Below are 115,107 nucleotides of genomic sequence, written 5' to 3' on the forward strand. Positions count from 1 at the left end.
CTTCAAGCGCCCGGGACAGTCGACGCTCGCCGCCATGCTCGCCCGCCTCACCGTCTGCGACATCGAGCCAGTAGCCCGGATCATAAAGCGACAGGTAAGCATCGAGCGCATGCACGTTGGAGCGGTCAAGGGCCGCTACCACGAGCGCTGTTACGCGCTGCAGCCGGTCCGATTTCTCATGCAGTTCCGCAAAACGGCTGGCCGACCGCGATACGGCGATACCGAAGCCCGCCACGCTGTTCACCATATAGCCAAGCTGTTGCAGCATGGCATTGTGCGGAATCGCGCGAATCTGCGAAACCGATTCGAGTCGGGGCACCTGCCCCTCGGCGGCCTGCCGTTTTGTAGCGCGCGAGCCCGTAGGGAACAGGAGGTTCGGCCCCATCTGGTCCAACAGGCGGACATAGCCCGGATGCTCCACCAGATGATCCTGATATTCCTTCAGCGTCAGGAAGAAATCGAGCGCCCAGCCGCTGTCATCATAGAAGGGATCTCCCTCGGCTTTCACAGGGGACAGGCGCACATCAAGGAAATCGGTGAGCGTGTTGAAGGCGGTGTCTTCATCCACGAACCACAGATAACCGTCCCCCCCCTGGAAGCTGACTTCGTGCTTGTGCGGTACATCAAGATCTTCAAGGAACTCCCGCACGCGCGGCGGCTGAGTATAAAGGAACCGGTCCTTCAGCGACGCCGGGTGCGCGCCCCGGCCGATGGATTCGCCGTGAGTATCGAAGAACAGTAGCTGCACGTCGCCGAGGCCCCGGCGTTTCCACAGGCGCACAAGGCGCAGCTTGAAACGCTCGATGGCAAGGCACGCCGCCGGCTGCCCGATGAATCGGCCCGAATCGGAGAATCCGAGCTGCACGCAGAAGCGCCCTTGCGCGCGGATATAGTCCACGAAGTGCGGGTTATCGAGCACTTCGGCAATCACCCGGTCGCCGCGCTGCAGGCCGATGGCGGTTTCAAACAGCGGCGAGATTTCCACATGATCTTCCACGCCGTAGCGGCGCGCATAATAAAGCGCAGTCAGGAGCGTGAAGGGTGTGTCCGATTCCGCGATCAGCAGGCGGATCGGGGTGCGGCCATCGAAATGTTTCTTGAACTGGGCGGCCAGCATGAACAGGCGTTTGGCTGTCGTTTGCTCGGCCGCTACGGTTCCGTAATGAACATTGGCGGGCTCGATGGATTCAAGAAGCCCGGCGATCGCCGAAAGATAATGGCGCCGCGTACCACTGCGGTCCGGCGCACGGTCGAGCCCGATTTCGCTGCGGATGGCGTTGTGCAGCTGTTCGGCATTCAGGCGGAAATGGATATGCGTGAGGCCAAGGCCCACATGGCGCCATTCAGCCCGGAAGGTTGCGATCTCGAGATGTGCCTTGGCCGGCAGGTCCGCCGCCACCAGCACCTCAAGTGCTGCATTGATCGACGAAAGCGCCGCTTCCTTGATAGCCCGGCGGCCGAGCGCAGCGCGGTTGAGCGCCGGCATGTCGTCCTTCAGGGTTTCAAGCTTTTCGATCCCGTCTGCGAAACAGCCCCGGAAGTCGCCCAGGCCTTTCTTGACCGCCGCGATGGCAGCCGCCACCGGCTTTTCAGCGCCGGCGCCGATTTCCTGTTCGACGCTGCCGAAATAGGTGGTCAGTTCATCAATCCCGGCAACTGCCGAGCGGCAGCGGAATTTCAGGCTCGTCGACCAGCCGATATCGGTGCGGCCATCAAGGTCGAACCCGACCCAGCTGGCAACCGAGACGAAGGATGGCGCCAAGAGGCGGGCGTCACCGGGATAAAGCTCTGCCGCCACACCAAGCGCCAGCCGGTTGACCCGGCGGATCGCCCGGCGGATAGAAAGACTGGCGCGCTCGGACGCAGCCAGTTCCTCGTCAAGGGAAGGACTGCGCTGCGAACGGTAGCGATCAAGCCGCGGGATATCGTCGGCCTCGCCTTTCAGGTAGCGCACAGCCGCGCGGGCGGCCTCGGCCGACAGGTTGAAGGTCGGGTGCGCGGTGATGACAAAGCCACCAAGCTCGCGCTCAAGGAGGCTCTGGAAGGCATCATAGGGCAGCAGTTTGCCGTCAGCATCATGCGCAAGGCCGCGGATCAGATCCTTGACGCGCTTCTCGTTGGCGCTGCGGCCGTTGGCGGTCCACTGGCCTTTCAGGCGGTCCAGCCGGTCTTTCAGAAGCTGGCGGCCAAGGCCGCGCAGTTCGGCATGCACATCGGCGATGCCGGTTTTGCCGTCAATCATGCGGGCAGCAAGCGCGCGGGCGGGCGCCAGAAAGGTGTTGCGATCATCCCTGGCTTCGGGGGCGACCGGCATCAGGACGGCAGACAAGGTTCGGTCGGTCATTGGCTCTCATTCCCAACTGTTGCACGGCGATGACGATTTTCGGGGCCCCGGCGACCTTTATAGTATTTTTATAATGCCGCGGGCCGGTCGCGGCGGAGGTCGGACACTAGCGCGTCTTTTGTTGCGGTGCATCAGTTTTTTTTGAAACTTTATTTCTTATTTTGGGCTTGCAGCCACAAAAGGGCGAGAAAACCGAGGAGTAGCAGCGGCGTGAGGCCCAGATGCGTCGCCCCTGCAACCCCGCGCGCCACCAGCGGCCACACGAAAAGGACGGCAACCATCGTCGCCTCTCTTCGTTGGAAGCCATGCTCGCGGCCATGCAACGCGAACAGCAGAAGCCCGGGCGCAAGGATCATCAGGTCATAATCCAGCACAAAGGGCGTGACGATCAGGGCACCTGTCACAAGTGCTGCAGCGCGCACACCGAGTGGCGCACCCCGCCGCCAGATCTGCCAGACAGCAAAAGCTGCGATGACCGCCGCGATACCATGCGCCACCATCGCCGCCATGTGCGGTACCCCGACAAGGCGCAGGCCGGTATAAAGGCTTTGCATCTTTGACCAGGGCACAAGTCCTTCGGCAAGCACCCGGGTGGCGAGCGTGCCCCCTTCCAGAAAGCCGATCCATGTGGCGGTCCCGAAGGCAAGCCAGCTTGCCCCTTGCAGAGCAATCGTGGTGACACCTGCCGCCATGATCGTCCGCCAATGCCCCCCGGCGAGCAGCGCAAGCGGCCACAGAAGGCCCAGATGCGGCTTGATGGTCAGAAGCCCGATGAAGATGCCCGCGAGCCATGGCCGCTTGTCGAGTGTGACAAGGGCGGCCCCCATCAGTGCGGCCGTCAGGAAGGCATTTTGCCCGTGCCCGAAGGTGACGAAGGTAGCGGGAAAAGCGAGAAGCAGCAGAATCGCCGCCTTGTCGGGTGTCATTTGCCGGACGACATACAGGAGGGCCGCAAGTGTCAATCCCAGCCACAGCAGAAGCGCCAGCGGATAGGGCAGCAGCCCGAACGGTGCCAGCAACATCAGGAAGCCCGGCGGGTAGCTGAAGCTGTAATAGCCCACGTCCTCGCCGGCGATGGCCGTTTCGCGCGCATGATGCGCCTTGGCCTCGTAGGCAAGCTCCGGCGTGCCGTCCACGGCCAGCGTGGCTGCGGCGTGGAAGCTGATGAAATCGGTGCCAAGGGGCTTGCCGTTGCGGTCGATGATCCCGTCCGCAAGCAATATCCACGCGGCAAGCGCCACCACATAGAAGGCGATCAGCATGGCGGGATAGGCCGTCAGCCGCTCCGCCGTCATCCAGCGCGGTATGCCGGCCCGTCCTGTCACAGGGCCACGGCCTTGGCGGCGGCAAGCGCGTCGATACGCGCGCCATCAATCCCGAGGCTTTCGAGCACCGCACGCGTGTCATTCTGCCCGCGTGCCATCATCGGCGGGGTTTCGGGCGCGCCGTCACTATAACGCGGCGCCGGTCTCGGCTGCATCACGCCGCCATTTTCCGCGAACACGCCGCGCGCGGCCATATGCGGATGGGCCGGGGCTTCGGTCATCGAAAGGACGGGCGCCACGCAGGCGTCGGTGCCTTCGAAAACCGCCATCCATTCGTCGCGTGTCCGGGTTTTCAAGGCAGCCCCTACCCGTTCCTTGAGCGCTGGCCAGCCCTTGGCATCCATCTGGGCATCAAGGACCGGATCGGCATCAAGCCCGGTCAGGCGGCGGAACTCGGCATAAAACTGCGGCTCGATGGGCGCAACCGAGAGCCATTTTCCGTCGGCGCATTCGTAGGTGTCATAGAAGTGCGCACCGCCATCAAGGAGATTGTAGCCCGCCGCGTCGCGCCACAGGCCCATGCCCTTGAAGCTGTACATCATGGCCATCAGGAGGGCGGCACCATCCACCATCGCGGCATCCACCACCCGGCCCTTGGCGCCGTTCTTGACGGCGAGAAGTGCGGCCAGCATGCCGGCCACAAGGAACATGGCACCGCCGCCGAAATCCCCAACGAGGTTGAGGGGCGGCACCGGCCGTTCCCCTGCGCGCCCGATGGCATGGAGGGCCCCGGTGAGCGCGATATAATTCATATCGTGCCCTGCAGTGGGCGCCCACGGGCCGGACTGGCCCCAGCCGGTCATGCGGCCGTAAACAAGCTTGTCGTTCACCGCGAGCAGCGCATCGGCCCCAAGGCCCAGCCGTTCCATCACGCCGGGGCGAAAGCCTTCAAGGATCGCGTCAGCGCTGGCCACCAGTTGCTTCACTAGCGCCACACCTTCGGGTGCTTTCAGGTTTACCTGAACGACACGGCGACCGCGCAACAGGACATCGCGTTCCGCCCCCGGCGAACCGCCCGGTCGCTCGACACGGATCACCTCAGCCCCCTGATCAGCCAGCCACATGCCGGCGAAGGGGCCGGGGCCGATCCCTGCCATTTCGATCACGCGAACGCCCTTCAGCGGCTTGTCCATATATCTCTCCCACATTTCCCGCCGGTATTTAGACACATGGACTTGGCGCCGCCAAGCCGGTATGAGCCAGAGCATGAAAGACACGCTGCCCATCGATCCCCTGCTGCCGGAGATTGCCGCCTCGCTCGCGGCAGCGCCGTCGCTTGTGCTCGAGGCCCCACCGGGCGCGGGCAAGACAACGCGGGTGCCGCTGGCGCTGATGGACACGCTCGGCAAAGCAGGCAAGATCATCCTTCTGGAGCCCCGCCGGATCGCCGCCCGCACCGCCGCCGAGCGCATGGCCGCAACCCTTGGCGAGCCCGTGGGCGGGCGCGTGGGCTACCGCGTGCGGCAGGACAGAAAGATCGGCAAGGAGACGATTGTCGAGGTCGTCACCACCGGTTTGTTCCTGCGCCAGATACAGGCCGACCCTTCGCTTGAAGGGGTGGCCACTGTCCTTTTCGACGAGTTCCACGAACGCAGCCTCGATAGCGACCTCGCCCTTGCCTTTGCCATCGAGGCACAGCAGGGCCTGCGCGACGACCTGAAGCTTGTCGTGATGTCAGCAACCCTCGACGGCGAGCGGGTGATGGGCCTGCTACCGGGGGCCAAGCGGCTGACGAGCGAAGGCCGCAGCTTCCCGGTCGCACTGAAATATCTGGACCAGCCCGCAGGCCAATGGATGGAAACGGGCATTGTCTCTGCCCTTCGGCAGGCCTTGAAGGAACAGCCGGGCGACGCCCTCGTTTTCCTGCCCGGCCAAGCCGAAATCCGCCGTACCGAACGGCTGATCGCGGAAGCGGGTTTCGCGGGCGATTGCATCATCCTGCCGCTATACGGCGACCTGAAACTTGAGGACCAGACCCGTGCGGTGCGGCCGGACGCACAGGGCCGCCGCAAGATCGTGCTCGCCACAGCGATTGCCGAAACCAGCCTGACGATTGACGGCGTCACCATCGTGATAGACAGCGGCTACCGGCGGAGCCCGGCGTTTGACCCGGCAAGCGGCATGACGGCCCTGAAAACCGTGCGCGTTTCTGCCGCCGCCGCCGCCCAGCGCGCAGGACGGGCCGGTCGAACCGCCCCCGGCACCTGCTGGCGGCTTTGGAGCGAAGCGGCGAACCGCGCCCTCAGCCCCCACACACCGCCTGAAATCATGGAGGCCGACCTTGCCGGCCTCGCGCTGGAGCTTGCCGTCTGGGGTGACCCGGAAGGCACAGGCCTCGCCCTCCTTGATCCGCCTCCTGCCGCCCCGCTGGCGCAAGCGCGCGACCTGCTGATGCGGCTGGGCGCGGTGGACGCGGATGGCCGCGCCACAGTCCATGGGCGGCAGATGGCCGCGCTTGGCACCCATCCGCGCCTCGCCCATATGATGGCGCGTGCCGGGCATGATGGCCTCGGTGCCCTTGCCGCCGATATCGCGGCGATCCTGTCGGAACGCGATTTCCTGAAAGGCCCGCCGGACGCCCGCGACGCCGACCTGCGGCTGCGGCTGGAGCTTTTGTCCGGCAAGGAACGCATCCCCGCCGGCCTCAGCCTTGATCGCGGTGCGTTCGAGCGGGCAAAACAGTCCGCCCGTGACTGGCGGCGGCAACTGGGGGACGGCGTGAATACCATCGCAGACCCATCGGAGGCTGGCCGCGTGCTGGCGCTCGCTTACCCCGACCGCCTTGCCATGAAGCGCGGCAAACAGGGTGATTTCCGCCTGTCGAACGGCCGGGGCGCCTTGCTGCCCGCCACCGATGCCCTCGCCCGCGAAGATTTCCTCGCCGTCGCGCATCTGGACGGCGACAAGCAGAATGCCCGCATCTTTCTGGCCGCACCCATCAATCTTGCCGATATCGAGGCTGATTTTGCGGATGCCGTCACGAGCGCTGAAGAAGTCCATTGGGATGGCCGCACCGAAACGGTTGTCGCGCGGCGTGTGAAGCGGCTGTGGTCGCTGGAACTTGAGGAAAAGCCGCTGAAGGATGCCTCCCCCGACGCCAAAGTGGCGGCGATGGTCGAAGGCATCCGGGCGATGGGGCTGAATGCCCTGCCCTGGACGAAGGAACTGGCCGCATGGCGCGCCCGTGTGCGCTTCGCCGCGAAGCACGCGCCCGACGACTGGCCCGACCTTTCGGACGAAGCCCTGCTTGCCAGCCTTGAAGACTGGCTCGCGCCTTACCTGACCGGCGTCAGCCGCAAGGCGCACCTTGCCGGTATTGATCTTTCATCAGCACTCAAAGGGCTGATCGACTGGAACGCGGCCCAGGCGCTCGACCGGCTGGTGCCGACGCATCTGACAGTGCCGACCGGCAACCGCCACCCGCTCGATTATGACGCGGGCGACGTGCCCGTCCTTGCTTGCCGCCTTCAGGAAATGTTCGGCGCCACCGAAACGCCCACCATCATGGACGGCCGCGTGCCCGTGCTGTTGCATCTGCTGTCTCCCGCCCATCGGCCGCTCGCGGTGACGCAGGATCTTGTCAGTTTCTGGAACGGCGCCTATGCGCATGTGAAGGCCGATATGAAAGGCCGCTACCCCAAGCATTACTGGCCAGACAATCCGCTGGATGCCGAGCCGACCGCGAGGGCGAAGCCGAGGCGTTAGAGTGGCTTTGCCTGCATTCGAGACCTAGTCTCTGTCAACTCCGCCGCTAGGCTAGCCCCCTGTCGGCTCAACTCATCGAGGAGCTGTCCAATCTCGGCCAAATCATCGTGGATTTCGCTCAGTTCTTTTTCCAGATTGAATTTAGCACGCCAGTTGATCAGCTGCTTTGCTCCATGAGCATCTCGTTGAAACGTGTCAATGCGTCGAAGCTTTGCTTCAAGCTTCTCAAGTTCGGCTTGCATATTGGAAGACCCAAACATGCCATTTATGGCGAAAAGGTCGTTCAGCATTAGCCTGTTGCTTTCAGCTACCGAACGGCACGAAATCACCTTGGCACCGAGCTCGGCTCGGCATTTTCTCACTTCGACCCTCAGATCAAGTCTCTTCACCGACACAGCCCAATATGCGCTTAGAGTTGAGACCAGAAGGGCTAAGACAGCAATCCAATCGCTGAAATCCAACATTTCCCCGCTCCGGAAAATTATCTCTACCTATGATAGATAGGAGAGATCGAAGCGTGTACAAGCGCGCCCGTGTTAGTGTGGCGTAGGGCCGGCTGAAATGCCTGCAGCCCCAGCCACCAATAGGGCGAGTAGCGTTACAAGATCACCGAAATCGAGCATGCGCGGTGCCGCGTCAATCTACAGCCCGCCTTCAAAGAGGGTGACACGCACGCCGTCGGGGTCTTCCACCCACAGGTAGCTGTTGCCCCACGGGCGCGCTACAGGGCCGGTGCAGGGCACCCCAAGGCGGGCGAAATGCGCAGCCCATGCCTGCAGGTCTTCCGTCCTGATCTGCAGTTCGACCTTGCCGGTCGCCCGCTCGGCGTGAAGATGGCGCTTCTCGGCATCCTGCGAGGTCGCGGCAAGCTCGATAAAACCGCCCGGTCCTTCAAGCGCAAAAATACAGCCCTTGTCGGTGGCCTCGTCCCATTCCTCCGCCACCTTCAGGCCAAGGATATCGGCATAAAAGGCGCGCGCCTCATCGAACCGGCCCGTGCGGATAACCGTCTTGACGGAATGGAGCGGCTTCAAAGCCACCTGAGCCACCTGATCAGCCACATGAGGCCAAGCGTGGCGCCGGCGAGCGTGGCACCCCACATGATGGCGAGAAAGAAGGAATCGAAATGGCGGCGGGCGCCTTCGGGATAATAGGTGCCGCATTCGATGCAGTGCCGCCAGCGTTCGCCCGGCTTCTGCTTCGTCTTCAGCCCCGGTATCAGCGTCGGCACCGGGCCGGTATGGATGCCAACGCGGGTGGAGCCGCACTGCGGGCAGGCGATATCGTCTTCGTCCACCGAAGGCGGCAACGCATGCACCCGGCGCGGCAGGACGGCGACTTTCCGCAGCGCCAGCTCGGCCCGCACCTTGTCCACCGCCTTCACCAGAAGGTCGATCCGGACACCATAGCCAAGCGTGCCCATATTCTCGTTCGACAGGAAACAGTCGATCCCTTCGGATGCCAGCACGCTTTTCATCACCTGCGCTTCCATGGGGTCCAGGCCCGTGCGCAGCGGCAAGAGTTCATCGGGGGCAATCGGTTCTTCAGTCTGGGCAGGCATATCTGTCAGTCCATCAGCCCGGTCGGGAAGCCGTCGATCGAGGTTACATTCTTGCGGGCCTGATATTCAGTCACGGTTTCAGCGCCCTTCGTTTCGGCCCATTTGACAAGCGTCGGGCGTACAGTTTTCAGCTCCATCTCCGGCACCGCATAACCGCAGCTTGTTTGCACGCTTTCCACATCCATCAGCACAATCTGGCGCGCACCCGCCATATCCGCCGGGAACTGCGCGGCGAGGGCTGCGAATTCCGTATGATGCGGGCGCACCACCCGGCCCCGGCCATACAGGCGCAGGATCATGGGGTTGCGGGTGAAGCTGTTGAACATGAAGGTCAGCCGCCCGTCATGCTTCAGGTGGGCCGCCGTTTCGTTACCGCTGCCGGTGAGATCGAGATAGCCGCAGAGCTTGGGGCCAAGCACCCGGAAGGTGTCCATCCCCTTGGGGCTGAGGTTGATCCGCCCTGTGGCGCAGGCCGTGGCGGTGAAGAACATGGGCTGGTCGGCGATGAAATCGGCGAGCTTGTCGCTGATCTCGTCAAAGAATTCGGCCATGGGGAAACTCTCCGGTCAGGTGTGATCGTTCAATTTGAACGTATTTGACACCATAAAGTCAAAATTCATCTTTAGATGTGACGATCACAAGATAGAGCGGTCGCCCCGGCGCCGCCTGATTTGGAACGGACCGACGCGATGAAGTCGATCAAACGCTGGATGGCCCTGCCGCTTGGGGCCCTGATCTTCGTGATCGGGGCGATCCTGTTTCCATTGCCCATTCCGCTTGGCATCCCGCTGATGGTGATCGGCCTTGCTGTGCTCGCCCTGCATCCCCTGATGCTGCGCGCGTTCCGGCGCTGGCGCGGTCGTCACCCGGAAGCCAGCCGCCGCATCGGGGCGATTGTTCCGCACCTGCCGGCCTTCCTGCGCCGCATCGCCCACCGCACCACGCCGCCCTCGCGCAAAGGCCCCGGCGCCCCGCCGACTGTGCAAGCCTGAGACTTTCCTGAACGCCATATACCCTTTCCTGTTGCCGAAAAATGGTAGCGCTGCCATTTTCAGCAGCAACGGAGGAAAAGGGATGATCTTCAAGGGACTTCTGGGCGCTGCCCTCATGATGGCCACGAGTGCCGCAAGCGCCGGTGACGCCCGGTTCGACTGGTTCGATTATCAGGGCAACGACACGATCTATCGTTTCGTGAAGCCTACCGAAAGCCAGTATCTGAACCCGATCCTTTCGGGCTTCCACCCCGACCCCGGCATCGTGCGCGGCGGTGACGGCGCCTATTATCTGGTGACATCCACCTTCGGCTGGTTTCCGGGCTTACCCGTCTATCGCAGCACCGATCTTGTCAGCTGGTCGCTGATCGGCCACGCCATCGACCGGCCTGGCATGCTTGATTTTTCAGGCCTTGGCCTGTCACGCGGGGTGTTCGCGCCGACCATTTCCTACCGCGACGGCACCTATTATATCGCCAACACCTGCGTCGATTGCCGCGGCAATTTCATCGTCACGGCGAAGGATCCGGCGGGGCCGTGGTCCGACCCCGTCTGGCTGCCCGATGTGGGCGGCATCGACCCCTCGCTGTTTTTTGATGACGATGGCCGGGTGTGGCTGATGAACAATGATGCCCCCGAAGGCGAGCCCCGCTATGAAGGCCACCGCGCCATCTGGCTGCGCGAGATTGATCCCAAGACCTTCCAGCCGATTTCGGACGCCCATGTCATCATCGATGGCGGCGTTCGGCCCGAAGAAAAGCCGATATGGATCGAAGGCCCGCACATCTATAAACGTGACGGCTGGTATTATCTGAGTGCAGCAGAAGGCGGCACCGCACGCGGGCACTCGCAGGTGATCCTCCGCTCCCGCACCGTCGCGGGGCCTTACACGCCATATGAGGGGAATCCGATCCTCACCCAGCGCGACCTCAGCGAAAACCGGCCCTTCCCGGTTACCTCGGTCGGGCACGCCGATTATGTGCAGGATGATGCCGGTAACTGGTGGGCCACTTTCCTTGGTGTGCGCCCCTATGACACCGAGGACCATTACAATACAGGGCGGGAGACCTACCTTCTGCCCGTACGCTGGACGCCGGATGGCTGGCCGATCATCCTGAAGCGTGATGCCAAGGTGCCTTATCTGGATGAACGCCCGAGCCTGCCGAAAGCCGCGCCGCCAAGCCTGCCGACCAATGGCAACTTCAGCTACCGCGAGGAATTTGATGGCGCCACACTTGATGGCCACTGGATATCGCTGCGCGAAGGCCACGAAAACTGGGCGAAGCTTGAGGCCGGTTCGCTTGTCCTGACGCCCCAAATGCTGCCGCTGGGCAGCGGCCGGAACCCGTCTTTCGTCGCACGGCGCCAGCAACATATGACCGCGAGCGCCTCCACCGCCGTCACTTTCGAGCCGGGCATCAACCAGAGTGCAGGGATCGCGGCATTCCAGAATGACGCCTTTTTCTATGCGCTTGCTGTAACGCTGGATGACACCGGCAACAGGATCGTTGAGCTGCGTCGCCGCACCGGCGAAGCACATGCACCGGACGGTACCGCGCTAGCGAGTGCCCCGCTCAAGGGTGATGCAGACGCGCCCGTCCGCCTGAAGATAGAGGCAGACGGCGGCCGCTACAGCTTCCTGTATGCCGAAGGGCCGGACGCGCCCTGGCAAGTTCTCGTGAAAGATGCTGACGGCACGATCCTTTCGACCGCGGTGGCGGGCGGCTTTGTGGGTGCCGTTTTCGGGCTATACGCGAGCGGGCCATGACGCCCGTCACACGTTCGTCACTTGCGCGTTCCGGATCAGATACTTAATCTCCGTTCGTCCCGGAGGATTGTTCTGATGAAGCTTTTTGTATCGCCTACCTCGCCTTACGTCCGCAAAGTCCTGATCGCCGCCATTGAACTGGGTCTTGCCGACAAGCTGCAACTCGTCACTGTCAACACCCTGCCCACCAAGCAGGACCCGGTGATCATTGCCATCAATCCACTCGGCAAGATTCCGGCGCTGCAAATCGACGATGGCACCGTCCTTTATGACAGCCGGGTAATCCTTGAATATCTGAACACCGTCGGCAAAGGCACGCTGATCCCGACCGGCGGCAATGCCCACTGGCGGGCGCTGCGCCTGCAAGCACTGTCGGACGGGCTTCTGGATGCCGCCGTTGCGGCGCGCTACGAAACAGCGCTGCGGCCGGCCCCGCTGCAATGGCAGCAATGGGTGGACGCCCAAACGGGCAAGATCGTTGCGGCGCTGGATGCCCTGCAGCGCGAAGCCCTTTATGAAAGCGGCATCACAGTCGCCGAAATTTCTGCCTACGCCGCGCTCGATTATCTCGATTTCCGGTTCGATCATCTCGACTGGCGCTCGGGCCGCACCGCGCTTGCCGACTTTTTCGAAGCTTTCAGCAAGCGGAAATCGGTGCAATCCCTGCCGACCCGCGCGGCATGACCCCGATGCGCGCCCGCAAGTTTTTCGCCCTTTGCCTGCTGGTCACCGCGCCCGCCCTGCCCGCGCAGGCGCAAACAGCCGGCGACGAATGGGATGCCATGATGCAGGAGGCCAAGGGGCTTCTGCTGATGCGGCAATATGATCTGGCCAGAGAAACACTTCAGGAAGCCTTGGAGCTGGCGCGGATGGAACGCGGACGCGGACACCCTTCCGTTGCGGTGACGCTTTCAAACCTCGGCGATGTGGAACTGGAACGCGACAGCCCCGATACTGCTTTCCACTTTTACAAACAGGCGCTGGCCATTTTCAAAGCCTCACCCGAAGGCCCGTTCGCCACGTTCGGCGTGACGCTCAACAATATGGGCCTCATTGCCGACCGGCGCGGTGAAAGCGAACTCGCCCGTCACTATTACGCCAAAGCCCTTCCGGTTTTCGAGGCAACACTGCCGGCGGATGACGTCAATATCGGCCGCACGATCAACAATATGGGGCTTTCCTACATCCGGTCCGGCGAATATGCCAAGGCGGAAGAGAGCCTCAAGCGCGCCCTGCCGATCCTTGAAGCCGCCCTCGGCCCGGCGAGCCCCGAAGTCCTGTCGTGCCATCACAATCTCGCCACTCTCCGGAAAGTGCTGTCGGACAATCCCGTTTCACCTTGAAGCGGGATTGCGCGCGTGCTATCGCCTGACTTGAGAACGGTTCTCAATATAAGGCTTATCCATGCTGCAACAGACAGGTGAAACGATGCGACTGGGCACACTGGCGCCCGGCCAAGGGGGCCGGATTGTCGCAATCGAAGAGGCAGACACGCCGAACGCTGCGGAAAATGCCGAACGCCTGCGCGAACTTGGTTTCGCCGAAGAACTGGACGCGACCGTGCTGCACCAGAGCCCCTTCGGTCGCGATCCCATTGTGGTTGCCGTCGGGTCCATGACCGTTGCCCTGCGCCGCGCCGAAGCCAACCTGATTGTGGTGAAATCTCAATGAATGCCCCCGAAACCGTGAAGACGCTGCGGATCGCCCTTGTCGGCAACCCCAACTGCGGCAAGTCCGCCCTTTTCAACACGCTGACCGGGCTTCGGCAGAAGGTCGCCAACTATCCCGGCGCCACGGTCGAGCGTCACAGCGGCCGCATGACCGGCGCTTCGCATATCGAGCTGATCGACCTGCCCGGCACCTATAGCCTGACGCCCAAAAGCCCCGACGAAGCCGTCACCTGCGACGCGCTTTTCGGGCGGTCGACCCTTGAGGCACGGCCTGATGGTATCGTCTGCGTGCTGGATGCCACCAACCTTGGCCAGCACCTGCGTTTCGCGCTTGAACTGAAGGCCACCGGCCTGCCAATGGTCGTGGCACTGAATATGACCGACCTCGCCCGCCGCGAAGGTATCGAGATCGATGTCGAGGGCCTCGCGAAGCGCCTTGGCGTGCCGGTGATCGAAACCGTTGCCGTGCGCAAAACCGGGATCGCCGAGATCAAGGCCGCCATCGGCGTGCTTGGCACAGCAGCCGAGCATGCCCCGACCGACCTGCCGCCCTTGCGCCAACTGCAGCGCGACGCCCGCGCCATGGCGCGCGATGTGACCCTCGCGGAAGGCAGCGGCCACAAGATCACCCGTCAGCTCGATGCCCTGTTCCTGCATCCGGTCGCGGGTCCGATCATCCTTTTCTCGCTGCTGTTTGTAATGTTCCAGGCCGTCTTCTCGTGGGCGGAAGCCCCGATGGACATGATCGACGGCGGTGTTGCGGGCCTGCAAGGATGGCTCGCTGATACCTTGCCGGACGGCTGGGTCCTCAGCCTCCTCAACGACGGCATTCTGGCGGGTGTTGGCAGTGTGGTGATCTTCCTGCCGCAGATCCTGATCCTCTTCACCTTCATTCTGGCGCTGGAATCGTCGGGCTATCTTGTCCGCGCCGCCTATCTGATGGACCGGCTGATGTCATCCGTGGGCCTCAATGGCCGGGCCTTCATTCCGCTTCTGTCGAGCTTTGCCTGCGCCATTCCCGGCATCATGGCTGCCCGCACCATCGCCGACCCCAAGGACCGGCTGACGACCATCCTGATTGCGCCGCTGATGACCTGTTCGGCTCGCCTGCCGGTCTATACGCTTGTCATCGCCGCCTTCATCCCCAACGAGAGCGTTTGGGGCGGTATGGTCGGCCTGCAGGGCCTTGTGATGTTCGGCCTGTATCTTTCGGGTATCGTTTTCGCGCTTCTGGCGGCCTTCGTGTTCAAGCGGTTGCTGTCAGACGGCCAGCGCCAGCCGTTCCTGCTGGAACTGCCGAAATATCAGGTGCCGCACCTGCGCTATATTTTCGTCGGCCTTCTGGAGCGGACCAAGGTCTTCCTGCGCCGCGCCGGTACGATCATCCTGACGGCCATGATCATCCTTTGGGTGCTGGGCTCATACCCGCTGCCGCCTGAAGGTGCCACGGAACCCGATATCGCCTACAGCTATGTTGGCATCATCGGCAAGGCCCTCGCCACCGTCTTCGCCCCGCTAGGCTTCAACTGGGAAATCTCGGTCGCGCTTGTACCCGGTCTTGCTGCCCGCGAAGTGGCTGTGGCGGCCCTTGGCACGGTTTACGCGCTTTCGGGGGACGAAGACATGGTGGCAGACAGCCTTGTCGGCCTTCTGGCCTCCGGCTGGACGCTGCCGACCGCGCTTGCCTTCCTTGCCTGGTACGTCTTTGCACCGCAGTGCCTGTCGACCATCGCTGTCACCAAACGGGAAACCGGCGGCTGGAAATGGCCGCTTGTGATGCTCGGTTACCTGTTTGGCCTCGCCTATCTTGCCGCGTTCCTCACCTACCGGATCGCGCTTGCCTTCAGCGCCTGAGGAAAAAGGGGCGGATTGCCCCTTGCCCTCGGGCTGTTCCGCTCGCTAGTCTCTGCCCCAACCGGCCGGGATGTGAAGCGGCACGGATCCAGTCAAGGGGGACAGACATGAAAAAGACCGTACTTTTGGCCCTGCTCGCCGGCGTCAGCCTTGCCGCGTGCGAAGACAAGGTGACCAAGCCCGAAGGCCCGAGCGAGGATGCCGTCCGCATCGCGCAATCAGCCCTGATCGTTGATACCCATATCGACGTGCCCTACCGCCTGCAGGAAAAGTGGGATGACGTATCGGCTGCCACCGAAGGCGGCGATTTCGATTATCCCCGCGCCAAGGAAGGCGGTCTCGATGCCCCCTTCATGTCGATCTACACGCCTTCAAAGCTTGATGGCACGCCGGACGCCACGGTGCTGGCGAACGACCTGATCTCGATGGTCGAAAAGATCGCCGCCGAGCATCCGGACAAGTTCCGCGTGGCCAAGTCGGTCGCCGACGTGGAAGCCGCGCAGAAAGACGGTGTCATCGCCTTGCCGCTTGGCATGGAGAACGGCTCCCCGATTGCCGAGCTTGATCTTCTCGACCATTTCTACAATCGCGGTATCCGTTACATCACGCTCGCCCATGCCAAGGCCAACACAATCGCCGACAGCAGCTATGATCCCGCCCGCCCGAACGGTGGCCTTTCGGAATATGGTGCTGAAGTCGTGAGGAAGATGAACGAACTTGGCATCATGGTCGATATCAGCCACGTATCTGACGAAGCCTTCTGGGATGTGATGGCGCTGACCGATGTGCCGCCCATCGCCTCGCACTCCTCTGCCCGTCATTTCACGCCGGGGTTCGAGCGCAACATGGCAGACGACATGATCAAGGCGCTCGCCAAAAAGGGCGGCGTGATCATGATCAACGCGGGCTCGTCCTTCCTCACGGAAGCGGCCAACAACTGGGGCAAGGAACGCGACGCCGCCTATGAAGCCCATCTTGCGGCATCGGGCGAGGAAAAGTCGGATACCGGCGAGGATGCCTTCGGCGTCTCCTACCGCATGACCCACCCTTTCCCCTATGCGACGCTCGATGACGTGCTCGACCATATCGACTATGTCGTGAAAATCGCCGGGATCGACGCCGTTGGCATCGGATCGGATTTCGACGGAGTGGGCGACAGCCTGCCCATCGGCTTCAAGGACGTGTCCGACTATCCGGTCCTTGTCGATGGCCTCCTGTCGCGCGGCTATGACGAGGCGGCAATCACCAAGATCCTTGGCGGCAACCTGATGCGCGTCTGGGGTGTGGTCGAGGCTGCGGCCCAGCCCTGAGCGTCCGGTTCTGCTTGACCCGGTCCTGACTTTCCTAAATGCTTCCCTCCAATTCGGACAGATTGGGGGGGAGCCATGAAGCCGACGACCACACCACCCGCCGGGGAAGCGGGCAATGAAAACGCGGCGCGCACCTTCGCCGGTGTTTCAGGCGGCATGCGCACCTATATCCTGCTGCTGCTGACCTTCATCTATGCAGTGAATTTCATCGACCGGCAGATTCTGGTGGTGATGCAGGAAGCCATCAAGGCCGACCTCAGCCTCAGCGACACCGAGCTTGGCCTTCTGACTGGCTTCTCCTTCGCGCTTTTCTATGTCACCGCCGGCATCCCCATCGCCCGGCTGGCCGACCGCGCCAATCGCCGCAACATCATCGCCACAGCGCTTGCGGTATGGAGCGGCATGACGGCCCTTTCAGGCCTCGCCCAGAATTATGTGCAGTTGCTGCTGGCCCGGATCGGGGTCGGCGTTGGCGAAGCCGGCTGCAGCCCGCCCGCGCATTCGATGATCTCGAGCCTCTATGAGCCCAAACGCAGGGCCTCTGCCCTCTCCTTCTATTCGGCGGGGCTCTATTTCGGGGTGCTTCTTGGCTATCTGCTTGGCGGGTTCCTCAGCGAGACCTACGGCTGGCGGGCAACTTTCCTGATCCTTGGCCTGCCGGGCATCGCGATTGCCCTTCTCCTGCGTTTCAGCATCAAGGAACCGCTGCGTGGGGCCGGGGCCCAACAGCAGGCCAGCCTGAAGGAAACGCTGGCGGTGATTGCCCGGCTCAAGTCCTTCCCCTATTTCGCCTTCGGCTGCGCCATGTCGGCCTTCGTGTCCTATGGCACCGGCAACTTCCTGCCCTCGCTGATGGTGCGCTACCATGGCTTTACCCCATCCGAAGTCGGGATGATCCTGTCGCTGTCTGGCGGCCTCACCGGCATGATCGGCACCTATCTCGGGGGTGTGCTCGCCGATAAATACGGGGCACGTGACCCGCGCTGGTATCTTTGGATTCCCGGCCTTTCGGGTGTGCTTGCCATCCCCTTTGCGATGTTTGGCTACCAGACAGATAATGCCGTGCTGATGGTTGCCGGCACCGGTATCGCGGCGATCCTTTCGACCATGTATCTGGGGCCTGCCATCTCGGTATCGCACCGGCTGGTATCGCCGCACATGCGCGCGCTGATGTCGGCAATCCTGTTCTTCATCCTCAACCTGATCGGGCTCGGCCTGGGACCTGTGGTCGTTGGCATCATCAGCGACACCCTCCGGGAAATCACCGGCGAAGAAAGCCTCAGGGCAGCGCTGACCATCGCCGTGTCGCTCGCCTTCGTCAAGGCATGGCTCTTTTTCGAAGGGGGCCGCAAGCTGCCGAAAGATCTGGCCCTGCGCGCGGAAGACTGAAAGGCCGCATGCCTTCTTAAAAGCATCACGCCGCATCCAAAAGAAATGGCCCGGAACGCCGAAGCATTCCGGGCCAGCTTTCAGTCAGCCTGATGGCTTAGAACTTGTAGTTCACACCGAAGCGGACTTCCCACTTCGACGACGTTACCTGCAGGGTCTGCGGGTCACGGTCGATGAAGCCGCTGTAGTTGTAGGTGTTGGTCGCACGGTCGATGGTGGCATCGAGGAAGTTGATGTGGCCAAAGTAGCCAGCATGCTTCTGAACGCCCCAGTCGCTGTCGATGAGGTTGGTCAGGTTCTCGATAACCATGAAGGCCGTGATCTTGTGACCTTCGAACGGCAGCGGGATTTCCTGAGCGAGACGCATGTCTACCTTGCCCCACCAATCCGACTTGAAGCCGTTGCGCGGTGCGATTTCGCCAGCATATTTCATCAGGCCCATTTCTTCGAGGTAGGAGAAGAAGGCGTCCTGAGCAGCTTCCGAAGCCAGTGCACCGGTGAAGTTGACAAGCGGATCGTTCTTGCCGGTCGGTACATAGATCAGGTGGCGGTCGTCAACCGTGTCACCGAACGAGCTATAGGTGAAATCGAAGTAACCACCCATGTCGTTGTAGGTATAGCTGTAAGGACGGCCCGATTGCAGGCTACCGAACAGGCTGAGGGTCGTCTTGTTGTCGTCCCAAAACTCATGTTCCCAGTTGAAGCGGCCAACCAGGCGGTGCTTGATCGCCCAGTTGGTGGTTGCTTCCGTCGGGTTGTTGGCGTCGGAAACTGCAACGCCCGAGAAGTTCGAGAAGGCAACCGAAGCCGTCATCGGGTTGACGTCGGTCGCGTCCGTGTAGGCATAGCCGAGGGTCCAGCTGATGCCCAGGTCTTCGATGTCTTTCGACAGCGATACCGAGAAGACCTTCTGTTCGCCGCCATCAGTGTTGGTCAGGATATAGTCCGAGTTACCGAAGCGAGCGCAGCCCGAAGCGATCGGGTTGTCAACGCAAACCGGGTTCGCCTTGTTGGTGCTGGCATAGAGCGGACGACCATCCGGCGCAGTCCCGATCTGGACGAGCGAGCTGTCAACGATATTGGCAGCGTTGCGCATCTTCGAATACAGGAAGTCAGCCGTCAGGCGGTAGCCTTCGCCAAAGCGACCGGCATCAAAGTCCCAGGTAGCGCCAAGAGCGACCTTGAGCTGCGTCGGGATCTTGAAGTCGGGATCAAGGGCGTTCACACCGGTGTTGGCCGAACCCGAGCTCACGGAGTCATAAAGCGACTGCGGGATATCGGCGAGCGGACGACCGCTGCCCGAAAGCTCGGCCTCAAGGATGTTCAGGTTGCGGGCGCTGACCTGAAGCTGGGTGAAACCGTCGTTCTGGTAGTTGTTCACGATCCAGACGTTCGGGTTACCGCCCGAGAAGATGCCGACGCCGCCATGAACGCGGAGGGCATCGGTCGCATCCCAGGTGAAGCCCAGACGCGGCATGAAGACGCCACGGCCATCGAAGTTCGTAGCGTTCGAGAAGCCGTTACGCGCAACGAAGTTGGGGTTCTCAGCCGGAAGGCCGCTGTTTTCATACCAGTCGTAACGAACACCGGCGGTGATCGTCAGATCGGCAGCCGGGATCGAGAACTCGTCCTGCAGGTAAACGGTGTTGATCGCATATTCAACGGTGCCAGCGGCATCGAGCGGATTGTGCGAAGCAGCGTTACCATAATAGACGCGGTCAGCGAGACCGGCTTCGAAATTGTCGACGCTGGTGAAGCGGTATTCACCAACGGTGTGCTGGACGAACATGTTGAAGAGTTCAAGATCAGCGCGCTCGAAACCGGCGGTGATGTTGTGGTCTTCAAGACGGTAGGTACCGGCGGCCTTGTAGTTCCAGATCTTGTAATACAGATCGTTCGACTGACGGCTGTCGTCGGTGCCGAGGTAAACGGTGACACCTTCCGGGGTCGAAATCTGGACTTCCCCGATCTCGTTGTTGCCGCGCGAAATCTGGCGGTTGTCGAGGTCGGTGTAAGAAGCGCGAATCTCGGTCGAGAAATTGTCCGTCCAGTCAGAGAACAGGTGACCGACGTAGGACTTCAGCTTGGCACCACGCTCGTAATAGTGATCCGAGAATTCGAACTCGTCGGCATCACCATCGGATTCAGAAATGTGGTAGCCGTCGTTGTAGTTGTAAACGAGGGCAAGACGGTGGTTGTCGTTGATGTTCCAGTCGATCTTGGCGAGGATTTTCTCGTCTTCGGTCGGCAGCGAGTTGACGATGTCCCCAACGGTGTAGCCGTAAACGTCCTGCGCGATCTGGGCGATGCGGTCGAACGTGGCCTGATCCGGCTGCCCTTCAAGACCCGGGCGACGGTTGAAAAGGTCAGCGCCTTCCAGCTTCTCGTAGGAAGCGAAGAAGAAGAGCTTGTCCTGGATGATCGGGCCACCAAGGTTCGCGCCGTAGCGCTTCGAGGTGTAGTCGCCGTTCGGATAGTTGGGGTTGCCTTCAAGGCGCGAGGCGCGCAGGCCGTCGTTCGAATAATCGAAGAAGGCGCCGCCATGCAGCTCGTTCGAGCCCGACTTGGTCACGGCGTTGATGTTACAGCCGGTGAACGAGCCGTACTCGACATCGAACGGGGCCATCTCAACGGCAACCTGCTGGATTGCGTCGAACGAGAAGGGCACATACTCGGTCGGATAACCGTTCGAGTTGAGGCCGAAGTTATCGTTGAGGCCAACACCGTCAACCGTCAGGCTGTTGAAGCGCGGGTTGGCGCCAACGCACTGGATCGCGTCGCTGTTCGACTCGTCGATGTAAACGCGCGGGTCCATACGAACCACGTCCTTGATGTCGCGGTTGATCGACGGCGCGGTCTCGAGGTCGGTCAGGTTGAAGGTCGCGCTCGGGCCCATGGCCACGTTCGCCGATTTCAGCGCCGATGCGCTGACGATGATCTCTTCAACGCCGCCGGCAATCTCGTCCAGCTGGAAGTTGGCTTCATAGGTCTTGCCGAGGTTCAGCGTGATACCTTCGATACGCTCGTTGGCGTAGGCATCCGACTTGACTTCGATGATGTAGGGGCCGCCAACGCGCAGGCCACGAGCCGACCAGCCACCGTTGGATGAAGTCGTTACCGTACGGGTGGTACCGGTGCGGGTATCACGGATGGTTACGGTCTGGCCGGCGAGCGGCGAACCGTCGGGTGCGGTGACAACACCGCGTGCATCAGCTGAGGTTTCCTGTGCGGTGGCGGGCGATGCCAGCATCAGGGCCGACACTGCTGCGCCAAGCAGCAGATAATTCATTGAGCGTTTCATTTCCTAAGCTCCATGGTTTTGCGGGAGATTATAATTATTGTTGCATGCCTCTCTCCCAACGCCCTTGCGGGGAGGCGCCGAAAAAAAGCCAAGAGTTCCGAATATCAAACTTTCCGTTACATTTTTGTTACAAACCGGTGATTATTTTTTGTCAACACCGCAAACCGCCGGTCACGGGCCGTCGAATCCGGACGTCGCAATCGCTGTTTCGCTGAAAAAAAGGCGCAAAAGGCCGGTTCTTCAATCGACATCGAAGGCAGCGCCACTGTCACCGCCCGAGATGACAGTTTAAAGAAGCTTGTCGCCTTCTTTTCCAAGTGTGGCGGAAATGCCGCATATGTTGGGGCCTGCCAGAGGTTAAAAATGTTAACCACGATGAGATGGCGCGACTCAACGAATGTTGAATCAGCCTTGAAGGCATGAACGAAGGTGCCGGACGCAGGGTCTGTGTCCGGTTGTTGAACCATTCAAACAGGAAACGGGATAGGCTGCCCTAGTGCAGCGGCAGGATGACCTGACCTTCATCAAGAGCCTTGATCCCCAGATGCGCCGCAACCGTCTGGCCGAGATCCGCGAAACTGTCGCGCACCCCGCCCGATCCCGGCTTGACGCCCGCGCCGAAAGCAATGAAAGGCACATGCTCGCGCGTGTGGTCGCTGCCCGGCCAGGTGGGGTCGCAGCCGTGATCGGCACTCATCACCACAATATCGCCGGGGCGCATGTTGGCGGTCAGTTCCGGCAGGCGCCTGTCGAAATATTCAAGGGCGGCGGCATAGCCCGCCACATTGCGGCGGTGGCCGAAATTCTGGTCGAAATCGACGAAATTGACGAAGGTGAGCGAGCCTTCCGGCGCTTCCGCCACCTGTTTCAAGGTCGCTTCGAAAAGGGCCGGATTGCCGGTTGCCTTGATCTTCTTGCTGATGCCCTGATGGGCGAAAATGTCGGCGATCTTGCCAACCGAGATCACCGCGCGGCCCTCGGCGGTCAGCTTGTCGAGAAGCGTCGGAGCCGGTGGCGGTACGGCGAGGTCGCGGCGGTTGCCGGTGCGCTCGTAATTGCCGCTTGTGCCCACAAATGGCCGCGCGATCACCCGGCCGATATTGTAGGGGTCCACCAGTTCGCGCGCCACATCGCAAACCTCATACAGCCGGTCGAGCCCGAAAGCTTCCTCGTGGGCGGCGATCTGGAAAACGCTATCGGCGGAGGTATAGACGATGGGCATGCCGGTTTTCACATGCTCGTCGCCCAGTTCCTCGATGATGACCGTGCCCGAGGCATGCTTGTTGCCGAGCACGCCAGGCAGGCCGCAGCGCTCAATCAGCGCGTCGGTGAGTTCCTTCGGAAAGCTCGGATAGTCGTGGCCGAAATAGCCCCAGTCGAACCGCACAGGCACGCCTGCCATTTCCCAGTGGCCGGACGGCGTATCCTTGCCGAACGACTGCTCTGCAAGCGCGGCGTAAAGACCGGTGTGGCCGGAACCATCGGTTTCAAGCCCTGTCGGCACCTTGCCGGTGGCGAGGGCGGCGGCAGCGCCAAGGCCCAGCCGTGTCAGGTTTGGCAGATGCAGGGGGCCGGCCTCGGGGCGTTCCTTGCCTGTATTCCCGGCAGCGCACCAGTCGGCAATATGGCCAAGCGTATCGGCGCCAACATCACCGAACTTCGCGGCGTCCGGTGCAGCACCGATGCCGAAACTGTCGAGTACGAGGATGAAGGCGCGCGCCATGGCACTTACTCCGTGATGGTTTCCAGAACGAGCGGCCGGGTCGCCGGCGCATCGCCCACAATGCTGTAGGCATTCTGAACAGCCCTGATCGCGGCGTCAGCCGCATCGGCGTCAGCGGCGTAAACCCGCGCCAGCGGGTCGCCGGCTTCCAGTTTAACACCAGTGCCGATCATATGGGAGAAGCCAACCCGATGATCAATAGCGGCCTTGGGATCGGTCCGCCCGCCGCCAAGCCCGATGACGGCAAGGCCGAGCGCGCGGGTATCGATTGACCCCACATGGCCCGGCTTCGGTGCCGGCACATCGCGCACAATCTTGGCCACCGGCAGGATCAGGTCAGGCGCGTCCAGAATGTCCGACGGGCCGCCATGGGCCGCGACCATCCGGGCAAACCGCTCGGCGGCCTCGCCAGAGGTCAGCGCCTCTTTCGCTTTCTGAAGTCCGGCATCGCGGTCAGCGGCAAGGCCCGTCAGCGCCAGCATCTCTGCAGCCAGGGCCAGCGTGATCTCGATGAGGCGCGGGTCAGCGGCAGCTGGGTCGGTGAGGGCCGCCACGCTTTCGCGCACTTCCACATTGTTGCCCGCCGTGGTGCCAAGGCATTCATTCATATCGGTGAGAAGTGCGGTTGTCGGCATGCCTGCAGCCCGCGCCACGCGCACGATGCTGGAGGCCAGCGTGCGGGCGTCTTCCACAGACGTCATGAAAGCGCCGTTGCCGACCTTCACGTCCATCACCAGCGAATGGAGGCCCGCCGCCAGCTTTTTCGAAAGGATCGAGGCCGTGATCAGCGGCACCGATTCGACCGTCGCCGTCACATCGCGCACCGCATAGATGCGCTTGTCGGCAGGCGCCAGATTGGCCGTCTGCCCGATGATCGAACAGCCGATTTCCTTCACCGTTTTCACGAACAGGTCATTGGCGGGCGTTACGTCATAGCCCGGGATGCCTTCAAGCTTGTCGATGGTGCCGCCCGTGTGGCCAAGGCCGCGACCGGCGATCATCGGCACGATGCCACCCGCAGCTGCCACGATGGGGGCGAGGAGCAAACTGACCTTGTCGCCCACGCCGCCGGTGGAATGCTTGTCCACAATCGGTGCACCAGCATCGAAGCCGTGTTTCTTCCAGTCGATCACATCGCCGGAGGAGCGCATGGCAAGCGTCAGCGACGCCCCCTCTTCGGGCTCCATGCCTCGGAAGAAAACAGCCATGGCGAAAGCCGCGATCTGGGCATCGGTCACGCTGCCGTCGGTGACACCGGCGACGAAGGCTTCGATGGCGGCTTTATCGAGCCGGGCGCCATCGCGCTTGGCACGGATCAATTCCTGCGGCAGAAAACGGCTCATTGCTTGCGCCGGAAAATGTGCGGCAGCAGTTCAACGAGCTTGTATTCTTCGAGAACCGCACCGGTTTTGCCGTCCAGAAGGTATACGGGCATGTCTTCCTCGCCGAATTCAGCCAACACCTGACGGCAGCCGCCGCACGGCTGGCAGGCACGGGAATCGGGGCCGACGATAGCAACCGCCGCGATCTTGCGCTGGCCACCAGCGACCATTGCCGAAACGGCGCCCGTCTCGGCGCAGTTGCCAAGCGGCGAAGCGGCATTTTCAACGTTGCAGCCGGAGAAAACCTGTCCGTCATCGGTGAGGATCGCGGCCCCGACCGGATGGTTGGAATAAGGAGCATAGGCCTTGTTGCGTGCTGCCATCGCAGCATCGATCAACCGCTTGTCCATAGAAACTCGTCCCTTTCGTTTCGTGCAGATATACAGACGACGTGAAAAAGGGCAAGTCTCGCCGTTGATCCGTGACGCTCGACAGAGGGGCTTTCAGCAGGCTAAAAAGGCGACTTCGAGTCCCAGCAAAAGGCCAATCTCTATGACAGCCTCCGTCAAGGTCGTTGACCATCCCCTTGTCCAGCACAAGCTGACCATGATGCGCCGCCGCGAGGCATCAAGTGCCGAATTTCGCAAGCTCCTGCACGAAATCGGCCTCTTTCTCGGCTATGAAGCGCTGAAAGACCTGCCCCTTGGCCATGTGATGATCGATACGCCGGTCACCGCCTTCAATGCCCCCGTGATTTCCGGCAAGCGCCTCACCTTCATTTCGATCCTGCGCGCCGGCGAAGGGCTGCTTGCCCCGCTTCTCGATCTCGTGCCCGGCGCAAGCGTGGGTCATATCGGCCTGAAGCGCGACGAGGTGACCCTGCAGCCCAGTCAGTATCTCTTCAAGGTACCGCCGCATGTGACCACCAATCTGGTGATTGTGCTTGACCCGATGCTGGCAACCGGGCATTCCGCCATCCGCGCGATCGCGGACCTCAAGGAAGCGGGCGCCCGCAACATTCGTTTCATCTGCCTTCTGGCTGCCCCCGAAGGCGTGGCAGCGCTGCAGGAAGCGCACCCCGATGTGGCGATCACCACCGCCGCCATCGACGAGAAACTGAACGATATCGGCTATATTGTGCCGGGCCTCGGCGACGCAGGCGACCGGCTGTTTGGAACAGAGGATCATTGACCCATGACCGTTGAGAAGCGTTTCGTCACCGCGCAGGAACTGCTGGACAAGAGCTTCGAGCTTGGCCTGCGTATCCTGAAAAGCGGCGAGCTGCCGAAATTCATCGTTGGTGTGTGGCGGGGCGGCACCCCGACCGGGATCGCCGTTCAGGAAATCATGGACTATTACGGCGTCCATACCGACCATATCGCCATCCGCACCTCCAGCTATATCGGCATGCAGCAACAGAAAGAGGTGAAGGTTCACGGGCTTGAATATATCATCTCCAACATCAATGCCGAGGACAGCCTCCTGATCGTTGACGATGTGTTCGACAGTGGCCGTTCGATCGAGGCGATTGTCGACCGCCTGAAAGCCAAGTGCCGCCGCAACACGCCCGAGGTGATCAAGATCGCCACCGTCTTCTACAAGCCGGCGCGCAACGTGACCCAGCTGACGCCTGACTATTATGTCGAGGAAACCGACGACTGGCTGGTGTTCCCGCACGAGCTTTCGGACCTTTCCCGCGAAGACATCAAGAAATTCAAGGGCATCGACCTGCCCGACCTGAAGATCGAGGCGAAATGACCATGATGTATGATCAGATCCAGGCGGCTGCCGCCCATATCAAGGAAGCCTACAAAGGCGAGATGCCGAAGATCGCCGTGATCCTTGGCAGCGGTCTCGCCGGCATGGCGGATGCGCTCGAAGACGCCGCTATCTTCCCGTACGGCGACTTGCCGGGCTTCCCGGTCACCACCGTGATCGGCCACACCGGCAAGCTCTATATCGGCAAGCTTGAAGGCGTGCCGCTCATCTGCATGCAGGGCCGCGTGCATGGCTATGAAGGCCATGACCAGCAGATGCTGGGCTTCCCGACCCGCGTGCTCGCCGCCCTTGGTGTTGAAACGCTGTTCATCACGAACGCTTCGGGCAGCCTTGATGTGGATGCCGGCCCCGGCAGCCTGATGATGATCACCGATCACATCAATTTCTCGGGCCAGAACCCGCTTGTCGGCGTCAATGACGACCGCCTCGGGCCGCGCTTCCCCGATATGGGCGACGCCTGGAACAAGAAGCTCCGCAAGAAGCTCGCCAAGGTCGCCGAAAAGCTCGATATCAAGCTCCACAAGGGCGTTTATATCGGCGTGAAGGGCCCGAACTTCGAAACGCCCGCTGAAATCCGCGCCTTCCGCACGTGGGGCGCAGGCTGCGTTGGCATGTCGACGATCCCCGAAGTACTGACCGCCAACCATGCGGGCATGAAGGTGGTGGGCGTTGCCTCGATCACCAACTATGGTGCCGGCATGGTGGACGAAGTGCTCAATCACGTTGATACGCTTGAATTCGCGGCCAAGGCCGCGGTCAATCTCGAGCGCCTCATTCGCGCCTTCGTTAAAGAAATCAGCGCCTGACAGGCACTGTGACAGAAGGGGCGAAATGCCCCTTCTGTTGTGATATAGTCCGCCCCCTGACCCGTTCCCAGTAGTGCAGCTTTTTCATCAAAGTCACTTGTGAACATCGGGAGGCATTCATGCCATTATCGAAACTGATCGTGCTCGCCACCGGCGCAGCGCTTGTCTCTGCTATTTCGCTTCCGTCCTTCGCGCAGGAGGAGATGAAGCCGATGAAGCAGGAAAACGCCGTCTATATGTCCATGGTCCTTGTGAAATACAAAGGCGGGATGCGGCGCAAGGCAATGGAACATATCGATAAATACTTCGTGCCAGCAGGCCAGAAAGCCGGAACGCCGGGCCCCTGGGTCCTGCATTTCGACAGCGGCCCGTGGGACGCCGCCTATTTCTGGGACCACAAAGGCGGCTATGCTGACCTTGAATGGGAAACCAGCTCGGACGACGTGAAATGGATGAAAGCGCTTGCCGACCTCAATGGTGGCAAGGAAGCCGCCATGAAACTGATGGATGACTATTATGGCATGGTCGCAAAATCGACCAAAGAGATCGGCCATCACCACCAAACACCCGACGAAATGAAGAAATAGCAAGCCCGACAAAGGACCCCGATCCGGGGTCCTTTGCTTTTTGGCTACTGTCTCTCTAGGCTCGTATGACCAACAAAAGACAAAACAGCGAGACCGATCATGAGCACCAATTACTACCAGTCTTTCATCACCTGTTCCGCCGACTGCCCCGCCCGGGAAGGCGAAATCCCCGCAAAACCCGGCACCATCGCCGCCCTGCAGTATGACCTGCTGGCAAATGGGCCCTACACGATTACGAGCGACGACCTGTTGTTCGAGGTACACGCGATAAGGAACGGGATTGCGGCGAGTGACAGGGACGCCGAGAAAGCGGCTTTTTTCTCGAAGCCCAAGGCCTGTCTGCGTGCCTCGCCCCTTGTGAAACAATTCGGCTGGGGCCTGCATCATGATGAAGAAGGCCGCATCGCCCTTGTCGGGCTGGGCACCGAAACATACAAGGACCTCACCTCGCGCGCGGATATCAAAACGGTGCCGGGGATGCGCAGCAAACGTACCTGAGCCTCCGACTTTGCTTCGCGGCCATTCCGTGGCATCCTTGCACCCCAGGGGACAAGGTGGGGAGGACCGTATGGCCGAGACAGGCAACGGGCTGAGCAATCTGTCGGTCGCGATCATCGGGGCAGGCCCGGCCGGTTATTACACCGCCGAGGCGCTGACGGACCAGAACGACCATGTCCTTGTCGATATCATCGATGCCCTGCCCACCCCCTTCGGGCTGATCCGCGCGGGCGTCGCCCCCGATCACCAGTCAATCAAGAATGTATCGCGGCGCTATGAGGCCACCGCGGGCCGCGATCATGTGCATTTCATCGGCAATATGCGGCTCGGGCGCGATGTGACGCTTGCCGAACTGATGCAGCTTTACGATGCCGTGGTGCTGGCCACGGGGGCGCCGAAGGATCGCACGCTCGGGATCGACGGTGAAAATCTCCCCGGTGTTGTCGGCTCCGGCGCCTTTGTCGGCTGGTATAACAGCCACCCCGATTTCCGCGACCTCTGCCCCGATTTGCAGGTGGCGGCGGTAGCCGTCATCGGCAATGGCAATGTGGCGGTCGATGTGGCCCGGATACTCGCCAAGACCCCGCACGAGATGGAAGCGACCGATCTTGCCCGCCACGCTGCCGACTGCATCCACAAAAGCCCTATCCGCGATATCTATCTGATCGGTCGCCGGGGGCCGCTTGATGCCAGCTTCACCCCGAAGGAACTGGGTGAACTGAACGCGCTTGAGGAAGCCGTGGCGCTTGTGAACCCCGCCGACCTACCGGACGCGAGCATCGACGCCACCCTTGAAGGAACGGCAAAGAAGAACATGCCGATCCTGCGCGCCATGGCCGCGAACCGGCCGGAGGATGCCAAACGCGTGCGGCTGCATCTGCAATTCTGCTGGCGCCCGATGGCGGTGCTCGGCGACGAACGCGTTTGCGGACTGCGGCTCGAACGCACCAAAGTGGTGGACGGCAAAGCTGTGGGCACGGGGCAGACCGAAGTGCTGCCCGTCGGCCTTGTGGTGCCAGCCATCGGCTACCGGTCGAGCCCTATCGAGGATGTGCCTTATGACGAAGCCAAGGGCCGCTTCCGGAACGATGACGGCAGGATATCGGACCGGCTTTATGCCGTCGGCTGGGCCAAGCGCGGCCCGACCGGCACCATCGGCACCAACAAGCCGGACGGCCTTGACGTCGCCGCCCGCATCCTTACCGAGGTGAAACCCGGCCTGCGCCCGGGCCGCGCCGGGCTTGAAGAGCTGATCCGCGACCGCGGCCTCACGGTCGTCACCTTCCGCGACTGGAAAAAGATCGAAGCCGCCGAAGTCGCCCACGCCACGGGCGGCGCCCCGCGCGAAAAATTCACCGACGTCAGCGAAATGGTGAAGGTGGCCAAGGGGTGATAAACACCAAATGAGACTGACATGATTATAAATAGAGAAGATGCAGAAAATATACTGAGCGATCTCAAGAAACGTCTGCTTGACATTCCTTTTTCATCAATGCTCGAAGTAATAGATTTACTCGATACTGATGATTGGTCTTTAACAATAAAAACACACGCCATAATAGAATCGATAATAACATTAGCAATATTATCTAAAGAAAAAAATCAACACATAAAGGAAACAATAAAATTACTACCCCTTCATGGCGGCACCTCAAGCAAATCGGATCTCGCTGTAAAATTGGGGCTGCTAACTAAAGAACAAAAAAAATTCCTCGTTAACCTTTCCGAAATAAGAAATAAAATGTCTCATGATCGAGAGCACATTAACTCTGATTTGAAGCCTTATTTCGACAAAATGGATACCAACAAGCTGAAGCAGTGGAAGGGCAATGCCTTATGGTTCTGCAGCAAAAATGAGAGAGCTTCTCAGAAATTTTCTGTCATATTTGATGAAATCCCAACAATAGCAATAGCCATCAGCGCTGCTATACTCGTCGCCCACATAGAACTCCGGCGCATAGAAGAAGAAGCCTCAGACGAAATCGAGTTTGCCACTTCAAAAACGATCAACCAAATACTCGAAGGCAGCCTCAGATAGCGGAAGACTAAGATAAAGCCTTCAGCTTCTTGATCGTCCCGCCGAAGCTCAGCACCGGTTCGCCGTTTGCGGTCATGATGCCGCGTGCGAAGATCAGGTTCCGTGTGGCTTTCACCACCTCGCCTTCGGCTTCCATCCAGTCCCCCGGCTTGGCGGGGCCGACGAAATCGCAGTGGAAATTCACCGTCACGCCCGGACCATCCTTGTGGTCGCGCGCGATGGCGAAGAGGGCGGCGTCGGCGAAGGTCATCAGCATGCCGCCGTGCATGGCGCCCTGCCCGTTGACATGGCGCTCGTCCGCCCGGAACGCCACTTTCCAGCCCTTGTCATCGGCGCGCCGCGCAATGAAGAAGGGGCCGACGTGGGCTTCAAAGCGGTCCTCGCCGCTCCACATGCTGTAACCTTCGGGGATCGTCCCGTCTTTCGGTGCCATATATATTCCTCAGAACCTGTTGTCGCCGTCGAGCACCCGGCCGATACCACCAAGCACCGAGCCTTCACCCTTGTCAGCGCCGCCGCCCTTGGGCATCGCCGCCCACATGCGGCCGGCCAGACGGCTGAAGGGCAGGCTTTGCAGCCATACCTTGCCGGGGCCGCGCAGGCGCACGAAGAAGACGCCCTCACCGCCGAAGATCATGGATTTGATGCCGCCTGCGGCCACAAGGTCCATATCCACATCGGATGTCATGGCGGCCAGACAGCCAGTGTCCACATGCAGTTCCTCGCCGGGTTTCAGCTCGCGCTCGATCACCGTGCCGCCCATATGGACAAACACCCAGCCGTCGCCGTCCAGCTTCTGCATGATGAAGCCTTCGCCGCCGAAAAGGGCGGTGAGGACGCGCTTCTGGAAATGGATGCCGATCTGCACGCCGCGTGCGGCCGCAAGGAAGCTGTCCTTCTGGCAGATCAGGCGTCCGCCGTAATCATCCAGCCGGAGCGCCAGAATATTGCCGGGATAAGGGGCCGCGAACGCCACATGCGCCTTGCCCTGCCCTTCGTGCGTGAAAACCGTGGAGAAAAGGCTTTCGCCGGTAATGAGCCGCTTGCCGACAGAAAGAAGCTTGCCCATGAAGCCCGCATCCTGCCCCGAGCCATCGCCAAGCACGGCATGCATGCCGACATGGGCGCTTTTGTACATCATGGCGCCGGCTTCGGCCACGGCCGACTCGCCCGGATCAAGCTCGATTTCCACGAACTGCATCTCGGCGCCCTTGATCACATAGTCGATATCGTCCGAAAGGCTGGCCGAGCGTTTGTGGCGCTGCACCGGCACGTCTGGAACCTGGCTCATGGTTATTCCTCCTGTCGTTTCCTTTTTCCGCCTCATTCAGGATACAAACTTTGGTGTGCTGCACTTGACGGAAGCCCCGCCGATGCGCACGTTGATACCTGAACAAGTGGGCGCTATGAAATCATAGTGCCCCAGCAATTCCAAGACCCGGAGTCCCGTTCGCATGCAAGGCATCTGGAAAGCCCTTAAAGCCCTTATCAACACCATTCAGGGGGTCGGCACTTTTGTCGCCGGTATCCTTGTCATCCTGGCGCTTGTTCTCGTCGTCAGGTTTGCGAACCGCACGGTTGAACTGCCCGGCGTGCCCAATGGCTCGGTCCTTGTGCTGTGGCCCGAAGGCAATGTGGTGGAGCAGGCACAGTATCCGAACCGGCTGTCGCTGATTTTCAACAGCTTCGACCAGCAACCGCCGGAAACGAGCGTGCATGACATCTTGACCGCCATCGAGCGCGGCAAGAATGACAGCCGCATCGCCGCCATGGCGATCCTGACCGACAATATGTGGGGTGTGTCGCCCGCCCACGGGCATGAGATTGCCGAGGCCGTGCGCTCGTTCCGCGAGGCCGGCAAGGAAGTTTACGCCATCAGCTCGGAATATGATCAGGCGAGCTACCTGATCGCTGCCGAGGCCACCAAGGTGTTCCTCAACCCGGCGGGCTCGCTGCTCCTCACCGGATACGGCCAGTATGTGCCGCACTTCAAGCAGCTGCTCGACAAGGTCGGCGCCACCGTCAACGTCTTCCGGGTTGGCACCTACAAGTCGGCGGTTGAGCCTTATCTGCGCGACGATATGTCGGAAGCGGCCAAAACCGCCAACCGGGCTTTCCTTGGCGCGCTTTGGGAATCTTACGAATCGTCCGTCACCCGCGCCCGCGGGCTGGAGGCTGGCGCGCTGTCACGCATGCTCACCGATTTCAGCAATGTGCTGAAAGCCGGTGGCGGCAACTTTGCGCAGGCGGCCCTTGATCAGGGCCTTGTCGACGCGCTGGCGCCGCGGTCCGACTGGCGCGCCGAACTGATGGACAAATATGGCACCACGCCCGATGGCGTGAGCTTCAACCAGATTCATTATCAGGCCTATCTGGGGGCTACCCAGAATATGGCGAAGCGTGGCGACAAGGCGATTGCCGTGATCACCGCGCAGGGCGAAATCGTGATGGGCGACGGCCCGATCAATGTGGCGGCGGCTGAAACGCTGGTGCGCCATATCCGCGAAGCCCGCACGGACGAAAACGTGGCGGCCATCGTGCTGCGCGTAGACAGCCCCGGCGGTTCGGCCTTCGCGTCCGAACTGATCCGTCAGGAACTGGCGGCTGCACAGGCCGATGGCATCCCTGTCATCTCGTCCTTCGCCTCGATGGCGGCATCGGGCGGCTACTGGATCGCGTCCACCTCGGATGAAATCTGGGCCGAACCCACCACCATCACCGGCTCCATCGGTATCTTCGGGGTAATCCCGACCTTTGAAAACACGCTCGACAAGATCGGCGTCCACACCGACGGCGTTGGCACCTCGCCGCTCGCTGGCGCTTTCGATGTTTCGCGGCCGATGTCCGAAACCGCGAAGGATGTGGTGCAGCAGTCGATCGAGGAAGGCTACCGCCAGTTCCTCACCCGTGTGGCCGCCGGCCGTGGCATGTCGATCGAGGACGTGGACAAGATCGCACAGGGCCGCGTCTGGGCCGGTTCGGTGGCACAGACCATCGGCCTTGTCGATAATCTCGGCGGGCTGGATGACGCCATCGCCGCCGCCGCTGCCAAGGCGGGTGTCACCTCCTACGAGCCCGTCTTCTACCGTGACTCGCCGAGCAATCTGGACACCATCATCGCCGATATCCTCGACAGCCTCGCCGTCAAGGCGCCGGTCGATGACCTCAGCCTGATCAGCCAGTCGCCGATGTTCAAAACGGCGATGATGCTGAAAACCGAGGCCATGGCGCTCGTGAAGTTCAACGACCCCATGGGCCGTTATGCGCTCTGCCTTGAATGTTCGGTGCGGTAAGGATGGACGACGCGCGGAAAAAGTCGGACGCCGAATGGCAGGCTGAACTGACGCCCGAGCAATATGCCGTGTGCCGCTGCGGCGGCACCGAACGGGCCTTCACAGGCAAATATTGGGACGAGAAGCGCGCAGGCACCTACGCCTGCGCCGCCTGCCACACACCGCTTTTCTCCAGCGACACCAAATATGACAGCGGTTCGGGCTGGCCGAGCTATTGGGCGCCGATTTCGGACGATGTTGTGGCCGAAAAGCGCGACATCAGCCACGGCATGATCCGCACCGAAATCCTGTGCGCCAAATGCGAAAGCCACCTTGGCCACGTGTTCCCGGACGGCCCCCGCCCCACGGGCCTGCGCTACTGCGTCAACAGCCTGTCGCTGGACTTCGAACCGAAGGAAGGCTGACACCTCTCTGTGGCATGCTTTTCGGCGTGTCGCAGAATTTGCAACTTCGGGTGCCGTTTTATCGGGCTAAATCCGCAACGCTGCAACGCTTATCTTCAGGTCAACAGAACCCCTGACCCGGAGAAAAGTCATGAACAGCCAAGCCCTGAACATCCTGCGCATCGATACGAGCGCGACCCCTGCCACCTCGAATTCCAAGGCCCTTGTTGACCTGTATCTCGAAACGCTGGCCGCGAATGGCCACGATGTGACCCTCACCTCGCGCGATCTTTCGACCGCCCTGCCGCTGATTGACGCCACCTGGATCGGCGCCAACTTCACCCCCGCTGACAAGCGCACGGACGAGCAGACCAAAGCCCTCGCCCTGTCCGACAGCCTGATCGACGAAGTGAAGGCACAGGATGTGCTGCTGATCAGCACGCCGATCTACAATTTCGGCACGCCTGCCGCCTTCAAGACCTGGATCGACCTGATCGCCCGCGCCGGTGTCACCTTCCGCTACACGGAAAATGGCCCGGAGGGCCTGCTCAAAGGCAAGAAAGCGGTGATCTTTGTCACCTCGGGCGGCACGCAGGCTGAAAGCGCCATCGATTTCGCAACGCCCTATATCCGCCATGTGCTCGGCTTTGTCGGCATCAAAGATGTGACCGTGGTTGCTGCTGACCAGCTGGCGATCCGCGCCGCCGAAAGCCTTGAAAAGGCCCGTGCCGGTGCCGTGAAAGCAGCGGAAGAGCTGGTGGCCGCCCGCCGCGCCGCCTGACCCTTTCTCCGGCCCTCGTTCTGAAGGCCCCCGGGGGCTGCGTGCCCGCCTCCCCTTACAAGGCGCGCAGCCCCTGGAATACGGCGGTCAGGATACCGCCCAGAAGAATAACAAAATAGGTAACCCAGATAAAGCCGGCCTTCAGGAAAGCCCTGATCCAGCCCTGCATCTGCCCCACCTTCAGCGCGACGATGATATAAAGCGACGTGCCCCACCAGAAGACGCTGAAACCGATGTCCCCGCCATATATGGGCACCACCACGGTCAGCGCCGCCATCAGCAGGAACAGGAAGCTGTGGAAATGCAGCGAAAAGACCAGCTGGTGGACATAATTCCGCCCCTTGCCCCAATGGGTGATCCACAATAGCAGCGCAAAGATGGGCATCAGCACCAAGAGTGCACGCGGCATCCAGATGTTGAACAGGCTGTTGAAGGTCGTCGGGTCCTCGAAGGACCGTGCGAGCCCATGCATGGCGCCAACGGTGAGCACATCGAACTGTTTGCTGTCGATCAGCTTCTGGGTTTCTTCCGGCGTCAGGCTGATGCGGGGCGCGTCGCTCACCGGCACGAACATACCCAGTGTCAGGCGGTAGGGCACTTCGGGCAGGTCAAAACCGGTGCCTCCGGCCGCCCCGATTATAACATCGTCGTCATCCGCATTCTCGGCGCTTTCCTTTGCCCGCAGCTGACGTTCGAGGTCCGCCTTGGCCTCGGGCTTCAGTTCCACGCCGCTTTCATTCAGGGATGAAATGACATCCTGAACGACCGCTTCAACCTCCGGCGAATTGGCGGGTGTCGTCTCTGCAGGTGCTGGCTCCGTTGCTGGCGCCACGCCGTCGCTCTGTGGGGCTTCGGGTTCTGTATCAGGGGCCGCTTCCGCCGGTGCGTCGCCGCCGGTTTCGCTTGTCTCTTCGGTTTGCTCATCGTCCTTCGGCACCAGCTTCAGGTCAAGGATCGACACATTGGCGAGCGTCAGAAGAAGGAAGAAACCGATGGAGACAACGATATAAAGCCGCACTGGCGGGAAATACCGGGTGCGGTGGCCGTTCATATATTCGCGGGTCAGGAAACCGGGGCGCAGCACCAGCGAAACGATGGTGCGGTAAAAGCGGCTGTCGGACGAAAGCGTGTAATCAAACGCGTCGGTGATGAAGGTCCAGAGCGGGCGTTTGAGCGTGCCTTCCTTCTGCCCGCAGGCGTGGCAGTAAGGCCCTTCCATCAAGGTGCCGCAATCAAGGCAGCGTTGCTCGCGTGCCTGTACCTCGGTCATCGCGTCCCGCAACTTGCGGCGCCGCCGCCGTTCGGGATAGCGGAAAGGTTTCCTCAGTTTCGCGAGAAACCGCCTGTATCTTGCCTGCATCGCCTAAAGCCCCCTTTGACGAATGCCATGTGCCCGATCAGGATGCGCGCGAAAGCACCCTGTCGGCCACAAACGGATTGCTTTGCCGCTCGTCCCCGAAGGTGGACAAGGGGCCATGGCCGGGCACGAAGGTCACTTCACTGCCGAGCGGCCACAATTTCTCAGTGATCGATTTGATCAGCGTCGGCCCGTCCCCGCGCGGGAAATCGGTCCGCCCGACGGAACCCTTGAACAGCACATCGCCCACGAAGGCGACCTTCGAGTTCGGCTCGAAAAAGACCACATGGCCCGGCGTATGGCCGGGGCAATAAACGGTATCAAACATCACATTACCGAAGCCGACCTGTTCGCCGTCTTCCAACCATTCATCGGGCGCGACCGACCGCAGGCCCGGCAGGCCGTAATTGGCGGCGTCGGTTTCGATCCGCTCCAGCCAGAAGGCGTCTTCCTTCTGGGGGCCAATCACCGGCACACCAAGCCGCTCGCGCAGGGCAGCTGCCCCGCCAGCGTGATCCAGATGCCCGTGGGTGAGGAGAAGCTTCACGATCTTCACACCACGCGCTTCGGCGGCAGCGATCAGCTTCTCCGGCTCGCCGCCCGGATCAACGAAAGCGCCTTCCATCGTCTCGTCGCACCAGACAAGGCTGCAATTCTGCTGGAAAGCGGTCACGGGGATGATCTGGGCCTTGAGCATGGCGTCCTCTTGTTGGTTTCGCCTGAACCTTAGTGAGGGCGGGCGCCAGAGGCAAGCCCGGAGCCCTTCCGTGATTTAGAGCTTGACCCACCCCCTGCTGCAGATAGCTTGCGAGACCAACCGTGCCCGTATAATAGTTGCGAGTGAAACCATGTTACGCATCCCGCTGGCCCTCCTGTTGACCCTGTTTGCTGGCGGCTGCGCGATCGTTACCGCACCGGTCAAGGTGGCGACCGGGGCGATCGACATTGTGGTCGACACGGTCGACTGAAAAGCGCCACCCGAAACGCCCTAGTGATGGACCGCGCATGACCGACACCGCAGCCCCGAAAACCAGCGTCGACCTGACCGGCGAAGGCATCCACTGGAAACAGAATCTGAGCTACGGCAGTTATCTCGATCTCGATAACCTGCTGGCCTGCCAGAATCCGGTATCGGACGAGCATGACGAGATGCTGTTCATCGTCATCCATCAGGCCTCCGAGCTGTGGCTGAAGCTGTGCGTGCACGAGATTGGCGCCGCCATGAAGCTCTTGGAACAGGGCGAAGACCTCGGCCCCGTCTTCAAGATGCTGGCGCGCGTTTCGCGCATTCAGGCTAACCTGCAGCAGTCGTGGGAAATCCTGTCGACACTGACACCTGCCGACTATGCCGCCTTCCGTGACAAGCTCGGGCATTCGTCAGGCTTCCAGTCCTTCCAGTACCGCGAAGTTGAATACCGGCTTGGCAACAAGAATGCCCAGATGGCCGAAGCCCACCGCGACGTGCCCGCGCGCTACGCCCGCCTGCAGGCGGTGCTGGATGCGCCAAGCTTTTATGATCTGTGCCTACAACTCCTCGCCCGCCGCGGCTTCGATATCCCGGCCGAGGTGACGAACCGAGACTGGCGCCAGCCTTACAAGGCGAATGCCAAGGTTGAAGACGCGTGGCTTGCCATCTACCGCAACACCGCTGACCACTGGGATCTTTACGAACTAGCTGAAAAGCTGGTCGACCTTGAGCATCATTTCCACGCTTGGCGCTTCGCCCATATGAAAACCGTGGAACGGATCATCGGCTACAAGCCCGGCACCGGCGGCACCGGTGGGGTCAGCTATCTGCAGAAAGCGCTCGACCTGCGCTTCTTCCCCGAGCTTTGGACCGCGCGGACGCGCATGTGACGACAGGACCAAGGGAGACACCCCGTGATCTATGACATCAGCCAGACGCTCCGCCCCGGCATCCCGGTATGGCCCGGTGACACCGACTATGAAATGACCGAAACGTGGGAAATGAACGACACTTGCCCGGTGAAGGTCTCAAGCCTCACGCTTTCCACCCACACCGGCAGCCATGCCGATGCCCCGTGCCATTATACGCTCGACGGGCTCGACAGCGCCTCGACCCCGCTGGACACCTACCTTGGCCCTGCGCAGGTGATCGACCTTTCGCAAAGCGTTGGCGCGCTGGTCACCAGCGACGACCTCTCCGGCAAGCTCAAGGACGGCGTCGGTCGTGTGCTTCTGAAACTTTTCCCGACCTTCCCCCACGATGGGTGGGACCCGGCCTTCCCGGCCATCCATCCCGAGACAATCGACTGGCTGGCGGCGCGCGAGGTGAAGCTGATCGGCACCGATGTGCCGTCGCTTGATCCGCAGGAATCGAAAACGCTGGATGCCCACCGGCGGGTGGCGGCCAATGGCCTCGCGATCCTTGAAGGGCTGGTGCTGGACGCCGTGCCCGAAGGCGTTTACGAGCTGATCGCCCTGCCCCTGAAGATCGAGGGGGCGGATGGCAGCCCCGTTCGCGCCATCCTGCGCAGTCTTTGAGGCGACGGGTGGAACCGCGCGCCTCGCTCGCTGACATCCACTGGCCTGCCTTTGCGGCGGGTTTGGTGATCATCGGCGGGGCCTGCGCCTATATGATGCCGGACCTGCCCCGGCTGGCCGCCAGCCTCGTGCTGCTTACCGCCCTTCTCTATCTGGCGCTTTATGACATTCGTCACATGCGCCTGCCAAATGCTGTCACCTTTCCCCTCATTGCCCTCGGCCTTTTGCACGCTGGCCTTAACCAATATGACAATCCGTTTGCGGACAGCCTGATCGGCGCCGCTGCCGGATATGGCATCCTCTGGGGCATCAGCGCTGCATACCGGGCCCTGCGCGGACGTGACGGGCTGGGGCTTGGCGACGCCAAACTCGTCGCGGCGGCGGGCGCGTGGCTTGGCTGGCAATCGCTGCCGTTTCTGCTGCTTTTCGCGGCCGGCGGGCAGCTTCTCGCCCTCCTCATCCCGCCCCTCATCGGCAAGCGTTTCGACTCGTCCGCAGCCATCCCTTTCGGGCCGGCGATTACGCTATCATTTTGGGCGCTCTGGCTCGTCCGATAGGGCGTTTTTCGGGTCGAGTGTGAACGTTTTGTGAATATTTGACCCCCCTTTCACCCCTGCAAAGAAACTGTAACAGGCGCTCTCTATAGCCGCATTTCGGTGCTTGGCTCCGATCCGTTCGGGCTGCCCGGCGCATGGATTTGTTCCAATCCGACCTAATCAAAAGTCCTTTGCGGGGAAGAAACATGACCAGCATGAAATCACTGAAGTCGGTGCTATTGGCCGCGACTGCCGCCCTGGCAATCGCTGCTTGCGGCGACAGCTCGACCGAACTCGCCTCACCGGGCAATGAAGGCCCGAACCCGGGCACCGGCGGCGATGGCGGCAACGGCGGCGGCGATGGCGGCGGCGATGGCGGTGGCAGCACCGGCGATTGCCCGACCGGCACCACCGGCGTAACCGTCGGCAGCCAAACGCACTGCCGTCTCTCCGGCACCATCACCAGTGACATCACCCTGACCGAAGGCAACCTGTACCAGCTGAGCGGCAAGGTTGTGATCGGCGTGGACGCAGGCGCTGAAGGCAATGCCGGCGCTGGCGATCCGGCCACCCTCACCATTGAACCGGGCGTCACCATCTACGGCGCGACCAAGAGCGACGTTCTGGTCATCTCGCGCGGTTCGAAAATCGAAGCTGACGGCAACTCGGGCGACCCTATCGTCTTCACCTCGGGCCTCGACCTCGGCCTTGCTTCCGCCCTTGGCATCTCGAACACCCGTCCGAGCTACAGCGGCCCGGCGCTTGAAGAGCCCTTCACCGCTGAATGGGGTGGCATCGTGATCAACGGTCGCGCCTCGATCAACACCTGTAACGGTTCGGGCATCTGCGAAGCAGAAGGCGAAGGCGACAGCGGCCTCTATGGCGGCAACGACGACGCGGACTCGAGCGGTTCGATGAAATATGTTCAGGTCAAATATGCCGGTAACCCGATTACCGCTGATGACGAACTGAACGGTATCGCCTTCCAGGGCGTCGGTTCGGGCACCGAGCTCGACTATATCCACGTCCACAACGGCGCTGACGACGGCGTCGAGTTCTTCGGCGGCACCGCCAACATCAAGCACCTTGTGATCACCGGCGCTGACGACGACAGCCTCGACTGGACCCAGGGCTGGCGCGGCAAGGCCCAGTATGTTCTCATCATGCAGAACTCGAACCAGCCGAACTCGGACCAGGGCATCGAAGCCGACAACTTCGGCGACGGCATGGACTTCACCCCGCGTGCACGTCCGCTCCTGTCGAACATGACCATCATCGGCGCTGGCGACAAGAGCATCGGCGACATCGGCATGCTGCTCCGCGCTGGTACCGGCGCCCGCATCTGGAACACGGTTGTCACCAACTTCGGTGAAGAGTGCCTCGATATCGATGACGCACCGACCTATGCAAACCGTGACAATGCCACGACCGGCATCACCATCCAGTCGACCTTCCTGGCTTGCACCAGCGGCAACTTCGACAATGGTGCTGAAGACGGCGATCTGGAAAGCTGGTTCCTCGGCCAGTCGAACAACAAGGTCGGCACCTCGTCGCTTTCGGGCTTCATCAACGGCACGCAGGAAAATGCCGTCGTTGCAACGAACGTCCGCAGCGTCAACACCTTCTTCGACAACGCCGGTTACGCCGGTGCAGTGCGCTCGGCCGCCACGGCTGACAACTGGACCCTCGGCTGGTCCTACGGCATCAACGACGCTGCCGGCTGCCCGGATGGCACCACCGCCGAAGGCGATGATGCTTGTGTCCTTGAAGGCACGCTCACCGAGAACGTCCGCCTGATCGCCGGTTTCGACTATATCCTGAAAGGGAAAGTCGTTGTTGGTGAAGATATCGGCGGCAACGGCAACAGCCCGTCGGCCACCGCCGCTCAGGCAACCCTCACGATCGACGCTGGCGTCACCGTGATGGGTGAAGACAAGCAATCCTACCTCGTCGTTTCGCGCGGTTCGAAGCTTGTATCGAACGGCACCAAATCGTCGCCCGTGACCTTCACCTCGGTGAATGATGCCACTGCCAACCTCGACACCGATACCTCGCTCTGGGGCGGTCTCGTGATCAACGGCCGTGCCCCGATCAACACCTGTAACGGTTCGGGCATCTGCGAAGCAGAAGGCGAAGGCGACAGCGGCCTCTATGGCGGCAACGTCTCCGACGACGACAGCGGCCAGATCCTCTACACCGTCGTGAAATACGCCGGCAACCCGATCACTGCCGATGACGAACTGAACGGCGTTGCCTTCCAGGGCGTTGGCTCGGGCACCACTGTTGACTATCTGCAAGTCCACAACGGCGCAGACGACGCGGTCGAATTCTTCGGCGGCACCGTCAATGCGAAGCACCTTGTTCTGACCGGCGCTGACGATGACAGCCTCGACTGGACCCAGGGCTGGCGCGGCAAGGTTCAGTACGCCGTAATCGTACAGAACCCGAACCAGCCGAACTCGGACCAGGGCATCGAAGCCGACAACTTCGGCGATGGCATGGACTTCACCCCGCGTGCACGTCCGTTCCTGTCGAACATCACCCTCTACGGCGCTGGCGACAGCAGCATCGGTGACATCGGCATCCTGCTCCGCGCTGGTACAGGCGCCCGTATCTGGAACACGGTTGCCGCCAACTTCGGTGAAGAGTGCCTCGACATCGATGATGCACCGACCTACGCCAACCGCGACAACGTGAACTCCGGCATCACCATCCAGTCGACCCTGCTGGGCTGCGTTGACAGCGGCAACTTCGACGATGGCGCCGAAGACGCGGACCTCGAAGCCTGGTTCCTTGGCCAAAGCAACAACGTTGCAGCAGACACGGGTACCGTCCTCGTTGCACCGGCCGGTGGTGGCAAGAACTTCATCACCAGCCAGTCCGCAGTAACGGCCACCAACGTCAGCGCAGTCGACAGCTTCTTCGACAACACCGACTTCATCGGTGCCGTGAAGAACGACGCTGGCGACTGGACCAAAGGCTGGACTGTCTGGCTCCACCAGTAAGGACCTGAACGGGTGGCGCTGCCGGCATGCGGAAATTGTCCGCAATCCCCGGCAGCGCCATCGCCATACCTAATCGAACCTGAATGGTGCAAAAGATGAAATCATTCGACATGAGCCTTAAGGGAGCCCTGCTTGCTTCCACCGTGCTCGCCCTGCCCACTGCAGCGATTGCGCAGGAAACGCAGGACAGCGGTATCGAGGAAGTCGTCGTACAGGGCCAGTATATCCCTGACGAAAAGCGTGCGACCTCGGAAATCTCCAACATCCTTGACGCGGAAGCCTTCGCCCGCACGGGTGACAGCGACGTGGCCGTAGCCCTGACCCGGGTCACCGGTCTCTCGGTTGTCGGCGGCAAATATGTCTATGTCCGCGGTCTTGGCGAACGCTACTCGCTCGCCCAGCTCGACGGCTCGACCCTGCCGCCGCTGTCGCCACTGCGCCGCGACGTGCCCCTCGACATCTTCCCGACCGCCATGGTCGGCTCCGTCCTCGTGCAGAAAACCTTCTCGCCTGAATATCCGCTCGACTTCGGCGGCGGTGTCGTCGACATGCGCACCAAAGCCGTGCCGGACGAGCAGATCCTTGAGATCGGCATCGGCACCAAGTTCAATACCGAAAGCACCTTCAAGGGCGGCCTCAGCTACGATGGTCCGAACTCTGAATTCTTCGGTTTTGGCGGCAAGATGCGCGATCTGCCGGCAGCCCTTGCTGCCAACCCGACGCTTGAAGGCATGACCGCCGAAGAGCGTAACGCAGCAGCCGAAGCCCTGCCGAACAAATGGTCAATCGATGCGGAGGACAACCTGCCCGCCGCCAAGGTCGATTTCACCTACGGCGACCGCTTCGAATCCGGTGACAACGCCTACGGTTTCCTCATCTCGGGCAACTATGAGAACGAGTGGGACAACGAGTTCGGCGAGCGCAATACCTACGCCACCTCGAACGCCGGCCTCGTGCCCCGCGACGAAGTGAATGCCGAAGCCTGCGCCAAGTATGAAAGCGGCGATGCCACCGATTGCGGTCGCCGCGTCACCAACCAGAATATCAGCCTCAATGGTATCCTGACCGTTGGTGCCGAGCTCGGCCCCGATCACGCCCTGAAGGCTACTTCGGTGATCCTGCGCAAGTCCACGAAGCGCGCTTCGATCGAGAAGGGTTCGTTCGCTTCCGATCCGGGCTCGATCCGCACCAACAGCGAAACCTGGTGGGAAGAGCGTGAAGTCTGGTGGAACCAGGTATCGGGCGAGCATCATTTCTCGCACGATAGCGACACGTTCCAGGAAACCCAGGTCAACTGGCTCGCCAACTATACCCGGTCGACCCGTGACCTGCCCTTCTGGCGCGAATTCACCTACGATTTCGACGAGAACGAACAGGCCGATCTCCTGTCGCCCCGTACCGACGGCAACCGCACGTCCTACGGCGCCCTGAAGAGCGAAACCTGGTCGGGCGGCGTCGATATCCTCCAGCCCGTCACGCTCGGCGATACGCCGGTCGATTTCAAGCTCGGTGCCCATATGTCGGATCAGGACTATACGTCCTCGATGCTGCGTTATGGCTTCGTCTTCCCGGCGGGTGCCAATATCGAGCTTCGCAAGCTTGTTCCTGAAATCGTCTTCGGTCCGGTCAACCTTGATCCGGCTGGCATTACGCTCGCCGAATATACCGACCCGTCGGACGAATTCACCGGCAACCAGAAGATCACCTCGCTTTATGCCGGGATCGACGCCCAGCTTTCCGACGTGCTTCGGATCGCTGTCGGTGGCCGCTATGAAAAGTCGGAACAGGATCTTCTGACCTTCATCCGCGTCACCGGCGAGCCTGACCCGGTCAGCCGCTCGGAAGAGGATTTCCTCCCCGCCGCGACCCTGACCTGGGAATTTGCCGAGAACCTGCAGCTGCGTCTTGCCTACTCGCAGACGGTGAACCGCCCGACGCTCCGCGAGTTGTCGCGCGCTACCTTCGTCAACGAGCGTGGCGAGAACGTTCGCGGCAACCCCGATCTCCTGACGGCCGACATCGACAACTATGATGCCCGGATCGAATGGTACTTCGGTGCTGCCGACTTCGCGTCGGTCGGTGTCTTCTACAAGGACTTCACCAACCCCATCGAGGAAAGCTACACCATCCTCGGCGAGGGCCCGCTGAAGAGCCTGCAGAATGCCGCCGGTGCCAAGCTGAAGGGCGCGGAAGCCGAACTGCAGATCAACCTGCCGGTTCGCGAGGCTTTCGGCTGGGACTTCGTGGGTGACCGCGAATTCTTCTTCAACGGCAACATCTCCTACATCGATTCGGAAGTGGACCTGACCGGTCAGGACACCCAGGCAACGACGCTGGTGCGTCCGCTGCAGGGCACGTCCAAGTGGCTCGGCAACGCTTCGATCGGCTGGGAAGAGTTCGAGACCGGCGAGCGCGTCTCGCTCGTCCTCAACTATCAGGGCAAGCGGATCGACGGTACGGGCCTCTTCGGGGCACCGGACGTTTACGAGAACCCGCCGATCCTCCTGAACTTCGTTTACAAGCGGAATGTCGATGTGTTCGGCGGCCCGCTCGAAGTCAGCTTCAAGGCAGAAAACCTGCTGAACGACGATTACCGCCGCACGCAAGGCGAGGGTATCTTCGAACAGTATGACCTCGGTCGCGCCTTCTCGCTCGGCTTCAAATACTCGTTCTGATCACTATCGCGCGTCCAAGCACGATCGGAAGAACTGGCCCCCCGAAGCAATCTTCGGGGGGTTTCTTTATGGGACACCGCCAGCCTGGTAGCCGCTTTGATGGCAAATTTGTTTCGGAAAAATGACATTTCCACCGGGACTGTCATGAATTTGAAACAGGGACCGGTCAGGTTGGCGCCGACATGAGACATACCAACCGGATCTATCATTCATGACAGACCAGACGGCAGCGCCTGCAGCAGCCCTTCGGCAACCGGCCCCGGCCAGCCTTTTCCGCCGGCTGGTGGAGCTTGGCCTTGTCGTCATGCTCGGCCTCGTGGCCGCCCATTTTGTCTGGCTCATGGTCGCCCCGGCGAGTCGCCTGCCTGCCCCTGCTGCGGACCTGCAATCAGCCGCAAGCTTCACCCGGAAGCCCGCAGAAAAGCTCGATCTCGGCATCCTTACCCGCTTCGATCCCTTCAACCGCAGCCTCGCGGCCCCGGTGACTGAAAGCGCGGAAGCCGCCCCCGAGACGAGCCTCGATCTCAAGCTTTTCGGGGTTCGGCTTTCGGATGACCCGGCGCATTCCAGCGCCATCATCCAGACCGGCGGCAAGGACCAGAGCGTATACCGTCCCGGTGACGAAATCCTCTCCGGCGTACGACTCGACCGGGTTTATGACAACCGGGTCAGCCTCAGCCGCGCCGGTGTGATCGAAACGCTGTCGCTGGATGACGGCAGCGGCCCGATCCTCGGCGGCAACACGCCCGCCAAGGTTGCTACCGCAGTTGGCCCGGCAATTGCCGCGAACGACCTGAAGTCGGTGCTCAGGCAGGTGCGGCTTGTGCCCCGCCGCGAGGGCCAGCGCATCACCGGCTGGCAGATCGATACCGACGGAAGCCCGGCAGGTGCAGCTGCCCTTAAATCCTATGGCCTCGAGCCCGGCGATGTCCTCGCCAGCCTGAACGGCGAAACGCTCGGCAGTGCCGAAGACCTCACGGATGCCCTTTCGGAGATTGACCGCACAGGCAGCGTCCGCCTTGAAATCGAACGCGCCGGCAAGCGCATTCCCCTGACCCTCAGTTCAGAAAGCAATCCGGCATGATCACACGCCTTCACCGGTTCGCACGCCCTGCCCTTCTCGCTGCCCTGATGCTGGCGACCCCGCCCCTGATGGCGGCGGAAGATCATCTGTTGAATTTCAGGGATGCGGATGTGCGTGCCCTGATCGACGATATCGCCATGATCACCGGCCGCACCTTCATCGTGGACCCGCGCGTGAAGGGCAAGGTTACCGTCATCTCGCGCACCCCGGTGCCGCAAGGTGAAGTGTTCGACGTGTTCCTCTCCGCCCTCAAGGCCAACGGCTTCACGGCCTTTGCCACCGCCAACGGCGCCTGGAAGATCGTGCCCGAAGAAGGCGCCGCCTTCGACGCGCAGCCGGTTGGCAAAGGCACCGGCGACCAGATGGTCACCCAGATTTTCCGCCTCAGCCATATCGACACGATCAGCGCCCTCAATACCGTCAAGCCGGTGGTGAACCCGCAAGGCCGGGTGATCGGCCACCGCACGCAGAACTTCCTTGTTGTCGTGGACTATGCCGCGAACATGGACCGCGTGGCCAAGCTGATCGCCGGGATCGACGCCGACAAAAGCGTGGTCGAACTCATCCCCCTGAAGCATTCGTCGGCGGCCGAGATCGTCAATATCCTGGCCACCCTGCGCGGTGGTGCGAACGGCGAGGCCCCGGACAGCGCTTTTGCCGCCGTGCCGGTCACCTCCTCCAACAGCGTGATCCTCAAGGGGCCTGCCGAGGTCGTCTCGCGCATGAAGTCGCTGGTTGGTGACCTTGATAACCGCAACGAGGCACAGGGTGACCTGAAGGTGGTTTATCTGAGCCACGCGGACGGCGAGGCGCTGGTGCCGATCCTGTCCGAAGTCAGCCAGTCGCTGGCGTCGGCACAAGGCGAAGCAACGCCCGGCACGCGGCGCGCCACCGTCAGCTTCCACAAGGCGACGAACGCCCTTGTCATCAATGCGAGCCCCGAGATGCAGCAGACGCTTGAAGGCGTTGTCCGGCAGCTTGATATCCCGCGTGCGCAGGTGCTGGTGGAAGCCATCATCGTGGAAATCTCGGATAACGCCGCGAAGGAACTGGGCCTCCAGTATATTCTCGCGGGCGGTGAAGGATCGTGGATCCCCTTCACGGCCACCAACTATTCGAACACCGCCCCGAACGTGCTGGCCGCCACTGGCGCCCTCGTCCTCGACAAAAAATATGGCGACGACGAAGACGGCCCGTTCTCGGACGGTATCAAGGCCCTTGGCACCGCCGCCGTTGACAGCTTCCTCGGCATGAACGGCTTCGCGGGCGGCATCGCCGGCCAGACGAAAGACGGCACGCTTTTCGGGGTGATCCTGAATGCTGTGGCCTCGGATACGGGCTCCAACATCCTCTCTACCCCCTCGGTGATGACGATGGACAATGCCGAAGCCTCGATCCTTGTGGGCCAGGAAATCCCGATCACCACGGGTGAAGCCCTCGGCAGCGCCAACACCAACCCCTTCCGCACCATCGACCGCAAGGAAGTGGGCGTGAAGCTGGCCGTCACCCCCCAGATCAATGAAGGCGATGAAATCCGCCTCAATCTGGAGCAGGAAGTCTCGAGCGTATCAGGCCCTGTCGCCGCCAACTCGACCGAGCTTGTCACCAACAAGCGCGAGATCAAGACGACCGTCTCGGTGCGCAACGGCGAGATCATCGTGCTGGGCGGCCTGATCGAGGAAAACGAGCGGGTCTCGGTCGAGAAAGTGCCGCTCCTTGGCGATATCCCTGTCCTTGGCCGCGCCTTCCGCAGCGAAGGCAAGCGCAAGCAGAAAACCAACCTGATGGTCTTCCTGCGCCCGACCATCGTGCGCAGCGCCAGCGACCTTGCCGCCGTCACCAGCCGCAAATACGGCCTGATGCGCGACCAGCAGGTGAGCCGCAGCAAAACGGGCGAATCCTCGCTGGATGCCATGATGCAGGATGTGATCGGCAGCGGGGTGCAGAACTGATGACCGACATGGCCGCCACAAGCCTCAGCTACGCCTTCGCGAAGGCGCATGGGCTGGTGCGCCTGCCGGATGATGGCACCGGCGGCATGCGGCTTGGCATGCGCGGGCGGGCAGCCCCCACAGCCCTTCTCGAGGCCCGCCGGGTGCTTGGTCGCGCCTTTCAGGTGGAACCGCTCGATGACACCGCGTTCGACCGCTGGCTTTCGGACCTCTATGGTGCCGACACCATGGCCCGCGCGGCGCTTGCTGACGAGCTCGGCAGCGAGCAGGCGCCAGGCCTTGATGGCCTTATCGACGACCGCCCGGACGTGGCCGACCTGCTGGACAGCGAAGACGACGCTCCACTCATCCGGCTGATCAACAGCATGATCGCCGAAGCGGCCAAGCGCCATGCCTCCGACATCCATATCGAGCCCTATGAAAGCCGCCTTTCGATCCGTTTCAGGATCGACGGCGTACTCGCTGAAATCATGGAACTGCCAGCCCGGCTGACGCCAAGCTTCACCTCGCGCCTCAAGGTCATGGCGCGGCTTGATATCGCCGAGAAACGGGTGCCGCAGGACGGGCGCATCTCGTTGACCCTCGGCGGCCGGGTGATTGACGTGCGGGTCTCCACCCTTCCCTCGCGGCACGGCGAACGGGTGGTGCTGCGCCTGCTGGATCGTTCCGCCGCGCGCTTCGACATCGAGGCACTGGGCATGGAAGACGAAACGCTGGATGGCTTCAAGACGGCCCTTGCCGAACCGAACGGCATCCTCCTTGTCACTGGCCCCACGGGCTCGGGCAAGACAACCACGCTTTATGCCGGGCTTTCGCTCCTCAACGACACCAGCCGCAATATCCTGACCGTGGAAGACCCCGTCGAATATGCGCTTGAAGGCATCGGGCAGACGCAGGTGAATGCCAAGGTCGGCATGACTTTCGCGGCAGGCCTGCGCGCCATCCTCAGGCAAGACCCTGACGTGGTGATGGTCGGCGAAATTCGCGACATGGAAACCGCCGAGATTGCGGTGCAGGCGAGCCTCACCGGTCACCTCGTGCTATCAACCGTTCACACCAACAGTGCCGCCGGCGCCATCACGCGGCTGCGCGATATGGGGGTCGAGCCCTTCCTGCTGGCGACCAGCGTCAAGGCGATCCTCGCCCAGCGGCTGGTGAGACGCCTGTGCGACCATTGCAAGGCCCCCTATGACGCCGACAAGGCCGAGCGCGCCGCCGTTGGCAAACCCAAGAAGAAAGACCTGACGCTCTACAAGGCCTGCGGCTGCAGCGCCTGCAACAACACGGGCTATCAGGGCCGGATCGGGCTTTACGAGCTGATCACGATTGATGAGACGATCCAGAAGCTGATCCATGACGACGCCACCGAGGCCGAGATTGCCGCCCATGCCTTCAAGGGCCGCGATACCCTTTCGGAAGCGGGCGCCAAACTGGTGCGCAAGGGCATGACGACCATCGAAGAAGTGATGCGCGTGGTGCGCGCGCATGGGGATGCCTGATGCCTGCCTTCGATTTCGAAGCCCTGGATACAGATGGCCGCGTCAAGCGCGGGGTCCTTTCCGCCGATAGCGCGCGGGGGGCCGCGAAGGCGCTGAAGGACCGCGCCCTGTTGCCCGTCAAGATCGAGCCCGCCGCCAAAACCGGTGGCGAGGCGAAAAGCTTCGGTTTGCGCTCGGGCCGCCTGTCGCACCGGGATATCACCCTTGTCACCCGCCAGCTTTCGACGCTGATCGGTGCCGCCACCCCGGTTGAGGAAGCGCTGAAGACCGTGGCCGAACAGGCCGAGAAGCCGCTCGTCAAGCGCGTGCTTCTGGATGCCCGCACGGGCGTGAGCGAAGGCCGCAAGCTTTCAGCCGCCCTCGCCACCACGAACGCAGGGTTCGACCGGCTCTATGTGGCGCTTGTGGCCGCCGGGGAAGGCTCCGGCAGCCTCGGCCCCGTGATGGAACGGCTCGCCGATCATCTGGAAAAGGCGCAGGCGATGCGCGGCAAGGTGACAGCCGCACTCGTCTATCCCATCTGCCTTGCTGTCACTGCCTTTCTGGTCGTCACCATGCTGATGAGTTTCGTGGTGCCCAAGGTGGTCGATCAGTTCAGCCACATGGGCGCCACCCTCCCGGCCCTCACGCGCGTCATGATCGCGCTTTCCGCTTTCATGCGGGAAGTTGGCCCCTTCCTGCTGGTGGCTGCCGTAATCGCCGCCGCCGCTTTCGCCCGTGCCCTTAAAAGCTCCGCCTTCCGGCTGAAGGTCGATGCCTTCCTGTTGCGCCTGCCGCTGGTTGGCAAGCTGATCCGCTCGCTCGCCGCCGCCCGCCTTGCCCGCACGCTTGCCACCCTTATCGCCTCCGGCGTGCCGGTGTTGGATGGCATGAAAGCGGCAGAAGCTGTTATCGGCAACGGTGTGATCCGGCAGGCGGTGGGCGCCATGCGCGACCGCATCACCAATGGCGCCAGCCTTTCGGCTGCCCTCAGGAGTGAAGCCGTACTCCCGGCCATCGTCACCCACATGGCGGCTGCGGGCGAAAACTCGGGCGCGCTCCACACCCTCCTCGCCAAGGCGGCGGACTATCTGGAAGCCGAGTTTGAGCGCTTCACCTCCACCGTCCTCGGGCTTCTGGAGCCCGCCATCATCATTGTCATGGGCGGGATCGTCACGCTGATCGTGCTCTCGATCCTTCTGCCCATCCTGCAGCTCAACACGCTCGCCTTCGGCTGAGCGACAAGGAACCGAAAGATGCTGAAAACGCTGCTGAAGAAACTGAGAAAACAGGCTGCAAAGGACGAGGGTTTCACCCTTGTTGAAGTGATGGTGGTGATCGTCATCATCGGGCTTCTGGCCACGGTCGTTGTCATCAACGTGCTGCCAAGTCAGGACAAGGCAATGGTCGAAAAGGCCCGCGCCGATATCCTGATCCTCGAGCAGGCGCTGGAGATGTACAAGCTTGATAACCTGACTTATCCGACCACGGATCAGGGTCTTGAAGCGCTTGTCACCCCGCCCGCCGGCCTCTCGCGCCCCGAACGCTACCGCCCCGGCGGCTATATCAAGCGCCTGCCGGACGACCCGTGGGGCAATGCCTACCAGTATGCCACCCCCGGCGAGCATGGGTCGGTCGATATCTTCTCGCTCGGCGCCGATGGTCGCATGGGCGGGGCCGACCTTGCGGCCGACATCGGCAACTGGAAGGGATGATCCCTGATGGGTGGCAGGCGGGCATCCAGTGACGCGGGCTTCACGCTCGTTGAGGTGATGGTCACCGTCGCTCTGATGGCGCTTGCCTCGGCGGCTGTTGTCCTCACCCTGCCACGCCTGAACCCGAGCCCTGAAGCGACCGCAGAGGCCACCCGCGACCGCCTTGCCGATATCGCCGCCCGCGCGGTGATCGGCGGCGAGATCATGGGCGTGGAGGTCGACCATGACGGCCTGACACCGCTCTATCGCCGCGACGGCCGCTGGGTCGAGGCTGGTCCACGCTGGATCGCCGAAGGGGCAGGCCTCGCCCTTGAAGGCATCCCGGCGGAAAAGGGCGAAGACGGCACCCCTCGCCTGCCGGACCTCTGGTTCACGCCGGCGGGCGATGCCAGATCATTCCGCCTCCGTATCGAACGAGACGGTGACACGGTACTCCTCACGGGCGACGAACAGGGGCAGATGCGCCTGACGGGAGAGAAGCCGTGAGCCGCCATTCCTGGAATCCGTTCGTCCTGAGGAGCCCCGTAAGGGGCGTCTCGAAGGACACGCCGCTTGCCCGGTCTTCGAGACGCGGCCATGCCGCTCCTCAGACCGAACGGAGCAACGTGGAATCAGGTTTCACCCTTATCGAAGTGCTTGTCGGGCTTGCCGTCTTTTCGATCGCGGCCCTCGCGCTCCTGTCCGCAACGCGGGAAAGCGTGCGCCATGCCGTGGCACTTGATGCCCGCCTTGGCGCCGATATCGTGGCCGACAACCGGCTGGTTGAAGTGTTGAGTGCGCCCGAGCCCGCCACCGCCGGGCAGCGCACCGGCACGGTCGATCTCGGCGGTCGTCGCTACGATTGGGCCGAACGGGTCCGTCCCCTTGAAGGCTTCGGCGTGATGCAGGTTGAGGTTTCGGTGCGCGAGGCGGGCAGCGAACAGGTAATCGCCAACGCGTCGGGCCTTCGGGAGGTATCGCGGTGACACGCCAGCCTTCAGACGCCGGTTTCACGCTCATCGAAACGCTCGTCGCCCTTGCTGTCTTTGCCATTCTGGCGGCCGGCACCACAACACTGATCGGGCAAAGCTTGCGCACCCGTGACGCGGTCGGTGACGCCACCAACGCCCAGGCCGAACTGACGCTCGCCCGCGCCATATTGAAGGATGATCTTCTTTCTGCCGTCGCACGCCCGGCCCGCGACAAGTTCGGCGGCGCGACACCCGTTTCCCTCTCTGCTGGCAGCGTGGAGGCGGACGCACCGCTCCTGTCGCTAGTGCGCCGGGGCCGCGCCAATCCGGGCATGGCAGAGGACCGCACCAGCCTTCTTTATGTCGAATACCGGTTCGAAAATGGCGCCCTTGTCCGCCGCACCCGTGCCCGCGTCGATGCCACGCCGGAAACACCGGTGAGCGACCGCGTGCTGCTGACCGGACTTGAAGCCGCAAGGTTCGAAATACTCGGCGCCGGGGGCTGGGTCGGCAACTGGAAGGCCGGTGACCTGACGGCCGGCGGCTTGCCGATTGCCGTCGCACTTGTCACCGATGCCGCCAAGGATGGCTCTTTGCGGCAGCTTTTCCTCGTCAGCGGCGAGGTGCGGCGATGAAACCCGAAGCCCCCATGGCAAACGACCGCGGTGCTGTGCTGATCACTGTTCTTCTGATGGTGGCCTTGATGTCGGTCATCGCCGTCGGCCTGTCGGGTCGCGTTTCAGCGCTCATCGCCCGCCAACATCTCATCGAGACAGGCTCTGCCGCGCGGGAAGCGGCCTTGTCTGCCGAGACCTTGGCAAAAGCCGTGCTGCGCCAGTCTTTCGCGCTGAACAACAACCGCACCACGCTTGACGCGCCCTGGGCGCGGCCAGCCCATTTCATGACCGAAGCAGGCCGTATCGACGGCCAGATTTCGGATGGCGGCAATTGTTTCAATCTCAATAGCCTCGTCTCCGGCGAAGGGTCGATCCGGCAATCGAACCCGGCCGCGCAGGCCGAGTTTGCCCGACTGATGGCGCTCCTCGGCCTCAACCCGGCCGAAGCCGAAGCGATTGCCGCCGCTGCCGCCGACTGGATCGACGGCGATACCCGCCCCAATCCGCGCGGGGCGGAGGATTATGACTATATGGCCGCCAGTGTGCCCCACCGCGCCGGCAACACGCTGATGGCGGATGTCAGCGAATTTCGCGCCGTGAAGGGGGTCACGCCCGCCGTCTATAGCCTGCTGCGCCCCTATCTGTGCGCGCTGCCGGTGACCGACCCCGCGCCCCTCAATGTGAATACGCTGATGCCCGCTGCCGCCCCCGTGGTCGCCGCCCTGTTCCCCACTGACCCCGATCTTGGCCGCATCATGGATGCCATCGCCTCGCGCCCGGCGGCTGGCTATGGCGCGCCGGAAGAATTCTGGCGACTACCTCCCTTCCGGAGCCTGACGGTCGGGGACGAGATCAAGGCGCGCACCAGTGTGCGTTCCCGCTTTTTCATGCTTGTTGCTGCCGTCAGCCATGCAGATGCCCGCATCACGCTGACCGCCCTTTTTGATGCGACGGGCAAGGACGATGTTCGCCTTGTCAGCCGCCGGTTCGGAGACGAAGAATGACCGACCCAGTCCTGATCCTGATCGCGGACCCCACCGACCCCGGCGCGTGGCGCTGGGCGCGGGTCGGGGCAGATGGTCGCCTGATTGCCTCCGGCACCGGTGATAGCGCCAGTCTGCCCGGCAAGGGTGACGAGCGTGTCGTGCTGGTGCTGGCGGGTGAAGCCGTGCGGGGCCGCCGGATCGACCTTCCTGCCAAAACCGACGCGCAGGCCCGCGCGGCCCTCCCTTATCTTCTGGGCGATGAACTGGGTGACAGTGCCCGCAGCCTGCATTTTGTGCTGGATACGGGCGGCGCCGGCGAGCGTTCGGTTTACTGGACGGAAGCAGCCCCGCTCGCGGCGCGCTTGGCGGCCCTTGAAGCCCGCGACCTGACGCCGGACCTGATCACCGCCGATTTCATCGCCCTGCCCGCCACCATCACGCCTTACGCACTGGCGGACGGGGAACGCGCCATCCGCGTGGCGCCGGAGCCGACCGAAGGCTATGCCGCGGACCTCGGCCTTTTGTCGCTGCTGGACCCCGACCTTCCAGCCGAAGCCCTGATGCCCGTCCGGCTGGACGGCCTTGCCTCCCGCCTTGCGGAAGGGATCGCCCGTTATAGCGGCCCCGATTTCCGGCAGGGTGCCTTCGCGCCGCGCCGTGCGTGGGGTGAAATCTGGCTGGTGTGGCAACGCGCTGCGGTGCTGGCCTTGGCGCTTCTCGTTCTCGCGGGCGCCGTGGTGCTGGCCGAAGGCTTCAAGGCCCGCAGTCTAGCGGACGAGACTGACGCGGCAACACAAGCGGCACTGCGCGATGCCTTCCCCGATGTGCGCGGCCTGCCGCACCTGCAATCGCGGCTCAAAGCCTTGCGTGGCACTGGCGCTGACCCGTTCCTCGCGCTTTCCGCCCGGCTGTTCGCGGCTGCTGAAACGGTGGACGGCGTGATGGTGAACGGCCTGCGCTTTGACCGGAGCGAAGGGCGCCTTTCAGCGGCCATCAGTGCTGCGAGCTTCGGCGATATCGAACGCCTGAAAGCGGCAGTGGCCGAGCGCGGCGCCACCTTCACCGAAGGCGCTTCCCGGCAGGAAGGTGGCCGCATCATCAGCGAAATCACGATCGGAGAACGGCCATGACTGCAGCCCTCAAGCCCGTCACCGGCTGGTGGAACGGCCTGTCGCCGCGCGAACATCTGATGCTTGGCGGCCTTGGCATCATCGTCACGTTGCTGATCCTCTGGTATGCCATCGCCGCCCCGCTCCTTGCATGGCGTGCTGAAGGGATCGACACGCTGGATGCCGCCCGTCGCGATGCCGCCTTCGTTGAAAGCGCGATTGCCGAGGCTGCAACCCTTGGCACCACCCAGCCCAAGGTGGCAACCGGCGATTTGCGCGCCAGCATTTCCGAAAGTGCGCTCGCCCGCGGTGTGCCGATCAGCCGCCTACAGCCCGAAGCGGCGGGCGGGATCAATGTCTGGGTTGAAGGTGTCACACCGACGCTTCTCTATGCCTGGCTTGCCGAAATCGAAAAGACCTACGGCATCGGTACGGCCCGCGCCGTCATCTCCCGCGCTGCCGATGGTGGCGGCCTCACTGTGCAATTGCTGCTGACAGGGGCGGGGTATTGAACCAGCGGACACTCCTCGCCACCGGCCTCGCAGCTTTCGCCATCGGCCTTGTTGCCTGCCTGCCCCTTTCCCTTTTCCTGCCTGCTTCAGGGCAGGATGGTCTCCATTATAACGGGGCAAGCGGCACGGTGTGGCAGGGCGGCAGCGTTACGGGTGTGCGTTACAAAGGCGTGCCGGTTGGCACTGTCGATATCGAGCCCTCGATAAGCGCCTTGCTGACCGGTGCCATCGGCGGTGACATCCGGGTGCGGGGCAGCTTCCTGAATGGCACGGGCCATGTTTCTGCGGGCGACGGGATCGTGGCGCAGGATGCGTCGCTCCGCGTTGCCCTTGCCGGGCTGCAACTTCCCTTGCCGCTGGATGGTGCCCTTGAGCTGGCCGGTTTCAACGCCCGCATCGAAGGCGACCGCTGCGTCGAGGCCTCGGGCAATGTCCGCCTTGTTGCTGATCTTGCAGGCAATGCTGGCCTGCTGCCCCCGCTGCGCGGCACAGCGGCGTGCGAGGATGGCCAGCTTGTCCTCCGCCTGCAGGGCGCTGCCCGCGGCACCAATCTCGGGTTAGCCGCATGGATTGCCCCCGTCGGCGGCTACCACCTCACGGCGGACCTTGCCACGACAGAGGCTGACATCCGCCGGGTTCTCCCCTATATGGGCTTTGTTCAGGCCGGGAATAGCTTTAAGCTCGAGATCAAAGGCCGCTGGCAGGGGGATTGACGATGCGTTTGTTTACGGCTGTTGTAGCAGGCGCCGGCCTCATGCTTTCGGCCTGCACCGGCACCACTAACACACCGCCTGCTGCGCAAGCGCCAGCCGCACCTGCAGCCCCATCCGAAGAAGGCCCCGCCGGGCGTATCGGCACCCTGCCCCCGCAGGAACTGGCGGATGGCACATGCGGGCTTTATCTTTTCGCACGGGAAGTCGGACGCCGCCTTGTGTTCGTCTCCGACACCACCAGCACTGACGCCCGGATGCAGATCGACGGCAGACCTGCGCAGCTCACCCGTGTGTCAGCCTCCGGCACGGCTGCCGGGCGCTTCTTCCCTGAAATGCGCTACGAGGCAGGTGGGGTCACCGTCAGCGTCAGCTATGTGCCCGAAATGAATGGTAACCTCAGCGGCGGCGCCGTCATCCGCGAGGGCCGCCTGACCTTCGCCGATGCCTCCGGCTGGTCCTATGTGATGCCCGTGGCCGGGCTTATCGCCTGCCGCCCGGCGCAGGAGTGAGGAAACAGGCAATGCGGATACCGCTGCGTATTGTTTCCTGCCTGATGGCCAGCCTCTGGCTCTATGCTTTGCCGGCAACTGCCGAGGATAAGCTGCCGGTCGTCGATATCTATCTGGACCGCGGGACAGAAGTCCTCATACGCAAGGACCGGGACCGTTACGCCGTTGCAGCGGTCGACAAGCTGAAACGCTTCATGGACCGCACCGGGCTCAGATACCGGCTGCGATACCTGCCGTGGTCGCGCGCCATGCGGCTTATCGAAAAGAACCCGAAAGCGCTGATCTACCAGTTGCTGCGCACACCGGAACGGGAAGAACGCTTCCACTGGATCATGCAGGTATTTGACGGCGACGCCCTCCACCTGATCGCGCTCGACACCACCCCGGAAGCCCGGCTGAAGCTGCCGGAAATTCTGAAGGGCAATACGCTGATCGGCTGCCAGAAAGCGACCGCGCACTGTGATGTGGTACGCAAGCTTGGCGTCTCCGAAGAACGGATCATGGAAGTCCCGGCGGCTGTGCCGACAGCACTCGAGCAGATGCTGCTGCGCCAGCGCGTGGATTTCATCATCGCCTATAAAAGCACCGCGCGAAGCAATTTCGATGCGCTTGGCGAAGATCCGGCGCGCGCCGTTTTCATCACACCACTCGACAGTTCAGACGACTATCTGGCCGCTCCGGCCGGTATCGATCCCGCCATTCTGGCCAAGCTTTTGGCTGTGCCGCTGGCTGACTTTCCGCTCCTTGAAACACCGTCGCGGTGAACACACGAGCAAAAGGCGATCAAGGCCACAGGTTGCAGCTTCGGGCGATTTTGAATTTTCAGGGGAAGGTGGTGGCTGGGGCGGCAGGATTCGAACCTGCGAATGGCGGTACCAAAAACCGCTGCCTTACCACTTGGCGACGCCCCACCAGCGGTGTGGCGCGGTTTTATTAGAAGTACCCGGCGCTGTAAAGCCCCTTTTCAACAAATTTTGGGCGGGTATCGCCCCTCGCGCGTTTCCCCTGCCCGAAGCGCTTGCCTGCTTGCCCCGCATGGTTAAAGTGGGGGAGAAAACGGAGGCTTATCCATGACGATACTCATCACCGGCGCGGCCGGCTTCATCGGCTCGCACGTGGCGGCGGAACTTCTGGCGCGCGGTGAACGAATCGTCGGCCTCGACAATATGAACAGCTATTACGACCCCGACCTGAAACGCGCCCGCCTCGCGCGGCTCCATGACAAGGGCGATTTCCATTTCATCCCGCTGGACCTTGGCACCGATGGCGGGCTTGTTCGCGCCCTTGGCGAACACAAGTTCAAGTCCATCGTGCATCTGGGCGCACAGGCGGGGGTCCGCTATTCGATCGACAATCCGGACGCCTATGTGCGCTCGAACCTTGTCGGGCACATGAATATCCTCGAGCTCGCCCGGCACACGGATGGCATCGAGCATCTGGTTTATGCCAGTTCTTCCAGCGTTTATGGCGGCAACACCAAGCTGCCTTTCTCGGAAAATGACGCCGTGGAAACGCCGGTCTCGCTATATGCCGCCACCAAACGCTCCAACGAGATCCTCAGCCAGTCCTACAGCCACCTCTATGGCATCCCGCAAACCGGCCTCCGCTTCTTCACTGTTTACGGGCCATGGGGGCGCCCGGACATGGCCTACTGGCTCTTCACCGAGGCGATCCTGAAGGGTGAGAAAATCCGCATCTTCAACAACGGCGATATGGGCCGGGATTTCACCTATATCGACGATATCGTGGACGGCATCCTGCGCGTGCTGGATCACCCGCCAGCCGCCAGCGACAGCAAGCCGCTGTTCGGCGGCGGCAAGGCCCCGCACCGGGTTTACAATATCGGCAATAACGAGCCCGAGCGGCTGATGGACATGATCTCGATCCTCGAAGCCGAGCTCGGGCGCGAGGCCGTAAAGGAATTCGCGCCCATGCAGCCGGGCGACGTGAAGGAAACCTATGCCGAAATCTCGGCGATTTCAGGTGACCTCGGCTTCAAACCGACCACGCCCCTGAGCGTCGGCCTCAAGAAATTCGTCGCCTGGTACAAGGACTATTACGACGTCTAAGCGCCTATCCTATCCGCCATCAGCCACCAATCCGGGTGACGGGCGATAAGGCTGCGGGCAGCAGCCCCAGCCTCCGCTTCGCTATCGAACAGCGCAAAACAGGTGGCGCCGGAGCCGGACATGCGCGCAAGGCGCACACCATGAAGCGTTTCAAGCGTCTTCAGCACATCCGCGATTGCCGGCAGCACGTTGATGGCGGGCCCGGCGAGACTGTTCCGGCGCGCCTTCACGGCTTCAAGGTCATAGGCTGCAGCCGGTGGCAATCCGGCATCAAAGGCCTTGCTTGCCTCCCTGTAGGCCCTGAAAACTGGCGGCGTTTCAAGCGGCAAGCCCGGATTGGCGAGGAGGATACCCTTCGGCCCCTCATAAACCACCGGCATAAAGCCCTCCCCCACGCCCTCGACAAGGATAGGCCGCCCGGCGAGGCAAGCCGGTACATCGGCACCGAGCTGGATACCAAGGCGAGCAAGGGCGGCATCATCAAGCCCCGCGCCCCAGAGGTCATTCAGGCCCCTCAGGGCAGCTGCAGCGTCAGCCGAGCCGCCGCCGATCCCGGCGGCCACCGGCAGGTTTTTGGTGAGGCGGATCGCCGCCTTCGCGGCAACCCCTGTTTCTGCTGCCAGCAATCGGGCCGCACGCAGGACGAGGTTGTCATCAGCCGCCCCGTCAAGCGCGCCCGCGAACGGGCCATCAATGGTGAGTGCCAGGTCATCGGCTGGCGCGAAGGTCAGCGTGTCGCCGTGCGCCGTGAAGACGAAAAGACTGTCGAGCAGATGATAGCCATCGGCGCGGCGCCCGGTGATTTCCAGAAACAGATTGACCTTGGCTGGCGCCGTCACCATCAGGGCCGGGGCCATGTCAGGGCGTCCCGGCGTCCGGCTTGGCGAGCGGCGGCAAGCCCTTTTCAAGCTTTTCCAGAAGCTTGGCCTTCAATTCGTCATTCGGCTTTGCATCGAGCGCATGACGCCACTGGAAGCGCGCCTCGGCCAGCCGCCCGGCACGCCAGTAGGCATCGCCCAGATGATCGTTGATCGTCGCGTCGGTCGGCTCCATCCCGACGGCTTCTTCGAGGGTCAGAACCGCCTGCGCATAATCGCCGGTCAGATAATAGACCCAACCCATGCTGTCCCTGATGAAACCATCCTCCGGGCGTGCCGCCATGGCCTTGGCGATCATTGCCTTGGCCTCGTCGATATTCTGGCCGCGGTCGATCCAGCTGTAGCCGAGGTAATTCAGCACATTGGGCTCGTCGGGGTTCAGCTTGTGGGCCAGCATCAGGTCGGTTTCTGCCTCCAGCCAGCGGCCAAGCTGCTCGTAACAGATGCCGCGCGCGAAAAAGACGAACCAGTCGGCAGGCACCGGCGCCGTGATCGTGTCAATCACCTGACCGTAATAGACGATGGCTTCCTCGAAGGCGGATGCTTCACGCTTCAGATCACCAAGCGAGGTAAGGTACCCCCGGTCTGCCGGTGCTTCCACCAGCATGTCCTTGAGGATAGCCTCAGCATTGTCGGTCTCGCCAGCGGCCTTCAGGGCAGCAATCCGCCGCGCCTGGGCTGCACGCCACAGCGGGTCGCCGCGCGGCACGGTCGCAAAAGCCTGCGCCGCATCCTGCGGGCGGTTCACTTGCTCAAAAAGCGCCCCAAGCAGCAGATAGATGTCCGCCACGTCGGGCGTCAGGTAACTGGCGAGCCGCAGATAGACGACCGCTGCCTGCGCGGTGCGCGCCTGTGCAAACTCGGACCCCAGCCGGAACAGTAGCAAGCTGGCACCACCAAGGGGGGTCGCCGCAGTCTGGCTCGGCGCCCCAAGGTGGCTGAGGCGCATGGCTTCGCGCATCAGGTAACCGTTGCCACGGAACCGCTGCGTTGCATCCGTCAGGATCAGGCGAGCCGCATCGCGGTTGCCAAGCGCAATCTGCTGCTGGGCATAGGCCACAATGGGCTGCATCGAAACCGGGCGTTCTTCGGTCGTCAGGCGCTTGTAGACTTCCTCTGCGCGGGCTTCCTCGCCCAGATAATCAAGGATATAGGCCAGATGTTCTTCGGCGATCGGCTTGATGCGCTCGTCTGCCAAAAGGGGCGCGAGGGTTGCTTCTGCCTGCACCAGATCCTTCTCGGCAGCATAGGACCAGGCCTTGAGGACGGGGTTTAGCACCAGATCGAAGCCATCGTCTTCGCCTTCGGTCAGCAGCGTCCTGAGCCGCGCCCAATCTGCACCGCGATAGGCGCCAACCACCCGCATCATGAAGACGATATTGTCATCCTGTTCAGGCGGCAGTTCGGCTGCAAGGGCTGCCGCGTCATCCAGCCGGCCCGAAAACAACAGCTGATAGAAGGCACGCTCGGCGACAAAGGCGCTTGAAGGGTCAAGCGCCAGTGCCTCCAGATAGAAGGCTGCCGCCGCCGCATTCTCGGAATTCTCCTGCGCGAGCGTCGCCGACAGGAACGGCCCGAAGCCGCTGTCGGTGGCGCCCATGTCGTCCTCGACCGTGAATTCGCTATAGAGCGGCGGGGTGGCTGGCGCCGGCGCGAGCTCCGGCCTGCTGCCGCCCGCGCAGGCGGCAACAAGGAGGGAGATCGCGAGCACGGATGCGCGCCCGGCCATCGGAACGAAAACTGCCTTCATCATTGTCCCGGCGGGCCCGCCGGTCCTCTTACATGTTCGGGTAATTGGGACCACCGCCGCCTTCCGGCACCACCCAGTTGATATTCTGGGTCGTGTCCTTGATGTCGCAGGTCTTGCAGTGCACGCAGTTCTGGGCGTTGATCTGGAGGCGTTTGCCGCCTCCTTCACCGTCCACGAATTCATAAACGCCAGCCGGGCAGAAGCGCTGCTCGGGGCCCGCATAATCTGCCCAGTTGATCTTCACGGGGACGGTCGGGTCCTTCAGCGTCAGGTGGCAGGGCTGGTCTTCTTCGTGGTTGGTGTTCGACAGGAAGACGCTGGTCAGCTTGTCGAAGCTATAGACGCCATCCGGCTTCGGATAGTCGATCGGCTTGCAATCCTTCGCCTTCTTCGTGGCCTCGTTATCCTTGTGGCCGTGACGGAAGGTCCAGGGGATCAGCGCGCCGAGGCCGAGGCTGTTGAGCCACATGTCGAAACCGGAATAGAGCGTGCCGAGCGTGACACCGAATTTGGTGAGCGACGGACGCGCGTTCCGAACCTTGTGCAGGTCCCTGTAAATCCAGCTTGTCTTGAAGGCATCAGCGTAGGAGGTCAGCTCCTTCTCGCCTTCCGAGCCTTCAACGAGGGCGTCGAAGGCCGCTTCAGCCGCCAGCATGGCCGACTTCATGGCATTGTGGGTGCCCTTGATGCGCGGCACGTTCACGAAACCGGCCGCACAGCCGATAAGCGCACCGCCCGGGAAATGCAGTTTCGGGATCGATTGCAAGCCGCCCTCATTGATCGCCCGTGCGCCGTATGCCACGCGGCGACCACCCTCTAAGATCGCTTTCACGGCGGGGTGCGTCTTGAAGCGCTGCATCTCGTCGAACGGCGAAAGATAAGGGTTCGCGTAATCAAGCGTCACGACAAAGCCGATGGCGACCTGATTGTTTTCCTGATGATAGATGAAGCCACCGCCGGCCACATCCGAAAGCGGCCAGCCCTGCGTGTGAATCACGGTGCCTGCCTTGTGCTTGGCGGGGTCGATATCCCACAGTTCCTTGATGCCGATGCCGTATGTCTGGTGCTCGACACCCTCACGCAGGTTGAAATGCTTCTCGAGCTGCTTGGAGAGCGAGCCCCGGCAGCCTTCAGCGAACAGCGTATATTTGGCATGCAGTTCCATGCCCGGCTCGTAGCCATCCTTGTGGGTGCCATCGCGGCCCACGCCCATGTCGCCGGTCGCCACGCCTTTCACGCGGCCATCCTCATGGAACAGCACTTCGGCGGCGGCGAAGCCGGGGTAAACCTCAACGCCCAGCGCCTCGGCCTGCTCGCCCAGCCAGCGGGTGAAATTGCCCAGCGACAGTGTGTACATGCCCTTGTTGGACATCAGGGGCGGCAGCAAGAAGTGCGGGAAATCAATATGGCCGGTTTCTGACAGAATCCAGTGATGGTTGTCGGTGACAGGTGTGTTGAGCGGTGCGCCCTTGTCTTTCCAGTCAGGGATCAGTTCGTTAAGCGCGATGGGGTCCACCACGGCGCCGGAAAGGATATGCGCGCCAATCTCCGAGCCCTTTTCGAGCACGCAGACGGTCAGTTCCTGACCCTTCTCGTTTGCAAGCTGCATCAGCCGGATCGCCGCAGACAGGCCGGACGGGCCGCCTCCTACGATCACAACATCAAATTCCATGGATTCGCGTTCCATGTTTTACTCCCCTGAATGACTAACGGCGGCGCGCCGAACGGCAATAAAAAATCTCGGCAAGCCTGCCTCTGTTGACCCATTCCGGCGCGTTTGTGTCCGGCCCTGTCCCTTTGATTTTCAGTGTTTATGCCCCGCCCCGGCAGCAAGGTCAAACGGTTGCAGCGAAATCTGTGTTTATGTGAACGGGCGGGTCTCGAAAAAAGCGGTGCGTGGCTGGACAGGGCCGCTATATAGTGATTGCCGTGGACAACGCCGTGGGGGCAGGTCCTGCGATTTGTAACAGTGAACGACAGGGACCGCCCAACTCGATGATGAACCGGGGCAACGAGATCACGTCCGATATGGACCCCGCCTTCCTGCTTGCCTGGCATGTGGAAATGGGCGCGGATGAAGCTATCGGTTTCGATCCTGTAGACCGCTTCACAGCCCCTTCTGCCCCCGAAATCCGCATGCCTGCTGCACCGCGCCCGGCCGCTGCCGACGGCGCCCCGCGCACCGTGGCCGATATCGTCGCCCCGACTGTGCCCGTGGCTGGCCCGCGTGTGATCGAGGCGCGCCCTGTGCAAAGCGTGATCGGCGCGGGCCCGGCTGAAGCCGTCCGCGTTGCCGCCAGCTGCAACAATCTTGAGGAACTTCGCGCCGCTATCGAGGCTTTCGATGGCGGCACCTTGAAGCGCGGCGCCAAATGCACCGTCTTTGCCGATGGCGTGCCGGGCGCGCCACTGATGGTCGTCGGCGAAGCGCCGGGTGCGGACGAGGACCGTGAAGGCCGCCCCTTCGTGGGTGCCTCCGGCCAGTTTCTGGATCGCATGCTGGCCGCCGCCGGACTTTCGCGCCAATCGAACGTCTATATATCGAATGTTGTACCGTGGCGCCCCTTGGGCAACCGCACGCCGGACCCGGCGGTGATCGCCATGTGCCTGCCCTTCCTGATGCGGCATATCGAGCTTGCAAAACCGCAAGCCCTTCTCCTTGTTGGCAAAGTCCCGACAGGCGCACTTTTTGGCAGCGACGATGGCATTACCCGCCTGCGCGGGAAGATGCGCGACATCACCGCCGGGGGCTTGACGCTGCCTGCCATGCCCACATACCATCCGGCCTTCCTTTTGCGCCAGCCCGCCCAGAAAGGCCAGGCGTGGCGCGATCTTCTGACCATTCGGGAAAGGCTGACACTTTGAAGACGTGGCGTATCGGCAAATGGCGGAATAGCTGTCTCGGCCTGACCCTCGCCGCCGCCCTTGTGCAGCCGGCACTGGGTGCGGACGCGCCAGCCCCCGTGGCCGTCGCTGCCGCGAGCACGGCGCCCGCAGCCAGCATGCCGATCACTGTAGCGGTCCCGAAGGCCCTGTCGGATGAAGACCGCGCGCGGTATGAACGTATCTTCGCGCTCGTCAATGCCGCCAACTGGAAGGCGATGGACGCCGAAGTCGCCAAGCTGAAAGACAAGTCCCTGATGGGGCATGTGCTTTACGGCAAGCTGATGCACCCGACCGGATACCGATCTACCTATGCCGATCTTTCCGGCTGGCTTGAGATGTATCCCGATCATCCGAACGCATGGCTTATCTACAAGCTCGCCAAGCGGCGGCAAGGCAAGGCCAAGCCGCCACGCCTGCCGGTCGATCCGCAATATCCGAACGTAACCGGCCACACCGGCAACAAGGGCCTGCCTGTACCGAAGCGGTCCAAGGCATCGAGCCGCGAGGTCGCCCTCCTGAAATCGCAGGTGCGCACCTATGTGAAATCCGGCCAGCCGGAACGCGCCGAGAAGCTTTTCTGGGTTACCGACGACAAGAAGATCATGGCGGGCCACGAACGCGCCGCCCTGCTGGAGCGGATCGCCGCCAGCTATTATTATCAAGGCAACGACAAACGCGCCAAATTCACGGCCGGGCTTGCCGCCAAGACCGACCGCAAGAACGAACCGACCGCCGACTGGACGGCCGGCCTCGCCAGCTGGCGCCTTGGCGATTATGAAAGCGCCTACAAGCATTTCGCCGAAATGAAGGGCTCGTCGAAGCGGCTTTCCAGCTGGCTTGCTGCCGGTGGCCGTTTCTGGGCGGCGCGCGCGGCCTATCGCACCGGGCGTGACGACAAGGCCGAGGAATTCCTCAGGAGCGCAGCGCTTGAATATCCCGAAACCTTCTACGGGCTGCTGGCGGCACGCCAGCTTGGCATCCAGCCGAAGTTCGACTGGTCCCTGCCGCCCCTGACCCCGAGCGGGCTTGAAAACCTGAGCCGCTTCCCGTCCACCCACCGCGCGCTTGCGCTGCGCGAGCTTGGCCGCGACGACATGGCGGACGAGGAACTGCGCCTTCTGTGGGGCCGTCAGGGTACCGCTGTGCAGGACGACCTGCTGGCGCTCACCGCCCAGATCAACCTGCCGAACCTGCAGATGCGCCTCAGCCGCGCGGGCGGCGGCAAGGTGAAAGTGCCGACAGGGGCGCGGTTCCCGCTGCCTGACTGGGAGCCCGTGGACGGCTTCCGGATCGACCGGGCACTGATCTATGCGATGGTCCGACAGGAAAGCGACTTCCGCATCCAGGCGCAAAGCTATGCCGGTGCGCGCGGCCTGATGCAGGTGATGCCGGCGACCGCCAGCTACCTGACCCGCGACAAGACGCTTTTCAAGCGCAATCAGCACCGCCTGTATGAGCCCGAGTTCAATATCGCGGTTGGCCAATATTATGTCGAATATCTGCATGATAACGACGTGGTCGGCGGTGACCTTCTGAAGCTGCTGGCGGCCTATAACGGCGGCCCCGGCACGCTGAAGCGCTGGGTCGGCGAGGTACGCTTCCAGAACGATCCGCTGCTGTTCGTTGAATCGCTGACCTTCCACCAGACCCGCGATTATATCGAGAAGGTGATGGCGAACCTCTGGATGTACCGGATGAAAATGGGCCAGACGACCGCAAGCCTTGATGCGCTTGCCGCCGGCAAATGGCCCGGTCTTGAGCATTTCGATGAAGATGTGCAGGTCGCCCGCGCCAATGGCGATGCCCGTCCGCCTGCTACCCGCCAGCTTGGCCGCGACGCCAAGTGACCCTGCCCGCGCTGCCGGGCTTCCCTGAAACGGAGATTGCCTGATGCGCGCCTTTATCCTTGCCTGCTTCACCCTCGTGCTGATGGCCGCACCGGTAACAAACGCGAACGACTCTGCCAAGGACAAGGCGCTCATCAATGCCATGCTCAATCACCTGCATGCAGCCGCCGCCAATGCCGACTGGCCGGAATATTTCGGCCTTTATGCCGACGACGCCACCTTCCTTGGCACCGACAAGACCGAGCGCTGGGACATGCCTACTTTCAAGTCTTACGCGGCCCAGACGAAGGGCTGGAAATACACGATGACGGAACGGCACATTGATCTTTCCGCCGATGGCAATGCCGCCTGGTTTGATGAACTTCTGTGGAACGATGCCTATGGCGTCAGCCGCGGGACCGGCGCACTGATTCGGGGCGATTCGGGCTGGAAGATCGTTCAGTATCATTTGACATTCCCGATGCCAAATGACCTCGCCAAACGATTCACCGAAGAAATTCAAACCTTTGAAAAAAATGCTGCAGCGCAGGAAAAGTGACAATTTTTTCAAAGTCTTGATGCAGTAACAAAGGCGCGTCATGCTTTCCTTGTCCCACGATGGGACAGATGGTTGAGGAGAGCACCATGGCACTGCCTTCTGCACTCGACGAGATCATCGGCATCTGGCGGGCCCTGCCCCGTAAAGCGGGCGCCTTGTTGCCCTGCCGCCGTGCACTTAACCCCCGCGATCTTGCACGCGCCCTGCCGCGTGTTGCCCTGATGCAGCGGCGTGACCGCTATGACATCCAGGTCGGGATCGTGGAAACCCCCTTCGACGCACACTGGTCGGAAGGGATGGCCGGGTTTAACGCCTTCGATATTGCCGACAGCGACATGCGCGAGAATATCGCCCGCTTCTGCGACGCCATCCTTTCGCAGCCCGCCGGCGCGTGGGTCGAAGAGAAAGTCGAAGCCATGGGCGGCGGCGAAGCCACCGTCTCCACGCTATACCTGCCACTCACCGACCGGCAGGACCGCGCGACCTATATCATGGGCTGCTCGGTAAGCGACCGGCCGGCAGCGCACCGCTCGCTCCGGGAAAAGTTAGTGCCCACACCATCCGCCATTGCGGCTGTCCGCTTCTTCGATATCGGGCAGGGCAAACCGAGCGTGGCATTCGAGCCCATGACGCGCATCAGGGGCACTGGCCTGAAGGAACGCTTCATGGACCCGGCGACGGTGGAAGCTTCCCTATAAGCGATTGCCGGGCGGGCTTCAGCTCGCCCGCGCTTTCATCTTGGCAGCCATTTTGAAGGCAAGGCGTGGGAACAGGCGCTTCAGCCACAGGGCATTCATCTCCATGCCCTGCCCCACGGCAATTTCGGGCGTGCCCTTGTGGAAGCCCCTGACGATAACGCGGGCCGCCGCGTCCACATCCATGCCGCCGGCGATATTATTGTCCATCTTGCCGAACTCGGTGCCGTCGCCCTTCAGGGCCACGTTCGAGATATTGGTGCGGATGAAGCCGGGGGTCACGGTCGTCACCCGGATATTCTGGTCCGCCGTTTCAGCACGCAGCGCATCGAAGAAACCCATCACCGCGTGCTTGGCGGCGCAGTAACCGGTGCGGAGTGGCGCGCCGAGCTTGCCGGCGACCGACGCGGTCACCGCGATATGCCCGCCGCCTGCCTTGATCATCAGCGGCAACACGGCTTTGGTCAGCGCCATCTGGCCAAACACATCGACCTCGAAAAGCTTCCGGTAGGTCGCCATCGTGGTATCGATGGCCAGCGCGCGCTGCGAGATACCGGCATTATTGAAGAGCATATCAATGCGGCCGGTAAAGGCATGGGCCTCGGCGGTCGCCATTTCGATAGCGGCTTCGTCGGTCACATCCAGCGGCAGGGCAAGCACCTTGGCGGCCCCATTGGCAAGGCAGGCGGCCTTCACGCGCTCCAGTTCATCCGCGCGACGGGCCGACAGGACCAGCGCCCCGCCTTCCTTGGCGATTTCCTTGGCAACGGCTTCGCCGATCCCCGACGACGCCCCGGTGATCCAGACAGTCTGATCCCTGAACATGGCTTTCCTCCCCCGAAATGCACGTATCAGCCGATGGCGCCACCGGATTTCAGGGCGCCGATTTCCTCAGCATTAAAGCCCAGTTCGCCAAGGATTTCATCCGAATGTTGGCCAAGCATCGGCGGCGCCTTCTCATAGACGATGGGTGTGCCCGAAAATTTGATGGGGCATGCCACCTGCGGCACCTTGCCGGAAAGCGGATGGTCCAGTTCGAACGCCAGCCCGCGCGACACCACCTGCGGGTCAGCGAAAGCCTGCGGAATCGTGTTGATCGGGCCGCACGGCACCGCCACATCCTCAAGAATGGCGATCCATTCTGCGGTCGTTTTTTTGGCAATCAGTGCTGCCACCAGCGGCACCACTGCCTCGCGGTTTTCAACGCGGGCACGGTTGGTGGCGAAACGTGGATTTTCGGCAAGGGCAGGATCACCCGCGACCTCGCAGAAGGCCTTGAACTGGCGGTCATTGCCGGCGGCCAGAATGATATGCCCGTCGGCGGTCGCGAAATCCTGATAGGGCACGATATTGGCGTGGGCGTTGCCCGCGCGCTTCGGCACATTGCCGCCGATGAACCAGTTCATATTCTGGTTGCCAAGTAGGCCGAGCGTCACGTCCAGCAGCGCCATATCGATATGCTGGCCCTCGCCCGTCAGGTCGCGGTGGCGAAGGGCGGCCAGAATGCCGATCACGCCGTAAAGCCCCGTGGTGAGGTCGGACACCGCGACCCCTACCTTCTGCGGGCCGCCGCCCGGCTTGTCGTCACGCTCGCCAGTGATGGACATCAGCCCGCCCATCGCCTGGATCATGAAATCATAGCCCGCACGATCTGCATAAGGCCCGGTTTGCCCGAAGCCCGTGACGGAGCAGTAAACAAGCCCCGGGCACTCGGCCTTCAGGCTTTCAAAGTCGAGCCCGTATTTTTTCAGGCCGCCGACCTTGTAGTTTTCGAGAAGCACATCGGCGCGGCGGGCGAGTTTATGGATCACCGCCTGCCCTTCAGGCTTCGAGATATCGATGGCGATAGAACGCTTGCCGCGGTTGGCGGAAAGATAATAACCCGCCTCGCCGGTCTCGTTGCCGTCCTTGTCCTTGAGGTACGGCGGACCCCAGCCGCGTGTGTCGTCGCCGGCACCGGGGCGTTCCACCTTGATGACATCGGCGCCAAGGTCGGCCAGAAGCTGCCCCGCCCACGGCCCCGCGAGCACGCGCGACAGATCCAGCACTTTCACACCCGCAAGCGGCCCTGCCATCCGATCCTCCCTTGATTGTGGCTGCCCCGAGAAAGCACCAAAGCCAATTGAAGTGCAAGCGGCTTGACACGATGTGCGGCAAGAGGACACATGAGGGGGCACAAGGTGGCCCAATCGCCACCCAGAGAGATTTGGATGCCAATGACTTTCCGCACGCCGACGACCCTCAGCCTCCTGAAGGCCGCCTTCCGCGCTGCCCGCGCCCGCGCCATGCTGCTGTTCCTGCTGTCGCTGATGTGCGGGGCCGTTTCCGGGCTTCTTTATGCGCCCGCGTGGCCTGTGGTTTCGGACCTTTTCACCGTGATGGCCGACCAGACGATGCCTGACCCCGAACGCAGCGAACGCATGGCAGCGATTCTCGGCGACGGCTTCTTCACGGTCATCATCTGCCATATACTGGTGATGGCGGCAACGGCACAGCTGATCGCCCCGTGGGCGCGCGCTGTGGCGCCCGATGCCCCGGCGCCGCTTGGCCTCAGTTACGGCGACAGCGCCCGGCGCGGCTTCCGCCTTTTCGGCCATATGATCACGGGCGCGGGCGTCAGCCTTTCGCTGATCATCGTGCTGGTGACCATCGCGCAGTTCATCCCGGCGGCCTTTGTGCAGCTGGTGATCGCTGTCCTGATGCTTGGCAGCGTCATGATGGTGGCGGCTATCGTCAATCTCGCGAACGCGGCTGCGGCGCGCGACCGCACCGAGAGCTTCCTTTCCGCATGGCGGCGCGGGCGCCTGTTCGGCGGCCCCATCGTTTCAAGCTTCGCCTTCATCGCCGTTATGGTCACCTTCTGCAACATGACCATCGGCACGCTGATCGTGGCGCTGGCGCCCGCTGCCATCGAGCTGCCGGTATCGATGATCGTCGGCGGGGCCTTCATGTTCCTGATGACGGCCCTGCATGTGGCGGCCATGCATGAAGTGCCCGACTTTCACGACCTGATGCCGACCCGGCAGGTGTGACGATGCCGGACACCGCTGCCGGCACCCGCCCCGACAAACACGAAATCCTCGCCTCCGTTTTCGGCTTTTCTGCCTTCCGGCGGGGTCAGGAAGATATTGTCGACCGGCTGACCGCGGGCGGCAAGCTGCTTGCCGTGATGCCGACGGGTGCCGGTAAAAGCCTGTGCTACCAGCTTGCCGGGATGCTTCGGGGCGGGATCACCATCGTTGTGTCGCCGCTCATTGCCCTGATGAATGATCAGGTGGCAGCGCTGACCGCCAATGGTGTGGCAGCCGAAGCGATCCATAGCGGCCGGGACTGGCAGACGAACGCCGATGCCTGGCGGCGCATCGCCGGCGGCCATTCGGGGTTCCTGTATCTGTCGCCCGAACGCCTGACAACGGACAGGATGCTGTCGGCCCTTGCCAAGCTACCGGTCCGGCTGATCGTGATTGATGAAGCGCACTGCGTTTCGCAGTGGGGTCACGATTTTCGGCCTGAATATCTGACCCTTGGCACCTTGCGCGAGACCTTCCCGCAGGCTGCCATCGGTGCCTTCACGGCCACCGCTGATACGGTGACCCAAGGCGATATCGGCGACAAACTGTTCGGCGGCGACGGCGAGACTTTTACCTTCGGCTTCGACCGCCCGAACATCCATCTGGACGTGCGTGAAAAGGCCGGCGGCCCGGCGCAGCTTGTGAAGCTGGTGGGTGAACTCGCCGCCGGTGGCGCACAAGGCATTGTCTATTGCCTGTCGCGCAAGGGGGTGGAGGAAACTGCCGAACGGCTGAACGCTGCCGGCATCAAGGCCATTCCCTATCATGCCGGGATGGATGCCCACACGCGGCATATTCACCAGAACCGTTTCCTGTCGGAACCTGATCTTGTCATGACCGCCACCATCGCCTTCGGCATGGGGATCGACAAGCCGGACGTGCGCTTCGTGGTGCATGCTGACCTGCCCGCCAATATGGAAGCCTATTATCAGGAAATCGGCCGCGCAGGGCGCGACGGCAACCCGGCCCGCGCCGTGATGCTATACGGCCTTGGCGATATCGGGCGCCGCCGCGCGATGATCGACAGCGGCAATGCGGGCGACGAACGCAAACGGGTGGAATGGCAGCGGCTGAATGTGCTTCTGGGCTATGCCGAAGCCGTCACCTGCCGCCGCCAGATGATCCTTTCCTATTTCGGGGAAGCGTCCGAGCCCTGCGGCAACTGCGATGTGTGCGACAGCCCGCCGAGCGTATTCGATGGCACGCAGGAAGCCGAGATCGTCGCCGAGATGCTGATCGCCACGGATGAGCGCTACGGGCAGGCCCACCTTCTGGATATCCTGATGGGGGCCGCAACCGCCAAGATCAAATCGGCAGGCCATCATGAACTGCCCGCCTTCGGCGCCGGGCGCCCGCGTGACCGCCACCAGTGGCAAAGTTACCTGCGCCAGATGCTGGCCGCTGGCTACCTGAGCCTTGACCTTGAAGGTTACGGCGCCCTGAAACTGACGAAACGCGGTCGCGCGATCCTTGCAGGCGGTGTCGAGGTGTCGTTGAAAGACAGCCTGCCGCGCCGGGCGACGCCCAAGATGAAATCGACCGCCACGCCGGTTGAACTGTCGGCAGGGGACGGCGAGCTTTATATGGCGCTGAAGGCCCTGCGCCGAGACCTGGCCGACGCCGCCGACGTACCGGCCTATGTGATTTTCGCCGACAAGACGCTGGCCGACATGGCCCGGCTGCGGCCTTCGACCCGCCGCGAACTGCTTGGCGTCAACGGCGTTGGCGAGAAGAAGGCCGACAAATATGGTGACGCCTTCCTCGACCTTATCCGGAGCAATGTCTGATCATGACCCGCCTGCCCACAATCGAAGTCTGTGTCGATACGATCGACGGCGCCTTCGCGGCCCTTGAAAACGGCGCCGACCGGATCGAGCTTTGCGCCGCGCTTGAAGCGGGCGGCCTGACGCCTACACCCGGTGCCATGGAAATGTGCCGGGGCCTGAAGGGCCAAGTTTACACCATGATCCGCCCGCGCGGCGGGGACTTCATCTATACGGCGGCCGAGCTTGACCAGATGAAGCGCGATATCGAAGCCACCCGCAAGGCCGGCCTCCATGGCGTCGTTTTCGGGGTTACCACAGCCACGGGGGCGGCGGACGTGAAGGCGATGGAAAGCCTGATCGCTGAATGCGAAGGGCTGGGCGTCACCCTGCACCGCGCCTTCGATGTGATGCCGGACACAATGGAAGCGCTGGAGACCGCTATCGGACTGGGGTTCGAGCGTATCCTCACCTCGGGCGGTGCTTTCACTGCCATGGCAGGGATTGACCGTTTGACGGCAGTGGCGGCAGCGGCTGAAGGCCGCATCGCCATCATGCCGGGGGCGGGTGTGACCGCCGCGAATGTCGCGGCCTTTGCCCGCCTTCCGGGGGTCACCGATATTCACGCCTCCTGCAAGGCGGTGCAGGCGTCCGCCTATGGCCCCGATGTGCCCCTGATGGCCAAGGACGCGGGCTATGTCCGCAACATCACCGACCCTGCCACCGTTCGCGCTTTCCGCACGGCGGTCGAAGCGGCCTGGGCTCAGGCGTAGGCGTAAGGCCCGCCGTTTTCGAGCGCGCGACGGTAGGCAGGCCGCGCGTGGATGCGATCCAGAAAATCATGGGCACGCGGGCCGATGGAGCCGCGTGACGACGCGGCCTCGAGCGGGAAGCTCATCATGATATCGGCCGCACTGATTTCAGGCCCGGCAAACCAGCCGGTGCTATCCAGCGCCTTTTCCCAATAATCGGCATGCAGCCGGATTTCGGGGTCAATATAGCCTTTCATCGGGCCGCTGATCAGCTTGCGGGCAAGCGGGCGAATGAGCGCCGGGCTGCGGGTCGATACCATCGAGAAAATGAGCTTCATCACAAGGGGCGGCATCGCCGAACCTTCGGCATAGTGCAGCCAGTAGGTGAGGTTTTCGGGGCTGTCGCCCTTCATCCGGTCGCCCGCGCGGCTATGCAGCAGATAGGCGATGATCGAGCCGGTTTCGGCAACCACCCGGTCACCATCCACCAGCACCGGCGCCTTTCCGAGCGGATGCACGGCGCGCAGGGCGGCGGGCGCCCGGTTGGTTTTCGCGTCACGAGCGTGATGGACGATCTCGTACGGTTCCTCCAGTTCCTCAAGCATCCAGAGGACACGCTGGGACCGGCTGTTGTTCAGGTGATGGACAGTGAGCATCGGGGCGGTCCTTTCAAAGCCTCGTGGCGTGGATGGTGATATCCCAGAGGATGCGGCAGCGTTTTTCGGGTTCACCCCACGCGGCCTCAAGGGCGGTCACCAGTTCGGGGATCGGATCGTGCCCTTCGGACTTCCGGAAGGCCGCCGTTGACGACCAGCTGGCAGCATAGGCAGCCAGTTCCCGGGTTCCCCAGTGGCGTTCGATCACCAGTTTCGGTGCTGTTATACGCTCGAACGGGAAGTCGAGATCAGCATATCCGTTGCGGCAATGGTCATGCTCCATCGGCCACCAGGGGCCGAGCGTGACATCCTGAAAATGCCGGAAGGCTTCATCCACCGCCGGGTCTTCGGGCGCATGGAGCGGCGCATAGGTCCAGACAGCCAGCACGCCGCCCGGCTTCAGCACCCGGCGGGCTTCCCTGTAAAAGGCATCAAGATCAAACCAGTGCAAGGCCTGCGCGACAGTGACAAGGTCGCAGCACGCATCCTCAAGGCCGCTCGCTTCCGCCGGGGCCACCCGGTAGCTGATGTTCGGCGCCTGTTTCGCGGCTTCGATCTGTTTGGCGCTGGCGTCCGTCGCCACGACCTGTCCGAAATGGCGGGCAAGCGCCACAGCCGCCTGCCCGTTTCCCGTGGCGCAGTCCCACACGCGGTCATGCGCGCGGCACTGGGCGGCAAGCCATTCGAACAGGATATCCGGATAATCCGGTCGTGCTTCGGCATAAGTGCCGGCAGAACCTGAGAAATGATCCTTGAAGCCGGCACTCATGCTGTTTCTCCCTCAAGCCGTTGGCAGCTTGTAATCCTTGAACTGATCGCGAAGGTCCTTCTTCGAAATCTTGCCGGTGGCGGTGTGGGGAATGCTTTCAACCGTCACCACATCATCCGGCAGCCACCATTTGGCGCAGCGGGGTTCGAGGAATTCGAGCATATTGTCGCGGCTGACCGTCTTGCCTTCCTTCACCGTGATGATCATCAGCGGGCGTTCTTCCCACTTCGGATGGCGCACACCGATAACGGCGGCTTCGGTCACATCCGGATGCGCCACAGCCTCGTTTTCAAGATCGATCGAGCTGATCCATTCGCCGCCCGATTTGATCACGTCTTTAGAGCGGTCAGTGATCTGGATATAGCTCGCCGGGTCAAGGGCGGCCACGTCGCCAGTGTCGAACCAGCCGTCCTCATCGAGCGCGGTTTCGTCGGCGCGGTAATAGCTGTCGATCACCCACGGGCCGCGCGCCATCAGGCGGCCGGCGGTCTTGCCGTCGCGCGCCAGCATGTTGCCGTCGTCATCCTTGATGCACAGCTCCACACCGATGGGCGGACGGCCCTGCTTGACCTGATAGTCGAGCTTGTCCTGCGCCGAAAGATCCATGATCGCGCCGTTTTCGGAACCGACGGAGCCAAGCGGGCTCATTTCCGTCATGCCCCAGGCATGGTTGACGCGCACGCCATAATCCTTCTGGAAGGTTTCGATCATCGAGCGCGGCACCGCCGAGCCACCGATGGTGACAAGCTCAAGCGGTTTCATATCCAGATTGTTCGCCTTGATATAGGCAAGCATGCCGTTCCAGATGGTCGGCACCGCCGCCGTCACCGTGATGCCCTCGTCCTTGATCAGCTTGTGCAGCGTTTCAGGATCATGGTGCGGGCCGTTGAGCACGAGCTTGGAGCCTGCCGCCGCCGTTGCATAAGGGATCGCCCACGCGTTCGCATGGAACATCGGAACCACAGGGAGCACGGTCGAGGTTGCGCTGATCTTCAGCGTGTCGGTCGAAAGGCAGACAAGGGTATGCAGGAAGTTCGACCGGTGGCTATAAAGCACGCCCTTCGGGTGACCCGTCGTTCCGGATGTGTAACAAAGGCCGCACGCGGTGTTTTCATCAAGTTCCGGCCATTCGAAGGTGCCCGGCTCGGCGGCGAGCAGCGCTTCATAGGAATGCACGTTCGGCAGGCTCGTCTGCGGCATATGCTCGTGGCCGACCATGATGATGTAATGTTCGATCGACTTCATCGTCGGCGCCAGCTTCTCGATGAGCGGCAGGAAGGTGATATCGAACATGAGGACCTTGTCCTCGGCATGATTGGCGATATAGACGATCTGCTCCGGGAAAAGCCGCGGGTTGATCGTATGGTTCACCGCCCCCATTCCCGAGGAGGCATACCAGGCTTCCACATGGCGGTTGGTGTTCCAGGCGAGCGTCGCCACGCGGTCACCTTGTTTCACGCCAAGCTTCGCGAGCGCCTCGGCGCACTGGCGCGAGCGACGGGCGATATCGCCCCAGGTCATCCGCACCTGCCCGCCTTCGGGCTGCATGCTGATCACCTCGCGTTCCGGGTGATTGATTTCCGCGTGTGTAAGAATTTTTGAGACCAGAAGCGGCCAGTTTTGCATAAGACCGAGCATCGCCAGTCATACCTCCCTTCGTGCATATTTTCCCCGACGAGATATTGAGATACAGGCCGTGGGCTTTCAAGAGAAAGCGACATGACAGAAACTTGATTGCCCTAATCCTGCCACAGCGGCCTATTAGCCATGACTGACAGTTGCCCGGTGCGGGGAAAGAGCGTTATGCTCGCCACCGAAATCCGGGCACCGAAAGGTTCGGAACAGAATCGGGGGTATTCAAGCATGTCAGGCACGTCACCTCGCTCGTGGCACCATCAGGGTCATTGGCTGGCCCTTCTGATGATCGGCTTCATCGCCGTCCTCGTCGCATCGATTGCAGCAGCGGCGCAATCGACCGATGAAAACACCTATGACGAAGCCACCATCGTTGAGAAAGGCTCCGCCTACCTCGGCGAAGGTGCCGAAGTGATGGCCAAGACACTTGAAGGCATCTTCAAGAAGAACGGTCGCCCGAACGCCTATATCGAAGGCTCGGAAGCAGGCGGCGGCCTGATTGTCGGCCTCCGCTACGGCGACGGCATGCTCAATCACAAGATCGAAGGCCAGCGCAAGGTACACTGGACCGGTCCGTCAATCGGGCTGGATGCCGGTGCAGACGCCGTGAAGGTCTTCGCGCTTGTTTACGGCCTTTATGACACGCAGGAAATCTACCGCCGCATCAGCGCCATGGAAGGCAGTTTCTATTATGTCGGCGGCCTTGGCATCAGCATGTATGGCAACAAGGATTTCACCATCGCCATGGTGCGGGTCGGCGTGGGCCTCCGGGCGCAAGCCTCGCTCGGCTATCTCAACATCACCGAAAAGCGTCGCTGGGTTCCGTTCTGAGGCACCCCGAACGACACGTATAAGAAAAGGTCCGGCAGCGATGTCCGGGCCTTTTTATTTGTCTAACCGTCATTTCAGCGATTTGCCGTTTTTCCGGGCCCACGCCTCGGCGGCAGCCTTCCACTTTTCGTTTCCGAATGCGGCCCCTTTCATAAGGGTTACGGCTTCATCCATATCCCGGGCATAGCCCTTGCCTTCGGCATACATGATGGCTTTTGCGTAGCAGACTTCCTGATAGCTGAAGCCCACATCCTTGCCGAAGTTCCAGCCTGCGCCAAAAGAGCTGAACCCAGAAAGATAGTCGGCTGCCTTGGTATAGTCCTGCCGAACATCTTTTCCGTAGTAATAGAGAAGCCCGAGCTTTGCGCGTGCCGTTGCATTCATTGCCTCTGCCGCCTCGGTATAAAGGCGAACTGCCAGCTCTACATCCTGCTTGAAAAGGGAAGTGCCTTCGAAAAAGACATCGGCAAGCTCCGTCTTGTATTGGGTAAGGTCCATTTCGGCGGACTCGCTACCCTTGACGAGCCATTCCTCGGCCTCACCGCGGTTCATGCCCTGCCCGTGAATGGCCAGATCGTATAGCTTGTCGTAGGCATAGGGGAAGTCGGCCGCCACTTCCTTCAGGCTGGCAATGCCCGCCTTCAAGTCCCGAGCACCACCGTGCCCTTCCACCTGCATGTAGCCAAGCAGATAGCGCGCAGCCTTTACCCCCGCGGCGTCCGCTGTGATGAAATAGGAACGGGCTTCGGCCATTTCCGTGGCACTACCTTTGCCATCGTCCCACAGGTAGGTCGCAAGGTCTGTGAGCGCATCTGCGTCACCACCTGCTGCTGCCTTTCGTGCCCATGCAATGGCCGCCGTACGGTCGGCGTCCTGCCCGAACCCGTTGAACAGATTGTTGGCGAGTGTGCTTTGTGCGCCCTTATGGCCTTGGCCGGCCGCACGTTCGAACCAGCCATTGGCCCGCGCCTGATCCTGATCGACATTGTCACCCTGCTCTTCGCGGGGATCGCCCAGCAATCCTGCAACAATTTCGTGCCGCTGAGCGTCCGCCTCATTCAGCACGATGCCGGCAGAGAACTGGGCATCTGCGTACCCGGCCTCTCCTGCTTTTTCAAACCAGCTCAGGGCCTTGGCCTGGTCACGGGCTGCATAGTCGCTATCGTAATAGAAGATACCCGCCGCGAACATTTCCCTGGGCTCCGTCAGGGCTTCCAGCGCCTCGCGCGCCTCTTTACTGCCCTGCTCGGTGGCAAGAACATACCAGGCAATCCCCTGGTCCTTGTTCTCCTCGACTTCATGGCCGTAATAGTAATAGCGCCCGAGCATCCAGGACGCGGCGGCGAGATCGCCGTCAGAGGCCGTCACCAGATACTCGATCGCCTTCGCCGAATCCTTTTTGACACCTTCGACCGGGATGTCGCCCATATAGATGCCGGCCAACATATAGCTCGCCTCCGGCACTTTCACGCCGTCAAGTCGCCAGAGATAGCCAAGCCCCCGCGGCAAATCGCGCAGCGCTTCGTCCTGCCCCAAGAGAATGGTCGCAGCTCCGTAATAGCCCTTCTCATAGCCGAGACTTGCCGCCTTCTCGAACCAGGTGAGAGCGGCTTTCTTGTCCAGCGCCACTCCGGCACCGTTCAGATAGGCAGTGGCGAGCGTATAGGCAGCTTCACCGACGCCGGCGTCAGCGGCCTTACGATAAAGCTCCATTGCTTTCGTCATGTCGCCTGCCTTATGGGCAACGACCGCCTGATTATAGAATTCATATTTCGACTGTGCCGTTGCTGGCGCAGCCCAGAGGCTGACACCGAGCCCCGCCGTCAGAATGATCTTTGAAAACCGATTTTTCATGATTGCATACCCCCAAACTCGAACCGAAAACACGATTTGAGAACGGGTTTCATGTTTTTGTCAATCTACTGAAATTCAACCGGTTTCAATACTGTATGAGACTGCAGCGAGACGATGCGCGTCATTGTCATCGGCACGCCAGCAACCGGTTACCGTTTCCTCTCCGGTTACGGCAGTGATGAGCCATATCCAACCGGGCTCGACCGAGCGGGCACGGTCTTCATCAGAAGGCTCAGGCCTGCCGTTTGGATGGCTGTGCCACACCCCCGCAATCGCCGGGCCGCCCTCGCGCGCTTCACGGTGCAGGCGCAGGAGAAGGGCGGGATCGATCTCGAAATTACGGGCGGGGTCGGCGTCGGTCACGTTGCGGCTTGGTACATAGCCGGCAATATGATCCCGTGTGCCCAACAGCATGGCGCAGGCTTCATGCGGGGCAGCCTCCAGGGCCAGCGCCTCCAGTGCATCCAGAAGCCCCGGCGCCAGCGTCACGCTCATTTGGGGATATGCACCCAGCGCTCGGTGCCGGTCGCCTGATCAAGCACAAGGATATGGTCGCCGTCATCGCCCCGGAAGGTCAGCACCAGCCGGTTGCCCGAAAGCGAGGTCGAAACAAGCGTAGCGCCATCGGGACGCTTGATGCTGATTTCGCCGGCAACCATGGGCACGGGGGCGGCGACAGCCACCTCGGCGGTTTCCACCGGCTGCGGCTCATCCCCGAGCCCCGTCATGATCTTCGTCACGATGGCAACGAGCATACCGACAATGGCAATGCCCAGCACGATGACGAGGACCTTCAGCCACATGGGCGGACGGTCATACTCAACATCCTCACCGGGCGTGACTTTTGGGTCGGCAGCAGCCATATAGTGTCTCCATGAACGAGAAGCCGAACGACGAAATCGACGATGAGGAGCTTGACGGCGCAGATAGCGCCGCGAGCAGCCTGAGCGCCACGGTGCCCGAAGGCACCGGCGGGCGGCTGGACCGGTTTCTGGCCGAAGCCTTTGCCGACCTGTCGCGCTCGCGGATCAAGGCCCTCATCGAGGAAGGCAATGTGCGCCTGAATAGCGCCAAAGCCCCCGGCACCATACTCAGCGCCTCGCGCGCGGTCAAACCCGGCGAGAGCTTCTCTGTGCTGATCCCGCCGCCCGAGGCGCCCTTGCCGCTGCCCGAGGATATCCCGCTGGATGTAGTTTACGAGGACGCGCACCTGATCGTCATCAACAAGGCGCCGGGCATGGTGGTGCATCCCGCAGCCGGCAGCCCCAATGGCACGCTTGTGAATGCGCTTCTCTACCATTGCGGCGACAGCCTATCCGGCATCGGCGGGGTGAAGCGCCCGGGCATCGTGCACCGGATCGACAAGGACACCTCCGGCCTTCTGGTGATGGCAAAGCATGACAAGGCGCATACGGGCCTTGCCGTGCAGTTTGCCGACCATAGTATCGAACGGCTCTATGCCGCCGTTTGCCGGGGCATCCCTTCGCCGGTCGCCGGCCGCATCGAAGGCAATATCGCGCGCCACCCGGTGGACCGCAAACGCATGGCCGTGACACCCACAGGCGGCAAATGGGCCGCCACCCACTATCGCACCATCCATGCCTTCGCCCATAATGGCCATCCGGTGGCTGCCCTCATCGAATGCAAGCTCGAGACCGGCCGCACCCATCAGGTGCGGGTGCACATGACCCATATCGGCCATCCGCTTGTCGGCGACCCCGTTTATGGCCGCAACCACAAGCTGCCCTCCACCACGCCGGCAGCGGCGCGCGGGGCCATTCTCGGCTTCACCCGGCAGGCGCTGCATGCCCGCGTTCTGGGATTTGTGCATCCGGTGACCGGCGAGACCTTGAGATTTGAAAGCGAACTCCCACATGACATGACGTCGCTCCTGAACGCGCTTGATCCCATGCGCCTCGGCGACACCTGAAAGAAGCCACCCCCGCCCGCCGATCATCGGAAGGTGATTTGACGGAGACGGTGGCTTGTTGCATGGTCATGAGAAGAAATTCGGTCAGAAACCGAAGCGTTTGCGACAAGAGAGGAACCAAGCATGACAGCGATTCAGAGCAATCTGCCGACCCTGTCCCCGGAAGGAAGCCTCAGCCAGTATCTGCAGGAAATCCGCCGTTTCCCCATGCTGGAAGCGGGCGAGGAATATATGCTTGCCAAAGCCTGGGCCGAGCATGAGGACAGCAAGGCCGCCCACAAGCTCGTTACCTCGCACCTGCGGCTGGTGGCAAAGATCGCCATGGGCTATCGCGGCTACGGCCTGCCGATTGCCGACCTTATCTCCGAAGGCAACGTCGGCATGATGCAGGCGGTGAAGCGCTTTGACCCCGAAAAAGGCTTCCGCCTTTCCACTTACGCCATGTGGTGGATCCGCGCCGCCATTCAGGAATATATCCTGCGCAGCTGGTCGCTCGTGAAAATCGGCACCACCGCCGCACAGAAGAAACTGTTCTTCAACCTGCGTCGCCTGAAAGGCAAAATTCTGGCACTGGACGAAAGCGACAGCACGCTGAAGCCCGAACAGATCACCAAGATCGCGACCGAGCTTGCCGTTTCCGAAGACGATGTCATCACCATGAACGGCCGCCTGTCGGCAATGGATCATTCGCTGAATGCGCCGTTGAAGGCAGATACCGAAGGTGAATGGCAGGACTGGCTGGTGGATGAAAGTCCCGATCAGGAAACGGTCGTGGCCGAAGCCGAGGAAATGGACCAGCGCCGTGCACTTCTCGTGGACGCCATGAAGGACCTGAATGAGCGCGAGCGGCACATCCTGACCGCCCGCCGCCTGACGGAACCCGCAACCACACTTGAAGACCTCAGCCAGGAATACGGCATCAGCCGCGAGCGGGTCCGCCAGATCGAGGTACGCGCGTTTGAGAAGGTCCAGAAGGCGATCCGGACAGCCGCTGAGGCAACTGGCGCCGGCAATCTTGTCGACGCCTGAACGGCACATCCAAATTTCAGATAGTCAGGAACCCGACCCTTCGTGGTCGGGTTTCGTTTCTACGGGACTGACTAGTATTTCCCCACCCCACTGCTCGATCAGCGTCTGGCGCTGTTTCGTCAGTTGCCGCAGCCGTTCCTGCGAGAAACTTTGCAGGACAACCGCCGCCACGATCGGTCCCATGAAAACGAGGCCATAGCCGAAGGCGGCGCCGGCAAAGGCAAGCGCGAGACCATAGGTGTCGAAGACCGGCGGATTCATCACTTGCTGGCTGGGGCCTGCAATCGCCGCCAGAACACCGGCAAGGTTCGACAGGCCGACGATCTGCGCCTTGAGGCCCGCGTATATGCCAGTGGCAGTGTAAACAATCACGATCGTCGGGATCATGCCGAAGCACAGCAGTGCTGCAACGGGCATGTTGAAGACGGCAAGCCCGGCCACCAGCAGCATGAAAAGCGGCATCAGCCGTGCACCCACGCTCGGTGCCCGTCGCATCCTTATCTGCTTGTTGCCGCCTCTGCGCATCTTCGGCCTAACTCCTTACAACACAATCAGCGTCATGCCGAAGACCGCTAGGCCCGTGGCAATCATGCGCGCGGCCTTCAGCCCCTTCATCTGGGCTTCGGGGTCGGCCGCTGTCATCTTGCGGGCAAGCCGCATGCGGTCCCGCTCGATCTGGACCATCACCTGACGCACCTGCGCAAACTCGGCGGCATCCTCGTGGCTCAGGCGACTGACATTCACCTCGCGGACAAGGCGGGCGATATCGCCGCTTTTCTTGACCTTCTCGACCAGCTTCTCGACCCCTTCGCGCCGCGCCTTGCTCCGCAGCTTCTTGATCGCGGCACCCAGCCCCTCGGTCACCTTTGCCGTCAGGTTGGGCAGGGACGGTATCTTGAGCTGCGCCTGCAGGGTTCCAAAAAACTCGGCCACAATCGTGTTGAACCGCGCCGGGTCACCCTGTGCCGCTGCCATCTGGTTGATATAGCGTTCAAGATCCAGCCCGTGTACGGCGCAGAAGGCCGCGATATGCCGGTCATACATGGCGGTATCCCCCCCGCCAGTGCCGGCCAACCGGTCGAGCGCCATGATCAGCTGCCTGACCGACCCGATCCAGACGCTCTTGAAACGCGAGGACTGGCAGGGCAAGGCGGAATTCAGCTCATACAGAACCCGCTCCATCCCCTTCCCGAGCTGGCGGCTGCTCGACATGTCGAAATATTTGCGCAGCGCCGTTGAATGGCCGAGCAGACGACCGCTCTTGTCCGCTGAAATATCGACAAGCGTCGCGATGAAAGGGGATTCCAGCAGTTCATCAAGGGCTGCAAGTGCGTCCTTGTCGTCCCGCGCAAAGGCATCGGCGATAACGGCAGGGAAGGCATCAAGGAACAGCGAAAGCGACTTGTAGCGGATCGGCCCCGTCGGATCGAGGAACATGCAGACCCGCGCCACCATCTCGAAGTCGGCATTGCGGCCCGCACCCATCGTATCACCGGGGCGCACGGCAAGCGCGCGGTCCAGCTTTTCGGTGAAGATCACATCGCGCAGGCTTTGCTGAACCCACATGGGGAAGTCGAGCTTGCGAAGAAACTTGGCGGCCGCCACCGGATTGCGCCCGAAGGCATCGGCCATCAGGCGGCGATCCACATAGGCCGTGCCTTCGAATTTCGACGGCCGGTTCATTGCCCATGATTTCATCGGCGTGCGCTTCGGCGCGGTATTGCCTTCGTACCAGGCGATCACGTCGGACGCGACCCAGCGCGCTTCGGGCTCATCCGCCATCAGGCCGCGCAGTAACACGCCGAGCGTACCCGGCACATCCCGGCCGCCAGAGAGCGCCCAGAAGGAACCCTGGTTGACCCTTGCGGTTAGCAGGCTGTCCCGGTCCCTGCCATTCCAGAGCATTTCCCCGAAATAGAGACACTGCAGCGTAGCACCAAGCTGGTAATAGTCCGCGGCCTCGCTGCCCTGCCCGCGCCCGGCATCCTGTGCGAACGCAAGTTCCAAGGGTTCAAGCCCCATCGGTTGCTTGTAGCCGGCGGGAGTGCTGTAGCATTCGCCAAGCACGATATCTTCGCTATCCTTGTTGGCGAAATAGATGGACGTCGGGCGGATGCAGCGGTGATAGACCCCGCGCTTGTGAAGACCGGCAAGCGCCTTCAACAGCTGCAGGGCGATGCTCTGGCGCAGACGGCCCGTATTCAGCTTCGGGTGCGCCTCCCCCTTCTGCCCAAGAAGCGGGCCGCCGGTCGGGCGCTCAAAGATGGTAACAAGGCGCTGCTTGATCCCCCCCGGCAGGTCAACATTCATGAGCCCGCGTTCTATGGGGCAAATGAGCGATGCGATCGGATCGTCGGAAAGGTGCTTGAAAACTGTATTGCGGACGGAAACCGTGGGATTGTGGACCAGCGCATAATAGGGCCGGTCAGAATGCTCACCGTCCACAACCATATAGGCGTCACCGCCCGGGGTTGAAAACTCGGGCAGCGGCTTCGATGTATCGATGCGGAAGCGTTCGCTAAACGCGTTCGCCTCGTTTGGCACCGGAACCTGTTCGCTACTCACCACGCCATCTCCGCTGCGCCAGACAGCGGTTTCCGCCGGCGCCCCCCGCCGCCAGTAAACCGATGTCCAAACATGGTCGGTACTTTGGCGGAAACGCCGAGACGATGCAATTGGTTAATAGGGCTGCCCTATGAGCCTCAGCCGAGGAAGGGATCCCGCACGAGGATCGTGTCGTCGCGCTCGGGGCTGGTCGACAGAAGCGCCACGGGCACACCAATCAGCTCCTCGATCCGGCGAATATACTTGATCGCCGTGGCCGGCAGCTGGGCCCACGAGCGGGCGCCGTAGGTGCTGTCTTTCCAGCCTTCGAGCACTTCATAAACGGGCTCGACAGCCGCTTGGTCTTCCATGCCATACGGCAGGTAATCGACAATTTCGCCCTTGTGCTTGTAACCGACGCAAACCTTGAGTTCATCAAGGCCGTCAAGCACATCAAGCTTGGTAAGCGCAATGCCATGCACGCCCGAAATGGTCAGCGACTGGCGCACCAGCACGGCATCGAACCAGCCACAGCGGCGGGCACGACCGGTGACGGTGCCGAACTCGCGGCCCTTTTCGCCGATATACTGGCCGATCTCGTCGTTCAGTTCGGTCGGGAACGGGCCCGAGCCCACGCGGGTGGTGTAGGCCTTGGTGATGCCGAGAATGTAACCGAGCGACCCCGGCCCCATGCCCGAACCGCCCGATGCCTGCCCCGCAACCGTATTCGACGAGGTGACGAAAGGATAGGTGCCGTGGTCAACGTCCAGAAGCGTACCTTGCGCGCCCTCGAACAGGACTTTCGAGCCGGCCTTCTGGGCTTCATCCAGCGTACGCCATACGTTCGAAACATAGGGCAGGATTTTCGGCGCCAGCGCCATCAGCTCGTCGGCGATGGATTTGGCATCAATCTCCGGATGGCCGAGACCACGCAGCAGCGCGTTGTGGTGGGTCAGTGCGACTTCAAGGCGGGCTTCCACGATCTCGCGCGACTGCAGGTCGCACACGCGGATGGCGCGGCGGCCGACCTTATCTTCATAAGCCGGGCCAATGCCGCGGCGGGTGGTGCCGATCTTCACGCCTTTGGTGGCGTCTTCACGGATACCATCGAGGTCGCGGTGGTAGGGCATGATAAGGGTGGCGTTGGCAGCGATCTGCAGGTTGGCGGGGGATACATCCACACCCTGCCCCTTGATCGCCTCGATTTCCTTCAGGAGCGCCCAAGGGTCAACGACAACACCGTTGCCGATCACGCTGATCTTGCCACCGCGCACGATGCCCGAAGGCAGCAGCGACAGTTTATAGACCTTGCCATCGATGACGAGCGTGTGGCCGGCATTGTGCCCGCCCTGGAAGCGCACAACCACGTCGGCGCGTTCGGACAGCCAATCGACAATCTTGCCTTTGCCTTCGTCGCCCCACTGGGACCCGACGACTACCACATTGCCCATGACTATACCCCTTATCACCGTTGGAAAGGCCCGATCCGGGCCGGATTTCGCGCTGAAACGTCAGACAGAAACGACTTTATCCCCGGCAAGCACGTGTGTGCAGCCGAGGCGCCGCGCTTCTTTGAGCGGATCGGCCTCTTCTGTCAAGCCTTGAATGGCCCGCCAGCCTTCGGCGCGCAGCTTTGCGGCCGCCGCGTGGCCTGCCTCGTAAGGCACATAAACAAGATCCGCCCGCGCCGGTGCCGGCAAGGCGGCCATCAGCACATCAAGATAGACCGAAAAGCCCACCGCTTCTTCCGTGGTGCCATCGGGCGCGGAGACAAGGTAACGCCCGCCCCGGCCGAGCTCACCGCGTGCCGAACGCGAGAAAAGCGCGAATCCGATGCCGGTCTTGTATTCGAAACCATGGGTCTCGCACGGATCGACTGTGACGCCCACATCCGGCAGGCGGGTCTGGATCGCGTCCACCAACCGGGCGAGCCGCGCGGTCAGCTTGCCGGCGTGCCCTTTAAGGGACAGTGCCTCAAGCCGCGGCAAGGCGTGCGCGGCAGTGCCGGCAGCCGAGATAAGCCCGGCGAAAGTTTCGTGCACGGCACCTGCGAACTGGTCAAGCGCCCCGATATCCTTGGCGTCCAGCGCGCTCACAGCAGCGTCCCGGGCATCGCCTTCCAGTTTGAACTGTTCGGCCAGCACCCCGATGATGGGGGCGAGCGTCAGATCAACCGTCAGCTCATTGATGCCAACGGCATGCAGCGATTCGACTGCCAACACCAGGGCCTCAATCTCGGCTTCAAGGCTTGCCGAACCGATCAGCTCGAACCCCGCCTGGAAAAACTGCCGTGCGGGGCGAATCTGGCTGCCCTTCACGCGCAGGCAGCTGCCGGCATAGGCCAGCCGCAAGGGGCGCGGCGCATCGGCCAGCCGCGTGGCGGCAAGGCGCGAGGCCTGCACGGTCATGTCGGTGCGGATCGCCATCACGCGCTGGGTATCAGGGTCCATCAGGCGGAACATCGCCTTGGTCTTGGCGGCACCCGGCCCGGCGATCAGGCTGTCTTCATATTCCACAAGGGGCGGCGAAACGCGCGCGTATCCATAGGTCTGGAATACGTCCACAAGCGCACGCACGACCGAAGCTTCATGCTCGGCCGCGGGCGCCAGCGTGTCGCGGAATCCATCCGGCAAAAGTGCGAGGCGGGCGTATTGAACACCCGCCATCTTGTCTTTCGGAGCGGTCATGACAGACCCTGCCTCCCTGTAAGCCCTATATCAGAACGAAAGTTTCTTCGCCTGACGTACATGAGCGAGAGCGGTCAGCTGGTCAAGCACAATGTCCTTGATCGGCTGGTCCACTGCCACAAGGCACACCGCTTCTTCGCCTTCGACACGACGGCCGAGCGCGAAGGTGGCGATATTGACGCCATTATGGCCGAGAAGCGTACCGAGTGCACCGATGAAGCCCGGTTTGTCATTATTGATGACATAGAGCATGTTCGGGGCGAGCTCGGCTTCCATACGGACACCGTTCACTTCCACGATACGCGGTGCGCCGTTGGCAAAGAGCGTACCCGAAACCGTGCGGGTCTGGTGCTCGGTCTCGACCGTCAGCTTGATCAGGGTCTGATAGTCGCCCTCGCGGTCATGCTTCGTCTCGGTCACGTCGATATTGCGTTCCTTGGCGATCACGGGCGCGTTGACCATGTTGACGCTGGACATCAGCGGCGACAGCAGGCCTTGCAGCACAGCAGCGGTGAGCGGCTTGGTGTTCAGTTCCGCCACATGGCCTTCATACTCGACCGTGATCTTCTTCAGGCCATGCTCAGTCAGCTGGCCGGCAAACGAGCCGATCTGGCCGGCAAGCGCCATATAGGGCTTCAGCTTCGGCGCATCTTCAGCCGAAACGGACGGCATGTTCAGGGCGTTCGTCACACCGCCAGTCATCAGATATTCGGCCATCTGCTCGGCAACCTGCAGCGCCACATTGACCTGTGCTTCGGTCGTCGAAGCGCCAAGGTGCGGGGTACAGATCACTTTCGGATGGTTGAAAAGTGCGTTGGCTTCAGCCGGCTCTACAGCGAACACATCAAGGGCGGCACCGGCCACCTTGCCGCTATCGAGCGCGTCCTTGAGTGCTTCTTCGTCAATCAGGCCGCCACGGGCACAGTTGATGATGCGAACGCCCTTCTTCATTTTCTCGAAGGAAGCCTTGCCGATGATGCCGCGGGTCTGGTCGGTCAGCGGGGTGTGAAGGGTGATGAAATCGGCGCGCTTGAAGAGCTCGTCGAGTTCAACCTTCGCCACACCGAGGTCAGCCGCGCGTTCAGCCGACAGGAACGGATCGAACGCCACGACCTTCATCTTCAGGCCTTGAGCCCGGTCAGCGACGATCGAGCCGATGTTGCCCGCACCGATCAGGCCAAGGGTCTTGCCGGTCAGCTCCACACCCATGAAGCCCGACTTTTCCCACTTGCCTGCGTGCGTCGACGCGTTCGCCTGCGGGATTTCGCGGGCCAGCGCCAACATCAGGGCAATGGCATGTTCTGCCGTGGTGATCGAGTTGCCGAAGGGGGTGTTCATCACCACCACACCGGCGTTCGTAGCTGCCGGCACGTCGACGTTATCGACGCCGATACCGGCGCGGCCGATCACCTTCAGGTTCTTGGCAGCGGCCAGAATGGTCGGGGTCACTTTGGTGGACGAGCGGATGGCGAGGCCATCGTATTCGCCGATTACGGCAGCGAGCTCTTCCTTGGTCATCCCGGGTTTATAGTCAACTTCGACGCCGGCTTCCTTGAAGGTCTGTTCGGCAAGCGGGCTCATTTTATCGGAAATCAGCACCTTGGGCATGATCTCATCCTTTCGGAAAATATGTATGTCTCGGGAATGGCGGGGCCATCAGCGGCCCCGCGGCAATCGCTGGAAATCAGGCGAGGACGGACGCCTTGGCAGAAGCAAAGGCCCAGTCGAGCCAATGGGTCAGCGCTTCAAGGTCAGCGGCGTCAACGGTGGCGCCGGCCCAGATGCGGAGGCCTGCCGGGGCATCGCGGTAGGCGCCGATGTCGTAGGCAACACCTTCAGCGTCCAGAAGCGACGCGATCTTCTTGGCCACAGCAGCCTGCTTTTCAGCGTCGGCGGCGACCACGTCGGCATCCACAACCTTCAGGCACACGCTGGTGTTGGAGCGCGTCTCCGGCGTGGCGGCAAGGAAATCGACCCAAGCCGTTTTGGCGACCCAATCTTCCAGAACCTTGAGGTTGGCGTTCGAGCGGCCAATGAGGCCATCAAGACCGCCGATTTCCGCCGCCCAGTCGAGCGCATCGATATAGTCTTCAACGCAGAGCATCGAAGGCGTATTGATCGTCTCGCCAGTGAAGATACCTTCAATGAGCTTGCCGCCTTTGGTCATGCGGAAGATTTTGGGCATCGGCCACGCGGGCGTGTAGCTTTCCAGCCGCTCGACAGCGCGGGGCGACAGGATCAGCACGCCGTGCGCGGCTTCACCGCCGAGCACTTTTTGCCAGCTGTAGGTGACAACATCGAGCTTGTCCCAGGGCAGATCCATGGCGAAGGCCGCCGAGGTGGCGTCACAGATGGTGAGGCCTTGACGGTCAGCCTTGATCCAGTCACCGTTCGGGACTTTGACGCCCGAGGTGGTGCCGTTCCAGGTGAAGACCACATCGCGGTCGGTATCGACCGCGGCAAGGTCAGGCAGGTCGCCGTAGCCGGCTTCAAACTTGCGCACATCGGCAAGCTTCAGTTGCTTCACCACATCGGTGACCCAGCCGGAGCCGAAGCTTTCCCATGCCAGCATGTCCACGCCGCGGGCGCCCAGAAGCGACCACATGGCCATCTCGACCGCACCCGTATCGGATGCCGCGACGATGCCGATGCGATAATCGGCGGGGACTTTCAGAATTTCGCGGGTTTTGTCGATGGCGTCCTTGAGACGGACCTTGCCGGGCTTCGAACGGTGCGAGCGGCCAAGGAGAGCATTTTCAAGGGCATCGAGGGTCCAGCCGGGTCGCTTGGCGCAGGGGCCGGACGAGAATTCCGGGCGAGCCGGTTTTTTGGTCGGTTTGGTGGCGTCGGTTGCCGTAGTCATTTTGGTCTATCCTTACAGATAGGAGCGCTGCGTTGGGGCAGCGTGTCCCGGGGTTTGTGCCGACCTTCCAGACGGCGGCATCCCAGTCGGGGGATGTGTCCGCGGCGGACACTATCCGAAAGGCCAATCCGACACAATCACATTCTTGCGCGACGCCAGCCCCCGCACTTCGATTATTGCGTGACAGCCGCGGCGCATTGGTCTTCACTGCCCCCGAAGGCCCTTGCCCCTTGTTGCCGTATCAGGGCAAGTCACTCAGAAGAAAGGACCCGTCTTGGTCTCGAAGCGTCTTGCAGTCTACACCCTCCTTGCCCTCAGCCTTACCGCCTGCGGCGGTGGGTCGCGCCGAGAAGGGCCGCCGCCCCGCCCGATCCCGCCCGAGGTTGCGAAATCACTGAAGGCGAGCCTGATGGAACGATTCGACCAGAACGGCGACGGCATCGCGGACTGCGACGACACGGCCATTGCCCGCCGCAAGCTTTTCGAACAGCTGGACACCGATCATTCCCGCACGCTTGATGAAGACGAGTTCCGCGCCGCTCCCTTCGAGGACCGCGTTTACGTGTTCCACCGGTTTGAACTGCTGGACAAGAACGGGGACGAATTGCTGGACCTGCCGGAATTTGCAGCCCCCGCCGACAACACATTCCTCGCGGCCGATATCGACAAGAACTGCGTTCTCTCGGATGAGGAACTCACCGCCCTGATGCGCGATACCGCCCGTTTTGACGTAAAGCCGCGCGAAAAAGACAAGAACCGCCGCAAGCCGCAGGTCGAGCCCGAGCCTTTCTAGGGTGCAGCCAGCGCCGATTTCACCTTCGGCAATATCCGGCGACTGACCGGGGCTGATGTCCCGTTTGCAAACTCGATCTGGCCCGCACCGTTGCTGTCGCGGGTCAGGCTTTGCACATGGGCTGTATTGGCGATATGCGAGCGGTGAATGCGCAGGAAGGCTTCCGGCAGCCTTTCTTCGAGCGCTGCGAGCGTGCCGTTAAAAAGGCTCGTGGTGCCGTCCTCGAAATGAATTTCCACATAATCGTCCGCGCCCTTGAACTGAACAATCCGGTCGGTGGAGACATAGCGTGTCTGGCCACCCGACGTGACCTCCAGCCGCAGGGGCTCGGCCTTTTGCTCCGCCTGTGCCAGCACGAACTCCAGATGCTCGGCCCGCCGCGCCAGTAGCCGTCGTTCCCGCCTCAGGTCAGCGAGCAACATGGCCTGCTGGTAAAAGAGAAACAGCAGAAGCGCCGCGATTGCGTAATAGAGATAGGCATCGAGGAACCGGTCAGGCTGCCACCAGACAAGCGCCCCCAACACCGCGAACGCCAGCGCATATGAGAGGGCCCCGCGTCGCCGCCTGAAGGCTTGCCAGATACCGAACCCCACCCCCAGAAGGATCGGCACCGTGAGGACAGCGAGCGTCATGCCATCGAAGCCTTGCGACACCGCCGCCAGGGCAAGCATCAAGGCGGCAACACCGGCGAGCGTCTGATAACGCCGCGCCCTTGAAAGACCGGTCAACCGCAGCAGAAGATTGGCCGCCAGACACAGGCTGAACAGGAATGCGCAACCAAGGATCGCCATCAACCGCACATCGTGCCAGGGGTAAGCATAGGCGATGAAGCTGCGGCTGATTTCGGCAAAGAGCTGGGTTGCAGCCAGGAAGGAAGCCAATGACAGCAGCACCGATCCTTCACGGTCTTCCCCGCGCACAGCGCTTACCAGAAAGAAAAGCCCGCCGGCAATCAGGATGCCAAAGGCAACCAGGCTGCCCCATGGCATGTAAACAGCGATCCCCGGCCCGTCCGAATAGGGTCCGACGATGATAAAATGCAGCGGCTGCACCAGATGCAGAAAGCCGTGGTGACCTGAAAGCTCGAAGACGATTTCATTTTCGCCGCTCTTGAGCATCCGTTGCGGCACATAGAAAACGGCATCCATCTGCCCCGGCACTTCTGCCTGAGGGGTATTTGCCGGGACACCATTCTCGCCCAGCTTCACGCCGTTCAGCCATACCCGGCTCGATGCCTTGCCTGAAACATAAAGCCCCAACGGCACCTCGGCCCCAAACTGTTCATCACCGAGCACCACCAGCGCCCTGAGCCACAGGTGCGCTGCTTGCGGATCAATGTCCCAGAAGGACACCTGCCGGCAATCCGCGCCCGTAAAGTCAGGTGGCGTGCTTTCGCCCTGCGCCGGGCAAACATCCACACGGCCCGTATCGATCATTACATAGGCGTCGGCGAAGGCGGGCATAGCCCCGAGGAGCAGCAAGAGCGATATGAGAATGCGTCTGGTCATTCGCGGACCCTAGCCTGCCGCCCGCCGATAGTCACGACCGCTTACCGATCCCGCGCCGCCGCTCACCGGTGCGCACATGCGTGACGGCTGCTTTCCCGGCCAGATTGGGGCCCTAGTCCAAAAAGCACACCGGGAAACGACAGCATGTTTCAGAAACCCAAAAGCAACCTTCTTGCTATGGCCATTGGCGTCATCGCCCACGCAGCGCAGGCAGCGGAGGAGCCCATCACCTTCACCGCTGCAAGCGGCGAAAAGGTCGAAGCCTTCCACGGCACCTTCACGGTGCCGGAACACCGGGCCAACCCTGCCAGCCGCCAGATCACCCTTTCTTACGTCCGATTTCCGGCAACCGGTGAAAAGCACGGCAACCCCATCGTCTATCTGGCGGGCGGGCCGGGTGCACCGGGCAGCGGCACGGCGGAGCGACAGCGCTTCCCGCTGTTTATGGCCTTGCGTCAGCACGGGGATGTGATCGCTTTCGACCAGCGCGGTACGGGCCAGTCCACCCGCCTGCCCCATTGTTCGTCCTCGGTGACCGTACCAATTGACGCGCCCGTCAGCGACGCCGCCTATGCGGCCCTTTATCGCAAAGCGACCGTTGAATGCGGTGCCTTCTGGCAGGGTCAGGGTATCGACCTTGCGGGCTACACAACGCTTGAAAGCGTGCAGGACCTTTCGGCGCTCCGGCAGGAACTTGGCGCGGAACGGATCGCTCTTTGGGGCATTTCCTATGGCACGCATCTGGCGCTTGCCGCCCTCAAGGAAATCCCCGACGAGATCGACCGCGCCGTGCTGGCGAGCGTCGAAGGGCTCGACCAGACCGTGAAACTGCCGGCCCGCACCGACGCCTATTTTGCGCGGGTGCAAGCAGCCATCGACACGCAACCCAAAGCGAAGGCGCTGTATCCCGATGTCGCAGGACTGATGCGACACGTCCATGCGCGGCTCGACACCACGCCAATGATCGTGTCCATCCCCGGCACAGAGGGCGAGACCTTCCTTCTGCAGCGCGGGCATTTGCAATCGCTGGCGTCGGCGCTGATCGCCGATCCTGAAAACATCGCCCTGCTGCTGAGCGTCTATTCGATGGTGGACGGCGGCGACGCCACACTCGCCGCCAACCTGATCTTCCGCTTCTTCGACCCGCGCCCGCCCATCGGCATGTCAGCGATGCCGACCGCCATGGACATGGCATCAGGGATCAGCGAAGCGCGCTTTGCCCTCGTTCGCGAACAGGCGAAAACGGCGCTACTGGCCGACTATCTGAATTTCCCGATGCCGCACGTGGCAGGCGTGTGGCCGGGGCTGGACCTGGGGGATGATTTCCGCACCAACCCCAAGGGCGATACGCCGGTGCTGGTGCTGAGCGGCACGCTGGACGGCCGCACCTATCAGGAAAGCCAGCGGGAGGCCACAGCGGGGCTGACAAACGCGACCTATGTGGCGGTCCGCAATGCCGGCCACAATCTGTTCATGGCGTCCCCCGACGTGCATCAGGCGATCCACAGCTTCCTTGAGGGCAACGGTGAAATCCCGGCCGAGATCGAAATCGACCTGCCGGACTTTACGGTGTTACCGCCGATGTGATCAGGGACGCGCCGGTTTTGCTTTCGGCAGCACAGCCGGGAAGCGGGACTTGGCGGGGGCGGCAGCGGCAACCTTGACAACGGCTTTCTGCTGAACGGGGATCGGGGTGGCATCTGCCACTTCGTTCGCCTGCAGGGCCGCCCAGAAGGCGACGTTCAGTTCGTCAATCTCGTTCGAGCCGCCGTTCGTGAGGATCGAGATACCCACGTTGCGGGATTTGGAATAGGCGACAAGCGCGCGGAAGCCTTCCACCGCGCCGAAGTGATAGACAAGCGTATCATCGCCGAAATCATAGATGCGCCAGCCAAGGCCATAGTGCGCGTTCGTCAGATACGGCCGCCAGCGGCGTTTGGACATTTCCCGAAGCGTGCGGACTTCCTTCTTCGTCATCATGCCGATGGAGCCATCCGGCAGCACATCGGGACGTTTGCCGAGCTGGGCTGACAGCCATTTGGACATATCGGTGATGCTGGCATTTACGCCCGCTGCCGGATTGAAGTGATAATAGGTCTCCTTCACCCGCGTCTTGCGATAGGTGCGCTTGGCCACCAGCACGTGGGGCGACGCCTTGTCGGGCGATTGCAGATAGCCTTCATAACCGACAGAGGCCGTGTTCATGCCAAGCGGCGTGAACAGGCGGTCACGGATCAGGTTTTCATAGGGATTGCCCGTGGATTTTTCGACCACCGGCTCGACGATCGAGAAAAGCACGTTCTGGTAACCGTAGCAGGTGCCCGGCTTGCAGTTCGGCTTCAGCGTGCCGAAGTAGGGCAGGATCTGATCGAGCGTCCGTCCGCCTTCGATCATGCCGTCATAGGCGTTATGCACATAACCGGTCTGGTGCGAGAGAACGTCCCTCAGCGTCAGCGCCGATTTCGTGGAGGCATATTTGGTCTGGAATGCAGGCACATAGCCAGCCACAGGCGCATCAAGCGAGATGCGGCCTTCGTTCACAAGGATCGTCGTCAGGCTGGCAGCAAAGGTTTTCGATACGGAGGCGAGACGGAAAACGGTGTTTTCGGTCACCCGGTCCGGGCTGCCCTGCGCCTTGATACCCCATGTACCCATACCGGCGACGCGGTCACCTTCAACGATGACCCACGCCGCACCCGGCGCGCCGGTCTGTCGCATCTCGTCGCTGAACTGGCCCTGGAACCGGTTGATCGCCTCGCCCAGTGGCAAGGCAGCCGCGGTGTTGGCCACCGCAAGCGAAAGACCGCCCAAAAGAGCAGCCCGCATGATGTTCCTGAAGCCTTTGACCCGCACGACGCGCGTCCTCCCTAACTCGATGCACATGGCCCTAGACTGAGGCCAAAAGGTTTCATCCCAGTAAAAATTTGCGGATCGTCCGCGCCACAAGGTCCGGCTTCTCGGCATGCAGCCAGTGACCGGTGCCGGTGATCGTCCTTACCTCCGCCGCCGGGAAAAGGGCCAGAACCGCTTCCCTGTGCGTCGGCTGGATATAGTCCGAGTCACCGCCCCTGAGGAACAGAACGGGGCCGGCATAAGGCGCCCCCTCGTTGCCGGCCATCAGATTCTGATAGTCTTTGACGATTCCGTCAAGGTCGAGCCGCCATCCCCATGCATCTCCTCCCTCGCGCCGTCGCCAGTTGGTGAGGAGGAAGCTGAGGACTTCGGGCTCGTCCACATAGGGCGCAAGCAGTTCTTCGGCACCCGCCCGGCTGCCGGGGGCCGCTGCCGCCACCGCTTTCATGCCTTCCAGAATGCGCTCGTGATGGCGCGGATAGGCGACGGGGCTGATGTCCCCCACCACCAGTTTCGACACGCGTTCGGGGTAGGAAAGCGCCAGCTGCATCGCCGTTTTGCCGCCCATCGAATGACCAAACACGAAGGCGCTGTCCACACCGTGCGCGTCCAGCACCCGCGCGGCATCGGCCGCCATGTGGGGATAGCTGATATCGCCGCCATGCGGGCTGCGGCCATGGCCGCGCATGTCGACGGAAATGACCTTGAAGTCTTCTTCCAGAATACGCGCGATACCCCCAAGGTTGTCGGCGGACCCGAACAGGCCATGCATCATCAGAAGAACCGGCCCCTCGCCGCGCACGCGGGTGAAAAGCTCGCTCATGCGCCTTCCCCTTCCGGCACATCGGCGGTCGCATGGCCAAGCGGGCCGTGCCCCTTGCCAAAGCCCGGTGCGGCGGCAATCGCGTTTGCCACAAAGCCGCGTGCACGAACGAAGGCCGTCGGCAGGTCATCACCGAGTGCCAGTGCCGCCGCCACACCGCTCGCCAGCGTACAGCCGGTGCCGTGGGTGTGGCGCGTATCGATCTTTGCGCCTTCGATGCTTTTGATATCGTCAGCGGTAACGAGAAGATCGGTCACCGTTTCATCCTCGAGATGCCCGCCCTTCATGATCGCCGCCCTGGCGCCAAGCGCGAGAATTTCCTGCCCTGCCCGCGCCATATCGAAGGGTGAATGGATCGGACGGCCTGTCAGCACAGCAGCCTCGGCGAGGTTCGGCGTCACCACATCGGCGCGCGCGATAAGGCGGGCCTTCAGGGCTTCCACCGCATTGTCTGCAAGGAGCCGATCACCGGACGTGGACACCATCACGGGGTCGATCACCAGCTTGCCCTTGAAGCCGGACGCATCAAGCGCATCGGCGACCGCATGCACCAGTTCCGCCGTTGCCAGCATGCCGGTTTTCACGACATCCGCGCCGATATCATCAAGCACCGCCCGTATCTGCGCGGCCACAACCGGCGCCGGGATCGCATGCACGTCCGATACACCGAGCGTGTTCTGCACGGTGATGGCAGTGACCGCCGTTGCGGCATAGGCGCCGAAACGGGTCACCGTTTTGATATCGGCCTGAATGCCTGCCCCGCCGCCGGAATCCGATCCGGCGATGATCAGCACGCGGCCCGAGGGCGTCGTTTGGGTCAACGGGCTGCCTCGATCTCGTCGGCGATGGTGTGAACGACGCGGGCGACAAGCGCATCATCGTCGCCTTCCGCCATCACGCGGATCACCGGTTCGGTGCCCGACTTGCGGATCAGGAGGCGACCGGAGCCATTGAGCTCTGCCTCTGCCGCCTTGATCGCGGCCGTCACCTTGGCGTCAGACAGCGGATCGGCGGCCTTGTAGCGCACGCTTTTCAGAAGCTGCGGTACGGCCTCGAACTGTTTGCAGGCAACCGATGCCTTCTGGCCGGACTGGACGATTTCGGTCATCACCTGCAGGGCAGACACAAGCCCGTCACCGGTTGTCGTGAAATCAGACAGCACCACATGGCCCGATTGCTCGCCGCCCACGTTGAAGCCACCGGCACGCATGCGTTCCACCACATAGCGGTCACCAACGGCCGTGCGTTCCAGCGTCAGCCCTTCGGATTTCAACAGGCGCTCTAGCCCAAGGTTCGACATGACGGTGGCGACAAGCCCGCCGCCCTTCAGGATACCGCGGCGCGCCCAGTTGCGGGTGATCAGCGCCATGATCTGGTCGCCGTCCACGATCTTGCCGTTCTCGTCGCAGAGGATCAGCCGGTCGGCATCACCATCCAGCGCGATGCCGATATCGGCGCCTTCCTTGCGCACGCGTTCGCACATGGCCTCGGGGTGGGTGGAGCCGCATTCGGCATTGATATTGTAGCCGTTCGGCGAAACGCCCATCGGGATCACATCGGCGCCCAGTTCCCAAAGCACGGTCGGCGCCACCTTGTAGGCCGCCCCGTTAGCGCAATCGACAACCACTTTGAGGCCGTCGAAGGTGACCCCCGCAGGCACGGTTGCCTTGGCGAATTCCACATAGCGGCCGCCAGCGTCATCAAGCCGCCGGGCGTGGCCGAGCGTGAGCGACGGCTGCAGGATATCGCTGGTGTCGCCATCGATCATGGCCTCGATCGCCAGTTCCTGCTCGTCCGAAAGCTTGTAGCCATCGGGACCGAAGAATTTGATGCCATTGTCGTCGTGCGGATTGTGGCTCGCTGAAATCATCACGCCAAGATCAGCGCGCAGCGATTTGACCAGCATGGCGATGGCCGGGGTCGGCATCGGCCCCACAAGGATCACATCCATGCCGGCCGCCACAAAGCCCGAAGCCAGCGCCGGTTCGTACATATAGCCGGACCGGCGGGTGTCCTTGCCGATCACCACCCGGTGCACATGGTCGCCGCGCACAAAGGCCTTGCCGGCGGCGAGCCCGACCCGAAGCGCCACATCGGGCGTCATATGGCCTTCATTGACCCGTCCGCGGATGCCGTCGGTGCCGAAATATTTGCGTTTGCTCATTGGAAACTGTCCCTGGGTTCGCGCGTTGACGCCACTTTAATCATCTTCCATTGGCACGTCCATCATGGCGGCATCATGGAAGGCCTGCGCCAGTTTCATGGCTTCAACCGTTTCGGCTACGTCATGAACCCGCACGATATGGGTGCCTTGGGCCACGGCATGGGTGGCCGCCGCCAGCGAGCCCACAAGGCGCTTGTCCGCTTCCTCAACCCCCGTTGCCGCGCCAATGAAGCGCTTGCGGGAAGCCCCCACCAGCAGCGGCACACCAAGAGTGTGGAAAAGCGCCAGATTGTTCATCAGCGCCAGATTGTCTTTCAGTACCGCCTTGCCGAAACCGATGCCGGGATCGACAATGATCCGCTCGCGCGCAATGCCCGCGGCCACACAGGCCTCGATGCGTGCTTCCAGAAAGTCGAAGACCTCCAGCAAGAGGTCCTCATAGTCCGGCACATCGGCGGCTTCGCCCTTGGCATGCATCAGAATCACAGGTGCCGTCGATTCCGACGCGATTCTCAGTGCTTCAGGATCGTGTGTCAGGGCGCTGACATCATTGAGGATATGGGCGCCGGCGGCCAGCGCCTTTTCCATGACGGAGGCGTGGCGGGTATCGACCGAAATCGGCGTGCCGTCCCCGGCAAGCGCGCGGATCACCGGCAGGATGCGTTCGGCTTCCTCGCCTTCCCACACGGGCTTGGCGCCCGGCCGGGTGCTTTCGCCGCCCACATCGATGATATCGGCGCCTGCCGCCCGCATGGCCCGCGCGGCCGCAATGGCGGCATCGGGGTCAAGATGCTTGCCGCCGTCCGAGAAGCTGTCGGGCGTGACATTCAGTATGGCCATCACAAGCGGGCGCGTCATGGCGAGCATGCGACCGCCTTCGAGCGTCAACGGCATGCGCGGGGCCGCAAGCGCCGCCTTCAGCGCATCCACCCGCACCCGCATCGCATCGGGCATGGCAAGCGTTTCGATCTCGGCCACGGGCAGAATGCGGTCCACCACCCGGTCACGGTCCAGCCGCACGATCAGCCGGGCGATGGGGTAGCGCAGGCCACTGCCACCGAGCCGCCAGCCAGCCGCCCCGGGCTCCCGCACACCGCCCATCGGGATCAGATAGGCACGCGCATCGGCAGGCAGGGTCATGAGGTCGAGGGATGGCATCGCGGCTTTCCTCCGAAATCGGGGCTTGGAATCAGAGCCCCGGCCCTTTCGTCAAGTAGGGGCCGGGGCGCTTTGGTCTTGTCTCTCAGTCGGGCTCAGGTGCCCGGCTGCGGTTCTGGCGTGGAGCCCACACCGGTTGTCGGCACCGCGCTTGAAGGGGCGGGCTTGGAGGGCGGATTGCCCTTGTCCTTGCCGTCGCCTTCGCGGATTTTCTCGCCGCGCAGCAGCGCCTTGATCTCGTCGCCCGACAGGGTTTCATACTCAAGCAGCGCACCGGCAAGCTTGTGCAGGTCGTCCAGATGATCGGTCAGGATTTTCTTCGCGCGGTCGGTAGCGCCGACAACGAAGGCCTTGATTTCCTGGTCGATCAGCTTCGAGGTCTCGTCCGACATATTCTGCTGGCGTGCAACCGAGTGTCCGAGGAACACTTCTTCCTCGTTGGCACTATAGAGCAGCGGACCAAGCTTGTCGGACATGCCCCATTTGGTGACCATCGCACGGGCGAGGTTGGTGGCATACTGGATATCGCTCGATGCACCCGAGGTAACCTTGTCGTAACCGAAGATGACCTCTTCCGCCACGCGACCGCCCATGGCGATGGCGAGGTTGTCGTGCATCTTCTCGCGGCTCTGCGAATACTGGTCGCGTTCCGGCAGGCGCATCACCATACCGAGCGCACGACCGCGCGGAATGATGGTCGCCTTGTGGATCGGGTCCGACGACGGGCAGTGCAGCGTGACGAGGGCGTGGCCACCTTCGTGATAGGCGGTCAGGCGTTTTTCGTCTTCCGTCATCACCATCGAGCGCCGCTCGGCACCCATCATCACCTTGTCCTTGGCAGCATCGAAATCTGCCATGGCAACGATTTTCTTGCCGCGACGAGCCGCCAGAAGGGCCGCTTCGTTCACAAGGTTCATCAGGTCAGCGCCCGAGAAGCCCGGCGTGCCGCGCGCGATCACATTCACATCCACATCCGGTGCCAGCGGCACTTTCTTCATGTGAACGCCAAGGATCTTCTCGCGGCCCTGGATATCGGGGTTCGGCACCACGACCTGACGGTCGAAACGGCCGGGACGCAGCAGCGCGGGGTCCAGCACATCCGGACGGTTGGTGGCCGCCACGATGATGATGCCTTCATTCGCTTCAAAGCCGTCCATCTCGACAAGCAGCTGGTTCAGGGTCTGCTCGCGTTCGTCGTTGCCGCCACCAAGGCCGGCACCGCGGTGGCGGCCAACCGCGTCGATCTCGTCGATGAAGATGATGCAAGGGGCGTTTTTCTTGGCCTGTTCGAACATGTCGCGCACACGGGATGCACCGACACCGACGAACATTTCCACGAAGTCCGAACCTGAAATGGTGAAGAAGGGTACGTTTGCTTCACCCGCAATGGCGCGGGCCAGAAGCGTTTTACCTGTACCCGGAGGACCAACGAGCAGCGCGCCCTTGGGGATTTTGCCGCCAAGGCGCTGGAATTTCTGCGGGTCGCGCAGGAATTCGACGATTTCCTCAAGCTCTTCCTTGGCTTCCTCGATGCCGGCCACGTCTTCAAACGTCACACGGCCTTGCTTTTCGGTCAGCAGGCGGGCGCGCGACTTGCCGAAGCCCATGGCCCCGCCACCGCCGCCACGGCCTTGCATCTGGCGCATGAAGAAGATCCAAACACCGATCAGCAGGATGAAAGGCAGCCACGAAAGGAGCATGCCAACGAGGATGCCCTGCTCTTCCTTGGTTTCCTTGTGGACAACATTATGCTCGCGCAGGATCGTCGTCAGGTCGCCGTCAAACAGCGGCACCGTCACGCGGAAGGTTTCACCGCTGGTGTAGGTGCCCGTTACATCCTGGCCGGTGCGTTCCACACTCGCCACCCGGTTCTGCTCGACAGCTTCGATAAACTGGCTGTAGGCGACCTCGGGGGCTTTCTTGCCCGAACCTTCAAACAGGTTGAAGAGCGCAAGGAGGAGGAGAATGATCAGGCCCCAGACGAGCGCGTTCCGCATGAAACTGTTCACTTATTCTTGCCTTTCCGTTCATGGCATGGGTCTGGTCGCCGTGCCCCGTCGGGGACCGTCCCTTCTGGGATTAGAGATAAGCCGATTGCCGAGCCGTGCAAGTGCTTTCGGTCGATTTCGCGTCACTTTTTCGCCAAGCCGAGCGATTGCAGCGACAGGCGGACGCTGCAATCGGGGCGCAAGGTGATGCCAATCGTGGGGAGCGCCACCAGTTCATCCCCTGAAAAAACAGCCGGCAGCACGAGGCGCGCGGCGCGCGGCAGTATGCCTTCAAGCCGGTCGCTGACCGACAGTGCTTGCCCCCGCAAGGTTCGCCAGCCATCGGTTCCAAGCGCGCCGATTTCAAGGCCTTCACCCTCGCCGTCCATCAACCACCGACCATCGTAAAGCGCGCCCTGCACCCATGCAGTACGGGGCGCCATGGCCGCGAGTTCCCGCACGCACAGCACACGCCCGTGCCCTTCGGCCACGAACTGGCAACCGCCGAGCGTGGCACCCGCAAAGTCCTGCGATTTCAAATCGGCATATAGGCGCGAAAGGCTATCAAGGCGCGGACCGAAATCCTGCCCGCCAAGCCAGCGGATAAGGTCAGCAAGCGCCCGAAGCTCGGTTTCCTCGGGCACGCTGCCAAGACGGTCAGCCCGCAGCACGGCGTGGCCCGCAGGGTGGCGCTCGATGGCTTCGGCTTCCCACAGCGTCTGATAATGGTCGAGCGCTGCCTGCGCCTGCCGCAGGCGTTCGGCTGTTGCTGCCAGCCGCTCCACCGTCAGGCCTTCAAGCGGCGGATCGGCGAGCAGGCGGCGCGCTTTCACCCGGTCGAACGCATCGCTTTCGTTGCTCGGGTCCTCGATCCAGTCCTGCCCCATGGCGGTCAGCGTCGCCACCAGCCGCGATTTCGGCACAGCAAGGAGCGGCCGGACAAGGCTGAGGCCCGGCACCAGCTCGCGCACCGGCGCAATCCCGCCAAGCCCCTTGAGCCCGCTGCCGCGTGCCAGACGCAACAGCAGCGTTTCAGCCTGATCGTCGGCATGATGACCGGTCAGCAAAACAGGGATATTGGCTGCCTTGCAGGCAGCAGCAAGCAGGTCATAACGCGCCGCACGGGCAGCGGCCTGAATGTTGGAAGCTGGCTTTTCGCCATCCCAGCGCAAAGTTCGATGCTGGATACCGCGCGCCGCCATCCAGCCAGCCACAGTTGCTGCCTCATCGGATGAAGCAGGGCGCAAGCCGTGATCGACGGTGAGGGCGAGGACGGGGCGGGTGGCAGCGGCCAATAGCACCAGCGCTAGGCTGTCCGCGCCACCAGAAAGGGCGATCGCCACCGGCGCACCCTGAGGCACGCCGAGGCGGGCAAGCGTTTCGTCAAGCTCGCGACTGGTATAGGGCGCCGGCGGATGCGGAGAAGCCGCGGTCACCGGCCGTCCCCTTTAGGAGCACTTGGCCGCCGATGATATGCGGGCAGCGTCTTTCTTCAGCGTTGCAGATGCATCACCGGCAATGCGGTTGAACTCGGCAAGCGTGCTGCAGGCATCGGCGTCGGCATCCATCCGGTGGAGGACATCGGCAAGCTCCACAAGCCCGTCAGCGAGCTTCGGGTGGCCGGGATGTTCTTCCACCAGCATCAGAAGATTGCGGGCCGCCTGCGGCAGTTCGTTCTGGCGCGCATAAACCTTGCCGAGCCAGAATTTGGCGTTGCCGCCAAGCTCTTCCTTGCTGTGTTGACCAACGAATTGCTCAAGCGCCTTGGTAGCACTGGAAAGGTCATTTTTGGCAACGAAAGCAAAGGCATATTTATACTGGGTGTCGGCGTCGCCTTCCGGCAACTGCACGTCAGCGGCAGGGGCAGCAGGGGCGCTGGCAGCCCCCGTATCCATGGCCGTGTCGGTTACCGGCAGGGTGTCGTTGGCGGGCGCACCGGTCATCGGGGCGACTGCCGCACCCGTTGCCTGGCTGCGCTGGATCAGCTCGATCGCTTCTTCAACCTGGCGCTGGCGGAATTCCATTTCTTCAAGGCGGCCCGTCAGGATGCTCATCTGACGTTCCATTTCGCCGACGCGCACTACAAGATCAGGCAGCAGTTTCTGCTGTTCGCTGTCACCCACCACATCGCTCGGCGCTTCGGCCGGCACACCGCCCGCCCCGAAGACACGGCGCTGCACGGCGCGCAGTTCGCGTTCCATCTTGTCGATCTTCTTGGACATCTCGGCCCGGTCCTGCGCCGCCGCGCCCGCCACTGGCAGGGCGAAGGCAACCGATGCCGCCAGAAGAATGCTCATCAGTCGCGAAGAAAATGCCATTGATCTCTCATCCATTGCCGCACCCCTTAGGGGCGCTATCCCGAAACATTGGGCGGCTCGCCTGCCCCCTGCCTTCTTTTGGCAGGTTGAAGCGGCTTTTTCAATGACCGCACAAGGGTTTTCACGCCCATCCGATCCCTTGCCGGAAAAAAGCGGCAAAAAAAAGGACGACCCCGCTTCTGCTGATGCAGAAACGGGGTCGCCTTTATCATCGCCTCACCTGACCGATGGGATCAGGCTAGCCGCGTCGGATCAATCGACAGCGAGCACACCGCGACGGTTCTGGCCCCAGGCGCTTTCGCCGTTGCCAACAACTGCCGGACGTTCTTTGCCGTAGCTGATCGACTTCAGGCGGTCAGCCGACACGCCTTGAGCTGCGAGGTAGTTGACTACAGCCTGAGCGCGACGGTCGCCGAGCGCAAGGTTGTATTCACGGGTGCCGCGTTCGTCGCAATGGCCTTCGATGGTCACGGAGACCTGGCCGTAGTGGCCGAGCCACTGAGCCTGCTTGTCGAGGGTCATGCGAGCTTCGCCCGACAGTTCCGAGCTGTCGTAAGCGAAGAAGACGCGGTCGGCACCGGCATAGTAAGCCAGACCTTCAGCGGTCGGATGGCCCCATTGCTCGATTTCGAGCTCAGCGGCGGTCTTGACGCGCTCTTGCTGAACCTGTTGTTCTTCAACCTGAGCACCAACCTGTTCTTTTTTCGAGCAAGCGGCGAGGAGAAGTGCGGTCGCCGAAACGAGAGCAATAGTTTTGCCCATGCGGATAACAGTCATGTGGATTCCTCCAATGTACAGGGCCTTTGCCCTGCTGACGTCTCTGTTGTTGGCCCAGCCCGGAAAGTTCCCGCATGACGCTCGGGAAACCGTCCAGGCTTGTCGCGCTGCAATATAGAGATACTCAGCAACACAATCAAGCAAGACACGAGGAACAAGGCGTTGGCGTCGCGCGATTTTTTTTCACTCGAAGCCCGAAAACAGCCCCTCGTTAAGATTTCCTAACGCGATTAGAGCGCAAGAGGGATTCCGGATCAAGCCAAAAGGGTGAAAAAAGCGAAAAACGCAAAGCAGAGTATCAGAATAGCCGATCCCCGGTTGATCCATTCGAGGTGTTGATCACTGATTCGCTCGCGCAGTCTGTTTGCAATCGAGGCAAGCAATAACCACCACAAGATTGCACCAAGGAAGACCCCGGCCACAAGCGACAGGCCTTCGACATGCGCCTTGCCGCCACCGGCGCCGAGATCACCGATCCCGACAGCGCTATAAAGGCCGATGAGCCCCACAAAGATACCCGGATTACTGAGCGTGAGGGCCAGTGTCGCGGCCATCGTGCGAATGGTGCCGCGCCCTGCACTTGTGCCTTCTTCCGGTGTCAGGTGCGGATGGCTGCGCCAGATGTGCAGGGCGAACCCCATCATGATGAGCCCGCCGGCGACAGCGAGGATACGGTCGTGCGCCAGAAACAGGCTGCGCACCAGATCAACGCTGAAGGCGGAAAGGGCGGCGAAGATCGCGTCGCCCACCGCTGCCGCCACGCCAATCAGGAAGGCATCGACCGGATGGCCGCGCAGGCCCCGCTGCAGGCAGAGCATGTTAACGGGGCCGACCGGCACCGAGAGGATGAAACCGAACGCCATCCCCCAGAAGAGATATTCAACAGCCCCCATGGCCGGACGCGTGCCCGATACCCTGCCCCGTCAGCCTTCCGCCCCGATGGTTTCCTGGAAACGGACCGGCTGGCCGTGGGCGGCGTTGGCGAGGCTGCCTTCCCACATCACCCGCTTGCCGCGGACGATGGTGCCAAGGGGTTTACCGGTCGCCTTGTAGCCGTTGAAGGGCGTCCAGCCGCATTTCGAGGCAATCCAGCTATCGTCGATGGTCCATTCGCCCTTGAGGTCAACAAGCGTGTAGTCGGCGTCATAGCCAACCGCCAATCGGCCCTTGTCGCGCAGATTGAAGATGCGGTTGGCGGCACCGCTTGTGAGGTCCACCAGCCGCATCAGCGAAAGCTTGCCGGCTGCCACATGGCTCAGCATCACGGGCAGCAGTGTCTGCACGCCGGGCATGCCCGAGGGGCTTGCAGGATAGGGTTTGGCCTTTTCCTCGCGGGTGTGGGGTGCGTGATCGGAGCCGATCACATCCACCACGCCGTTTGCCACAGCTTCCCACAGGCCTGGCAGGTGGCGGCTGTCGCGGATCGGCGGGTTCATCTGGGCGAAGGTGCCAAGACGGTCGTAGCAATCGGGTGCCGACAGCGTCAGATGCTGCGGTGTGGTTTCCACCGAAGCGATATCCTTGTGGGCGGCGAGGAAGGCCATTTCTTCAGCCGTCGTCACATGCAGCACATGGACCCGGCGACCGGCCTTGCGGGCCAGGCGGATAAGGCGGGTGGTAGCGCGCAGGGCCGTTTCCTCGTCGCGCCAGACCGGGTGACTGTGCACCCCGCCGGTTTCGCGGATCGGCTGGCGCTCATTCATGCGGGGTTCGTCCTCGCAGTGGACGGCCACACGGCGGCGGCCATGGCGCAGCACCTCGAAAATATTCTCGTCGTCTGGCACCAGCAGGTTGCCGGTGGAAGCGCCCATGAAGATTTTCACGCCGCAGCAACCGGGCGCGGTTTCAAGCTCCGCCATATCCTTCGCGTTATCGGGCGTTGCGCCCATATAGAAGGCGAAGTCGCACCACATGCGGTCGGTGCCGCGCGCCACCTTGTCGGCGATGGCATCGAAGGTGGTGGTCAGCGGGCTGGTGTTCGGCATTTCAAACACCGCCGTCACACCGCCAAGCACAGCGGCGCGGGAGCCGGATTCCAGATCTTCCTTGTGTGTGTTGCCGGGCTCGCGGAAATGGACTTGCGTGTCGATCACGCCGGGCAGCAAGTGCAGGCCTTTGGCGTCGATCACTTCGCCAGCGGTCGAGGCATCAAGGCTGCCGATCGCCACCGTCTTGCCGCCGCGCACGCCGACATCGGCTTCGAACACCCCCGCGTGGTTAGCAACGGTCGCCCCCTTGATGACAAGATCAAACGTTTCGGCCATGGCTTTTCTCCTTCGAGGATGGTTTCGCGCTCTTTTAGCTCTTTGGGGGCAAACGCACAATCGCGCTCTATCGGGATCGTGATGCGACAACAGCAAGAAGTGGGCTTGATCGGCGCGTGCGAATGCGTATCTGATCGGCGTGACAGTTTGATTGAAGGAAGCCCGATGAGCAATGCCCCCCACGCCGACCGCGCCCTGAAACTGGAAAGCCGTGCCGTGATCCGCCTGGGCGGCGCCGAGGCGAAGACCTTCCTCAACGGGCTTGTCACCAACGATGTGGAAAAGGTGGCGCCGGGCAAAGCCATCTATGCCGGGCTCCTGACCCCGCAAGGCAAATATCTTTTCGACCTGATCGTGTTCGAAGACGGCGCAACCGGCGACCTGCTCCTTGATGTGGAAGCTGCACGCGTGGCCGACCTCACTCGCAAGCTGATGCTGTACCGGCTGCGCACACCGGTAGAAATCGAACCAACCGAACGTTCGGTTTGGGCCATTTTAGGCAATATTCACGCAGGCGATTCGGTCGCGAGCCCCGATCCACGCCACCCTGATCTCGGCTGGCGCGCTCTGCTTGAACCGGGTGTCATGCCCGACGCTGCCCCCCTTGACCTCGCCACCTATGAACAGAACCGGCTGTTGCTCGGCGTGCCCGATGGCAGCCGCGACATGGCGGTGGAGAAAGACTTCTGGCTGGAGACCGGTGCCGAACGCCTGAACGGCGTGGCGTTCGACAAGGGCTGCTACGTGGGCCAGGAGCTGACCGCCCGGATGAAACACCGCACGAGCGTGAAAAAGCTCGTTGTCCCGGTCGAGGTCGAAGGCGGCGCCCCGGCACCGGGCACCGAGATTGTAACGGCAGACGGCAAAGCGGCTGGCGAAATCCGTTCCGGCCACGGCGACCATGCGCTCGCGTGGCTGCGGCTTGAATATGGCGACGATCAACTTGCAGCGGATGGCAAGCCGGTCACCCTGATCCGCTGATGCCCGGCTCACTCATTATATATACGTCTTTATATATAGGGACGACGATCAGTGTGTGTCGTCCGGCGCGTGATGGTCGTAGCTCAGAACCCGTTTCAGGGTCCATGCCTCGTCCTTAAATATCCACACATGGGTGAAGCGCGCCGTTGAGGTGAGGCGAAGCGGCTTGCCTTCCTCGCGCAGGTAAAATTCGTGCACGCCCTGCTGAACGGCGCCGTAGAGTGTGCCATCGCCATTCATGAGCGGGTAAACTTCAAGGCTGCCGGACACCAGCTTGCGGATCGGCTTTACGGCCGGATTACCGCAGATGTTGCGCTCCACCGTCGCCATGAAGGATTCCTTCGAATTCTCGAACCCGCCGGTATCGTGATAAAATTCGAAATCATCCGGGATGAGTTTCAGGAGATCGCTGTGGTCACAGCGGTTGAAGCTCTTTTCGAAAATGGCGTCGTCAAGCCCCATGAGCGTTTTGAAAAGCTCGCTGTCCTCCGCAACCTGCGCATGGGCGGCGGAGCCAAGAATGGCCAGAAGGCCCACAAAAAGTGTGGTTCTCATATCGTTTTCCTCGCTGTTTATTCTGTTTTGATAGATCGTCAGATTATCATAGCGAGCGAACTTCACAACTTTCGCTGCGACAGGGAGGGAGAGGCCATGTCACGCACCCACAAAAGCAGACTGCAAAAAACGCGGGAAGCCGGCGAGAAACGCCAGCTGATCATCCTGGGCACTTTGGTTGCGGTGATCCTGATCGCCGTCTTCGCGATGGCGGGTTGAACGGCAGGGATAAAGAAGAAGGGGCGCCGATATCCGGGCGCCCCTCTTTGTTTCATCAGCCCTTGAGCGCGGCCTGTGCGGCGGCGAGGCGCGCGATCGGCACGCGGAAGGGCGAACAGGACACATAGTCAAGCCCCACACGGTGGCAGAATTCGACCGAGGCCGGATCGCCGCCGTGTTCGCCGCAGATGCCGAGCTTGAGACCCGGTTTGGTGGCGCGCCCACGTTCGGCGCCGAGCTTGACGAGATCCCCCACGCCGTCCTGATCGATCGAGACGAACGGATCGACGGCGAAGATATCGAGCTTCACATACTGGTCAAGGAAGCGGCCGGCGTCATCGCGACTGATGCCGATGGTCGTCTGGGTCAGGTCGTTGGTACCGAACGAGAAGAAGTCGGCTGAATTCGCGATGTCACCGGCACGCAGCGCGGCGCGCGGCAGTTCGATCATGGTGCCAACCATATAATCGACCTTTTCGCCCTTTTCCGCGAAGACGGTTTCAGCAACTTTCTCGACCCGTGCGCGCAGCATCGCCAGTTCCTTTTCGGTGGCGACAAGCGGGATCATGATTTCCGGCACCACGGTATCACCCGTGGAGGAGACAACCTCGAGGGCCGCTTCGAAAATCGCACGGGCCTGCATCTCGTAGATTTCGGGGTATGTGATGCCAAGGCGGCAGCCACGGTGGCCGAGCATGGGGTTAAACTCGTGCAGGTCGGCGGCGTGACGCTTCAGCTTGTCCACCGATACGCCCATAGCCTTCGCCACATCCTCGAACTCGTCTTCCTCGCGCGGCAGGAATTCGTGGAGGGGCGGGTCCAGAAGGCGGACGGTGACCGGCAGGCCGCGCATGATCTTGAAGATTTCAACGAAGTCGCCGCGCTGCATGGGCAGGAGCTTGGCCAGCGCCTTTTTCCGCTCGGCAACGTCTTCAGCGAGGATCATTTCGCGCACGGCAACGATCCGCTCGCCTTCAAAGAACATATGCTCGGTGCGGCAAAGGCCGATACCTTCGGCGCCAAATTCGCGGGCGGTTGCCGTGTCGTTCGGCGTGTCGGCGTTGGTGCGCACACGGAGCTTGCGGTATTCGTCCGCCCACACCATCAGCTTGGCGAAATCGCCGTGCAGTTCGGGCTGCAGGGTCTTCACAGCTCCCACATAAACCTCGCCCGAGGCGCCATCGATGGTGATGAAATCGCCTTGCTTGATCTCGCGGCCAAGCGAAGTCATGACCCCGGCCTTGGTATCAATGCGAAGGGTGCCGGCACCCGAAACGCAGGGGCGGCCCATTCCGCGCGCCACCACGGCGGCGTGGCTGGTCATCCCGCCACGGGCGGTGAGGATACCGCGGGCAGCATGCATGCCATGGATATCCTCGGGGCTCGTCTCAACGCGGCAAAGGATCACGTCCTTGCCATCCTTGGCGAGCGTTTCGGCTTCGTCAGCGTCAAACACCACAATACCGGCAGCAGCACCGGGGCTTGCCGGCAGGCCGCGGGTGAAATGATCACGGGGCGCGGTCGGATCAAGCGTCGGGTGCAGCAGCTGGTCAAGGGCTGCCGGGTCCACCCGCAGCACGGCGGTTTTCTCGTCGATCAGACCTTCTTCCACGAGGTCCACCGCAATCTTCAGCGCGGCCTTGGCGGTGCGCTTGCCCGAACGGGTCTGCAGCATCCAGAGCTTGCCGTGCTGAACGGTGAACTCAATATCCTGCATGTCGCGGTAATGCCGCTCCAGCTTGTCGAACACGTCGGCGAGCTGCTTGTAAACCTCCGGCATCGATTCTTCCATCGAGGCCGCCTTGGCACCGGCTTCCTCGCGGGCCGCCTTGGTCAGATACTGGGGCGTACGGATGCCCGCCACCACGTCCTCGCCCTGGGCGTTGATCAGATATTCGCCGTAATACTCGCGCGTGCCATTGGAAGGGTTCCGCGTGAAGGCCACGCCGGTCGCCGACGTGTCGCCCATATTGCCGAACACCATGGCTTGCACGTTCACAGCAGTGCCCCAGCTTTCGGGGATATTGTTCAGGCGGCGGTAAACCTTGGCGCGTTCGATCTGCCACGAGCCGAACACGGCGCCAATGGCACCCCAGAGCTGCTCTTTCACATCCTGCGGGAACGGGCGGCCAAGGACCTCCTCGGTCTTCGCCTTGAACTCGCCGGCGAGCTGCTTCCAGTCATCGGCTTCCAGTTCGGTATCAAGGTCGACGCCCTTGTCTTCCTTCAGCATCTCGATCAGTTCTTCGAAGTGATAGTGATCGACGCCGAGGACCACATCCGAATACATCTGGATGAAGCGGCGGTAGCTATCCCATGCGAAGCGCGGGTTATCGGAATTTTTGGCGAGCCCTTCGACAGTTTCATCATTGAGGCCAAGGTTCAGGACCGTATCCATCATCCCCGGCATCGAAACGCGCGCACCCGAGCGCACGGAAACAAGCAGCGGATTGGCCACATCGCCGAACCTGGCACCCACAGCCGCTTCGATCTGCGCCAACGCGGCTTCCACCTGCGCCGTCAGTTCGGGCGGGTAGCTCTGGCCGTTGTCGTAATAATAGGTGCAGACTTCGGTGGTGATCGTCAGCCCCGGCGGCACCGGCAGGCCGAGGGATGCCATTTCGGCAAGGTTCGCCCCCTTGCCCCCGAGCAAGTTCTTCATATCGGCGCGTCCTTCAGACACACCACCGCCAAAGCTGTAAACCCATTTGGTCATCGCGACAGTCCTTCTTCGCCAATCCCTTGTCCCGTGGATTGGTCTGATGGTCTTTTGCAAATGGACCGCGGCGATTCCGCTCTTCGGCCCGGATCAGCGTAACGCCCTTCGAGACGCACTCGCGTGCTCCTCAGGGCGAACGTTACTCAATTCCGTTCGGGCTGAGGAGGCCAACGGCCGTCTCGAAGCCCGTATCTCGTCTCTTCGTCACCCCGGGCTTGATCCGGGGTCCAGCCTGTCAACCGCACCGCTGGATGCCGGGTCGGGCCCGGCATGACGGCAATCTTTGTCAGCCTTCGATCAGGCTGAAATCAGCAACCCGGTCAACGGCATTCTTGAAGGAATGGAGCAAGGCGTAGCGATTGTCACGCACGGCCTCGTCATCCGCGTTCACCAGCACCGCATCAAAGAAGGCGTCGATGGGCTTGCGGAATCCGGCCAAAATCTTCATGGCCCCTTCGAAATCTTCAGCCTCGAGCGCTGCGTTCACCGCGGCACCTTCGTTGACGGCCTTATCAAACAGCGCGCGTTCCTCATCCATCTGCAGGAGAGCCGCAGTCGGCTCCGCGAACACATCCTTGCCAGACTTGGCGATGATATTGGCAGCGCGCTTGTACCCGGCGAGCAGGTTGACACCGTCATCCGTAGCGAGGAAATCACGCAGCGCCGCAACCCGGTTTTTCAAGCGGGTGAGATTGCTCTCCAGTTCTTTCCCAAACATCATGCTGGCCGCAACCATGTCATGGCGAATGCCCTCGTCCCTGAACTGGTGCGACAGCCGATCATGGAAGAACTCGATTAGCTGAATGCTGACGCTAGACGAGCGTTCGTCATCAAAGCCAATCCCGTAAAGCTCGGCAGCTTTGCGAATAACAAACCGCAGATTAACGCGTAGCTTATTCTCAACGATCAGGCGAATGATCCCAAGTGCCGCACGACGCAGCGCGTAAGGGTCTTTCGAGCCCGTGGGCTTTTCGTCGATCCCGAAGAAACCGACGAGCGTGTCGAGTTTTTCGGCGAGTGCGACGGCGATGGAAACCGGTGCGGTCGGGCATGCATCGTTCGGCCCGAGGGGGCTATAGTGTTCCTTGATCGCGTCGGCGACAGCAGCACTTTCACCCTGGCGCAGCGCATAATAGCGGCCCATGGCACCCTGCACTTCCGGGAACTCGCCAACCATGCCGGATACGAGATCGGCCTTGGCAAGGCGGGCCGCACGTTCGGCTTCAGCGCGATCAGCGCCGCAAGCGTCGGCAAGCGCACCGGCGAGCTTCACCATGCGCTCAACGCGCTCGGCAACCGTACCCAGCTTGATGTGGAACACGATTTCTTCAAGCTTCGGCAGGCGGCTTTCAAGGGTTACCTTCAGGTCGGTTTCCCAGAAGAATTTCGCGTCAGACAGGCGGGCGGTCAGCACGCGCTCGTTGCCGGCTGCAACCATCTGGCCGCCGTCCGACGGTACGATGTTGGCAACCGTGATGAACACAGGCGCAAGCTTGCCTGCCGCATCGCGTGCCACGAAATATTTCTGGTCCTTCCGCATGGTCTGGATCAGCACTTCTTCGGGCACGTCAAGGAAAGCGGGGTCAAACCCGCCCATCAGCGGCACGGGCCATTCCACAAGGCCGGCGACTTCGGCGAGAAGGCCTTTGTCCTCGACAAGCGTCAGGCCCTTGTCAGCCGCGAGGCTTTGGGCTGCATTTTCAATCAGCGCCATGCGGTCAGCGGGGTCCAGCATCACCTTGTGGGCAAGAAGCTTGTCCTTATAGTCCGCGAAATCAGCAACAGCGAACATGTCGGGTGCCATGAAGCGGTGGCCGCGGGTGGTGTTACCCGCCACGATGCCATCCACCGATACGGGCACAACAGCGCCGTCAAGCAGCGCGAGGATCGACTGCAGCGGCCGCACCCAGCGAAGGCTGCCAGCACCCCAGCGCTGCGACTTCGGCCACGGGAAATTGCGGATCGCGTCCTCGAGCGCCTTGGCGACCACATCGGCGGTCTTCTGGCCCTTTTTCTCGATCACCGCGTAAAGGAAGGTGCCCTTGGGGTCCTCGCGCTTTTCGCACTGATCGAGTGTGACACCGGCGCCCTTGAGGAAGCCTTCGATGGCTTTTTCAGGCGCGTCGGCGCGGGGGCCGCGGCGTTCTTCGCTCACGTCCGGCGTTACCACCGGCAGGCCGGTGACGGTGAGGACCAGACGACGCGGCGTGGCGTAGGCGTCAGCGGCCTCAAACGCGAGGCCAGCGGCCTTCAGCGCATCGGTCATCAGCGTTTTCAGGTCTTCCGCCGCCTTCGCCTGCATGCGGGCGGGGATTTCTTCCGAGAAGAGTTCGATCAGAAGCTCGGCCATGATCACGCCTCCCATCCGTTGGAGCGGATCCAGACTTCGCAGCATCCCTTGGCAAGCTCGCGCACCCGGCCGATATAGGCCTGACGCTCGGTGACCGAAATCACCCCGCGCGCATCCAGAAGGTTGAAGGTGTGGCTGGCCTTGATGCACTGCTCGTACGCGGGCAGCGGCAGGTTCGCCTCCATCAGCTTCTTGCACTCTTCCTGGGCCTCGGCGAAGGCGCGGAACAGATTGTCCGTATTCGCATGCTCGAAGTTATAGGCCGACTGCTGCTGTTCGTTTTTCAGATAGACGTCGCCGTAGGTGGTGCCGGCGCCGTTGAAATCGAGGTCGTAAACGTTATCGACGCCCTGCACGAACATGGCGAGGCGCTCCAGCCCGTAGGTCAGCTCGCCCGACACCGGCTTGCAGTCAAACCCGCCAACCTGCTGGAAATAGGTGTACTGGCTGACTTCCATTCCGTCGCACCAGACTTCCCAGCCCAGCCCCCAGGCGCCGAGCGTGGGGCTTTCCCAGTCGTCTTCCACGAAGCGCACGTCATGAAGGGCAGTATCGATGCCGATAGCCTTCAGGCTGCCGAGATACAGTTCCTGCATATTTTCAGGGCTCGGCTTCAGGATCACCTGGAACTGGTAATAATGCTGCAGGCGGTTCGGGTTTTCGCCGTAGCGGCCATCCTTCGGGCGGCGCGAGGGCTGCACATAAGCGGCTTTCCACGGATCAGGCCCAAGGGCGCGCAGCGTCGTCGCCGGGTGGAAGGTACCAGCACCCATTTCCATGTCATAGGGCTGCAGGATCACGCAGCCCTGATCGGCCCAGTAATTCTGGAGCGTCAGGATGATCTTCTGGAAAGGCATGCCGCCTTTGGCTGGAGCGCTGGACATCTAGAAAAAACCGACTCTGATGAAATTTTTATTGCGCCGCAACCTAGCCGCCGCGTGAAGGCCGGTCAAGCAAGGGATTGTGCTATTCACCAGAGAATGGCGCGGCTTCGGCAGCGGCATCAGTTACCTCACCCAGATATTCATCCCAGTCGTTTCTAACGGCCGGAGCCATATCGAACAAGACGTACAGATAGAGGCCCAAAAAGACCGCCATGCCAATCCAGTATCGAACCGGATTTTTGCCCCGTGTGACCTTGTTCGCGCGGTGGGATACTTTTCCGGTTTCCGGGTGGCGACGCCTGCTGTATCCGGACATGAGGAGCGTCTTGCTGGAGAACCCGTCAATCAACGAGTAAGCGATAAGAACGCCGAATGCACCGACGACCAACGTTCGAAGGGTCAAAAGGATCAGGTCAGCCATCGAACGTATCCCGTGGTTATCCGGTTCAGCGCTGTGGCCGCGCATGATCACGCCAGCATTCGGAGGCGATATCGCGGCAGTAATCCAGCGGGAAATGCTTCTCGGCGATCATGGTCAGTTTCTCGGCCAGATCGGGGCGGGACGGGTTCACATAAACGAACACATCGACGGGTTCGACATCAGGCAGACGCTCGATGATGGTGCCTTTCGGCAGCATTGCAGGCTGGCCGACAAGATAGGACGGCACCACAATCATGTCGAAACGGGCCATCGTGTCGAACACGTCTTCACCGGGCAGCAGGGGCACAGGATTATCAATACCGATCACCCGCACGGACAGCACCCCGCTCGGCACCCCGATCCGCCATTTGCGCCACGAGCCATCGTCGGGGATAGGCGGCGGCAAGGTGTCGTCGGCGTTGCGTTTGCGCACGCCCACGAGTTCAAGCCTCATGAAATAGGGTTTGATCTTGATGAGGGACGGCAAAGCGGCTTCCACCACATCGATCCGCATCACCTCGATATCCGCAAGGCCGGCTTCCACGGCGTAAACCGTGCGCATCTGCGGGAATTCACGGAATTCGGTGGTGACACCTTCGGCTGCCAGCAAGTCAGCCAGTTTTTCAGCAATCATGTGCCGCCCCGCCGACTTGGTGGTGGCGATGCGTGCCACCTCCTGCGTCGTCGCCTCTTTGACCGGCAAAGCATGGGCCCCGGGGGCGAGCAGCAGGGCGAGAGCGAAGGCGATCAGGCGTTCCATCCGCATCCTCCCCGCTCCCGCGCTCGTCAGGCCGTCAGGACGATGGGCGCACCCTTCGTCACCACGAAGGTATGCTCGAACTGCGCGCCGTGCCCGCCGGAGGACAGCCGCAGCGTCCAGCCGTCGTCGTCCTCGTAATAATCGCGACTATGGGTCGCGAGGAAGGGTTCGATGGTCAGCACCATACCTTCCTTGAGGACGCCCTTGTCATGGGCGAAATACTCGTTCGCCACCGTCGGCTCCTCATGGATCCAACCGCCGACACCGTGGCCGTTCAGCCCCTGCACGATCTTGTAACCGGCGGTTTTCGCCTCGGTGGAGACCACCCGGCCGATCTCGTTGATCCGGGCGCCCGCCTTCGCGGCCAGCATGGCCTTGCGCTGGGTCTTTTTC

At 62.0% G+C, this 115,107-nt stretch carries 104 protein-coding genes and 1 tRNA gene (2 of these 105 only partly in view); 53 read left to right on the forward strand and 52 right to left on the reverse strand.

Annotation, left to right across the window (positions count from 1 at the left end):
• From PH603_RS14225 to PH603_RS14235, 3 genes are all read right to left on the reverse strand, one after another.
• On the reverse strand, positions 1-2,344 hold the 5' portion of the coding sequence (locus PH603_RS14225; RefSeq protein ID WP_289503220.1) for a phosphoenolpyruvate carboxylase. The gene continues 461 nt to the left of window position 1, outside the view; only the first 2,344 of its 2,805 coding nucleotides appear in the window; it begins with the start codon at positions 2,342-2,344; its stop codon lies off the left edge, out of view.
• Positions 2,345-2,493: 149 nt separating this feature from the next.
• Complete coding sequence (locus tag PH603_RS14230) at positions 2,494-3,669, reverse strand: glycosyltransferase family 87 protein (RefSeq protein WP_289503221.1); 1,176 nt, start codon at positions 3,667-3,669, stop codon at positions 2,494-2,496.
• Entirely contained in the window at positions 3,666-4,802 is a 1,137-nt protein-coding gene (locus PH603_RS14235) for a CaiB/BaiF CoA transferase family protein (RefSeq protein ID WP_289503223.1), read from the reverse strand. Before PH603_RS14235 ends, PH603_RS14230 begins: the two co-directional genes overlap by 4 nt.
• 73 nt (positions 4,803-4,875) lie before the next feature.
• Between PH603_RS14235 and hrpB the strand changes: the two genes are divergently transcribed.
• A complete protein-coding gene (hrpB, locus tag PH603_RS14240) occupies positions 4,876-7,374 on the forward strand; it encodes an ATP-dependent helicase HrpB (protein ID WP_289503225.1) in 2,499 nt (832 codons plus the stop codon).
• Here hrpB and PH603_RS14245 read toward each other — a convergent pair.
• From PH603_RS14245 to PH603_RS14260, 4 genes are all read right to left on the reverse strand, one after another.
• Positions 7,371-7,838, reverse strand: coding sequence for a hypothetical protein (locus PH603_RS14245; protein ID WP_289503226.1), 468 nt, complete (start codon positions 7,836-7,838; stop codon positions 7,371-7,373). The genes hrpB and PH603_RS14245 overlap by 4 nt on opposite strands.
• Positions 7,839-8,015: 177 nt before the next feature.
• Positions 8,016-8,414, reverse strand: coding sequence for a VOC family protein (locus tag PH603_RS14250; protein ID WP_289503228.1), 399 nt, complete (start codon positions 8,412-8,414; stop codon positions 8,016-8,018).
• Entirely contained in the window at positions 8,405-8,935 is a 531-nt protein-coding gene (locus tag PH603_RS14255; protein WP_289503230.1) for a putative signal transducing protein, read from the reverse strand. The genes PH603_RS14250 and PH603_RS14255 overlap by 10 nt, the downstream gene beginning before the upstream one ends.
• A 5-nt stretch (positions 8,936-8,940) precedes the next feature.
• Positions 8,941-9,486, reverse strand: a complete 546-nt coding sequence (locus tag PH603_RS14260) for a pyridoxamine 5'-phosphate oxidase family protein (RefSeq protein ID WP_289503232.1) — start codon at positions 9,484-9,486, stop codon at positions 8,941-8,943.
• A 138-nt stretch (positions 9,487-9,624) separates the two neighbouring features.
• Here PH603_RS14260 and PH603_RS14265 point away from each other — a divergent pair, with 138 nt between their 5' ends.
• The 8 genes from PH603_RS14265 (at position 9,625) to PH603_RS14300 (ending at position 17,918) form a co-directional block, all read left to right on the forward strand.
• Positions 9,625-9,927, forward strand: coding sequence for a hypothetical protein (locus PH603_RS14265; RefSeq protein WP_289503233.1), 303 nt, complete (start codon positions 9,625-9,627; stop codon positions 9,925-9,927).
• Between the two features lie 82 nt (positions 9,928-10,009).
• On the forward strand, positions 10,010-11,695 hold the full coding sequence (locus PH603_RS14270) for a glycoside hydrolase family 43 protein (protein ID WP_289503235.1): 1,686 nt from the start codon (positions 10,010-10,012) through the stop codon (positions 11,693-11,695).
• Positions 11,696-11,770: 75 nt separating this feature from the next.
• On the forward strand, positions 11,771-12,379 hold the full coding sequence (locus tag PH603_RS14275; protein WP_289503237.1) for a glutathione S-transferase: 609 nt from the start codon (positions 11,771-11,773) through the stop codon (positions 12,377-12,379).
• Positions 12,376-13,038 (forward strand): tetratricopeptide repeat protein, encoded by a 663-nt coding sequence (locus PH603_RS14280; protein WP_289503239.1) that lies wholly within the window; start codon positions 12,376-12,378, stop codon positions 13,036-13,038. Before PH603_RS14275 ends, PH603_RS14280 begins: the two co-directional genes overlap by 4 nt.
• A 61-nt stretch (positions 13,039-13,099) precedes the next feature.
• Entirely contained in the window at positions 13,100-13,366 is a 267-nt protein-coding gene (locus PH603_RS14285; protein WP_289503240.1) for a FeoA family protein, read from the forward strand.
• The gene (gene feoB / locus PH603_RS14290; protein ID WP_289503243.1) at positions 13,363-15,219 is read left to right on the forward strand and encodes a ferrous iron transporter B; all 1,857 of its coding nucleotides are present in this window, start codon (positions 13,363-13,365) and stop codon (positions 15,217-15,219) included. The genes PH603_RS14285 and feoB overlap by 4 nt, the downstream gene beginning before the upstream one ends.
• A 107-nt stretch (positions 15,220-15,326) precedes the next feature.
• The gene (locus PH603_RS14295; RefSeq protein WP_289503245.1) at positions 15,327-16,529 is read left to right on the forward strand and encodes a dipeptidase; all 1,203 of its coding nucleotides are present in this window, start codon (positions 15,327-15,329) and stop codon (positions 16,527-16,529) included.
• A 75-nt stretch (positions 16,530-16,604) separates the two neighbouring features.
• A complete protein-coding gene (locus PH603_RS14300; protein WP_289503246.1) occupies positions 16,605-17,918 on the forward strand; it encodes a spinster family MFS transporter in 1,314 nt (437 codons plus the stop codon).
• Between the two features lie 97 nt (positions 17,919-18,015).
• Here the strand turns inward: PH603_RS14300 and PH603_RS14305 are convergent, their stop codons facing one another.
• The 4 genes from PH603_RS14305 to PH603_RS14320 all read right to left on the reverse strand — a co-directional run bounded on the left by PH603_RS14305 (position 18,016) and on the right by PH603_RS14320 (position 24,674).
• Positions 18,016-21,219 carry a TonB-dependent receptor gene (locus PH603_RS14305; RefSeq protein WP_289503248.1) on the reverse strand — a complete coding sequence of 1,068 codons (3,204 nt, stop codon included), beginning with the start codon at positions 21,217-21,219 and terminating at the stop codon, positions 18,016-18,018.
• Between the two features lie 493 nt (positions 21,220-21,712).
• Entirely contained in the window at positions 21,713-22,942 is a 1,230-nt protein-coding gene (locus tag PH603_RS14310) for a phosphopentomutase (protein ID WP_289503249.1), read from the reverse strand.
• A gap of 5 nt (positions 22,943-22,947) precedes the next feature.
• Positions 22,948-24,285 carry a thymidine phosphorylase gene (gene deoA, locus PH603_RS14315; RefSeq protein WP_289503251.1) on the reverse strand — a complete coding sequence of 446 codons (1,338 nt, stop codon included), beginning with the start codon at positions 24,283-24,285 and terminating at the stop codon, positions 22,948-22,950.
• The gene (locus tag PH603_RS14320) at positions 24,282-24,674 is read right to left on the reverse strand and encodes a cytidine deaminase (RefSeq protein WP_289503253.1); all 393 of its coding nucleotides are present in this window, start codon (positions 24,672-24,674) and stop codon (positions 24,282-24,284) included. The genes deoA and PH603_RS14320 overlap by 4 nt, the downstream gene beginning before the upstream one ends.
• Positions 24,675-24,816: 142 nt before the next feature.
• Between PH603_RS14320 and upp the strand changes: the two genes are divergently transcribed.
• From upp to PH603_RS14355, 7 genes are all read left to right on the forward strand, one after another.
• Complete coding sequence (upp, locus tag PH603_RS14325; RefSeq protein ID WP_289503254.1) at positions 24,817-25,455, forward strand: uracil phosphoribosyltransferase; 639 nt, start codon at positions 24,817-24,819, stop codon at positions 25,453-25,455.
• Positions 25,456-25,458: 3 nt separating this feature from the next.
• Positions 25,459-26,022 carry a phosphoribosyltransferase gene (locus PH603_RS14330; protein WP_289503256.1) on the forward strand — a complete coding sequence of 188 codons (564 nt, stop codon included), beginning with the start codon at positions 25,459-25,461 and terminating at the stop codon, positions 26,020-26,022.
• Positions 26,023-26,024: 2 nt separating this feature from the next.
• On the forward strand, positions 26,025-26,849 hold the full coding sequence (locus tag PH603_RS14335) for a purine-nucleoside phosphorylase (protein ID WP_289503257.1): 825 nt from the start codon (positions 26,025-26,027) through the stop codon (positions 26,847-26,849).
• A 119-nt stretch (positions 26,850-26,968) separates the two neighbouring features.
• Entirely contained in the window at positions 26,969-27,436 is a 468-nt protein-coding gene (locus PH603_RS14340; RefSeq protein ID WP_289503260.1) for a hypothetical protein, read from the forward strand.
• A gap of 99 nt (positions 27,437-27,535) precedes the next feature.
• Positions 27,536-27,934 (forward strand): DUF6157 family protein, encoded by a 399-nt coding sequence (locus PH603_RS14345; RefSeq protein ID WP_289503262.1) that lies wholly within the window; start codon positions 27,536-27,538, stop codon positions 27,932-27,934.
• Positions 27,935-28,004: 70 nt separating this feature from the next.
• On the forward strand, positions 28,005-29,327 hold the full coding sequence (locus PH603_RS14350) for an FAD-dependent oxidoreductase (protein ID WP_289503263.1): 1,323 nt from the start codon (positions 28,005-28,007) through the stop codon (positions 29,325-29,327).
• Between the two features lie 21 nt (positions 29,328-29,348).
• Positions 29,349-29,972, forward strand: coding sequence for a hypothetical protein (locus tag PH603_RS14355; RefSeq protein ID WP_289503265.1), 624 nt, complete (start codon positions 29,349-29,351; stop codon positions 29,970-29,972).
• A gap of 7 nt (positions 29,973-29,979) precedes the next feature.
• Here PH603_RS14355 and PH603_RS14360 read toward each other — a convergent pair whose 3' ends face one another.
• Both PH603_RS14360 and PH603_RS14365 read right to left on the reverse strand, forming a co-directional pair.
• Positions 29,980-30,405, reverse strand: coding sequence for a PaaI family thioesterase (locus PH603_RS14360; protein ID WP_289503267.1), 426 nt, complete (start codon positions 30,403-30,405; stop codon positions 29,980-29,982).
• Positions 30,406-30,414: 9 nt separating this feature from the next.
• Positions 30,415-31,263, reverse strand: coding sequence for a TIGR00266 family protein (locus tag PH603_RS14365; RefSeq protein WP_289503269.1), 849 nt, complete (start codon positions 31,261-31,263; stop codon positions 30,415-30,417).
• Positions 31,264-31,426: 163 nt separating this feature from the next.
• On the opposite strand from PH603_RS14365, the gene sppA reads away from it, so the two are divergent.
• The 3 genes from sppA to PH603_RS14380 all read left to right on the forward strand — a co-directional run bounded on the left by sppA (position 31,427) and on the right by PH603_RS14380 (position 34,429).
• A complete protein-coding gene (sppA, locus tag PH603_RS14370) occupies positions 31,427-33,265 on the forward strand; it encodes a signal peptide peptidase SppA (protein WP_289503270.1) in 1,839 nt (612 codons plus the stop codon).
• 2 nt (positions 33,266-33,267) lie between these two features.
• Positions 33,268-33,669: a peptide-methionine (R)-S-oxide reductase MsrB gene (gene msrB, locus PH603_RS14375; RefSeq protein ID WP_289503273.1), complete on the forward strand. Its 402-nt coding sequence runs from the start codon at positions 33,268-33,270 to the stop codon at positions 33,667-33,669.
• Between the two features lie 130 nt (positions 33,670-33,799).
• A complete protein-coding gene (locus PH603_RS14380) occupies positions 33,800-34,429 on the forward strand; it encodes an FMN-dependent NADH-azoreductase (protein WP_289503275.1) in 630 nt (209 codons plus the stop codon).
• 55 nt (positions 34,430-34,484) lie between these two features.
• Here the strand turns inward: PH603_RS14380 and PH603_RS14385 are convergent, their stop codons facing one another.
• Both PH603_RS14385 and PH603_RS14390 read right to left on the reverse strand, forming a co-directional pair.
• Positions 34,485-35,789, reverse strand: coding sequence for a DUF3667 domain-containing protein (locus PH603_RS14385; RefSeq protein WP_289503277.1), 1,305 nt, complete (start codon positions 35,787-35,789; stop codon positions 34,485-34,487).
• Positions 35,790-35,826: 37 nt separating this feature from the next.
• The gene (locus PH603_RS14390; RefSeq protein WP_289503278.1) at positions 35,827-36,483 is read right to left on the reverse strand and encodes an MBL fold metallo-hydrolase; all 657 of its coding nucleotides are present in this window, start codon (positions 36,481-36,483) and stop codon (positions 35,827-35,829) included.
• Between the two features lie 308 nt (positions 36,484-36,791).
• Here PH603_RS14390 and PH603_RS14395 point away from each other — a divergent pair, with 308 nt between their 5' ends.
• The 19 genes from PH603_RS14395 to PH603_RS14485 all read left to right on the forward strand — a co-directional run bounded on the left by PH603_RS14395 (position 36,792) and on the right by PH603_RS14485 (position 56,896).
• Positions 36,792-37,643: a tryptophan 2,3-dioxygenase gene (locus tag PH603_RS14395; protein ID WP_289503280.1), complete on the forward strand. Its 852-nt coding sequence runs from the start codon at positions 36,792-36,794 to the stop codon at positions 37,641-37,643.
• Between the two features lie 24 nt (positions 37,644-37,667).
• Positions 37,668-38,291, forward strand: coding sequence for an arylformamidase (gene kynB, locus PH603_RS14400; protein ID WP_289503282.1), 624 nt, complete (start codon positions 37,668-37,670; stop codon positions 38,289-38,291).
• Between the two features lie 8 nt (positions 38,292-38,299).
• Entirely contained in the window at positions 38,300-38,848 is a 549-nt protein-coding gene (locus PH603_RS14405; protein ID WP_289503284.1) for a prepilin peptidase, read from the forward strand.
• Between the two features lie 185 nt (positions 38,849-39,033).
• A complete protein-coding gene (locus PH603_RS14410) occupies positions 39,034-41,832 on the forward strand; it encodes a beta-helix domain-containing protein (RefSeq protein WP_289503286.1) in 2,799 nt (932 codons plus the stop codon).
• Between the two features lie 110 nt (positions 41,833-41,942).
• Positions 41,943-44,507 (forward strand): TonB-dependent receptor domain-containing protein, encoded by a 2,565-nt coding sequence (locus tag PH603_RS14415; RefSeq protein ID WP_289503288.1) that lies wholly within the window; start codon positions 41,943-41,945, stop codon positions 44,505-44,507.
• A 211-nt stretch (positions 44,508-44,718) separates the two neighbouring features.
• Positions 44,719-45,591, forward strand: a complete 873-nt coding sequence (locus tag PH603_RS14420; protein ID WP_289503289.1) for a type II secretion system protein N — start codon at positions 44,719-44,721, stop codon at positions 45,589-45,591.
• Positions 45,588-47,543 carry a type II secretion system secretin GspD gene (gene gspD, locus PH603_RS14425; protein WP_289503290.1) on the forward strand — a complete coding sequence of 652 codons (1,956 nt, stop codon included), beginning with the start codon at positions 45,588-45,590 and terminating at the stop codon, positions 47,541-47,543. Before PH603_RS14420 ends, gspD begins: the two co-directional genes overlap by 4 nt.
• On the forward strand, positions 47,543-49,042 hold the full coding sequence (gene gspE, locus PH603_RS14430) for a type II secretion system ATPase GspE (protein WP_289503292.1): 1,500 nt from the start codon (positions 47,543-47,545) through the stop codon (positions 49,040-49,042). The genes gspD and gspE overlap by 1 nt, the downstream gene beginning before the upstream one ends.
• Positions 49,042-50,259: a type II secretion system inner membrane protein GspF gene (gspF, locus tag PH603_RS14435; RefSeq protein WP_289503295.1), complete on the forward strand. Its 1,218-nt coding sequence runs from the start codon at positions 49,042-49,044 to the stop codon at positions 50,257-50,259. The genes gspE and gspF overlap by 1 nt, the downstream gene beginning before the upstream one ends.
• A gap of 18 nt (positions 50,260-50,277) precedes the next feature.
• Positions 50,278-50,736 carry a type II secretion system major pseudopilin GspG gene (gene gspG, locus PH603_RS14440; protein ID WP_289503297.1) on the forward strand — a complete coding sequence of 153 codons (459 nt, stop codon included), beginning with the start codon at positions 50,278-50,280 and terminating at the stop codon, positions 50,734-50,736.
• 6 nt (positions 50,737-50,742) lie between these two features.
• Positions 50,743-51,222 (forward strand): prepilin-type N-terminal cleavage/methylation domain-containing protein, encoded by a 480-nt coding sequence (locus PH603_RS14445; RefSeq protein WP_289503299.1) that lies wholly within the window; start codon positions 50,743-50,745, stop codon positions 51,220-51,222.
• Positions 51,219-51,701 (forward strand): type II secretion system minor pseudopilin GspI, encoded by a 483-nt coding sequence (gspI, locus tag PH603_RS14450; RefSeq protein WP_289503301.1) that lies wholly within the window; start codon positions 51,219-51,221, stop codon positions 51,699-51,701. The genes PH603_RS14445 and gspI overlap by 4 nt, the downstream gene beginning before the upstream one ends.
• The gene (gene gspJ / locus PH603_RS14455; RefSeq protein ID WP_289503303.1) at positions 51,698-52,321 is read left to right on the forward strand and encodes a type II secretion system minor pseudopilin GspJ; all 624 of its coding nucleotides are present in this window, start codon (positions 51,698-51,700) and stop codon (positions 52,319-52,321) included. The genes gspI and gspJ overlap by 4 nt, the downstream gene beginning before the upstream one ends.
• Complete coding sequence (gene gspK, locus PH603_RS14460; RefSeq protein WP_289503305.1) at positions 52,318-53,307, forward strand: type II secretion system minor pseudopilin GspK; 990 nt, start codon at positions 52,318-52,320, stop codon at positions 53,305-53,307. The genes gspJ and gspK overlap by 4 nt, the downstream gene beginning before the upstream one ends.
• Positions 53,304-54,419, forward strand: coding sequence for a type II secretion system protein GspL (gspL, locus tag PH603_RS14465; protein ID WP_289503306.1), 1,116 nt, complete (start codon positions 53,304-53,306; stop codon positions 54,417-54,419). The genes gspK and gspL overlap by 4 nt, the downstream gene beginning before the upstream one ends.
• Positions 54,416-54,910 (forward strand): type II secretion system protein M, encoded by a 495-nt coding sequence (locus PH603_RS14470; RefSeq protein ID WP_289503308.1) that lies wholly within the window; start codon positions 54,416-54,418, stop codon positions 54,908-54,910. The genes gspL and PH603_RS14470 overlap by 4 nt, the downstream gene beginning before the upstream one ends.
• Positions 54,907-55,623 carry a type II secretion system protein N gene (gene gspN / locus PH603_RS14475; protein WP_289503310.1) on the forward strand — a complete coding sequence of 239 codons (717 nt, stop codon included), beginning with the start codon at positions 54,907-54,909 and terminating at the stop codon, positions 55,621-55,623. The genes PH603_RS14470 and gspN overlap by 4 nt, the downstream gene beginning before the upstream one ends.
• 2 nt (positions 55,624-55,625) lie before the next feature.
• On the forward strand, positions 55,626-56,132 hold the full coding sequence (locus PH603_RS14480) for a hypothetical protein (protein WP_289503312.1): 507 nt from the start codon (positions 55,626-55,628) through the stop codon (positions 56,130-56,132).
• A gap of 11 nt (positions 56,133-56,143) precedes the next feature.
• Complete coding sequence (locus PH603_RS14485; RefSeq protein WP_289503314.1) at positions 56,144-56,896, forward strand: type 2 periplasmic-binding domain-containing protein; 753 nt, start codon at positions 56,144-56,146, stop codon at positions 56,894-56,896.
• Positions 56,897-56,968: 72 nt separating this feature from the next.
• Here the strand turns inward: PH603_RS14485 and PH603_RS14490 are convergent.
• A tRNA-Gln gene (locus PH603_RS14490) sits at positions 56,969-57,043 on the reverse strand.
• Positions 57,044-57,202: 159 nt separating this feature from the next.
• Here PH603_RS14490 and PH603_RS14495 point away from each other — a divergent pair.
• A complete protein-coding gene (locus tag PH603_RS14495) occupies positions 57,203-58,201 on the forward strand; it encodes an NAD-dependent epimerase/dehydratase family protein (protein ID WP_289503316.1) in 999 nt (332 codons plus the stop codon).
• On the opposite strand, the gene PH603_RS14500 is transcribed toward PH603_RS14495, so the two are convergent.
• From PH603_RS14500 to PH603_RS14510, 3 genes are read right to left on the reverse strand one after another with little or no spacing between them, the layout of a single operon-like run.
• Positions 58,198-59,058: a 4-(cytidine 5'-diphospho)-2-C-methyl-D-erythritol kinase gene (locus tag PH603_RS14500; protein WP_289503318.1), complete on the reverse strand. Its 861-nt coding sequence runs from the start codon at positions 59,056-59,058 to the stop codon at positions 58,198-58,200. The two genes, PH603_RS14495 and PH603_RS14500, sit on opposite strands and share 4 nt — an antisense overlap.
• Position 59,059: 1 nt before the next feature.
• Positions 59,060-60,832 carry a tetratricopeptide repeat protein gene (locus PH603_RS14505; protein ID WP_289503320.1) on the reverse strand — a complete coding sequence of 591 codons (1,773 nt, stop codon included), beginning with the start codon at positions 60,830-60,832 and terminating at the stop codon, positions 59,060-59,062.
• Between the two features lie 25 nt (positions 60,833-60,857).
• The gene (locus PH603_RS14510; protein WP_289503322.1) at positions 60,858-62,516 is read right to left on the reverse strand and encodes an electron transfer flavoprotein-ubiquinone oxidoreductase; all 1,659 of its coding nucleotides are present in this window, start codon (positions 62,514-62,516) and stop codon (positions 60,858-60,860) included.
• Positions 62,517-62,824: 308 nt separating this feature from the next.
• On the opposite strand from PH603_RS14510, the gene PH603_RS14515 reads away from it, so the two are divergent.
• The 4 genes from PH603_RS14515 (at position 62,825) to PH603_RS14530 (ending at position 66,798) form a co-directional block, all read left to right on the forward strand.
• Positions 62,825-63,694 carry a uracil-DNA glycosylase gene (locus PH603_RS14515; RefSeq protein WP_289503324.1) on the forward strand — a complete coding sequence of 290 codons (870 nt, stop codon included), beginning with the start codon at positions 62,825-62,827 and terminating at the stop codon, positions 63,692-63,694.
• Positions 63,691-65,562, forward strand: coding sequence for a lytic transglycosylase domain-containing protein (locus PH603_RS14520; RefSeq protein WP_289503326.1), 1,872 nt, complete (start codon positions 63,691-63,693; stop codon positions 65,560-65,562). The genes PH603_RS14515 and PH603_RS14520 overlap by 4 nt, the downstream gene beginning before the upstream one ends.
• A gap of 43 nt (positions 65,563-65,605) precedes the next feature.
• Entirely contained in the window at positions 65,606-66,100 is a 495-nt protein-coding gene (locus tag PH603_RS14525; protein WP_289503328.1) for a nuclear transport factor 2 family protein, read from the forward strand.
• 86 nt (positions 66,101-66,186) lie between these two features.
• Positions 66,187-66,798, forward strand: coding sequence for a PAS domain-containing protein (locus PH603_RS14530; protein ID WP_289503330.1), 612 nt, complete (start codon positions 66,187-66,189; stop codon positions 66,796-66,798).
• A gap of 18 nt (positions 66,799-66,816) precedes the next feature.
• Here the strand turns inward: PH603_RS14530 and PH603_RS14535 are convergent, their stop codons facing one another.
• Complete coding sequence (locus PH603_RS14535; RefSeq protein WP_289503332.1) at positions 66,817-67,620, reverse strand: SDR family oxidoreductase; 804 nt, start codon at positions 67,618-67,620, stop codon at positions 66,817-66,819.
• Positions 67,621-67,646: 26 nt separating this feature from the next.
• Positions 67,647-68,870, reverse strand: a complete 1,224-nt coding sequence (locus PH603_RS14540) for a CaiB/BaiF CoA transferase family protein (protein WP_289503334.1) — start codon at positions 68,868-68,870, stop codon at positions 67,647-67,649.
• A 135-nt stretch (positions 68,871-69,005) separates the two neighbouring features.
• Between PH603_RS14540 and PH603_RS14545 the strand changes: the two genes are divergently transcribed.
• From PH603_RS14545 to PH603_RS14555, 3 genes are read left to right on the forward strand one after another with little or no spacing between them, the layout of a single operon-like run.
• Positions 69,006-69,827: a hypothetical protein gene (locus PH603_RS14545; RefSeq protein ID WP_289503336.1), complete on the forward strand. Its 822-nt coding sequence runs from the start codon at positions 69,006-69,008 to the stop codon at positions 69,825-69,827.
• Positions 69,828-69,829: 2 nt separating this feature from the next.
• Positions 69,830-71,653 carry a DNA helicase RecQ gene (gene recQ / locus PH603_RS14550; protein ID WP_289503337.1) on the forward strand — a complete coding sequence of 608 codons (1,824 nt, stop codon included), beginning with the start codon at positions 69,830-69,832 and terminating at the stop codon, positions 71,651-71,653.
• A gap of 2 nt (positions 71,654-71,655) precedes the next feature.
• On the forward strand, positions 71,656-72,402 hold the full coding sequence (locus PH603_RS14555; protein WP_289503338.1) for a copper homeostasis protein CutC: 747 nt from the start codon (positions 71,656-71,658) through the stop codon (positions 72,400-72,402).
• On the opposite strand, the gene PH603_RS14560 is transcribed toward PH603_RS14555, so the two are convergent.
• Genes PH603_RS14560 through PH603_RS14570 form a run of 3 tightly spaced genes read right to left on the reverse strand, consistent with a single transcriptional unit; the run spans position 72,393 to position 75,444 of the window.
• Positions 72,393-73,037, reverse strand: a complete 645-nt coding sequence (locus PH603_RS14560) for a glutathione S-transferase (protein ID WP_289503340.1) — start codon at positions 73,035-73,037, stop codon at positions 72,393-72,395. The two genes, PH603_RS14555 and PH603_RS14560, sit on opposite strands and share 10 nt — an antisense overlap.
• 13 nt (positions 73,038-73,050) lie before the next feature.
• Complete coding sequence (locus tag PH603_RS14565) at positions 73,051-73,806, reverse strand: class I SAM-dependent methyltransferase (protein WP_289503342.1); 756 nt, start codon at positions 73,804-73,806, stop codon at positions 73,051-73,053.
• 12 nt (positions 73,807-73,818) lie between these two features.
• Positions 73,819-75,444, reverse strand: coding sequence for a long-chain fatty acid--CoA ligase (locus PH603_RS14570; RefSeq protein WP_289503344.1), 1,626 nt, complete (start codon positions 75,442-75,444; stop codon positions 73,819-73,821).
• 225 nt (positions 75,445-75,669) lie between these two features.
• Between PH603_RS14570 and PH603_RS14575 the strand changes: the two genes are divergently transcribed.
• Complete coding sequence (locus PH603_RS14575; protein ID WP_289503346.1) at positions 75,670-76,272, forward strand: EipA family protein; 603 nt, start codon at positions 75,670-75,672, stop codon at positions 76,270-76,272.
• Between the two features lie 69 nt (positions 76,273-76,341).
• Here the strand turns inward: PH603_RS14575 and PH603_RS14580 are convergent, their stop codons facing one another.
• From PH603_RS14580 to PH603_RS14590, 3 genes are all read right to left on the reverse strand, one after another.
• Positions 76,342-78,126, reverse strand: a complete 1,785-nt coding sequence (locus PH603_RS14580) for a tetratricopeptide repeat protein (RefSeq protein ID WP_289503348.1) — start codon at positions 78,124-78,126, stop codon at positions 76,342-76,344.
• 75 nt (positions 78,127-78,201) lie between these two features.
• Positions 78,202-78,621, reverse strand: a complete 420-nt coding sequence (locus tag PH603_RS14585; protein WP_289503350.1) for a M67 family metallopeptidase — start codon at positions 78,619-78,621, stop codon at positions 78,202-78,204.
• Positions 78,618-78,989 (reverse strand): hypothetical protein, encoded by a 372-nt coding sequence (locus tag PH603_RS14590; protein ID WP_289503352.1) that lies wholly within the window; start codon positions 78,987-78,989, stop codon positions 78,618-78,620. The genes PH603_RS14585 and PH603_RS14590 overlap by 4 nt, the downstream gene beginning before the upstream one ends.
• Before the next feature lie 11 nt (positions 78,990-79,000).
• On the opposite strand from PH603_RS14590, the gene PH603_RS14595 reads away from it, so the two are divergent.
• Together PH603_RS14595 and rpoH are read left to right on the forward strand one after the other, a co-directional pair.
• A complete protein-coding gene (locus PH603_RS14595) occupies positions 79,001-80,056 on the forward strand; it encodes an RluA family pseudouridine synthase (protein WP_289503353.1) in 1,056 nt (351 codons plus the stop codon).
• A gap of 123 nt (positions 80,057-80,179) precedes the next feature.
• Positions 80,180-81,085: an RNA polymerase sigma factor RpoH gene (gene rpoH, locus PH603_RS14600; protein ID WP_289503354.1), complete on the forward strand. Its 906-nt coding sequence runs from the start codon at positions 80,180-80,182 to the stop codon at positions 81,083-81,085.
• Positions 81,086-81,109: 24 nt separating this feature from the next.
• Here rpoH and PH603_RS14605 read toward each other — a convergent pair whose 3' ends face one another.
• From PH603_RS14605 to PH603_RS14630, 6 genes are all read right to left on the reverse strand, one after another.
• Positions 81,110-81,580, reverse strand: coding sequence for a hypothetical protein (locus PH603_RS14605; RefSeq protein ID WP_289503355.1), 471 nt, complete (start codon positions 81,578-81,580; stop codon positions 81,110-81,112).
• Between the two features lie 45 nt (positions 81,581-81,625).
• Complete coding sequence (locus PH603_RS14610) at positions 81,626-83,650, reverse strand: protein kinase family protein (RefSeq protein WP_289503357.1); 2,025 nt, start codon at positions 83,648-83,650, stop codon at positions 81,626-81,628.
• Between the two features lie 137 nt (positions 83,651-83,787).
• Positions 83,788-85,080, reverse strand: a complete 1,293-nt coding sequence (locus tag PH603_RS14615; protein ID WP_289503358.1) for an adenylosuccinate synthase — start codon at positions 85,078-85,080, stop codon at positions 83,788-83,790.
• A gap of 60 nt (positions 85,081-85,140) precedes the next feature.
• Entirely contained in the window at positions 85,141-86,316 is a 1,176-nt protein-coding gene (locus PH603_RS14620; RefSeq protein WP_289503360.1) for an ATP phosphoribosyltransferase regulatory subunit, read from the reverse strand.
• A gap of 30 nt (positions 86,317-86,346) precedes the next feature.
• Complete coding sequence (gene serA, locus PH603_RS14625) at positions 86,347-87,924, reverse strand: phosphoglycerate dehydrogenase (protein WP_289503362.1); 1,578 nt, start codon at positions 87,922-87,924, stop codon at positions 86,347-86,349.
• Between the two features lie 76 nt (positions 87,925-88,000).
• On the reverse strand, positions 88,001-89,179 hold the full coding sequence (locus PH603_RS14630) for a phosphoserine transaminase (RefSeq protein ID WP_289503364.1): 1,179 nt from the start codon (positions 89,177-89,179) through the stop codon (positions 88,001-88,003).
• 274 nt (positions 89,180-89,453) lie between these two features.
• On the opposite strand from PH603_RS14630, the gene PH603_RS14635 reads away from it, so the two are divergent.
• The gene (locus PH603_RS14635) at positions 89,454-89,972 is read left to right on the forward strand and encodes an EF-hand domain-containing protein (RefSeq protein WP_289503366.1); all 519 of its coding nucleotides are present in this window, start codon (positions 89,454-89,456) and stop codon (positions 89,970-89,972) included.
• Here the strand turns inward: PH603_RS14635 and PH603_RS14640 are convergent.
• Entirely contained in the window at positions 89,969-91,480 is a 1,512-nt protein-coding gene (locus PH603_RS14640; protein ID WP_289503368.1) for a LytTR family DNA-binding domain-containing protein, read from the reverse strand. The genes PH603_RS14635 and PH603_RS14640 overlap by 4 nt on opposite strands.
• 144 nt (positions 91,481-91,624) lie before the next feature.
• Here PH603_RS14640 and PH603_RS14645 point away from each other — a divergent pair, with 144 nt between their 5' ends.
• Positions 91,625-93,067, forward strand: coding sequence for an alpha/beta fold hydrolase (locus tag PH603_RS14645; protein WP_289503369.1), 1,443 nt, complete (start codon positions 91,625-91,627; stop codon positions 93,065-93,067).
• Here PH603_RS14645 and PH603_RS14650 read toward each other — a convergent pair whose 3' ends face one another.
• The 11 genes from PH603_RS14650 to PH603_RS14700 all read right to left on the reverse strand — a co-directional run bounded on the left by PH603_RS14650 (position 93,068) and on the right by PH603_RS14700 (position 105,825).
• Positions 93,068-94,306 carry a serine hydrolase domain-containing protein gene (locus tag PH603_RS14650; protein ID WP_289503370.1) on the reverse strand — a complete coding sequence of 413 codons (1,239 nt, stop codon included), beginning with the start codon at positions 94,304-94,306 and terminating at the stop codon, positions 93,068-93,070.
• A gap of 82 nt (positions 94,307-94,388) precedes the next feature.
• Positions 94,389-95,156, reverse strand: a complete 768-nt coding sequence (locus PH603_RS14655; protein ID WP_289503372.1) for an alpha/beta fold hydrolase — start codon at positions 95,154-95,156, stop codon at positions 94,389-94,391.
• Entirely contained in the window at positions 95,153-95,977 is an 825-nt protein-coding gene (gene thiD, locus PH603_RS14660; protein WP_289503374.1) for a bifunctional hydroxymethylpyrimidine kinase/phosphomethylpyrimidine kinase, read from the reverse strand. Before thiD ends, PH603_RS14655 begins: the two co-directional genes overlap by 4 nt.
• Complete coding sequence (gene glmM / locus PH603_RS14665; RefSeq protein WP_289503376.1) at positions 95,974-97,320, reverse strand: phosphoglucosamine mutase; 1,347 nt, start codon at positions 97,318-97,320, stop codon at positions 95,974-95,976. The genes thiD and glmM overlap by 4 nt, the downstream gene beginning before the upstream one ends.
• A 36-nt stretch (positions 97,321-97,356) precedes the next feature.
• Complete coding sequence (gene folP / locus PH603_RS14670) at positions 97,357-98,478, reverse strand: dihydropteroate synthase (protein WP_289503378.1); 1,122 nt, start codon at positions 98,476-98,478, stop codon at positions 97,357-97,359.
• A 95-nt stretch (positions 98,479-98,573) separates the two neighbouring features.
• Positions 98,574-100,487: an ATP-dependent zinc metalloprotease FtsH gene (gene ftsH, locus PH603_RS14675; RefSeq protein WP_289503380.1), complete on the reverse strand. Its 1,914-nt coding sequence runs from the start codon at positions 100,485-100,487 to the stop codon at positions 98,574-98,576.
• A 122-nt stretch (positions 100,488-100,609) separates the two neighbouring features.
• Positions 100,610-101,902 carry a tRNA lysidine(34) synthetase TilS gene (gene tilS, locus PH603_RS14680; RefSeq protein WP_289503381.1) on the reverse strand — a complete coding sequence of 431 codons (1,293 nt, stop codon included), beginning with the start codon at positions 101,900-101,902 and terminating at the stop codon, positions 100,610-100,612.
• A 12-nt stretch (positions 101,903-101,914) separates the two neighbouring features.
• Positions 101,915-102,784: a tetratricopeptide repeat protein gene (locus tag PH603_RS14685; protein WP_289503383.1), complete on the reverse strand. Its 870-nt coding sequence runs from the start codon at positions 102,782-102,784 to the stop codon at positions 101,915-101,917.
• A gap of 252 nt (positions 102,785-103,036) precedes the next feature.
• A complete protein-coding gene (gene pal, locus PH603_RS14690; RefSeq protein WP_289503385.1) occupies positions 103,037-103,561 on the reverse strand; it encodes a peptidoglycan-associated lipoprotein Pal in 525 nt (174 codons plus the stop codon).
• A gap of 254 nt (positions 103,562-103,815) precedes the next feature.
• Positions 103,816-104,454 carry a LysE family transporter gene (locus tag PH603_RS14695; RefSeq protein WP_289503387.1) on the reverse strand — a complete coding sequence of 213 codons (639 nt, stop codon included), beginning with the start codon at positions 104,452-104,454 and terminating at the stop codon, positions 103,816-103,818.
• Positions 104,455-104,484: 30 nt separating this feature from the next.
• On the reverse strand, positions 104,485-105,825 hold the full coding sequence (locus PH603_RS14700) for a dihydroorotase (RefSeq protein WP_289503389.1): 1,341 nt from the start codon (positions 105,823-105,825) through the stop codon (positions 104,485-104,487).
• A gap of 165 nt (positions 105,826-105,990) precedes the next feature.
• On the opposite strand from PH603_RS14700, the gene ygfZ reads away from it, so the two are divergent.
• Positions 105,991-106,806, forward strand: a complete 816-nt coding sequence (gene ygfZ, locus PH603_RS14705; protein WP_289503391.1) for a CAF17-like 4Fe-4S cluster assembly/insertion protein YgfZ — start codon at positions 105,991-105,993, stop codon at positions 106,804-106,806.
• 48 nt (positions 106,807-106,854) lie between these two features.
• Here ygfZ and PH603_RS14710 read toward each other — a convergent pair whose 3' ends face one another.
• Positions 106,855-107,361, reverse strand: coding sequence for a nuclear transport factor 2 family protein (locus PH603_RS14710; protein ID WP_289503393.1), 507 nt, complete (start codon positions 107,359-107,361; stop codon positions 106,855-106,857).
• A gap of 96 nt (positions 107,362-107,457) precedes the next feature.
• Here PH603_RS14710 and PH603_RS14715 point away from each other — a divergent pair, with 96 nt between their 5' ends.
• Positions 107,458-107,580 carry a hypothetical protein gene (locus PH603_RS14715; RefSeq protein ID WP_289503395.1) on the forward strand — a complete coding sequence of 41 codons (123 nt, stop codon included), beginning with the start codon at positions 107,458-107,460 and terminating at the stop codon, positions 107,578-107,580.
• 55 nt (positions 107,581-107,635) lie between these two features.
• On the opposite strand, the gene ppdK is transcribed toward PH603_RS14715, so the two are convergent.
• The 6 genes from ppdK to map all read right to left on the reverse strand — a co-directional run.
• Positions 107,636-110,296, reverse strand: coding sequence for a pyruvate, phosphate dikinase (ppdK, locus tag PH603_RS14720; protein WP_289503397.1), 2,661 nt, complete (start codon positions 110,294-110,296; stop codon positions 107,636-107,638).
• Between the two features lie 289 nt (positions 110,297-110,585).
• Positions 110,586-112,649, reverse strand: coding sequence for a glycine--tRNA ligase subunit beta (gene glyS, locus PH603_RS14725; RefSeq protein WP_289503399.1), 2,064 nt, complete (start codon positions 112,647-112,649; stop codon positions 110,586-110,588).
• 2 nt (positions 112,650-112,651) lie between these two features.
• On the reverse strand, positions 112,652-113,506 hold the full coding sequence (locus PH603_RS14730) for a glycine--tRNA ligase subunit alpha (protein WP_434783328.1): 855 nt from the start codon (positions 113,504-113,506) through the stop codon (positions 112,652-112,654).
• Between the two features lie 109 nt (positions 113,507-113,615).
• Positions 113,616-113,954 (reverse strand): hypothetical protein, encoded by a 339-nt coding sequence (locus PH603_RS14735; protein WP_289503403.1) that lies wholly within the window; start codon positions 113,952-113,954, stop codon positions 113,616-113,618.
• A 25-nt stretch (positions 113,955-113,979) separates the two neighbouring features.
• Positions 113,980-114,714 carry a hypothetical protein gene (locus PH603_RS14740; protein ID WP_289503405.1) on the reverse strand — a complete coding sequence of 245 codons (735 nt, stop codon included), beginning with the start codon at positions 114,712-114,714 and terminating at the stop codon, positions 113,980-113,982.
• A 26-nt stretch (positions 114,715-114,740) separates the two neighbouring features.
• Positions 114,741-115,107: the 3' end of a type I methionyl aminopeptidase gene (map, locus tag PH603_RS14745; protein ID WP_289503407.1), read on the reverse strand. 374 nt of this gene lie beyond the right edge of the window; only the last 367 of its 741 coding nucleotides appear in the window; the start codon falls outside the window, past its right edge; the stop codon is at positions 114,741-114,743.

This window comes from Gimibacter soli, assembly GCF_028463845.1.
GTDB lineage: Bacteria > Pseudomonadota > Alphaproteobacteria > Sphingomonadales > Kordiimonadaceae > Gimibacter > Gimibacter soli.

What these genes read in the sequence shown, in the direction of transcription:
- PH603_RS14235 (WP_289503223.1), bottom strand. Translation starts at nt 4,802, where the DNA reads ATGGACAAGCCGCTGAAGGGCGTTCGCGTGATCGAAATGGCAGGGATC.
- hrpB (WP_289503225.1), top strand. Translation starts at nt 4,876, where the DNA reads ATGAAAGACACGCTGCCCATCGATCCCCTGCTGCCGGAGATTGCCGCC.
- PH603_RS14245 (WP_289503226.1), bottom strand. Translation starts at nt 7,838, where the DNA reads ATGTTGGATTTCAGCGATTGGATTGCTGTCTTAGCCCTTCTGGTCTCA.
- PH603_RS14255 (WP_289503230.1), bottom strand. Translation starts at nt 8,935, where the DNA reads ATGCCTGCCCAGACTGAAGAACCGATTGCCCCCGATGAACTCTTGCCG.
- PH603_RS14260 (WP_289503232.1), bottom strand. Translation starts at nt 9,486, where the DNA reads ATGGCCGAATTCTTTGACGAGATCAGCGACAAGCTCGCCGATTTCATC.
- PH603_RS14265 (WP_289503233.1), top strand. Translation starts at nt 9,625, where the DNA reads ATGAAGTCGATCAAACGCTGGATGGCCCTGCCGCTTGGGGCCCTGATC.
- PH603_RS14270 (WP_289503235.1), top strand. Translation starts at nt 10,010, where the DNA reads ATGATCTTCAAGGGACTTCTGGGCGCTGCCCTCATGATGGCCACGAGT.
- PH603_RS14275 (WP_289503237.1), top strand. Translation starts at nt 11,771, where the DNA reads ATGAAGCTTTTTGTATCGCCTACCTCGCCTTACGTCCGCAAAGTCCTG.
- PH603_RS14280 (WP_289503239.1), top strand. Translation starts at nt 12,376, where the DNA reads ATGACCCCGATGCGCGCCCGCAAGTTTTTCGCCCTTTGCCTGCTGGTC.
- PH603_RS14285 (WP_289503240.1), top strand. Translation starts at nt 13,100, where the DNA reads ATGCTGCAACAGACAGGTGAAACGATGCGACTGGGCACACTGGCGCCC.
- feoB (WP_289503243.1), top strand. Translation starts at nt 13,363, where the DNA reads ATGAATGCCCCCGAAACCGTGAAGACGCTGCGGATCGCCCTTGTCGGC.
- PH603_RS14295 (WP_289503245.1), top strand. Translation starts at nt 15,327, where the DNA reads ATGAAAAAGACCGTACTTTTGGCCCTGCTCGCCGGCGTCAGCCTTGCC.
- PH603_RS14300 (WP_289503246.1), top strand. Translation starts at nt 16,605, where the DNA reads ATGAAGCCGACGACCACACCACCCGCCGGGGAAGCGGGCAATGAAAAC.
- PH603_RS14305 (WP_289503248.1), bottom strand. Translation starts at nt 21,219, where the DNA reads ATGAAACGCTCAATGAATTATCTGCTGCTTGGCGCAGCAGTGTCGGCC.
- PH603_RS14310 (WP_289503249.1), bottom strand. Translation starts at nt 22,942, where the DNA reads ATGGCGCGCGCCTTCATCCTCGTACTCGACAGTTTCGGCATCGGTGCT.
- deoA (WP_289503251.1), bottom strand. Translation starts at nt 24,285, where the DNA reads ATGAGCCGTTTTCTGCCGCAGGAATTGATCCGTGCCAAGCGCGATGGC.
- PH603_RS14320 (WP_289503253.1), bottom strand. Translation starts at nt 24,674, where the DNA reads ATGGACAAGCGGTTGATCGATGCTGCGATGGCAGCACGCAACAAGGCC.
- upp (WP_289503254.1), top strand. Translation starts at nt 24,817, where the DNA reads ATGACAGCCTCCGTCAAGGTCGTTGACCATCCCCTTGTCCAGCACAAG.
- PH603_RS14330 (WP_289503256.1), top strand. Translation starts at nt 25,459, where the DNA reads ATGACCGTTGAGAAGCGTTTCGTCACCGCGCAGGAACTGCTGGACAAG.
- PH603_RS14335 (WP_289503257.1), top strand. Translation starts at nt 26,025, where the DNA reads ATGATGTATGATCAGATCCAGGCGGCTGCCGCCCATATCAAGGAAGCC.
- PH603_RS14340 (WP_289503260.1), top strand. Translation starts at nt 26,969, where the DNA reads ATGCCATTATCGAAACTGATCGTGCTCGCCACCGGCGCAGCGCTTGTC.
- PH603_RS14345 (WP_289503262.1), top strand. Translation starts at nt 27,536, where the DNA reads ATGAGCACCAATTACTACCAGTCTTTCATCACCTGTTCCGCCGACTGC.
- PH603_RS14350 (WP_289503263.1), top strand. Translation starts at nt 28,005, where the DNA reads ATGGCCGAGACAGGCAACGGGCTGAGCAATCTGTCGGTCGCGATCATC.
- PH603_RS14355 (WP_289503265.1), top strand. Translation starts at nt 29,349, where the DNA reads ATGATTATAAATAGAGAAGATGCAGAAAATATACTGAGCGATCTCAAG.
- PH603_RS14360 (WP_289503267.1), bottom strand. Translation starts at nt 30,405, where the DNA reads ATGGCACCGAAAGACGGGACGATCCCCGAAGGTTACAGCATGTGGAGC.
- PH603_RS14365 (WP_289503269.1), bottom strand. Translation starts at nt 31,263, where the DNA reads ATGAGCCAGGTTCCAGACGTGCCGGTGCAGCGCCACAAACGCTCGGCC.
- sppA (WP_289503270.1), top strand. Translation starts at nt 31,427, where the DNA reads ATGCAAGGCATCTGGAAAGCCCTTAAAGCCCTTATCAACACCATTCAG.
- msrB (WP_289503273.1), top strand. Translation starts at nt 33,268, where the DNA reads ATGGACGACGCGCGGAAAAAGTCGGACGCCGAATGGCAGGCTGAACTG.
- PH603_RS14380 (WP_289503275.1), top strand. Translation starts at nt 33,800, where the DNA reads ATGAACAGCCAAGCCCTGAACATCCTGCGCATCGATACGAGCGCGACC.
- PH603_RS14385 (WP_289503277.1), bottom strand. Translation starts at nt 35,789, where the DNA reads ATGCAGGCAAGATACAGGCGGTTTCTCGCGAAACTGAGGAAACCTTTC.
- PH603_RS14390 (WP_289503278.1), bottom strand. Translation starts at nt 36,483, where the DNA reads ATGCTCAAGGCCCAGATCATCCCCGTGACCGCTTTCCAGCAGAATTGC.
- PH603_RS14395 (WP_289503280.1), top strand. Translation starts at nt 36,792, where the DNA reads ATGACCGACACCGCAGCCCCGAAAACCAGCGTCGACCTGACCGGCGAA.
- PH603_RS14410 (WP_289503286.1), top strand. Translation starts at nt 39,034, where the DNA reads ATGACCAGCATGAAATCACTGAAGTCGGTGCTATTGGCCGCGACTGCC.
- PH603_RS14415 (WP_289503288.1), top strand. Translation starts at nt 41,943, where the DNA reads ATGAGCCTTAAGGGAGCCCTGCTTGCTTCCACCGTGCTCGCCCTGCCC.
- PH603_RS14420 (WP_289503289.1), top strand. Translation starts at nt 44,719, where the DNA reads ATGACAGACCAGACGGCAGCGCCTGCAGCAGCCCTTCGGCAACCGGCC.
- gspD (WP_289503290.1), top strand. Translation starts at nt 45,588, where the DNA reads ATGATCACACGCCTTCACCGGTTCGCACGCCCTGCCCTTCTCGCTGCC.
- gspE (WP_289503292.1), top strand. Translation starts at nt 47,543, where the DNA reads ATGACCGACATGGCCGCCACAAGCCTCAGCTACGCCTTCGCGAAGGCG.
- gspF (WP_289503295.1), top strand. Translation starts at nt 49,042, where the DNA reads ATGCCTGCCTTCGATTTCGAAGCCCTGGATACAGATGGCCGCGTCAAG.
- gspG (WP_289503297.1), top strand. Translation starts at nt 50,278, where the DNA reads ATGCTGAAAACGCTGCTGAAGAAACTGAGAAAACAGGCTGCAAAGGAC.
- PH603_RS14445 (WP_289503299.1), top strand. Translation starts at nt 50,743, where the DNA reads ATGGGTGGCAGGCGGGCATCCAGTGACGCGGGCTTCACGCTCGTTGAG.
- gspK (WP_289503305.1), top strand. Translation starts at nt 52,318, where the DNA reads ATGAAACCCGAAGCCCCCATGGCAAACGACCGCGGTGCTGTGCTGATC.
- gspL (WP_289503306.1), top strand. Translation starts at nt 53,304, where the DNA reads ATGACCGACCCAGTCCTGATCCTGATCGCGGACCCCACCGACCCCGGC.
- PH603_RS14470 (WP_289503308.1), top strand. Translation starts at nt 54,416, where the DNA reads ATGACTGCAGCCCTCAAGCCCGTCACCGGCTGGTGGAACGGCCTGTCG.
- PH603_RS14480 (WP_289503312.1), top strand. Translation starts at nt 55,626, where the DNA reads ATGCGTTTGTTTACGGCTGTTGTAGCAGGCGCCGGCCTCATGCTTTCG.
- PH603_RS14485 (WP_289503314.1), top strand. Translation starts at nt 56,144, where the DNA reads ATGCGGATACCGCTGCGTATTGTTTCCTGCCTGATGGCCAGCCTCTGG.
- PH603_RS14495 (WP_289503316.1), top strand. Translation starts at nt 57,203, where the DNA reads ATGACGATACTCATCACCGGCGCGGCCGGCTTCATCGGCTCGCACGTG.
- PH603_RS14500 (WP_289503318.1), bottom strand. Translation starts at nt 59,058, where the DNA reads ATGGCCCCGGCCCTGATGGTGACGGCGCCAGCCAAGGTCAATCTGTTT.
- PH603_RS14505 (WP_289503320.1), bottom strand. Translation starts at nt 60,832, where the DNA reads ATGATGAAGGCAGTTTTCGTTCCGATGGCCGGGCGCGCATCCGTGCTC.
- PH603_RS14510 (WP_289503322.1), bottom strand. Translation starts at nt 62,516, where the DNA reads ATGGAACGCGAATCCATGGAATTTGATGTTGTGATCGTAGGAGGCGGC.
- PH603_RS14515 (WP_289503324.1), top strand. Translation starts at nt 62,825, where the DNA reads ATGATGAACCGGGGCAACGAGATCACGTCCGATATGGACCCCGCCTTC.
- PH603_RS14525 (WP_289503328.1), top strand. Translation starts at nt 65,606, where the DNA reads ATGCGCGCCTTTATCCTTGCCTGCTTCACCCTCGTGCTGATGGCCGCA.
- PH603_RS14530 (WP_289503330.1), top strand. Translation starts at nt 66,187, where the DNA reads ATGGCACTGCCTTCTGCACTCGACGAGATCATCGGCATCTGGCGGGCC.
- PH603_RS14535 (WP_289503332.1), bottom strand. Translation starts at nt 67,620, where the DNA reads ATGTTCAGGGATCAGACTGTCTGGATCACCGGGGCGTCGTCGGGGATC.
- PH603_RS14540 (WP_289503334.1), bottom strand. Translation starts at nt 68,870, where the DNA reads ATGGCAGGGCCGCTTGCGGGTGTGAAAGTGCTGGATCTGTCGCGCGTG.
- PH603_RS14545 (WP_289503336.1), top strand. Translation starts at nt 69,006, where the DNA reads ATGCCAATGACTTTCCGCACGCCGACGACCCTCAGCCTCCTGAAGGCC.
- recQ (WP_289503337.1), top strand. Translation starts at nt 69,830, where the DNA reads ATGCCGGACACCGCTGCCGGCACCCGCCCCGACAAACACGAAATCCTC.
- PH603_RS14555 (WP_289503338.1), top strand. Translation starts at nt 71,656, where the DNA reads ATGACCCGCCTGCCCACAATCGAAGTCTGTGTCGATACGATCGACGGC.
- PH603_RS14560 (WP_289503340.1), bottom strand. Translation starts at nt 73,037, where the DNA reads ATGCTCACTGTCCATCACCTGAACAACAGCCGGTCCCAGCGTGTCCTC.
- PH603_RS14565 (WP_289503342.1), bottom strand. Translation starts at nt 73,806, where the DNA reads ATGAGTGCCGGCTTCAAGGATCATTTCTCAGGTTCTGCCGGCACTTAT.
- PH603_RS14570 (WP_289503344.1), bottom strand. Translation starts at nt 75,444, where the DNA reads ATGCTCGGTCTTATGCAAAACTGGCCGCTTCTGGTCTCAAAAATTCTT.
- PH603_RS14575 (WP_289503346.1), top strand. Translation starts at nt 75,670, where the DNA reads ATGTCAGGCACGTCACCTCGCTCGTGGCACCATCAGGGTCATTGGCTG.
- PH603_RS14580 (WP_289503348.1), bottom strand. Translation starts at nt 78,126, where the DNA reads ATGAAAAATCGGTTTTCAAAGATCATTCTGACGGCGGGGCTCGGTGTC.
- PH603_RS14585 (WP_289503350.1), bottom strand. Translation starts at nt 78,621, where the DNA reads ATGAGCGTGACGCTGGCGCCGGGGCTTCTGGATGCACTGGAGGCGCTG.
- PH603_RS14590 (WP_289503352.1), bottom strand. Translation starts at nt 78,989, where the DNA reads ATGGCTGCTGCCGACCCAAAAGTCACGCCCGGTGAGGATGTTGAGTAT.
- PH603_RS14595 (WP_289503353.1), top strand. Translation starts at nt 79,001, where the DNA reads ATGAACGAGAAGCCGAACGACGAAATCGACGATGAGGAGCTTGACGGC.
- rpoH (WP_289503354.1), top strand. Translation starts at nt 80,180, where the DNA reads ATGACAGCGATTCAGAGCAATCTGCCGACCCTGTCCCCGGAAGGAAGC.
- PH603_RS14605 (WP_289503355.1), bottom strand. Translation starts at nt 81,580, where the DNA reads ATGCGACGGGCACCGAGCGTGGGTGCACGGCTGATGCCGCTTTTCATG.
- PH603_RS14615 (WP_289503358.1), bottom strand. Translation starts at nt 85,080, where the DNA reads ATGGGCAATGTGGTAGTCGTCGGGTCCCAGTGGGGCGACGAAGGCAAA.
- PH603_RS14620 (WP_289503360.1), bottom strand. Translation starts at nt 86,316, where the DNA reads ATGACCGCTCCGAAAGACAAGATGGCGGGTGTTCAATACGCCCGCCTC.
- serA (WP_289503362.1), bottom strand. Translation starts at nt 87,924, where the DNA reads ATGCCCAAGGTGCTGATTTCCGATAAAATGAGCCCGCTTGCCGAACAG.
- PH603_RS14630 (WP_289503364.1), bottom strand. Translation starts at nt 89,179, where the DNA reads ATGACTACGGCAACCGACGCCACCAAACCGACCAAAAAACCGGCTCGC.
- PH603_RS14640 (WP_289503368.1), bottom strand. Translation starts at nt 91,480, where the DNA reads ATGACCAGACGCATTCTCATATCGCTCTTGCTGCTCCTCGGGGCTATG.
- PH603_RS14645 (WP_289503369.1), top strand. Translation starts at nt 91,625, where the DNA reads ATGTTTCAGAAACCCAAAAGCAACCTTCTTGCTATGGCCATTGGCGTC.
- PH603_RS14650 (WP_289503370.1), bottom strand. Translation starts at nt 94,306, where the DNA reads ATGCGGGCTGCTCTTTTGGGCGGTCTTTCGCTTGCGGTGGCCAACACC.
- PH603_RS14655 (WP_289503372.1), bottom strand. Translation starts at nt 95,156, where the DNA reads ATGAGCGAGCTTTTCACCCGCGTGCGCGGCGAGGGGCCGGTTCTTCTG.
- glmM (WP_289503376.1), bottom strand. Translation starts at nt 97,320, where the DNA reads ATGAGCAAACGCAAATATTTCGGCACCGACGGCATCCGCGGACGGGTC.
- folP (WP_289503378.1), bottom strand. Translation starts at nt 98,478, where the DNA reads ATGCCATCCCTCGACCTCATGACCCTGCCTGCCGATGCGCGTGCCTAT.
- PH603_RS14685 (WP_289503383.1), bottom strand. Translation starts at nt 102,784, where the DNA reads ATGGCATTTTCTTCGCGACTGATGAGCATTCTTCTGGCGGCATCGGTT.
- pal (WP_289503385.1), bottom strand. Translation starts at nt 103,561, where the DNA reads ATGACTGTTATCCGCATGGGCAAAACTATTGCTCTCGTTTCGGCGACC.
- PH603_RS14695 (WP_289503387.1), bottom strand. Translation starts at nt 104,454, where the DNA reads ATGGGGGCTGTTGAATATCTCTTCTGGGGGATGGCGTTCGGTTTCATC.
- PH603_RS14700 (WP_289503389.1), bottom strand. Translation starts at nt 105,825, where the DNA reads ATGGCCGAAACGTTTGATCTTGTCATCAAGGGGGCGACCGTTGCTAAC.
- ygfZ (WP_289503391.1), top strand. Translation starts at nt 105,991, where the DNA reads ATGAGCAATGCCCCCCACGCCGACCGCGCCCTGAAACTGGAAAGCCGT.
- PH603_RS14710 (WP_289503393.1), bottom strand. Translation starts at nt 107,361, where the DNA reads ATGAGAACCACACTTTTTGTGGGCCTTCTGGCCATTCTTGGCTCCGCC.
- PH603_RS14715 (WP_289503395.1), top strand. Translation starts at nt 107,458, where the DNA reads ATGTCACGCACCCACAAAAGCAGACTGCAAAAAACGCGGGAAGCCGGC.
- ppdK (WP_289503397.1), bottom strand. Translation starts at nt 110,296, where the DNA reads ATGACCAAATGGGTTTACAGCTTTGGCGGTGGTGTGTCTGAAGGACGC.
- glyS (WP_289503399.1), bottom strand. Translation starts at nt 112,649, where the DNA reads ATGGCCGAGCTTCTGATCGAACTCTTCTCGGAAGAAATCCCCGCCCGC.
- PH603_RS14730 (WP_434783328.1), bottom strand. Translation starts at nt 113,506, where the DNA reads ATGCCTTTCCAGAAGATCATCCTGACGCTCCAGAATTACTGGGCCGAT.
- PH603_RS14735 (WP_289503403.1), bottom strand. Translation starts at nt 113,954, where the DNA reads ATGGCTGACCTGATCCTTTTGACCCTTCGAACGTTGGTCGTCGGTGCA.
- PH603_RS14740 (WP_289503405.1), bottom strand. Translation starts at nt 114,714, where the DNA reads ATGGAACGCCTGATCGCCTTCGCTCTCGCCCTGCTGCTCGCCCCCGGG.